The sequence below is a fragment of the Amycolatopsis sp. MtRt-6 genome, assembly GCF_017308975.1.
Lineage (GTDB): Bacteria > Actinomycetota > Actinomycetes > Mycobacteriales > Pseudonocardiaceae > Amycolatopsis.
In genome coordinates this window covers 56848-169228 of record NZ_JADWPD010000016.1, presented here as the reverse complement: position 1 = coordinate 169228, position 112381 = coordinate 56848, and the positions used below count along the sequence as shown (strand labels likewise).

The 112381-nt window shown below is 72.3% G+C and carries 104 protein-coding genes and 1 pseudogene (2 of these 105 running past the window's edge); 51 read left to right on the top strand and 54 right to left on the bottom strand.

What is annotated here, in order from left to right:
• Positions 1-242 carry the end of a hypothetical protein gene (locus I4Q55_RS26250; protein ID WP_206791282.1) on the top strand. 304 nt of this gene lie to the left of the window's left edge, so 242 of the gene's 546 nt are visible here — the last part of the coding sequence; its start codon lies off the left edge, out of view; it ends in the stop codon at positions 240-242.
• A 22-nt stretch (positions 243-264) separates the two neighbouring features.
• The gene (locus tag I4Q55_RS26245; RefSeq protein WP_206791280.1) at positions 265-867 is read left to right on the top strand and encodes a GNAT family N-acetyltransferase; all 603 of its coding nucleotides are present in this window, start codon (positions 265-267) and stop codon (positions 865-867) included.
• A 399-nt stretch (positions 868-1266) separates the two neighbouring features.
• On the opposite strand, the gene I4Q55_RS26240 is transcribed toward I4Q55_RS26245, so the two are convergent.
• Positions 1267-1959, bottom strand: a complete 693-nt coding sequence (locus tag I4Q55_RS26240) for a hypothetical protein (RefSeq protein ID WP_206791278.1) — start codon at positions 1957-1959, stop codon at positions 1267-1269.
• Positions 1956-3260, bottom strand: a complete 1305-nt coding sequence (locus tag I4Q55_RS26235; RefSeq protein ID WP_206791276.1) for a right-handed parallel beta-helix repeat-containing protein — start codon at positions 3258-3260, stop codon at positions 1956-1958. Before I4Q55_RS26235 ends, I4Q55_RS26240 begins: the two co-directional genes overlap by 4 nt.
• Positions 3261-3368: 108 nt before the next feature.
• On the opposite strand from I4Q55_RS26235, the gene I4Q55_RS26230 reads away from it, so the two are divergent.
• On the top strand, positions 3369-4448 hold the full coding sequence (locus tag I4Q55_RS26230; RefSeq protein WP_307793306.1) for a Dyp-type peroxidase: 1080 nt from the start codon (positions 3369-3371) through the stop codon (positions 4446-4448).
• Positions 4449-4567: 119 nt separating this feature from the next.
• Here the strand turns inward: I4Q55_RS26230 and I4Q55_RS26225 are convergent, their stop codons facing one another.
• The 4 genes from I4Q55_RS26225 to I4Q55_RS26210 form a co-directional block, all read right to left on the bottom strand.
• Entirely contained in the window at positions 4568-9424 is a 4857-nt protein-coding gene (locus I4Q55_RS26225) for an SdrD B-like domain-containing protein (protein ID WP_206791274.1), read from the bottom strand.
• 256 nt (positions 9425-9680) lie between these two features.
• On the bottom strand, positions 9681-12422 hold the full coding sequence (locus I4Q55_RS26220; RefSeq protein WP_206791273.1) for an alkaline phosphatase family protein: 2742 nt from the start codon (positions 12420-12422) through the stop codon (positions 9681-9683).
• A 3-nt stretch (positions 12423-12425) separates the two neighbouring features.
• Positions 12426-13745 carry an ABC transporter permease gene (locus I4Q55_RS26215; RefSeq protein WP_206791272.1) on the bottom strand — a complete coding sequence of 440 codons (1320 nt, stop codon included), beginning with the start codon at positions 13743-13745 and terminating at the stop codon, positions 12426-12428.
• Positions 13742-14638: an ABC transporter ATP-binding protein gene (locus I4Q55_RS26210; RefSeq protein ID WP_206791361.1), complete on the bottom strand. Its 897-nt coding sequence runs from the start codon at positions 14636-14638 to the stop codon at positions 13742-13744. The genes I4Q55_RS26215 and I4Q55_RS26210 overlap by 4 nt, the downstream gene beginning before the upstream one ends.
• 271 nt (positions 14639-14909) lie before the next feature.
• Between I4Q55_RS26210 and I4Q55_RS26205 the strand changes: the two genes are divergently transcribed.
• Positions 14910-15122, top strand: a complete 213-nt coding sequence (locus I4Q55_RS26205) for a DUF5988 family protein (RefSeq protein ID WP_206791271.1) — start codon at positions 14910-14912, stop codon at positions 15120-15122.
• A 70-nt stretch (positions 15123-15192) separates the two neighbouring features.
• Here the strand turns inward: I4Q55_RS26205 and I4Q55_RS26200 are convergent, their stop codons facing one another.
• The 4 genes from I4Q55_RS26200 to I4Q55_RS26185 form a co-directional block, all read right to left on the bottom strand.
• On the bottom strand, positions 15193-15855 hold the full coding sequence (locus I4Q55_RS26200; protein WP_206791270.1) for a polysaccharide deacetylase family protein: 663 nt from the start codon (positions 15853-15855) through the stop codon (positions 15193-15195).
• Positions 15856-15857: 2 nt separating this feature from the next.
• The gene (locus tag I4Q55_RS26195; protein ID WP_206791269.1) at positions 15858-16523 is read right to left on the bottom strand and encodes a glycoside hydrolase family 11 protein; all 666 of its coding nucleotides are present in this window, start codon (positions 16521-16523) and stop codon (positions 15858-15860) included.
• Between the two features lie 300 nt (positions 16524-16823).
• Positions 16824-19364 carry an FtsX-like permease family protein gene (locus I4Q55_RS26190; protein ID WP_206791268.1) on the bottom strand — a complete coding sequence of 847 codons (2541 nt, stop codon included), beginning with the start codon at positions 19362-19364 and terminating at the stop codon, positions 16824-16826.
• A complete protein-coding gene (locus I4Q55_RS26185) occupies positions 19358-20092 on the bottom strand; it encodes an ABC transporter ATP-binding protein (protein ID WP_206791267.1) in 735 nt (244 codons plus the stop codon). The genes I4Q55_RS26190 and I4Q55_RS26185 overlap by 7 nt, the downstream gene beginning before the upstream one ends.
• Before the next feature lie 124 nt (positions 20093-20216).
• Between I4Q55_RS26185 and I4Q55_RS26180 the strand changes: the two genes are divergently transcribed.
• The 4 genes and pseudogenes from I4Q55_RS26180 (at position 20217) to I4Q55_RS26165 (ending at position 23801) form a co-directional block, all read left to right on the top strand.
• Positions 20217-21416, top strand: coding sequence for a sensor histidine kinase (locus I4Q55_RS26180; RefSeq protein WP_206791266.1), 1200 nt, complete (start codon positions 20217-20219; stop codon positions 21414-21416).
• Complete coding sequence (locus tag I4Q55_RS26175) at positions 21404-22060, top strand: response regulator transcription factor (RefSeq protein ID WP_206791265.1); 657 nt, start codon at positions 21404-21406, stop codon at positions 22058-22060. The genes I4Q55_RS26180 and I4Q55_RS26175 overlap by 13 nt, the downstream gene beginning before the upstream one ends.
• A 71-nt stretch (positions 22061-22131) precedes the next feature.
• Positions 22132-22326 carry a hypothetical protein gene (locus I4Q55_RS26170; protein ID WP_206791264.1) on the top strand — a complete coding sequence of 65 codons (195 nt, stop codon included), beginning with the start codon at positions 22132-22134 and terminating at the stop codon, positions 22324-22326.
• 246 nt (positions 22327-22572) lie between these two features.
• Positions 22573-23801: pseudogene (locus I4Q55_RS26165) on the top strand (DUF222 domain-containing protein).
• 80 nt (positions 23802-23881) lie between these two features.
• On the opposite strand, the gene I4Q55_RS26160 reads toward I4Q55_RS26165, so the two are convergent.
• Positions 23882-24295, bottom strand: a complete 414-nt coding sequence (locus tag I4Q55_RS26160; RefSeq protein WP_206791263.1) for a MarR family winged helix-turn-helix transcriptional regulator — start codon at positions 24293-24295, stop codon at positions 23882-23884.
• Positions 24296-24377: 82 nt separating this feature from the next.
• Between I4Q55_RS26160 and I4Q55_RS26155 the strand changes: the two genes are divergently transcribed.
• Entirely contained in the window at positions 24378-25520 is a 1143-nt protein-coding gene (locus I4Q55_RS26155) for an MFS transporter (RefSeq protein WP_307793305.1), read from the top strand.
• A gap of 134 nt (positions 25521-25654) precedes the next feature.
• Here I4Q55_RS26155 and I4Q55_RS26150 read toward each other — a convergent pair whose 3' ends face one another.
• The 10 genes from I4Q55_RS26150 to I4Q55_RS26105 form a co-directional block, all read right to left on the bottom strand.
• Positions 25655-26755: an MFS transporter gene (locus I4Q55_RS26150; protein ID WP_374194492.1), complete on the bottom strand. Its 1101-nt coding sequence runs from the start codon at positions 26753-26755 to the stop codon at positions 25655-25657.
• 154 nt (positions 26756-26909) lie between these two features.
• The gene (locus I4Q55_RS26145) at positions 26910-27476 is read right to left on the bottom strand and encodes a TetR/AcrR family transcriptional regulator (RefSeq protein ID WP_206791260.1); all 567 of its coding nucleotides are present in this window, start codon (positions 27474-27476) and stop codon (positions 26910-26912) included.
• A gap of 59 nt (positions 27477-27535) precedes the next feature.
• Entirely contained in the window at positions 27536-28849 is a 1314-nt protein-coding gene (locus I4Q55_RS26140; RefSeq protein ID WP_206791259.1) for an ABC transporter substrate-binding protein, read from the bottom strand.
• A complete protein-coding gene (locus I4Q55_RS26135) occupies positions 28836-29906 on the bottom strand; it encodes a branched-chain amino acid ABC transporter permease (protein ID WP_206791258.1) in 1071 nt (356 codons plus the stop codon). The genes I4Q55_RS26140 and I4Q55_RS26135 overlap by 14 nt, the downstream gene beginning before the upstream one ends.
• A complete protein-coding gene (locus I4Q55_RS26130) occupies positions 29903-30754 on the bottom strand; it encodes a branched-chain amino acid ABC transporter permease (RefSeq protein WP_206791257.1) in 852 nt (283 codons plus the stop codon). Before I4Q55_RS26130 ends, I4Q55_RS26135 begins: the two co-directional genes overlap by 4 nt.
• 46 nt (positions 30755-30800) lie before the next feature.
• The gene (locus I4Q55_RS26125; protein ID WP_206791256.1) at positions 30801-31508 is read right to left on the bottom strand and encodes an ABC transporter ATP-binding protein; all 708 of its coding nucleotides are present in this window, start codon (positions 31506-31508) and stop codon (positions 30801-30803) included.
• Complete coding sequence (locus tag I4Q55_RS26120) at positions 31501-32292, bottom strand: ABC transporter ATP-binding protein (RefSeq protein ID WP_206791255.1); 792 nt, start codon at positions 32290-32292, stop codon at positions 31501-31503. Before I4Q55_RS26120 ends, I4Q55_RS26125 begins: the two co-directional genes overlap by 8 nt.
• A gap of 183 nt (positions 32293-32475) precedes the next feature.
• Entirely contained in the window at positions 32476-33462 is a 987-nt protein-coding gene (locus I4Q55_RS26115) for an ABC transporter substrate-binding protein (RefSeq protein WP_206791254.1), read from the bottom strand.
• Positions 33463-33770: 308 nt separating this feature from the next.
• Positions 33771-35009: an MFS transporter gene (locus I4Q55_RS26110; RefSeq protein WP_206791253.1), complete on the bottom strand. Its 1239-nt coding sequence runs from the start codon at positions 35007-35009 to the stop codon at positions 33771-33773.
• 270 nt (positions 35010-35279) lie between these two features.
• Positions 35280-35897, bottom strand: coding sequence for a thioesterase domain-containing protein (locus I4Q55_RS26105; protein WP_206791252.1), 618 nt, complete (start codon positions 35895-35897; stop codon positions 35280-35282).
• Positions 35898-35984: 87 nt separating this feature from the next.
• On the opposite strand from I4Q55_RS26105, the gene I4Q55_RS26100 reads away from it, so the two are divergent.
• Together I4Q55_RS26100 and I4Q55_RS26095 are read left to right on the top strand one after the other, a co-directional pair.
• Complete coding sequence (locus I4Q55_RS26100) at positions 35985-39062, top strand: BTAD domain-containing putative transcriptional regulator (RefSeq protein ID WP_206791250.1); 3078 nt, start codon at positions 35985-35987, stop codon at positions 39060-39062.
• A 71-nt stretch (positions 39063-39133) separates the two neighbouring features.
• Entirely contained in the window at positions 39134-39904 is a 771-nt protein-coding gene (locus I4Q55_RS26095; protein WP_206791248.1) for a GntR family transcriptional regulator, read from the top strand.
• Between the two features lie 10 nt (positions 39905-39914).
• On the opposite strand, the gene I4Q55_RS26090 is transcribed toward I4Q55_RS26095, so the two are convergent.
• Genes I4Q55_RS26090 through I4Q55_RS26075 form a run of 4 tightly spaced genes read right to left on the bottom strand, consistent with a single transcriptional unit; the run spans position 39915 to position 43723 of the window.
• Positions 39915-41225 (bottom strand): hypothetical protein, encoded by a 1311-nt coding sequence (locus I4Q55_RS26090; RefSeq protein WP_206791247.1) that lies wholly within the window; start codon positions 41223-41225, stop codon positions 39915-39917.
• The gene (locus I4Q55_RS26085; RefSeq protein ID WP_086851333.1) at positions 41222-41611 is read right to left on the bottom strand and encodes a PTS sugar transporter subunit IIA; all 390 of its coding nucleotides are present in this window, start codon (positions 41609-41611) and stop codon (positions 41222-41224) included. The genes I4Q55_RS26090 and I4Q55_RS26085 overlap by 4 nt, the downstream gene beginning before the upstream one ends.
• Before the next feature lie 9 nt (positions 41612-41620).
• Entirely contained in the window at positions 41621-43240 is a 1620-nt protein-coding gene (locus tag I4Q55_RS26080) for a PTS system mannose/fructose/sorbose family transporter subunit IID (RefSeq protein WP_206791246.1), read from the bottom strand.
• A gap of 6 nt (positions 43241-43246) precedes the next feature.
• Positions 43247-43723, bottom strand: a complete 477-nt coding sequence (locus tag I4Q55_RS26075) for a PTS sugar transporter subunit IIB (protein ID WP_206791245.1) — start codon at positions 43721-43723, stop codon at positions 43247-43249.
• Between the two features lie 337 nt (positions 43724-44060).
• Here I4Q55_RS26075 and I4Q55_RS26070 point away from each other — a divergent pair, with 337 nt between their 5' ends.
• A complete protein-coding gene (locus tag I4Q55_RS26070) occupies positions 44061-45005 on the top strand; it encodes an MBL fold metallo-hydrolase (protein ID WP_206791244.1) in 945 nt (314 codons plus the stop codon).
• 94 nt (positions 45006-45099) lie between these two features.
• Here I4Q55_RS26070 and I4Q55_RS26065 read toward each other — a convergent pair whose 3' ends face one another.
• Positions 45100-45597, bottom strand: coding sequence for a MarR family winged helix-turn-helix transcriptional regulator (locus tag I4Q55_RS26065; RefSeq protein ID WP_206791243.1), 498 nt, complete (start codon positions 45595-45597; stop codon positions 45100-45102).
• 75 nt (positions 45598-45672) lie between these two features.
• Between I4Q55_RS26065 and I4Q55_RS50630 the strand changes: the two genes are divergently transcribed.
• Together I4Q55_RS50630 and I4Q55_RS26055 are read left to right on the top strand one after the other, a co-directional pair.
• Positions 45673-46587 (top strand): EamA family transporter, encoded by a 915-nt coding sequence (locus tag I4Q55_RS50630; RefSeq protein ID WP_206791242.1) that lies wholly within the window; start codon positions 45673-45675, stop codon positions 46585-46587.
• Between the two features lie 37 nt (positions 46588-46624).
• Complete coding sequence (locus I4Q55_RS26055) at positions 46625-47809, top strand: glycoside hydrolase family 64 protein (protein ID WP_206791240.1); 1185 nt, start codon at positions 46625-46627, stop codon at positions 47807-47809.
• On the opposite strand, the gene I4Q55_RS26050 is transcribed toward I4Q55_RS26055, so the two are convergent.
• Positions 47806-47967, bottom strand: coding sequence for a hypothetical protein (locus tag I4Q55_RS26050; protein ID WP_242546738.1), 162 nt, complete (start codon positions 47965-47967; stop codon positions 47806-47808). The two genes, I4Q55_RS26055 and I4Q55_RS26050, sit on opposite strands and share 4 nt — an antisense overlap.
• Positions 47968-48156: 189 nt before the next feature.
• On the opposite strand from I4Q55_RS26050, the gene I4Q55_RS26045 reads away from it, so the two are divergent.
• Together I4Q55_RS26045 and I4Q55_RS26040 are read left to right on the top strand one after the other, a co-directional pair.
• The gene (locus tag I4Q55_RS26045; protein WP_206791238.1) at positions 48157-48717 is read left to right on the top strand and encodes an RNA polymerase sigma factor; all 561 of its coding nucleotides are present in this window, start codon (positions 48157-48159) and stop codon (positions 48715-48717) included.
• Positions 48714-49160, top strand: a complete 447-nt coding sequence (locus I4Q55_RS26040) for a hypothetical protein (RefSeq protein ID WP_206791237.1) — start codon at positions 48714-48716, stop codon at positions 49158-49160. The genes I4Q55_RS26045 and I4Q55_RS26040 overlap by 4 nt, the downstream gene beginning before the upstream one ends.
• Here I4Q55_RS26040 and I4Q55_RS26035 read toward each other — a convergent pair.
• Complete coding sequence (locus I4Q55_RS26035; RefSeq protein ID WP_206791236.1) at positions 49157-50281, bottom strand: S8/S53 family peptidase; 1125 nt, start codon at positions 50279-50281, stop codon at positions 49157-49159. The genes I4Q55_RS26040 and I4Q55_RS26035 overlap by 4 nt on opposite strands.
• Positions 50282-50377: 96 nt before the next feature.
• Between I4Q55_RS26035 and I4Q55_RS26030 the strand changes: the two genes are divergently transcribed.
• The gene (locus tag I4Q55_RS26030) at positions 50378-52966 is read left to right on the top strand and encodes a CHAT domain-containing protein (protein WP_206791235.1); all 2589 of its coding nucleotides are present in this window, start codon (positions 50378-50380) and stop codon (positions 52964-52966) included.
• A 152-nt stretch (positions 52967-53118) separates the two neighbouring features.
• Positions 53119-53925: a lipase gene (locus I4Q55_RS26025; protein ID WP_307793304.1), complete on the top strand. Its 807-nt coding sequence runs from the start codon at positions 53119-53121 to the stop codon at positions 53923-53925.
• Here I4Q55_RS26025 and I4Q55_RS26020 read toward each other — a convergent pair.
• From I4Q55_RS26020 to I4Q55_RS26010, 3 genes are read right to left on the bottom strand one after another with little or no spacing between them, the layout of a single operon-like run.
• Positions 53915-54757 (bottom strand): ABC transporter permease, encoded by an 843-nt coding sequence (locus I4Q55_RS26020; RefSeq protein ID WP_206791234.1) that lies wholly within the window; start codon positions 54755-54757, stop codon positions 53915-53917. The two genes, I4Q55_RS26025 and I4Q55_RS26020, sit on opposite strands and share 11 nt — an antisense overlap.
• Entirely contained in the window at positions 54754-55665 is a 912-nt protein-coding gene (locus I4Q55_RS26015) for an ABC transporter ATP-binding protein (RefSeq protein ID WP_206791233.1), read from the bottom strand. The genes I4Q55_RS26020 and I4Q55_RS26015 overlap by 4 nt, the downstream gene beginning before the upstream one ends.
• The gene (locus I4Q55_RS26010; protein WP_206791231.1) at positions 55662-56780 is read right to left on the bottom strand and encodes a hypothetical protein; all 1119 of its coding nucleotides are present in this window, start codon (positions 56778-56780) and stop codon (positions 55662-55664) included. The genes I4Q55_RS26015 and I4Q55_RS26010 overlap by 4 nt, the downstream gene beginning before the upstream one ends.
• Before the next feature lie 178 nt (positions 56781-56958).
• Between I4Q55_RS26010 and I4Q55_RS26005 the strand changes: the two genes are divergently transcribed.
• Positions 56959-58026, top strand: a complete 1068-nt coding sequence (locus I4Q55_RS26005) for a methyltransferase (RefSeq protein ID WP_374194490.1) — start codon at positions 56959-56961, stop codon at positions 58024-58026.
• A gap of 484 nt (positions 58027-58510) precedes the next feature.
• Here the strand turns inward: I4Q55_RS26005 and folP are convergent, their stop codons facing one another.
• Complete coding sequence (folP, locus tag I4Q55_RS26000; RefSeq protein WP_206791229.1) at positions 58511-59377, bottom strand: dihydropteroate synthase; 867 nt, start codon at positions 59375-59377, stop codon at positions 58511-58513.
• 97 nt (positions 59378-59474) lie between these two features.
• Between folP and I4Q55_RS25995 the strand changes: the two genes are divergently transcribed.
• The gene (locus tag I4Q55_RS25995; RefSeq protein ID WP_206791227.1) at positions 59475-60122 is read left to right on the top strand and encodes a rhomboid family intramembrane serine protease; all 648 of its coding nucleotides are present in this window, start codon (positions 59475-59477) and stop codon (positions 60120-60122) included.
• Between the two features lie 75 nt (positions 60123-60197).
• On the opposite strand, the gene I4Q55_RS25990 is transcribed toward I4Q55_RS25995, so the two are convergent.
• Positions 60198-60977, bottom strand: a complete 780-nt coding sequence (locus I4Q55_RS25990) for an alpha/beta fold hydrolase (RefSeq protein WP_206791225.1) — start codon at positions 60975-60977, stop codon at positions 60198-60200.
• Positions 60978-61099: 122 nt separating this feature from the next.
• Between I4Q55_RS25990 and I4Q55_RS25985 the strand changes: the two genes are divergently transcribed.
• Complete coding sequence (locus I4Q55_RS25985; protein WP_206791223.1) at positions 61100-61843, top strand: serine protease; 744 nt, start codon at positions 61100-61102, stop codon at positions 61841-61843.
• A gap of 57 nt (positions 61844-61900) precedes the next feature.
• Here I4Q55_RS25985 and I4Q55_RS25980 read toward each other — a convergent pair whose 3' ends face one another.
• Positions 61901-62728 carry a DUF11 domain-containing protein gene (locus tag I4Q55_RS25980; RefSeq protein WP_206791221.1) on the bottom strand — a complete coding sequence of 276 codons (828 nt, stop codon included), beginning with the start codon at positions 62726-62728 and terminating at the stop codon, positions 61901-61903.
• Between the two features lie 180 nt (positions 62729-62908).
• On the bottom strand, positions 62909-63544 hold the full coding sequence (locus I4Q55_RS25975; RefSeq protein WP_206791218.1) for a TetR/AcrR family transcriptional regulator: 636 nt from the start codon (positions 63542-63544) through the stop codon (positions 62909-62911).
• Between the two features lie 87 nt (positions 63545-63631).
• Here I4Q55_RS25975 and I4Q55_RS25970 point away from each other — a divergent pair, with 87 nt between their 5' ends.
• From I4Q55_RS25970 to I4Q55_RS25950, 5 genes are all read left to right on the top strand, one after another.
• Positions 63632-65332, top strand: coding sequence for a TIGR03086 family metal-binding protein (locus tag I4Q55_RS25970; protein WP_206791217.1), 1701 nt, complete (start codon positions 63632-63634; stop codon positions 65330-65332).
• A 415-nt stretch (positions 65333-65747) separates the two neighbouring features.
• Entirely contained in the window at positions 65748-66134 is a 387-nt protein-coding gene (locus I4Q55_RS25965) for a hypothetical protein (protein ID WP_206791216.1), read from the top strand.
• 303 nt (positions 66135-66437) lie between these two features.
• Positions 66438-67019: a TetR/AcrR family transcriptional regulator gene (locus I4Q55_RS25960; protein WP_206791215.1), complete on the top strand. Its 582-nt coding sequence runs from the start codon at positions 66438-66440 to the stop codon at positions 67017-67019.
• A gap of 20 nt (positions 67020-67039) precedes the next feature.
• Positions 67040-68212: a Glu/Leu/Phe/Val dehydrogenase dimerization domain-containing protein gene (locus I4Q55_RS25955; RefSeq protein WP_206791214.1), complete on the top strand. Its 1173-nt coding sequence runs from the start codon at positions 67040-67042 to the stop codon at positions 68210-68212.
• A 40-nt stretch (positions 68213-68252) separates the two neighbouring features.
• On the top strand, positions 68253-69281 hold the full coding sequence (locus I4Q55_RS25950; protein WP_206791213.1) for an LLM class flavin-dependent oxidoreductase: 1029 nt from the start codon (positions 68253-68255) through the stop codon (positions 69279-69281).
• Here the strand turns inward: I4Q55_RS25950 and kstD are convergent.
• Both kstD and I4Q55_RS25940 read right to left on the bottom strand, forming a co-directional pair.
• Positions 69278-71002, bottom strand: coding sequence for a 3-oxosteroid 1-dehydrogenase (gene kstD, locus I4Q55_RS25945; RefSeq protein ID WP_206791212.1), 1725 nt, complete (start codon positions 71000-71002; stop codon positions 69278-69280). The genes I4Q55_RS25950 and kstD overlap by 4 nt on opposite strands.
• 188 nt (positions 71003-71190) lie before the next feature.
• Positions 71191-72381 (bottom strand): cytochrome P450, encoded by a 1191-nt coding sequence (locus tag I4Q55_RS25940; RefSeq protein ID WP_206791211.1) that lies wholly within the window; start codon positions 72379-72381, stop codon positions 71191-71193.
• A 199-nt stretch (positions 72382-72580) separates the two neighbouring features.
• Between I4Q55_RS25940 and I4Q55_RS25935 the strand changes: the two genes are divergently transcribed.
• Positions 72581-73282 (top strand): SDR family NAD(P)-dependent oxidoreductase, encoded by a 702-nt coding sequence (locus I4Q55_RS25935; RefSeq protein WP_307793314.1) that lies wholly within the window; start codon positions 72581-72583, stop codon positions 73280-73282.
• Here the strand turns inward: I4Q55_RS25935 and I4Q55_RS25930 are convergent.
• Positions 73279-74559, bottom strand: a complete 1281-nt coding sequence (locus tag I4Q55_RS25930; RefSeq protein ID WP_206791208.1) for a 6-phospho-beta-glucosidase — start codon at positions 74557-74559, stop codon at positions 73279-73281. The genes I4Q55_RS25935 and I4Q55_RS25930 overlap by 4 nt on opposite strands.
• Before the next feature lie 117 nt (positions 74560-74676).
• Between I4Q55_RS25930 and I4Q55_RS25925 the strand changes: the two genes are divergently transcribed.
• The gene (locus I4Q55_RS25925; protein ID WP_206791207.1) at positions 74677-75702 is read left to right on the top strand and encodes a carbohydrate kinase family protein; all 1026 of its coding nucleotides are present in this window, start codon (positions 74677-74679) and stop codon (positions 75700-75702) included.
• A gap of 21 nt (positions 75703-75723) precedes the next feature.
• Here I4Q55_RS25925 and I4Q55_RS25920 read toward each other — a convergent pair whose 3' ends face one another.
• Complete coding sequence (locus tag I4Q55_RS25920) at positions 75724-76578, bottom strand: alpha/beta fold hydrolase (protein WP_206791206.1); 855 nt, start codon at positions 76576-76578, stop codon at positions 75724-75726.
• Positions 76579-76677: 99 nt separating this feature from the next.
• Here I4Q55_RS25920 and I4Q55_RS25915 point away from each other — a divergent pair, with 99 nt between their 5' ends.
• Positions 76678-77232, top strand: coding sequence for an ABATE domain-containing protein (locus I4Q55_RS25915; RefSeq protein WP_206791205.1), 555 nt, complete (start codon positions 76678-76680; stop codon positions 77230-77232).
• 212 nt (positions 77233-77444) lie between these two features.
• Here the strand turns inward: I4Q55_RS25915 and I4Q55_RS25910 are convergent, their stop codons facing one another.
• The 4 genes from I4Q55_RS25910 to I4Q55_RS25895 all read right to left on the bottom strand — a co-directional run bounded on the left by I4Q55_RS25910 (position 77445) and on the right by I4Q55_RS25895 (position 81133).
• Complete coding sequence (locus I4Q55_RS25910) at positions 77445-78194, bottom strand: SDR family NAD(P)-dependent oxidoreductase (RefSeq protein WP_206791204.1); 750 nt, start codon at positions 78192-78194, stop codon at positions 77445-77447.
• A 65-nt stretch (positions 78195-78259) separates the two neighbouring features.
• Positions 78260-79087: a hypothetical protein gene (locus I4Q55_RS25905; RefSeq protein ID WP_206791203.1), complete on the bottom strand. Its 828-nt coding sequence runs from the start codon at positions 79085-79087 to the stop codon at positions 78260-78262.
• 29 nt (positions 79088-79116) lie between these two features.
• Complete coding sequence (locus tag I4Q55_RS25900; RefSeq protein ID WP_206791202.1) at positions 79117-80316, bottom strand: cytochrome P450; 1200 nt, start codon at positions 80314-80316, stop codon at positions 79117-79119.
• Between the two features lie 88 nt (positions 80317-80404).
• On the bottom strand, positions 80405-81133 hold the full coding sequence (locus I4Q55_RS25895) for an SDR family oxidoreductase (protein WP_206791200.1): 729 nt from the start codon (positions 81131-81133) through the stop codon (positions 80405-80407).
• Positions 81134-81280: 147 nt separating this feature from the next.
• Here I4Q55_RS25895 and I4Q55_RS25890 point away from each other — a divergent pair, with 147 nt between their 5' ends.
• Positions 81281-81904 carry a cyclopropane-fatty-acyl-phospholipid synthase family protein gene (locus tag I4Q55_RS25890; RefSeq protein WP_206791197.1) on the top strand — a complete coding sequence of 208 codons (624 nt, stop codon included), beginning with the start codon at positions 81281-81283 and terminating at the stop codon, positions 81902-81904.
• Between the two features lie 57 nt (positions 81905-81961).
• Here the strand turns inward: I4Q55_RS25890 and I4Q55_RS25885 are convergent, their stop codons facing one another.
• Together I4Q55_RS25885 and I4Q55_RS25880 are read right to left on the bottom strand one after the other, a co-directional pair.
• Entirely contained in the window at positions 81962-82978 is a 1017-nt protein-coding gene (locus tag I4Q55_RS25885; RefSeq protein WP_206791195.1) for a S1 family peptidase, read from the bottom strand.
• A 132-nt stretch (positions 82979-83110) separates the two neighbouring features.
• On the bottom strand, positions 83111-83407 hold the full coding sequence (locus I4Q55_RS25880) for a GNAT family N-acetyltransferase (RefSeq protein ID WP_206791193.1): 297 nt from the start codon (positions 83405-83407) through the stop codon (positions 83111-83113).
• 197 nt (positions 83408-83604) lie between these two features.
• Here I4Q55_RS25880 and I4Q55_RS25875 point away from each other — a divergent pair, with 197 nt between their 5' ends.
• Genes I4Q55_RS25875 through I4Q55_RS25860 form a run of 4 tightly spaced genes read left to right on the top strand, consistent with a single transcriptional unit; the run spans position 83605 to position 86992 of the window.
• Positions 83605-85725, top strand: coding sequence for a germacradienol/geosmin synthase (locus I4Q55_RS25875; RefSeq protein WP_206791355.1), 2121 nt, complete (start codon positions 83605-83607; stop codon positions 85723-85725).
• Positions 85726-85783: 58 nt separating this feature from the next.
• Positions 85784-86014, top strand: coding sequence for a glutaredoxin domain-containing protein (locus I4Q55_RS25870; protein ID WP_206791192.1), 231 nt, complete (start codon positions 85784-85786; stop codon positions 86012-86014).
• On the top strand, positions 86011-86241 hold the full coding sequence (locus I4Q55_RS25865; protein ID WP_206791191.1) for a ferrous iron transport protein A: 231 nt from the start codon (positions 86011-86013) through the stop codon (positions 86239-86241). The genes I4Q55_RS25870 and I4Q55_RS25865 overlap by 4 nt, the downstream gene beginning before the upstream one ends.
• Before the next feature lie 10 nt (positions 86242-86251).
• Positions 86252-86992 (top strand): methyltransferase domain-containing protein, encoded by a 741-nt coding sequence (locus I4Q55_RS25860; protein ID WP_206791190.1) that lies wholly within the window; start codon positions 86252-86254, stop codon positions 86990-86992.
• On the opposite strand, the gene I4Q55_RS25855 is transcribed toward I4Q55_RS25860, so the two are convergent.
• Positions 86970-87770: a TetR/AcrR family transcriptional regulator gene (locus I4Q55_RS25855; RefSeq protein ID WP_206791189.1), complete on the bottom strand. Its 801-nt coding sequence runs from the start codon at positions 87768-87770 to the stop codon at positions 86970-86972. The two genes, I4Q55_RS25860 and I4Q55_RS25855, sit on opposite strands and share 23 nt — an antisense overlap.
• Before the next feature lie 76 nt (positions 87771-87846).
• Between I4Q55_RS25855 and I4Q55_RS25850 the strand changes: the two genes are divergently transcribed.
• Genes I4Q55_RS25850 through I4Q55_RS25835 form a run of 4 tightly spaced genes read left to right on the top strand, consistent with a single transcriptional unit; the run spans position 87847 to position 92294 of the window.
• Positions 87847-90120, top strand: a complete 2274-nt coding sequence (locus tag I4Q55_RS25850) for an excinuclease ABC subunit UvrA (protein ID WP_206791188.1) — start codon at positions 87847-87849, stop codon at positions 90118-90120.
• Positions 90117-90932, top strand: coding sequence for a siderophore-interacting protein (locus I4Q55_RS25845; protein ID WP_206791187.1), 816 nt, complete (start codon positions 90117-90119; stop codon positions 90930-90932). The genes I4Q55_RS25850 and I4Q55_RS25845 overlap by 4 nt, the downstream gene beginning before the upstream one ends.
• Entirely contained in the window at positions 90917-91789 is an 873-nt protein-coding gene (locus I4Q55_RS25840; RefSeq protein WP_206791186.1) for a phosphotransferase family protein, read from the top strand. The genes I4Q55_RS25845 and I4Q55_RS25840 overlap by 16 nt, the downstream gene beginning before the upstream one ends.
• Positions 91790-91808: 19 nt before the next feature.
• Positions 91809-92294: an N-acetyltransferase gene (locus I4Q55_RS25835; RefSeq protein ID WP_206791185.1), complete on the top strand. Its 486-nt coding sequence runs from the start codon at positions 91809-91811 to the stop codon at positions 92292-92294.
• Here the strand turns inward: I4Q55_RS25835 and I4Q55_RS25830 are convergent.
• A complete protein-coding gene (locus tag I4Q55_RS25830) occupies positions 92287-92889 on the bottom strand; it encodes a TetR/AcrR family transcriptional regulator (protein ID WP_206791184.1) in 603 nt (200 codons plus the stop codon). The genes I4Q55_RS25835 and I4Q55_RS25830 overlap by 8 nt on opposite strands.
• Positions 92890-92971: 82 nt before the next feature.
• Positions 92972-93676, bottom strand: a complete 705-nt coding sequence (locus tag I4Q55_RS25825) for an SDR family oxidoreductase (protein ID WP_206791183.1) — start codon at positions 93674-93676, stop codon at positions 92972-92974.
• A 101-nt stretch (positions 93677-93777) separates the two neighbouring features.
• On the opposite strand from I4Q55_RS25825, the gene I4Q55_RS25820 reads away from it, so the two are divergent.
• The 3 genes from I4Q55_RS25820 to I4Q55_RS25810 all read left to right on the top strand — a co-directional run bounded on the left by I4Q55_RS25820 (position 93778) and on the right by I4Q55_RS25810 (position 96164).
• A complete protein-coding gene (locus tag I4Q55_RS25820) occupies positions 93778-94263 on the top strand; it encodes a helix-turn-helix domain-containing protein (protein WP_206791182.1) in 486 nt (161 codons plus the stop codon).
• Between the two features lie 115 nt (positions 94264-94378).
• Entirely contained in the window at positions 94379-94930 is a 552-nt protein-coding gene (locus I4Q55_RS25815; RefSeq protein WP_206791181.1) for a snapalysin family zinc-dependent metalloprotease, read from the top strand.
• A gap of 79 nt (positions 94931-95009) precedes the next feature.
• Positions 95010-96164 (top strand): AAA family ATPase, encoded by a 1155-nt coding sequence (locus I4Q55_RS25810; RefSeq protein WP_206791180.1) that lies wholly within the window; start codon positions 95010-95012, stop codon positions 96162-96164.
• An 18-nt stretch (positions 96165-96182) separates the two neighbouring features.
• Here the strand turns inward: I4Q55_RS25810 and I4Q55_RS25805 are convergent, their stop codons facing one another.
• Positions 96183-97187: a LacI family DNA-binding transcriptional regulator gene (locus I4Q55_RS25805; RefSeq protein WP_206791179.1), complete on the bottom strand. Its 1005-nt coding sequence runs from the start codon at positions 97185-97187 to the stop codon at positions 96183-96185.
• A gap of 154 nt (positions 97188-97341) precedes the next feature.
• On the opposite strand from I4Q55_RS25805, the gene I4Q55_RS25800 reads away from it, so the two are divergent.
• The 7 genes from I4Q55_RS25800 (at position 97342) to I4Q55_RS25770 (ending at position 105522) form a co-directional block, all read left to right on the top strand.
• Positions 97342-98415 carry an ABC transporter substrate-binding protein gene (locus tag I4Q55_RS25800; RefSeq protein ID WP_206791177.1) on the top strand — a complete coding sequence of 358 codons (1074 nt, stop codon included), beginning with the start codon at positions 97342-97344 and terminating at the stop codon, positions 98413-98415.
• Positions 98412-99968 carry a sugar ABC transporter ATP-binding protein gene (locus I4Q55_RS25795; RefSeq protein WP_206791175.1) on the top strand — a complete coding sequence of 519 codons (1557 nt, stop codon included), beginning with the start codon at positions 98412-98414 and terminating at the stop codon, positions 99966-99968. The genes I4Q55_RS25800 and I4Q55_RS25795 overlap by 4 nt, the downstream gene beginning before the upstream one ends.
• Positions 99949-100899 carry an ABC transporter permease gene (locus tag I4Q55_RS25790; RefSeq protein WP_206791173.1) on the top strand — a complete coding sequence of 317 codons (951 nt, stop codon included), beginning with the start codon at positions 99949-99951 and terminating at the stop codon, positions 100897-100899. The genes I4Q55_RS25795 and I4Q55_RS25790 overlap by 20 nt, the downstream gene beginning before the upstream one ends.
• Positions 100896-101864 (top strand): ABC transporter permease, encoded by a 969-nt coding sequence (locus I4Q55_RS25785; RefSeq protein ID WP_206791171.1) that lies wholly within the window; start codon positions 100896-100898, stop codon positions 101862-101864. The genes I4Q55_RS25790 and I4Q55_RS25785 overlap by 4 nt, the downstream gene beginning before the upstream one ends.
• Before the next feature lie 29 nt (positions 101865-101893).
• Complete coding sequence (locus tag I4Q55_RS25780; protein WP_206791169.1) at positions 101894-104353, top strand: LamG-like jellyroll fold domain-containing protein; 2460 nt, start codon at positions 101894-101896, stop codon at positions 104351-104353.
• A 114-nt stretch (positions 104354-104467) separates the two neighbouring features.
• Positions 104468-104863, top strand: coding sequence for a carboxymuconolactone decarboxylase family protein (locus I4Q55_RS25775; protein ID WP_206791168.1), 396 nt, complete (start codon positions 104468-104470; stop codon positions 104861-104863).
• The gene (locus I4Q55_RS25770; protein WP_206791167.1) at positions 104860-105522 is read left to right on the top strand and encodes an epimerase; all 663 of its coding nucleotides are present in this window, start codon (positions 104860-104862) and stop codon (positions 105520-105522) included. The genes I4Q55_RS25775 and I4Q55_RS25770 overlap by 4 nt, the downstream gene beginning before the upstream one ends.
• On the opposite strand, the gene I4Q55_RS25765 is transcribed toward I4Q55_RS25770, so the two are convergent.
• Genes I4Q55_RS25765 through I4Q55_RS25755 form a run of 3 tightly spaced genes read right to left on the bottom strand, consistent with a single transcriptional unit; the run spans position 105482 to position 107959 of the window.
• Positions 105482-106132: a TetR family transcriptional regulator gene (locus tag I4Q55_RS25765; RefSeq protein WP_206791166.1), complete on the bottom strand. Its 651-nt coding sequence runs from the start codon at positions 106130-106132 to the stop codon at positions 105482-105484. The genes I4Q55_RS25770 and I4Q55_RS25765 overlap by 41 nt on opposite strands.
• 10 nt (positions 106133-106142) lie before the next feature.
• The gene (locus I4Q55_RS25760; RefSeq protein ID WP_206791165.1) at positions 106143-106571 is read right to left on the bottom strand and encodes a PGPGW domain-containing protein; all 429 of its coding nucleotides are present in this window, start codon (positions 106569-106571) and stop codon (positions 106143-106145) included.
• A complete protein-coding gene (locus I4Q55_RS25755) occupies positions 106538-107959 on the bottom strand; it encodes a serine hydrolase (RefSeq protein WP_206791164.1) in 1422 nt (473 codons plus the stop codon). The genes I4Q55_RS25760 and I4Q55_RS25755 overlap by 34 nt, the downstream gene beginning before the upstream one ends.
• Before the next feature lie 134 nt (positions 107960-108093).
• On the opposite strand from I4Q55_RS25755, the gene I4Q55_RS25750 reads away from it, so the two are divergent.
• Together I4Q55_RS25750 and I4Q55_RS25745 are read left to right on the top strand one after the other, a co-directional pair.
• Positions 108094-108690 (top strand): dihydrofolate reductase family protein, encoded by a 597-nt coding sequence (locus I4Q55_RS25750; RefSeq protein ID WP_206791163.1) that lies wholly within the window; start codon positions 108094-108096, stop codon positions 108688-108690.
• Between the two features lie 51 nt (positions 108691-108741).
• Positions 108742-109971, top strand: coding sequence for an HNH endonuclease signature motif containing protein (locus I4Q55_RS25745; protein ID WP_206791162.1), 1230 nt, complete (start codon positions 108742-108744; stop codon positions 109969-109971).
• A gap of 346 nt (positions 109972-110317) precedes the next feature.
• On the opposite strand, the gene I4Q55_RS25740 is transcribed toward I4Q55_RS25745, so the two are convergent.
• Positions 110318-110905, bottom strand: a complete 588-nt coding sequence (locus I4Q55_RS25740) for an FMN reductase (RefSeq protein WP_206791160.1) — start codon at positions 110903-110905, stop codon at positions 110318-110320.
• A complete protein-coding gene (locus I4Q55_RS25735) occupies positions 110902-112014 on the bottom strand; it encodes an LLM class flavin-dependent oxidoreductase (protein ID WP_206791158.1) in 1113 nt (370 codons plus the stop codon). Before I4Q55_RS25735 ends, I4Q55_RS25740 begins: the two co-directional genes overlap by 4 nt.
• Before the next feature lie 107 nt (positions 112015-112121).
• Here I4Q55_RS25735 and I4Q55_RS25730 point away from each other — a divergent pair, with 107 nt between their 5' ends.
• Positions 112122-112381, top strand: the start of a protein-coding gene (locus I4Q55_RS25730; RefSeq protein ID WP_206791157.1) for a hypothetical protein. Its footprint extends 1171 nt past the window's final position; 260 of the gene's 1431 nt are visible here — the first part of the coding sequence; the start codon lies at positions 112122-112124; its stop codon lies beyond the right edge, outside the window.

Here is a 112381-nt window from a genome sequence, read left to right as displayed (position 1 = left end):
CGCAGTTCTACATGCAGACCGCGGGCGGCGCGCAGGTCGGCATCGAGATCTGGGACGCCAACGCGCACCTGCTGTACAGCACCTACCCGTGGCTCAACGGCAGCGGTGCCTACCAGGCGGTCAACACCGCGCGGTGGAACCTCAACGGCGTCAACCCGGTGTTCGTCAAGGCGATCGTCGGCGCGAGCGGCTCGTCGCGGTTCGTGCGGATCGACGACATGACCACGCAGTGCTATTGGTGATCAGGCTGTACCATCACTGCCGATGAGCTGGGCGGGGTGGAAGGTGCGGTTGCGGGAGGTCCGCCCGGCGGACCGCCGCACCCTGAGCGGGTTCGACCGCGGCTCCACCCCGCAGGCCGGCGGCTACCGGCACTGGGCCACGCACCGCGACACGGCCGGCGACGACTTCCACTACGCGATCGAGACCCTGCACAACCGGACGCTGGTCGGGTCGATCTGGGTCCAGGCCGACCCGGCTTCCGGCCGCTTCAGCTACGGCATCGGGATCGGGCCGCAGTACCGCCGGTGCGGGTACGCCGCCGATGCCGTCACCGTCCTGCTGGCCTTCATGTTCGACCAGCACTACCGCAAGTGCGAGGTCAGCATCAACGGCAGCAACTTCGCCTCGCTGGCGCTGCACGGAGAGCTGGGCTTCCGCGAGGAAGGCCGCCCGCGCGACACCGAACTGCTCCGGGGCGAGGTCCGCTACCCGGTACTGATGAGCATCACCGCGGACGGGTTCGCCGAGCACCAGCCGGCGTTCCTCGCGGCCCGGGGTCCGGCGCGCCCGTGGCGGGGCCGGCACTGGCGGACGCCGAAGCGGGGCCGCCACTGGCGCCCCGAACACCTGCGGCCCGCCCGCTGACCGTTCCCTGCCGCCGCCCGCCGATCACGCCAGGCCGAGCCACCACCCGGCCCGCTCGCTGATCGCTCCAGGCCCGGCCACCACCCGCCGACCACCCCAGGCCCAGCCACGCCCCGGCCCAGCCCGGCCCGGCCGCCGACCACCCCCGGCCCAGCCCTGCCACCGCCCGCTGACCACTCCAGGCCGAGCCACCACCCGGCACCCGCCGCCGACCACTCCAGAGCGAGCCCACCACCGGCCGACCCACCCACCGACCACCCAGGCCCAGCCACCACCTGGCCCGCCCACCGACCACTCCAAGCCCAGTCACCACCCGGGCCCGCCCACCGGCCATCCCCCGCCCGGCCCGACCGCCGACCACCCCAGGCCGAGCCACCACCCGGCACCGGCCGCCGCGGGTTACCGGGCGAAGGCCGCCAACGGGCCCGGCGGTGGCGACGTTGCCGGTGTGAAGCTCACGACCACCGGGGCCGGCCGGTCCCCCACCCTCGCCTCGACCCGGCGCAGCAATCCCTCCGCGTCCAGCCAGTACCGCACCCGCCCCGCCTTTGTCACGTCCGCCGCGTGGGCCGGCTGGGGGCCGTCGATCACGTCGACCGGGACCTCGCCGATCGTGTCCGCGCGGACCCAGCGGGCCGAGCTCTGGCGCAGCAGCTGCACGTTGTCCGGGCGGTCCGCGCCCAGCCCGAGCACCAGCCGCAACGCCGTGTCCAGCTCGGGGCCGGGCTGGAGCGGGCGGTACTGCCAGCGGTCCGGGGGCGGCGGGTCCGTCGCGGCCTGGCCCGGCCCGCCGCGGAACGCCACCGCCGCCGGCGTCCACTGCAGCAACCCGGCCGACGACTCGTCGCCTCGCCCCTCGGTGCTCATCTCGGCGTATCCCAGGCCCTGGACGAAGTCCACGCGGCCGCGCAGGGCGATCACGCCGCCGCCGGTCGGGACCGTCGCCGTGAACGTCTCCGTCCGGAAGCGGTAATTGGCGAACCGGGCGAGTGCGAGCCGCTCCGCCTCCGCCGCCGACAGCGGACGTGGTTGCGGGTCCGCGCCGCACGCCGTCACCAGCAGCACCGCCGCCAACGCCGCCCGGCGCTTCACGGCTTGACCCCGGCGTGCTCGGCCAGCAACGCGATCTGCGGCACCGGGTAGCCGTCCAGGTCGACCGGGCCGGGCAGGCCGCGCGCGGGCCTCGGGGGCGCCGTCGCCGCGTCCGGCAGTCCCGGTTGCTCCGGCGGTGCCGCCACGTCCGGGAACGGCACTCCGCGCGGGGCCGGCGGCAGGGCCAAGCGCACCCCGGCCGCCGCGCCGGGACGCGCCGGGCAGGCCATCGTCCCGGCGAGCCCGGCCGGTGCGGTGCTCGTCAGGACGTTGTCCTGCAAGCAGTTCCCGCTCCCCGGCGCCCGCTCCGAAGCCGCGTAGGCGACGTCGACGCCGTTGCCGGACAGCACGTTCCCGACCAGCCGGTTGTCCGACGGTGCGAGGTCCTCGGCCGACGCGAGCGCGATGCCGGCGCCGGGGTTGCCGGTGACGAGGTTGCGGGCCAGCAGGTTCCGGGTGCCGCCGGCGATCCCGATGCCGACGCCGAAGCCACCGTCGGCCTGGGCCGGGCTGCCGGCCTGGGCGTTCGCCGCCACCAGGTTGCCCACGATCGCCGCGTCCCGCTGCGGCACGAACGCCTCCTGGTAGTCCGAGTTCGTCGACAGGCCCACCCGGTTGCCGACGAACCGGTTGCCCACCACGGACATCCCCCCGGACGCGTTCGTGCCCTCGTAGCCCACGGCGTTGCGCTCGGCGACGTTCCCGCGGACCACGATGTCGCACGGGTGGCACTGGCCGACGTAGAACCCGGAATCCGCGCTGCCGGAGGCGTAGCTGTGCTCGATCACCCCGTGCTGGGAGTCGAAGGCGTAGACGCCGTAGAGGCCGTTGTTGCTCGCCGTCACGTACGAGACGCGGAAGCCCTGCACCGGCGGGAACCGCGCCGGGTCGAGGCGGGTGTAGCCGTCGCTGCCGCGGGCCAGGCCGCCGCTCTCGTCGGCCATGCCGGTGACGAGGACGCCGTTCAGGACGTGGTCGCGGACGGTCAGGTTCTCCACCGCGACGCCGGGCGCGGTGACCACGATCCCGTTGGCCCGGCGCACTTCGCCGTCGAACACGACCCGGTTGCGGTCCGTGCCGCGCAGCACGAGGTCGGGCACGGTGATCCGGACCGACTCGCGGTACACGCCCGGGGAAACGAGCACGAGGTCGCCCGGCCGCGCGGCGTCGACGGCCTGCTGGACCGTCGGCGCGTCCTGCGGCACCCGGATGGTCGCGGCGCCGGCGACGTCCGGCCGGAGCGACGACGAGCAGCCGGCGACGGCCAGGACGGAAACCAGGAAAACGGAAAGCGCGCGCACGGCGAAACCATAGGAGTGTTCCGCCCCGCGCAACCCGAGCGACGCGAAATGCCACCTGGTGGAGTGACAAGTTCCGATTCCGCGACGGTGAGGCGGCACAATCCGCGCGTGGCCACTCCTCCCCCGTTGTCCCGCCGCTCGGTGCTGCTCGGCGCCGGTGCCGGCCTGGTCTCCGCCTGTTCCGCGCCGGCCGCCGCGTCGGACCCGGACGTGGTGGCCGCCTTCGGTGCCCAGCAGGCCGGGATCGCCCGGCCGGGGCCACCCCAGCGGCAGGTGGCCCTGTCCGTCTGGGACCTGCCGCGCGGGGACGACCGGGCCTGGCTCGGCGCGTTGCTGGCCGCGCTGGGCCGGCGGGCGGCCGCGCTGGCCGCGGGTGGCGACCCGGCGCTCGCCGACCTCCCGCCGGCACGGCTGACGGTCACGGTGGGGCTCGGCCCGCGGATCGTCGCGGCCCTCGGTCCGGAGCTGCCCGGGGCACGGGACCTCCCGGCGTTCCCCGGCGACGAACCCCGCGACCGCGGCGGCGACCTCCTGCTCCAGGTCTGCGCGGACGAACCGCTCGTCGCCGCACTGGCGACGACCGAGCTGACCGCCGGCGCCGGGATGTCGTTGCGCTGGCGCCGGACCGGCTTCCGCGGACCGTCCGCTTCGGACGGATCGGCGCGCAACGTGCTGGGGTTCGCCGACGGCATCGTGGTGCCGAAGACGGACGCCGAACTGGCCGCCGACGTGTGGCTCGACGGCCCGCCCGCGGTTCGCGGCGGCACGATCGCGGTGGTGCGCGCGATCCGGCTGGACACCGCGGCCTTCCACGCGTTGCCGGTGGCCGCGCAGGAGCGGGTGATCGGCCGCCGCAAGGCGACGGCGGAACCGCTGTCCGGCCCGGAGCTCGACCTGAGCGCGAAGACCCCGGACGGCGAGTACCGCATCCCGGCCGACGCGCACGTGCGGCGCGCCCACCCGCTCACGGTCGGGGCGGGCGTGATGCTGCGCCGCGGGTACAGCTCCGAAGAGGGGCTGCTGTTCATCTCGTTCCAGCGCGAGCTGCGGACGTTCGTGGCCACCCAGCACCGGATGAGCGAAGGGGACGCTCTCCTGCGCTACGCGACCACGACGGCGTCGGCGACCTTCCTGGTGCTGCCCGGCTTCAGCGCCGAGGTTCCCCTGGGCCGGTCCCTGCTCGCCTGACCCCGGCTCCCAAGCGCCCCAATGTGGCCTTGGTTGCGTCCAACGCACCCAATGTGGCCTTCGGTGCGTCCAACGCACCGAAGGCCACCTTGGGGCGCTCGGGACTCAGCCCCGGCCGGTCACCTCGTTTCGCGGGCCCGGCGGGCCGCCAGCAGGGCCGCGATGCCCGCGACCACCGCGAGCCCGCCCAGTGCCGCCAGCCAGTCACCCGGGAACCCGGTGCTCGACAGCGGCCGGGCCTTCGCCGGGGTCGTCGAGGCGAGCAGCCCGGCGTCCAGGCTCAGGTCCTCCCGCTTCGCCGGGCCCAGGGTGACGACCTTCGTGCACCCGTCGGACGGCTGGGCGTCGGAGTCCTTCGTGTCGTCGGCCCCGGCGTCCGGCTTGGTCAGCTTGCGGCCACCGGTGCTGAAGCAGACCTTGTAGGACCCGTCCGGCAGGTTGTCGAACAGGTACTTCCCGTCCGGCCCCGTCTTCGTGGTCGCGACCTGCTTCCCGTTGCCGTCCTTCAGGACCACGGGCACGTCCGGCACGCCCGGCTCACCCGGGTCCTGCAGGCCGTTGCCGTTCTTGTCGGTCCAGACGAAGTCGCCGACGCGGTTGCGCGGCTCGGCCAGACCGGCATCGAGGGTCAGGTTCTCCCGCTTGCCCACGCCGAGCTGCACCACCGGGGTGCAGCCGGACGCCGGATCCGCGTCCGAGTCCTTCGCGTCGTCACCCGCGTCCGGCTTGACCCACTGCCAGCCGGCGTACTGCGGCGGCACCTGCGTCCGGTCGAAGCAGACCCGGTACGACCCGTCCGGCAGGTTGTCGAACAGGTACTTCCCGTCCGGCCCCGTCTTCGTCGTGGCCACCTGCTTGCCGTCGCCGTCCTTCAGCACCACCGGCACACCCGGCACACCCGGCTCGCCCGGGTCCTGCAGGCCGTTGCCGTTCGTGTCGGCCCAGACGAGGTCACCGAGCCGGTTCGGCGGGGCGACCAGGCCCGCGTCCAGGGTCAGGTTCTCCCGCGCGCCCGGGCCCAGCTTCACGACCGGCGTGCACCCGGTCGCCGGGTCCGCGTCGGAGTCCTTGCCGTCGTCGCCGGCGTTCGGCTTGGTCAGCCCGTAGTCGGCCACCGGGGCCGGGAGCTGCTTGACGCCGAAGCACACCTGGTACGAGCCGTCCGGCAGGCCGTCGAACAGGTACTTGCCGTCCGGGCCCGTCTTGGTGGCGGCCACCTCCTTGCCGTCGCCGTCCTTCAGCACCACGGGCACGTCCGGCACGCCCGGCTCACCCGGGTCCTGCAGGCCGTCGCCGTTCTTGTCGAGCCACACGAAGTCGCCGACGCGGTTGCGCGGCTCGACCAGCCCCGCGTCCAGCGTCAGGTTCTCCCGCGCGCCAGGGCCCAGCTTCACCACGGGCGTGCACCCGCTCGCCGGATCCGCGTCGGAGTCCTTCGTGTCGTCGCCGGCGTCCCGCTTGGTCCACTGCCAGTCGGCGTAGTCCGCCGGCAGCTTCGACCGGTCGAAGCAGACCTGGTACGACCCGTCGGGCAGGTTGTCGAACAGGTACTTCCCGTCCGGTCCCGTGCTCGTGGCGGCGAGCTGCTTGCCGTCGCCGTCCTTGAGGACCACCGGCACGTCCGGCACGCCCGGCTCACCCGGGTCCTGCAGGCCGTTGCCGTTCTTGTCGGCCCAGACGAGGTCACCGAGCCGGTTCGGCGGCGTGACCAGGCCCGCGTCCAGGGTCAGGTTCTCCCGCTTGCCCACGCCGAGCTGCACCACCGGGGTGCACCCGGTCGCCGGGTCCGCGTCGGAGTCCTTGCCGTCGTCGCCGGCGTTCGCCTTGGTCAGCTTGTAGTCGGCGACCGGCGCCGGGAGCTGCTTGACGTCGAAGCACACCTGGTAGGAGCCGTCCGGCAGGCTGTCGAACAGGTACTTCCCGTCCGGACCCGTCTTCGTGGTCGCGACCTGCTTCCCGTCGCCGTCCTTCAGGATCACCGGCACGTCCGGCACGCCCGGCTCACCCGGGTCCTGCAGGCCGTCGCCGTTCTTGTCGAGCCACACGAAGTCGCCGAGGCGGTTGCGCGGCTCGATCAGGCCCGCGTCCAAGGTGAGGTCCTCGCGGCGGTCGATCCCGAGCGTGGTGACCGGGGTGCACCCGCTTTCGGTGTCGGCGTCGGAGTCCTTGGTGTCGTCACCCGCGTTCGGCTTGGTCCACAGCCAGTCGGCGTAGTCCGCCGGCAGCTTCGACCGGTCGAAGCAGACCTGGTAGCTGCCGTCGGGCAGCTTGTCGAACAGGTACTTCCCGTCCGGCCCGGTCTTCGTGGTCGCGATCTGCTTCCCGGTCCCGTCCTTCAGGGCCACCGGCACGTCCGGCACGCCGGGCTCACCCGGGTCCTGCAGGCCGTTGCCGTTCTTGTCGGCCCAGACGAAGTCCCCGAGCCGGTTCGGCGGCCGGATACCGGCGTCGAGCGTGAGGTCCTCGCGCTTGGCCGGGCCGAGCGTCGTCACCGGGGTGCACCCGGTCGCCGGGTCGGCGTCGGAGTCCTTGGTGTCGTCACCCGCGTTCTGCTTCGTCCACAGCCAGCCGGCGTAGCCCGCCGGCAGCTTCTTCACGTCGAAGCACACCTGGTACGCGCCGTCCGGCAGGCTGTCGAACAGGTACTTCCCGTCCGGACCCGTCTTCGTGGTCGCGACCTGCTTCCCGTCGCCGTCCTTCAGGATCACCGGCACGTCCGGCACGCCCGGCTCGCCCGCGTCCTGCAGGCCGTTGCCGTTGGTGTCGGCCCAGACGAGGTCGCCGAGCCGGTTCCGCGCGGCGACCAGGCCGGCGTCGACGGTGTGGTCCACCGAGCCCGCCGGGCCCATCGTCACCTTGACGGTTCCGGTGGCCGGGTCGGCGTCGGAGTCGATGGCCGGGTTCCCGCCCGCCTTGGCGACCGTCCACTTGATACTCGACAGCGGTGGTGCGCCCGGCAGTCCCGCCGTGTCGATCCCCGAATAGTCGAACTTCACCGTGTAACAGGTGTCGGCCTTGAGGCCGTCCGCGGCGCCGAAGTAGTACTCGCCGTTCGCCCCCGTCGTCTTGGTGGCCAGTGCCGCGCCCTTGCCGTCGCAGGGGAGCAGCGCCACCTTGACACCGGCGACCGCCGGCTCGGCCGGGCCCTGGACGCCGTCGCCGTCGGTGTCGAACCACACCCGGTTGCCGAGCTGGACCGGCGCGTTGTCGCAGAGCGCCTCCAGGTCGGCCAGGCCGTTGGCCTTGCCCCAGCCTTCGGTCGACTTGTCGCTGAGCAGGTAGCTGTTCGGGTAGCCGGCGGTCATCATGGTGCCGTTGGCCCGGTCGAACCAGCCGATACCGCCGGTGTTGATCGCCGTCGGGTCCATCACCGTCGCGGGCATCCGCGCGGCCGGGTACACCACGGCGAGGGCGCCCTGCGCGGTCTCGTTGTGCGGCTTGCCGTGCTCGGCGTCGGCGAAGTGCTCACCGGGGTAGTACTCGACGACGTCGGCCGGCTCGCCGCCGCCGTTGGCCGCCTCGCTGTTGTTGTTCGGGCAGCCGGAGGTGCCTTCCCAGACGTAGCCGCCGGCCTGCTTGCAGACCCGGTTCAGGTCGCCGCCGCTGACGGTGTCGAGCAGGGCGGCGGACCCCGCGTTCGGCATGTTGTACCCGCCCTGGTCGCCGAAGCGGTCCCGGAAACCGAGCACCAGGTCCCCGCCGGCTTCGGCGCGGATGTCGGTCAGCAGCGGTTCCGCGTGGGTGATCAGGTTCCCGCCCTGGGGCGCGGGCGGCTGGTAGGTCGTCCGCCACGGGTTCCAGAAGTGCGTGTTGCTGTAGTTCCACAGCGCGTCGCCGCGCTTGAAGTCCAGCTTCTGGTCGACGAGCACCGGGCCGAACGTGCCCGCGGCGGCGTCGAAGCCGCGGATCACCACCCGCATGTCGGTGACCTTCTGCGTCGATTCGCCGGAGCACACCCCACCGACGAAGACGACGCCGTCGTGCACGCCGAGACCGCCCGGCCGCCAGTCACCGGCCGCGGGGCAGTTCGGGTTCGGGATCGCGTAGCTCGCCTTCGGCGCGGCCGCGGTCGCGGCGGTCGCGTCGTAGAGGTAGAGCTTGCGGTCGACGAGGTTCACCACGAACAGCGTGCTGCCGTCCTCGCTGATGCGCAGCGCGCCGAGGCTTTCCTTGCCCACCACGTCGGCGAACTTCTGGTCGAAGTCCGTCTGCATGGCGTGCGCGGTCGCGCCGGCGCCGGGCACCTTGGTGAAGAGCTTGGTGCTCTTGGCCGCGGTGTCCGTCACGTAGATCGCGCCCGTGCCGCCGGGGCCGTACGCCGCGGCGCGCTTGGCGTACGCGCTGGAGAAGACGCGCTTGTCCGCCTTGCGGTAGGCGATGCCGTAGACCGTCCCGGTGTCGCCCTGGGTGGCCAGCGCGGTCGGCGGTGTCCCGGTTCCCCGCGCGGTGAACGGGAAGCTCACCAGCGAGCGGGCGGCGTTGTCGATGCCCGGCGCGATCGCGTTGCGCTGGCAGGCGGTGACCAGCGTGGGGTTGTCCTGGCAGTAGTCCGCCGGGTTCCACAGCCCCATCGTCAGGTCGGCCTTCTTGCCGCCGGAGACGTCGACGAAGGAGGTGAGGCTGCTCAGCCCGCCGCCGGCCGGCGCCGGCTTCAGGTACGGCATCGAGGCGGGGACGCTCGCCTCGACGCGGTACTTCCCGCCGGCCAGCCCGGTGGTGGTCAGCTTGACGGTGCCGTCCGCGCCGGTGGTCCCGGTGGCCGTGCCGCCGCCGGGGTCGGTGGCCTTGACCGGGATCCCGGCCACCCCCGTTTCCAGGGCGGGCTCGTAGTTCCCGTTCCCGTTGAGGTCGCGGATCACCCGCACGGTCAAGGTTCCGTCGGAGGCGTCCGCCAGTGCCGGTCCGGCCGGGACGGTCAACGGCACCACCGTCGAGGCGAGCAGGAGGACCGCCCCGAAAGCCATCAGTCTTTTCAACGTTCACTCCACACAGCCGGGCCCTGGGCGGCCACTGTCCAATGCAGACGGTTGTGGTGAGCTTAGGAGCCGGGGAGAGTGATCCACCTGGTGAGCACGAGTGAATGCGCGACCGCTTTTCGTGATTTCAAACCACACGAACGAGTGAGAAGTACCTCGCCAAGCGGGTTACCGCGGGTGACTGATCAACAAATCGGACAATGCGCCCGCGACGCCGGAAACCGGGGGTCCCTGGCGAGGACCTCCCGGTCGCCGGTCAGCCGTCCGATTCCGCGGACGGGAGGAACGCGCCCGGCACCTGCTCCGGGGCGTACACCTGGCGCTCCCCCGGGTAGGGCAGCTGCCACCCGTGCGTCTGGTACCACGTGAAGTGGTTCATCTGCGCGGGGTCGGCGTAGTCGGCGACGGCGTCGGGGCCGGTCAGCCGCTGGTGCGCAGCCCACTCCTGCCACTGCGCCGCCAGCTGCCGCTTGTCCCCGGGCACCGCCGGCGAGGGCACCGGAGCCGCGGCCGGGTCCGGGGGTGCCGGGGTGTCCGCACCGCAGGACGGCTGGGTCGCCAGGCCCGCCGTCAGTGCCGTCCGGTTCGGCACCGCCGGGAACGGCGTGAAGTCCGGTTTCGGCGTGAAGGCCGCGCTCATCGGCGTCGCCGCGCTGTCCTTCTGGTTCATCGGGTGGATCCCGAGGATCTGCTCGATCGTGCGGATCATCGTGATCTGCGAGTAGTAGTGGCTGTCGACGACGCCGCGCCGGGCGTACGGGCTGATGATCTGCACCGGCGCCCGGTGGCCGTCGACGTGGTCGAGGCCGGCCTGGGAGTCGTCCTCGACGACGAAGATCGCCGAGTCCTTCCAGTAGGGGCTGTGCGAGATCGTGTCGACGACCCGGCCGACCGCGAGGTCGTTGTCGGCGACCTGGGCGGCCGCGTTCGGCGGGCCGCCGGTGTGGTCGCTGGACAGCCAGAGCATGTTCAGGTTCGCCGGGCCGTGCCGCTCGAAGTCGTCCTTCCAGATCTGGTAGCGGTAGACGTCCGGCACGGCCGTGTCGAACTTCGGGTAGCCCGGCACCGAGACGTCGTTGAGCGACGGGATCGGCGAGGACGACACGAGCGGGTAGGCGCTCGGCTCCCCGGTCGCGGCCATGTTCTTCGCGTCGCAGTAGAGGTTCTGCCAGGTCGCCCCGGCCGGCTTGGTGAGGAACTGCTGGAACTCGCCGAAGTCCCGCACCGACTGCCCGGCCGCGAGCGCGCCGGTCCAGAGGAACCCCGAGGTCTGGTGGCCGAGCGCGTCGTCCTCGGTGTCGTAGCTGCGCAGGTACTCCCCCGCCGACGACTCGGTGTACTCGGGGTTGTCGGCCTGCATGAGCCAGTTGTGGCCCTCGGCGGAGTTCGTGCCGATGTCGTAGGTGTTGTCGTACAGCCCGAACTGCCGGGCCAGCGCGTGCTGGTTCGGCGTGACGTTCTCGCCGAACTGCGTCACCGACTCCTCGCCGTTGCCGCGCGGGTCGTCGCCGAGGATCTGGTCGTAGGTGCGGTTCTCCTTGACCAGCAGGAAGACGTGCTTGATCGGCGACGGGTCGCCGAGCCGCGCCGGCACCGGCACCGGGGTGCGGTGGCCGTTGTCGCGGGCCACCTGGACCGAGCCGGGTGTCCAGCCGTTCTGCCGGAAGACCTTGGCGGTGTACCCGCGGATCGCGTTGTCGGCGGGCAGCCGGAACTTCTGCAGGCTCGCCGTCGTGTCGTGGGTGCCGTGCCCGGCCGCGGTGGCCGGGCGGCGGGCGTCGACGCCGCGGGTGTTGGCGACCAGCACGTCCGGGCCGGCCGTGGTGATCGACGTCGGGAAGTAGTCCGTCGGCAGCAGGCCGACGTAGCTCACCGGCTCCTGCGGCCCCTGGTAGCGGTAGACGGCGACGGCGTTGGCGCGCCCGAGCGTCACGAGCAGGTGGCCGTCGCCGGTGAGGGTGACGCCGTCGGGCTCGTAACCGACCGCCGCCTCCGGCCACGGCTGGGTCGCGATGGTCTGGACGACCTGGTCGCGGCCGGTGTCGATGACCGAGACGGTGTCGCTCGCGGTGTTGGTGACGAACAGCGCGCCCCTGCTGAAGGACAGCGCGGTCGGGTGCAGGCCGACGTCGATGCTCTTCGGTGTGGCGGCCGGGTGCGCCAGGTCGACGACGCTGACCGTGCCGCTGGTGGTGGCGCCGGTGAACCCGCTGGCCGGCACCTGGGTGTTGTAGGAGTTCAGTGTCGGCTCGCCGGGCCGCGCCGGCCGCCCGCCTTCGTTGCTGACGTACAGCTTGCTGCCGACGCGGACGAGGTCGCGCGGGGCGTTGCCGACGGCCCAGCTCTGCTTGATCGCGCCGGTCGCCGCGTCGAGGGCGACGACCCGGTTCTGGCCGTTGACCGCGGAGTACACAGTGGACCCGTCGGGTGAGAACACCGCCTGGGCCACCAGCCCGTGCTTCGCGCCGTCCGCCGGGATCCTGACCGCGGCGGGAGCCGCGACCGTGCCGTCCGGGTTGACCGTGAACCGCGTGTAGCCGTCGGTCTGGGCCAGCCACAGCGTCCTGCCGTCCGGCGAGTACGACGGGCCTTCCTGGCCGACGTCGTTGCCGGGGATGCGCAGGTCCGCCGTCGCGGAGTTGCCGACGAGCTGCTGCACCTGCCAGTGCTCGAGGTCGACGACGGTGAGCGCGATGCCGCCGTCGGTGGTCAGCGCGGCGAGGTGGCTGCCGTCCGGGCTGAGGGCGGACGCCATGATCTTGCCGCTGTTCACGACGAGCCGGTCGCCGATCGGGTCGAGGTACTGGTCGGCGGCCACCACCTGACCGTCCTCGGTGACCTGGCCGACCTGGTCGTCGCCGAACTGCCGCGTCGAGGCGGCACCGACGCCGGCACCGGTGACGACGAGCACGAACGTGAGGGAGCCGGCCGTCGCGAACCGGAACCGGTGCCGCGGCCGGGGCTTACCGGTGCGTCGTCTGTGGCGGGTTACCTGCATCCGTCATCCCTTCGTGGTGGCGAGCAACTCGACTCCTGCGTCGAACTGCCAGAGCGGGTTGGGCTGGTCGCCGTCGGGCGTCCGCACCGGGAAGTAGCCGTTGACTTCCTTCGGCCCGTCGCCGTCGGCGACGTAGTGACCGTCCGCGGTGACGTCCAGCTGGTAGATCGCCGACCCGGTGGCCGCGACGCCGGGCAGGTGCCAGGAGACGACGCAGCGCCAGTCGTTGCCGGGCCCTTCGGTCTCGGCGAGGCCGTCGCCCTTGGTGCACGCGGCCGTGGCGGCCAGCTGCGCTTCGGGGACGTCGGGGCGGTGCAGCTGGGCGGCCTGCAGGCGGTAGAGGTGCGCGAACGCGGTGGCGACCGACTGCTGCACCTTGTCCTGGGTGATCCCGGCGGCCGGGGTCGCGGCGGCGAGAATCCCGGCGGTGGCGGCGAAGAGCGCTCCGATGGGGAACAGGGCGAGCACCCGGCGTCCCGAGCCGTCGTGGCCGGCGGTGGTGAAGTCGCGGCGGACGAACAGCAGGTACGCGAGCGTCGTCGCGGCGACGGCCCAGGCCAGGCTGACGCCGTCGGCGATGAGCAGCGGGCCGAGCTGCGCGGGGTCGGTGAAGAGGCCGTTCCACGCGATGAAGGCGTAGCTGGGCAGGGCGAGCCGGACGGCGACGGGCAGCGGCAGCAGCTGGGCGAGCGCCATCGCGAGGGCGGCGACGGCGGGCAGGAGCAGGCCCGTCGGCGACCGTCCCCAGAGGACGGACCCGAGCAGCCCGAGCGCGGCGAGGGCCAGGGTCGGGGCGAGCACGCTCACCCAGGCGAGGAGCACGTTCGTGGCGGCGTCGCCGGGTGCCAGCAGGTGCCCGTCGAACCCGACGAGGGCCCGGTTCCCGACGGTGAGCAGGCCACCGGCGGTACCGGAGACGGCCAGCCCGGCGACGAGCACGAGCAGGACGGTGAGGCTCGCGAGGGCTTTCGCGACGAAGAGCCGGCGCGCGGAGCGGACGGCGACGAGCAGGTGCCGCCAGGTACCGAGCCGGTCCTCGGCGGCGAAGACGTCCCCGGCGACGAGGGAGGTGAGGAGCGGAAGCGCGTAGGTGCCGGCGAAGCCGAGCATGACGAGCGGACCGGCCCACCCGGTGACGTTCATCCACCGGCCGAAGAGGGTGTCGACGGGGAGGGAGCTTTGTTCGCTCACGGCGCCGACGAAGACGGCGGGGGCCAGCCAGCAGGCGAGGACGAGCAGCCGGATGCGCCAGGTGGCGAAGAGCTTGACGAGCTCGAAGCGGTAGACACGCGAGAGGGGAACGGGCCGGACGGTGGCGGTCATCGGGCGCTCCCCTGCTCGGTCAGCGCGAGAAACGCCGCCTCCAGCGGGGACACCACCGGTACCAGTTCGCGCACCGCGACACCGTCCCTCGCCAGCCGCAGCACCAGCTCGTCGAGCGCGGGAACCAGGGCTCGCACCACCACCCCCTCCGCCTCCCGCGGTGCCGCCACGAGGCGGATCCCGCGCGTCTCCTCGATCACCCGGCCGGCGATGGCCGGGTCCGAGGTCCGCAGGCGGTAGGCGAGTTCGCCGCTCTCCGCGGACAGCTTGGCCGGTGGGCCCGTGAACACCACGCGGCCCGTCGCCAGGATCGTCACCTCCGCGCACAGCGCCTCGAGGTCGTCCATGCGGTGGCTCGACAGCACCACCGCCGTGCCGTTCGCCGCCAAGCGGCCGAGGACTCCGTGGACGTGCTTCTTGCCCGCCGGGTCCAGGCCGTTGGCCGGCTCGTCGAGCACCAGCAGCCGCGGCGAGGTGAGCAACGCCGCCGCGAGGCCGAGACGCTGGCGCATGCCCAGGGAAAACCCGCGCACGCGGTCGTCGGCGACGTCGGCGAGACCCACCTCCTCGAGGACGTCGCCGACGGGGTGGCCGCCGAGCCGGGCCAGGGCCGTCAGGTTCTGCCGGGCCGTCAGCGCGGGGTACAGGCCGGGCCCGTCCACGAACCCGGCGACGCCGGCGGGCGCGGCGAGTGCCCGGCCGACCGGCGTGCCGAGGACCTCCAGCCGGCCTTCGTCGGCGACCGCCAGGCCAAGCAGCAGACCGAGCAGCGTCGTCTTGCCCGCTCCGTTGGGTCCGGCCAGGCCGTGGATCCGGCCCGGCGCCACGTCGAAGTCGACGCCGTCGAGCGCGACGACGTCGCCGAAGCACTTGGTGATCCCGCGGGCTCTCACGGCCAAGGGTGCGTCCACGCGGAGAAACTTAGGCACCGCAAGTAACACGGGCGGGCGCCGGAAATGAACGCCGGGGGAACGGGAACCGACCAGGCATCGCCGGGCCGGTGAAATGTCCGAGTTAACCGACCCCTTGCCTTACGCCGCGGCGCAACCCCTATTTCTTGGCAATTCCGGATAGGAGCCCGAAATCTTGACACGTCAATCGGGACTCGGGCACCGTCAAGAGACGAACGCCACATTCCGCCCACGAACCCACGGAGCAGGAATCATGACGCAGATCAAGGTGACGCTTTCCGGTGGTCCGGCCGAGCTGATCGAACGGCATCGCGAATGGACGGTCGGCAGCATCGGCGAAGTCGCGAAGGTGAGCTTCGGCGCCGGCTACGAGCACTTCTCCCACGACGGCGGATACACCACGACCGGCAGCGGCGACCGGGTGCCGGTGTTCGCCTGGTGCGGCCGGACGCGCGTCGCCGAGTGACCGGCCCACCGCGAGTCCATTGTGGAGGATGGTGGCGCGGCGGGGTGCATCCGCCGCGCCACCGCACACCTCAGGCCGGGGCGACCGCCCGCCCCGTCTGCGGTGAGATCATCCCCGCGCAGAGCCCGCGGCTCGCGAGCGTCTGCGCGATGCGGGGGATGGCGGCACGGGTGTTGGCCGGCCAGTCGTGCATCAGGATCACCTGGCCGTTCGAGAGCCGGGCGCCGGCCGCGACGATCGCGTCGACGCTCGCGTTGTTCCAGTCTCCCGAATCGACGTCCCAGATGACCTGGCGGAGACCGTAGCGGGACGCCACCGACTGGACCGTCGCGTTCGTTTCCCCGTACGGCGGGCGGAACAGCCGGGGCGTGCCGCCGCCCGCCGCCGCGATCGCCTGCTGGGTCCGGGAAATCTCCGAATCCACCTGGCCCTGGCTCAGCTGGGTCAGGTGCGGGTGCGTGTAGCTGTGGTTGGCGACCCACATGCCCGCGCTCACCTGGGCGCGGACCTGCGCCGGGTACGCGGCCGCGTTCTGGCCGACGTTGAACATCGTGGCCCGCAGCCCGTTCTGCCGCAGCGCGGTCAGCAGGGCCGGGGTGCTGCTGTTCGACGGCCCGTCGTCGAAGGTCAGGCCGACGTACCCGGTGCACGCGGCCGCCTGGGCCGGTGCGACGGCGATGGTGCCGGCCACGGCGAGGGCCGCCGCGACCGGCACGGTGCTCCACGCACGCACGGTCAGCCCACCGAGATGTTGGAGTTGCCGCTGCTCTGGTAGCCCTCGGTTGCCATGATCATGTAGTAGTTGAAGCTGCCCAGCCGCATACCGGCGCGGCCCCACGCGTCGAAGTGGTTGCCGGTGGTGATGCTGCCGCCGGTCCGCCGCTGCTGGCGCACGCTCCAGTACTGGTTGAACGTCTTGGTGCCCTCGACGGACGGCGCGTTGTAGCGGGTCGTCTGGTAGATGTCGTAGGTGCCGCCGTCGCTGGTCACGCTGCCCTTGTACGTCCCGGTCGGCCGCCAGCTGCCCCAGTTGTCGACGATGTAGTACTCGACGAGCGGGTTGGCCGTCCAGCCGTAGAGCGTCAGGTAGCTGTTGCCGGAGGGGTTGAAGCTGCCCGAGTAATTTACCGTCCGCCGGCTGCCGTTGCTCCAGCCCTTGCCGGCGACGAAGTTGTTGACGTTGCTCCAGTTGGTGCGGTAGTTGCCGCCGGAGCCCAGCGTCATGGAGACCGAGCCGCCACCCGCGCTCCAGAACGAGTAGTAGTACCCGTTGTTGTTCCCGGTCTGGTTGGTGGTGATGACCGTGTCGGCACGGGCGACACCGGGTACGAGCGTGGCGGCCAGCGCAAGGGCCGCCCCGGTGGCGAAGACCCTGAAACGGCCACGGTTCTTGGTGTGCATGCTTCCTCCTCGTCGAGGCTGGCAGGCGAGCCAGGATGGCAAAAGCATGCGAGCAACGCCGCTGGTCGGGCAATCACTTTCGGAAAGTTTCGATACTCCTGCGGTGCGGCCCTTCCGGCACCCCCTGAGAATTCAGGGGAACTGCCTATCCTGGAAGGCGCCGCCGCCGGCGCCGCACTGTTTTCCCGCGCACACCAGGGGGTTCACATGATACCGGCAGCGGCGACGGTCGCGCCGACCACTGGACGCAGGGCGCGTCCGACCAGTGGGCGCGCGACTACCACTGTCGACCCGCACCCCCTACTCGCGCACACCGATCGCGTCGATCGGACGCGCCCGCAGCGCCACCGACGTCGCCACCCCGATCGCCACCATCCCGAGCACGACCGCGCCGGCGATGATTCCCCAGTAGACAGTGGGCGACCCCGCCGGGACCGGGTTGCCCCGCAGCCCGAAGTTCAGCAGCGCCAACGGAACCAGCGCCACCAGCGTGCCCAGCACGACGGCGATCCCCACCGTGGCCAGGGCTTCGAGCCGCATCATGCGGGTCACCTGGCGGCGGGACGTGCCGACCAGCCGCAGCAGCGCGAACTCGCGGCCGCGCTGCGCGGTCGTCAGGACCAGCGTGTTGGCCACCGAAATCGCGAGGTACCCGACGATGACGCCGGCCGCGACGAGGTTCAGGTAGAACTGCGCCTGCCGGTCGCCGCCTTCCGGGGCGAGGGCGGCGGCCGCCGGGGCCACCACCAGACCGGGATACGGCAACGCGCTCAGCGCCGAAGCCACCGCGCCGGCGTCGGCGCCGGGCTGCCGCCGGACCAGCACCGAGTCGTCCAGCCGGCCGCCGATGTGCTCACGGGCCAGCGCGACCGGCAGCACGAAGTCGCCGAAGGCCAGGTCGTGCGTGTAGGTGGCGACCAGCCGCAGCTTCGCCGGGACGCCGTCGCCGAACCAGAACTCCACGTCGTCGCCGAGCTTCTTGTCCAGCCAGTCCGCTTCCGCGCGGCTCAGCGCCACGGTGTCGCCGGTCAGGTCGGTGAGCCGCCCGGCGTCGACGCCCAGTTCGAGGGCCGCCCCCGCCTGGTCGCCCGCCACGCCCTGCGCGGGCGTCCGCTGGACGTCGACGCTGTCGCCCACCGGCGTCGCGGTGATGACGGACGTGCGGACCACCGGGGTCGCCGCCGCGACGCCCGGCACCCGGCCGGCCGCCGCGGCGACCTCCGGCGACAGCCCGCCCGGTGCGGACAGGACGTAGTCGGCGGTCGTCGACCGCACGGTCTCCTGCCGGGTCGCCGCCGTCATCGCCGTCGGCCCGTAGAACGTGGCGAGCGCGAACGCCACCGCGAGCATCAGCGGCGTCACCGCGGCCGCGACGCGCCGGGCGTTGGCGTGGGCGTTCGCCCCCGCGAGGTAGCCGCTGATCCGCCAGAGCCGCGCGAGCACCGGCACCAGGAACCGCACGACCAGGCCGGTGACCTGCGGGCCGACCACGGCCAGCCCGATGACGACGACAAGGGTCGACATCGTCGAGATCGCGGCGGCGATGTCCCCGCGCAGGAACAGCGGGACGAGGGCGCCGCCGAGGCCGGCCACCATCAGGCCCCAGCCGGTGAGCAGGCGGCCCCGGCCGAGCTCGCGGCGTTCGACCGCGGCCTCGCCCAGCGCCTCGACCGGCCGGATCGACGACGGCCGCCGCGCCGCCGCCCAGGCCGCCAGCCGGGCCGCGCCCAGGCCGAGCAGGACCGCCGCCGCCGGCGGGAGCGGGCTGAAGGCCAGCTCGAAGTCGGCCGGGACGACGCCGATCGCGGCGAAGGCGTCCCGCAGCCCACCCGCGACCGCCAGGCCCAGCACGCTGCCGAGCACCCCGGCGACGAGCGCGATCAGCGTCGTCTCGGTGCCGATGAGCTTGCGGATCTGCCGCGGGGTCGCCGCGACCGCGCGCAGCAGGGCGAACTCCCGGCGACGCTGGTTGACGGTCAGGGCCAGCGTGCTCGCCACCACGAACACCGCGACGAGCAGCGCGAACCCGCCGAACGAGCCGGCGATCGCCAGCAGCAGCGTCCGGGTCTGGCCGACGTCGAGGAACTCGATGCTGCTGCGCTCGACGCCGGTGGCCACCTCGGCGCCGCCGACGACGCCGCGCACCCGCTCGGCGAGGGTTTCGGGCGCGGCTCCGGGGTCGGCGAGGACGCCGATCGCGTGGGCGCGGCCGGGCCGTCCGGCCAGTTCCGCCGCCCGTTCCGGGGTGAAGAACAATGCCGCCTGGCGCGCGGTGCCGTCGACGACGCCGCTCACCGTGAACGGCACCGGTCCGGACCGGGTCGTGATCCGCACCTGCCCGCCGATGCCGACGCCGGCCTGGCGCGCCAGCTCGGCGTCCAGCACGACCTCGCCGCCGGTCGCGGGTGCCGCGCCACCGCGCAGGGTGAACGGCGCCAGCACCGCCGCGTCCCAGTTGTGCCCCAGCGACTCCCGGCCGGCGAGCAGCTGCCCGTCGCGGGTGACGACCTGCGCCGGGAAGCTCAGTTCCGCCACCGCCGCGCGCACGCCGGGCACGGTGGCGATCCGCCCGGCCAGCTCCGCCGGGACCGACGGCTGCTCGCCGACCGGCTCGGCGGAGAGGGCGTCGGCGCCGGGTGGGCGCACGGTCCGCTCCCCGCCGACGACGACGGCCGCGGCGGCGTACCGCTGGGTGGGGACGCCGGCGCGCAGGCCGGACTCCATGAGGACACCGCAGGCGGCCACCAGCGCGGTGCCGCACAGGATCGCGATGAACGCGCCGGCGAACCCGCCGAGCCTGCCGCGGATCGTCTGCCAGGCCAGTGTCAGCACGTTCACCACTCCCCGAGGTGCGTCATCCGCTCCGCCACCCGCTCGGGGGTGGGGTGCGGGAGGTGCCCGGCCAGCTTGCCGTCGGCCAGGAAGAGCACGCCGTGCGCGGCCGACGCCGCGACCGGGTCGTGGGTGACCATCAGGACGGTCTGGCCCATCTGCTCGACGATCGCGCGGAGCAGGTCCAGCACCTGCCGCCCGGTGCGGGTGTCGAGGGCGCCGGTCGGCTCGTCGGCCAGCACCACCTCGGGCCGGGTGACGAGCGCCCGCGCGATGGCGACGCGCTGCTGCTGCCCGCCGGACAGCTCCGCCGGGCGGTGTTCCAGCCGGTTCGCGATCCCCACGCCGTCGACGACCTGCCGCAGCCACTGCGGGTCCGGCTTCCGGCCGGCCAGCCGCAGCGGCAGCGTGATGTTCTGCAGCACGTTCAGCGACGGCAGCAGGTTGTAGGCCTGGAAGACGAACCCGATCCGGGTGCGCCGCAGCTCCGTCAGCTCGCGTTCCTTCAGCCTGCCGATCTCGGTGCCGCCGAGCAGCACCCGCCCCGACGTCGGCCGGTCGAGGCCGGCCGCGCAGTGCAGGAAGGTGCTCTTGCCCGACCCGGACGGGCCCATCACGGCGGTGAACGTCCCCCGCGCCACCCCGGCCGACACCCCGTCCAGCGCGGTGACCGCGCCGTCACCGGCGCCGTACACCTTGCGCACCCCGGCCAGTTCCACCGCGTACGTTGTCGTCATCGCGATCCCCTTCGTTCTCTCCCCAGGAAAACTAGGGCGGCGAGGCCGTCCCTTCGATCCCGTGGGGAGGTGGATCCGGGGTAGCGCCAGCACTACCCGGGTGGTGGGGTGAGACACTGCCGTCGTGACGACCCGCTTGCGCGAGTGCTGGTCGGCGGTGCGTTACCTCGTGATCGGCGCCGGCACGTCGCTGCTGTCGATGCTCGCCCTCACCGGGCTGTTCGCCGTGCTGCTGCTGTGCCCGTTCGGCGTCGGGATCCCGGCTATCGCGCCGGCGATCCGGCTGGCGCGCCGGCCGGTCGGGGTCGACCGCCGCCAGGCCGCGCGGCACCTCGGCGAACCGATCCCCGAGCCCTACCGCGCCGGCTCCCCGCTGAAGGACCCGGCGACCCGCCGCGACCTCGCGTGGCTCGCGCTCCACGCCGCGACCGGGTCGCTCCTCGGCGCGCTGGCGTTCGGCCTGCCGCTGGGGGCGCTGCAGCAGGTCGTCTTCGCCTTCGTCTGGCCGACGGTCCCCGGCGGCATCGAAGGCAACTTCGGCCTGGTCGTGGACTCGTGGCCGATGGCCGCGCTGAGCGTGCTCACCGGGGTCGCGATGGCCGCGGTGTCCCTGCTGCTGCCGCGCGTCGCCCGCTGGAAGGCGCGGCTCGCGCGGCGGCTGCTCTCCCCTGCCCCGGGTGTCGTGCTGGCGGACCGGGTCGCCGAGCTGACGGCGACCCGGGCGGCGGCCCTGGAGGCGCACGGGGCCGAGCTGCGCCGCATCGAGCGTGACCTGCACGACGGCACGCAGGCGCGGATCGCGGCCGTCGTGCTGCAGCTGGGGATCGCCGGCCAGCTGTACGACCGCGACCCCGCCACCGCGCGCGACCTGCTGGTCAAGGCCCAGGACACCGCGACCGACGCGCTGGCCGAGCTGCGCACGGTCGTCCGCAGCATCCACCCGCCGCTGCTGAGCGAACGCGGCCTGGCCGGGGCGGTGCGCGCGCTCGCCGAGCGCAGCCCGGTGCCGGTCGCGGTCGACGTCGAGAGCGAGACCGGCCGCCCGGCGGCGGTCGAGGCCGCCGCGTACTTCGTCGTCGCCGAGGCGCTGGCCAACGTCACCAAGCACGCCGACGCGTCCCATGTGGACATCGTCGTCGGGGGCACGGACTCGGTGCTGTGCCTGGAAATCCGCGACGACGGCCGCGGCGGTGCCACCGAGTCCGGCGGCAGCGGGCTGGCGGGCATCCGCCGCCGCGCCGAAGCCTTCGACGGAACCCTCACCCTGACCAGCCCACCCGGTGGGCCGACCGTGCTGCGAGTGGAGCTGCCATGCGGGTCGTGATCGCCGAGGACGACGCGTTGCTGCGCGAAGGCCTCGCCCTGTTGCTGAAGACGGCGGGCATCGAGGTGGCGGCGGCGGTCGACAACGCCGAGGACTTCCTGGCGTTCGTCGAGGGCGACCGGCCGGACGCGGTGGTGATGGACGTGCGGATGCCGCCGACCCACCGCGACGAGGGCCTGCGCGCGGCCGTCCGCGCCCGCGAGATCCACCCGGCGCTGCCGGTGCTGGTGCTCTCGGCGCACGTGGAGACGAGCTACGCGGTCGAGCTGCTGGCCGACGGCGTCGGCGGCGTGGGTTACCTGCTCAAGGAGCGCGTCGGCAAGGTCGAGCGGTTCCTGGACGCGCTCCGGCGGGTCGCGCAGGGCGGCACGGCGATGGACCCCGAGGTGATCGGGCAGCTGATGGCCCGCCGCCGCGCGGTGGATCCCCTGGCGGCGTTGACCGCCCGGGAGCGCGAGGTGCTGGGGCTGATGGCGGAGGGCTACAACAACAGCACGATCGCGGAACTGCTGGTCGTCAGCGACGGCGCGGTGCTCAAGCACATCCGGAACATCTTCGCGAAGCTCGGGCTGCCGTCCGACGAAGGCGCCGGGCACCGCCGGGTGCTGGCGGTGCTGGCCTACCTCGGCCGGGACGCGGGGTAGCGCAGGCACCACCCCGCATCCGGGTGCGGACGGCATTCCCGCCGCCGTGGCGGATGTCTAGCGTTCCGGGCATGAACAACGACAACGTTTCGACGCGTTCCTCGAGCCCGGTTCTGCTGTGGCTGGTCCTGGTGGTCAGTTCCGTCGTCAACGCGGGAGGCCCCTTGATGGGCCTGGGTTTGCCGGTGCGGATGGTCGCCGGCGGGATCGCGATCGGGGCGATCGCCTTGCTGATCGCCCACTATGTCCGGCGTCGGCGGGCTTAGCTGTTGGCGGCCAGTGGCTCCGGTGTTTCCCGTCGGAGTGGCTGGGTTTCAGGCACGGCTTCGCCGTGGCGTGGGAAATCGGCGCTCCAGGGGTTGCGTCGCGTCGTGGGTTGGCAGCGCCGATTCCCCACGCTTCGGTTGCCCTGCCGTGGTTTTCGGTGTTCTGGGGTGCGGGCAGCGGCTTTACCTTTTGTTCCCACCGCATCGAGTGATGACCCTGTGTTCGATCGCCGGTAGCTTGGAGACATGACCAACGACGCGGCTCTCTCCTCCGAGGCGGTGGCTCTTGCCGACCGCATCGGTGAGCTGGTCGCGTCGATGCGGTCCGCTGAGGCCGAACTTGGTGCGGTGCTGGTGGAAATCGAGCAGCGGGGTGTGATGGAGCTGTTCGGCTACCGCTCCGCCGCCCGGCTTATGGAGCACCTCGCCGATGAGCCGAAGCCGGCTACGGAACGGTTGATCAAACGCGCCCGTCTGCTCAATCCCGGCCGGAATCTCGACGGCAGTCCCATTCCTGCCTTGGCGCCCGCGACCGGTGTTGCTGCTCGGGCGGGTCGGTTGAGTAACCCGATGATCGATGTGATCACCTCGGTGCTGGCTCAGGTTCCGCCCGAGCATTGCGTGAGCGCCGAGGCCAACCTGCTGGCTTTCGCTGAGGAGGCCGGGCACAAGCAGGTCGCCGCCCTCGGCGCCCGCATCCTCGCCCACCTGGTCCCCGACGGCCCCGCCCCCGACGACACCGAACCCGCCGCCCCGACCCGGGAACTGTTCCTCCGTCGCAAAAGAACCGGGGTCTGGGAACTCAGCGGCCGGTTCGACGACGAAACCGGCACCCGCGCCCACGCATTGCTCGACGCTTTGGCCGAACGTCGCACCGGCGACGAGGGGCCCGACTTCCGCACCACCCCGCAGCGCTACGGGGATGCCTTCTCCGACGCCGTCGATCTCGCCCTGAATTCTCCGGAGTTGCCGATGCAGGCCGGGGAACGAGCCCACGTCATGGTCGCCGTGTCATTGGAAGACCTGAAGTCCGGTGTCGGCAAGGCCACCCTCGGCGACACCGGCACGATGACCGCGGCCGAAGCCCGGGTGCATGCCTGCGACGCCATGATCATCCCCGCGGTACTGGGCGACAAAGCGAACCGCTGAACCTCGGCCGCCTCCGCCGGTTGATCTCCGCAGGGCTACGCCGGGCATTGTTCCTCCGGGATCGGGGCTGTGCGTTCCCGGGCTGTCATCGGCCACCCCGGCACTGTCAAGGTCACCACATCCGGCACTGGGCAGACGGCGGCCCCACCGACCTGCACAACCTGGTCCTGATGTGCGCCCACCACCACCGGCTCCTGCACCGCTCCGGCTGGGAAGTCCGCATCGCCACCGACGGCCTCCCCGAATTCCTCCCACCAGTATTCATCGACCGACGCCGCAAACCCCGGCGCAACAACCTCCACGAACCACTCCCATTCACAGCCTGAACACGGGACAGGCCCGCAGCCCCACGGCTACGGGCCCACACCCACGAGCACACCAGCTCGACACGACTTCGATACAGGCTCTAGCCGTCGGCGGCCAGGGCGCGCAACAGGTCACGCAGTGCCTCCTGCTGATCGGCGCGCAGCGAACCGAGCGGTGAGCTGTCGCCCAAGCGCTTCAAGGCTTCGGCACGCCGGCGGTTCCCTTCGGCGGTGAGGACGATCTGCTTGGCCCGCCGGTCCGTCGGGTGCGGATGCCGGCCGAGCAGCCCGCGTTCCTCGAGGCGGTCGAGCACGAACGTCGCGTTGGAGGCCTCGCACGCCATGCGCGTGGCCAGCTCGCGCGCGGTGATCGGTTCCGACAGCTCGCGCAGCGCCACCACCTGGCTCGGGGTGAGGCCCATCGTGTCCGCGACCCGGCGGACGTGGCCGTCGAGGGTGCGCGCGAGCCCGTGGACCAGCTTGCAGACGTCGCGATCGATCTCCTCGCTCGGCATACCGCGAATCCTAGACCCCATGGTTCGAACTGTGATAGTTCTAGCTCGAATCATTCTAACTCGAACCATCTGGGGAGCTCGCGTGGCCGTCTTTTCCCTCATGCTCGTGGTGTTCAGCCTCACGACCGGCGAGTTCGTGGTGTCGGGCATCCTCCCGGACGTCGCCGGCGGCCTGGCGATCCCGCTTTCGGCGGCAGGCTTGCTGACGACCGCGTACGCGATCGGCATGATCGCCGGCGGCCCGGTCATCACGCTGCTGACCGCCCGGCTGTCGCGGAAACCGCTGATCATCGGGCTGATCACGGTGGCCGTGCTGGCCAACGCGGCGTCCGCGGTCGCGCCGGGCTACCCGCTGTTGTTGGTTTCGCGGGTGCTCGCCGGCCTGGTGGTGGCCACGTTCTTCGCCGTCGCGATCGCGACCGCGGCGGCGGAGGCCCGGCCGGGGAAGCAGGCCTCCGCCGTGGCGAAGGTGGCGCTGGGACTGAACCTGGGGATCGTGCTGGGCGCGCCGCTGGGCACGTTCGTCGGGCAGCACCTGGGTTGGCGGGCGACGTTCTGGGCGGTCGCGGGCGCCGCCGCGCTGGCGCTGCCCGCGGTGCTGCGGTTCGTCCCGGACCGCCCGTCGGAGACGACCGGCCCGGTGATCGGCGAGCTGCGCGTCTTCGCCGACCGCCGGGTGCAGCTGGCGATCGCCCTGACCGCGGCGGGCAACGTCGGCGTCCTCACGGTGTTCACCTACCTCGCCCCGCTGCTGACCGAGGTCGGCGGCTTCCCCGCCGGCGCCGTGCCGGTGCTGCTCCTCGGCTACGGCGCCGGCGCGGTGCTCGGCAACGCGGTCGGCGGGCGCCTGGCGGACCGGGCGCTGCTGCCGTCGCTGGCCGGGCTGCTCGCCACGCTGGCCGGGGTCCTCGCCCTGGCCTGGGCCGGCGGCGGTCACCCGGTCGTGACGGTGGTGTCGACGGTGCTGCTGGGCGCGCTGGCCTTCGCGATCGTGCCGGGCATGCAGACGAGGGTGATCACGGCGGCGGGCGCGGCACCGACACTGGCGGTGGCGGTCAACGCATCGGGCTACCAGCTGGCGGCGGCGTTCGCCGGCTGGCTGGGCGGCCGCGTGATCGACACGGGCGGCCCCCGGCCGATCTACCTCGTCGCGGCGCTCCTCACCGTGGGCGGCCTGGGGATTGCGTTGTACTCGCTGCGGCGGGACCGCCGGGTGCGCGCGTGACCTGCCCGCGCATCACCTCCGGCCGCCCCGCCGGGTAGCAGCGGGTTCGTACGCCGCGAATGACTCATTCGGGACGTCGGAGGTCCCCGATGAGTCATTCGCGGCACCGGCGACAGCAGCACCACGACCACCGGCTACCGCGCGAACGCCTTACGCACCACCACCCCCACCACCAAGGCGACCGCGACCAGCACCGCCGCCACCCAGAACGGGCTGACCACTCCCCAAAGCGCGCCGGCGAGTACCGGGCCGGCCGTGGCGCCGGCGTTCAGGGCCGCCGTTGCGTACGAGCCCGCCATCGTCGGGGCGCCCGTCGCCCGGTGCAGGATCCGCGCGATCACCGTGCTGCCGACCAGGAACGACAATCCGCCCTGGACGAACGCGAACCCGGCCAGCGCCGCGGGTCCGGGCGCGGTCAGCGCCGTCACGACCCAGCCCGCGAGCAGCAGCGGGCCCCCGGCCGCGACGACCCGGCCCGGCCAGCGGTCCGCGAGCCGTCCCGCTGCCGTGACGCCGGCGAAACAGCCCGTGCCGAAGGCGGCGAGCACCGCCGGTGCGCTGCCGCCGGCCAGTGGCGCCAGGTACGTGAAGACCCCGAACGTCGCCGCGTTGACGAGCGCGGCGAGCAGCAGCACCCCCGCCAGCGAGCGCAGCTCGGCCAGCTCGGCACGCAGCCCGGCCGGCTTCGCGCCGGCCGCGGTGTCGGGGATCCACCACACCGCGGCGAAGGCGGGCAGGCACAGCAGGGCGACCACCCAGAACGCCGACCGCCAGCCGAAAGCCGCGTCGAGGAGCGCTCCGCCCGGCACCCCGGCGACGCACGCCACCGTCGTGCCGCCCAGCAGGACGGCCAACGCGCGGCCGGGTCGGGCCAGGCCGGTGGCCGCGGTCAGCGCCACCGCGAGGAACCCCGCGTACGAGACTGCGGCCAGCACCCGCGTCCCGAGCAGGACGGCGAACGACGTCGTCAGCCCGCCGATGACGTGGGTCACGGCGAAGAGCGCCAAGAAGCCCAGCAACGCGGTCCGGCGCCGCCACGATCGGGCGAGCGCGGCCATCAGCGGCGCGCCGGCGACCATGCCGAACGCGAACGCCGACGTCAGGTAGCCCGCCTGCGCCGCCGAGACGGCGAACGCGGCGGCGATGCCGGGCACCAGCCCGGCGAGCATGAATTCGGACGTACCCATGGCGAACACCGCCAGGGCGAGGAAGTACAGAGGCACGCGAAACTCCAGGGAACACGAGATCGACGGACGATTTCGTGGTCACCCGGGCACCCGGGAAGCAGGAAGCGGGAACTTACCGGACCGCCGGGATGACCGGCAGCCCGTTCCTGGACGCTTCGGGGCTCGACATACCCGCGACCCTACCAGCCGACCGGTAAGTCCACTAAGGACGGAGGCTGCGCAGCATCAGGTCGGCGAAGTGCGTCCCCACCTGCTCGCCGGACAGCTCGCCGTCGGCGTGGTACCACATGCCGAGCCGGTGGATGGCGCCGAAGTGGTAGTTGATCACCAGGTCGGCCGGGACGTCGGCGCGGAACACACCCGCCCGCTGCCCCTCGGCGACCAGGTCGCGCACCCGCTCGTGGTAGGTCCGCCGCTCCGCGCGCACCTGGACCTGCTTGGACTTCTCCAGCAACGGGAACGACTGGAAGAACACCGTCGCCGCGTCGAGGTCGGCGATGCTGGTGACCACGACGTCGGCGATGATCGCGTGCAGCCGCTCCGGCAGCGGCAGGTCGGACTCGGCGATCGTCACCATCCGCCGCGTCTGCATCCGCAGCATCGCCGCGTAGATCTCGAAGAGCAGGTCGTCCTTGGACTCGAAGTAGTGGTACAGCCCGCCCTTGGTGACGCCGGCCTCCTCGACGATCTCCCGGACCGTCGTCGCCTCGAAGCCCTTCTCGGCGAACAGGCGCACCGCCGCCCGCACGACCTTGTCCCTGACACTCATCTCGCCACCCTATGTGAGCGGACGGGCCGGCCCGCGGCACCCACGAGCCGGCCCGGTCGTCACTTGCTCACCAGGTTGACCTGCTCCGGAGTGGCTCGCTCACCGGAGTACGGCGTGATCGCGCCCGTCCCGCGGTCGGTCACGGCGGGTGGCTGGATCACCGTCGTCGTCACGTCCGGGTTGATCTTGAACACGAACGCGCCCGTGTAGCCGGCGTGCGAGTCCTTCGAGAACCCGAACGGGGTCAGGCCCGGCCCCTTCAACGCGCCCGAGCTCATCGCGTCGACGACCTTCTGCCGCGTCGGGTCCGGGCCGGCCGCCTTGAGCGCTTGCCCGAACGTGTACGCCTGCACCATGCCGAACAGCACGGTGTTGGTGAACGGCTCCTTCGGGATGTACTTGTCGTGGATGCCCTTGAAGTAGGCCACCCACGGGTCCGCCGTCTGGGCGACGTCCGGCAGGTACCCGGTGCCGATCAGGCCGGCCAGCAGCTGCCCGCTGGAGACGCTGGCGCCGCCGCGCTTGGCGAAGTCCTGCAGCAGCCCGGACAGCGTCGCCGGGTCCGCGCCGATGCTGCTGACCACGAACTGCGGCTTGTACCCGATCTTCGCCGCGGCCAGGATCGCCAGCGCGGTGAACGCCGGGATGCACGCGCAGACGACGACCTCGGCACCGGCCGCCTTGAGCGCCGACAGCTGGGGCGTGACGTCGGTGTTCGCGCTGTCGTAGCCCTGCTTGACGACGACCTGGTCCTTGACGAACTGGTCGAGCCCGGCCTGGGTGTCGCGGCCGACGTCGTCGTTCTGCGTGAAGTAGCCGACCTTCTTGCCGGCGAAGGTGTCCTTGACGTACTTGCCCTGGATCTTGCCTTCCCGCGTGTAGTCCACCTGGTAGCCGAAGGTCATCGGCGCCTTCTGCGGGTTGTCCCAGGCGAGCGCGCCCGAGGACACCAGCAGGTCCGGGACGCCTTCGGAGTTCAGGTAGTCGACGACCTTCGAGTGCGTCGGCGTCCCCAGGCCGCCGACGATCGCGAAGACCTTGTCCTGCAGGACGAGCTTCTTGACGACCTCGACGGTCTTCGTCGGGTTGTAGCCGTCGTCCTCGACGTGATAGTCGATCTTGCGGCCGTTGATCCCGCCGCCGTCGTTGATCGCCTGGTACACCGCGCGGGCCCCGGCGGAGATCTTGCTGTACCCGGGCGCGGCCGGGCCGGTGAGCGGCTGGTGGGTGCCGATGACGACGGTGTCCTTGGTGACGCCGACCGCCGAGTCCGCGGCCTGCTGCCCGCCGCCGTCGCTCTCCCCCGCGCCGCCGCACGCGGTCAGCGCCAAGGCGAGGGCGATGAACCCCGCGCCGTACCTAGTGGTTCTCATGGTTCTCCTTTTTCTCGGCGGGCTTACGGAGAAGTGCGCGGAGCCGCTGGAACCCGCCCTGGATGCCACGCGGGAAGGCGAGCACGACGACGATGAGGATCACGCCGTACACCGCGAGCGGCAGGTTGTTGGCCACGTCGGTGTTCAGGTGCAGGACGTCGGCGAGGTCCTCGGACCAGGCCTGGAAGTACACGAGGGCGACCGCGCCCCACAGCGCGCCCCACAGGGAGCCGAGCCCGCCCAGCACCACCGCGGCCAGCAGGCTCAGCGACAGCGCGGGCGTGAACGACCCGGGCGCGGCGGTGCCGAGCAGGAACGCCTGCAGGCCACCGGCGAGCCCGCCGCAGACCGCGCTGACCAGGAACGCGAGGATCTTCGTGCGCCCGACGGCGATCCCGCTCAGCGCGGCGGCGACCTCGTCGTCGCGGACCGCGCGGAAGTCCCGCCCGAGCCGGCCGCGGACGATGTTCACCACCAGCACCAGTGCCAGCAGCACGCTGAGCCAGACGATCCAGGTCTGCCAGCGCAGTTCCGGGACGCCGATCCCGGCCGGTCTGCTGTGGACGGTGAAGTCGAGCCCGTTACTGCCACCCAGGAAGTCCGGGAACTTCCGGGTCAGCGCGGGCAGGCCGACGGCCAGTGCCAGAGTCGCTCCGGCCAGGTACGGGCCGTGCAGCCGGGCCGCCGCGGCACCGGCCAGCAGCCCGGCGAGCCCGCCGGCGGCCGACGCCAGCAGCAGGTCGGCCCACAGCGGGAACGACGGCACGTGCTTCACCAGCAGCGCCACCGTGTAGGCGCCGATGAACATGAACGCGCCGTGGCCCAGGGAGACCTGGCCGGTGAGACCGGTCAGCAGGGTCAGGCCGGCCACCGCGATCAGGTAGTAGCCGATGGTCGCGATCCGCAGGTTGGTGAACTCGTCGGTGACCAGGGTCAGCAGCACGACCACCACGAGCGCGCCCAGCGCGGCGAGCACGTGGACGAGCAACGGCGGCAGCGTGCGGCGCTGCTTCACCGGCGTTGCCGTTGTCTCCGCCGGTTTCGTCCGCACGCTCATACCCGCCTCACCTTGGCCCGGCCGAACAACCCGCTGGGCCGCAGCGTCAGCACGACCACCAGGATGGCGAGCGCGGCGATCGTCACCATCTCCGGTCCGAAGTAGCCGGACACATAGGACAGTCCGACACCGAGCACGAACCCGCCGGCGATGGTGCCCAGCGGGTTGTCGAGACCGCCGAGCACCGCCGCGGTGAGCGCGTAGACGAAGACGCCGTCCAGCACGTTCGGGAAGAGGAACGGCGGGGTGGCGAGCAGGCCGGCCAGCGAGCCGACGCCCGCGGCCAGGCCCCAGCCCGCGGTGAGCATCAGCCCGACCCGCACGCCGAGCGTCCGCGCCACTTCGGGGGCGAACGCCGCCGCGCGCATCCGCAGGCCCAGCGGCGTGTACTTGAACAGCACCAGCACCAGGGCGGCGATCGCGAGCACGACGAGGACCACGAACAGGTCGTTGGCGGAGAACCGGCCGCGGAAGTCGAAGGCGTACGGGAACGCCAGCGGCTCGTTGGACCAGATCATGCCCGCGATCGCCTGCAGCACCAGCAGGAGCCCCAGCGTGACGATGATCGAGCTGAGCTCGGAGCGGTGCCGCAGCGGCCGGATGAGCAGCCGTTCGGTGGCGACACCGAGAACGGTCCCGGCGACGATCGCGACGGCGAAGCCCAGCCAGTAGCTGCCGGTCGCCTTCGTCACCGAGTACGCGAGGTACGTCGAGATCAGGGCGAGGGCGGGTTGCGCGAAGTTCACCACCCGGGTGGCCCGGTAGATGATGACCAGGGCGAGCCCGAGCGCCGCGTACACCGCGCCGGCCGAGATCCCGCCGAGGGTCAGGTCGAAGAAGTCCTGCATACCGGACCGGTCACCTCCATTGTGGACGGTCAGAAACCCCGGAAAGTCAGAAACCGAGGTAGGCGTGGCGGAGGCCGTCGTCGGCCAGCAGTTCCGCCGCGGTGTCGACGGCCACGACCCGGCCGAGCGCGAGGACGTACCCGCGGTCGGCGATGGACAGCGCGGAGTGCGCGTTCTGCTCGACGAGCACGACGGTGAGCCCGGTGGTGGCCCGCAGATCGCGCAGGATGCCCATGATCCGCGCGGTGACGAGTGGCGCGAGCCCGAGCGAAGGCTCGTCGAGCAGCAGCAGCCCGGGCCTGCTCATCAGGGCCCGGCCGATGGCGAGCATCTGCCGCTCGCCGCCGGAGAGCGTCGAGGCGGGTTTCGCCGAACGTTCTTCCAGCGCGGGGAAAAGCTCGTACATTTCCCTGCGCGCGGCGGCCCGGTCGGCGCGGTCCCGCCGCCAGAGCGCGCCCAGCCGGAGGTTTTCGTCGACGGTCAGCTCGGTGATGACACCGCCGCCTTCGGGCACGTGCGCGACGCCGCCGCGCGCGATCCGGTCCGGCGCCAGCCCGGTGAGTTCCCGGCCGTCCCAGGTGATCCGGCCGCCGCGGGCGGGGTGGAGGCCGCTGATCGTGCGCAGCAGGGTGGTCTTGCCGGCGCCGTTGGCGCCGAGCACGGCGGTGATGCCGCCGCGGTCGACGGTGATGCCGACGCCGTCGAGCGCGCGGACCGCGCCGTAGGCGACGGAGAGGTCTTCGATCTCAAGCACCGGACACCTCCTCGGCGGGGTCGCCGAGGTAGGCCTCGGCCACCCGGGGGTCGGCCTGGATCCGCGCCGGCGGGCCCGCCGCGATCACCTCGCCGAAGTTCAGCACCACGACTTGGTCGCAGACCTCCATGACCAGGTCCATGTGGTGCTCGACCAGCACGACCGCCAGCCGCCGGCGCAGCGAGACGATCAACGCCGACAGCTCGGCGAGCTCGGTGGCCGACAGCCCGCTCGCCGGTTCGTCGAGCAGCAGCAGGTCGGGTTCGGCCACCAGCGCCCGCGCGAGCGCCACGCGTTTTCGCACGCCGTAGGGCAGGACGCCGGGCAGCCGGCCGGCGAGGTCGGCGATCCCGAGTTCGCCCAGGGTTTCCTGGGCGCGCCCGGCCAGATCGGCTTCGTCGCGCGCCGAACGCCCGGCACCGGCGAGGGCGGGGAGCAGGCCGGTCCGGGCGTGGCGGCCCGCGCCGGTCATCACGTTCTCCAGGACCGTCAGCCCCGGGAACAGGCCGAGGCCCTGCAGCGTCCGGACGATCCCGAGCCGGGCCAGGTGTTCCGGGCGGTGGCGGACCAGCGGCCGCCCGCGCCACAGCACGCGACCCGCCTGGGGCCGGACGAAGCCGCAGATGACGTTGAACAGCGTCGTCTTGCCCGCGCCGTTGGGCCCGATGACCCCGACGACGGTGCCGGCGTCGACGCTCAGGTGGACGTCGTGCAGGGCGGTGAGACCACCGAAGCGCACGGTGAGGCCGTCGACCACGAGCAGGTCTTCGCCGGGTAGTGCCATGAATGACTCCGATCCCACCATGTGGACAACGTCGTACCGCGCGGTCGGTATGAAGAGGGTGGGCCGCGGCGGCGGTCGTGTCAAGGCCGGACGGAACGGGACTTTCTGCCCAACTCGCACACCGAAGGGGCCGTTCCTCGCGGTCGGTGCGAGAAACGGCCCCTTCGGGTCACCGGTGGCGGCTCAGCCGGTGCCGGTCTGCGGCGCGATCATCGAAGAAGCGTCGATCCTCGTCTGGACCACGCCCAGCTGCTGCAGCAGGTCCGGCACCCGCTGGATGCGCCGGGCGTCCAATGTGGACCCGAAGGCGGGCATCACCATCAGGCTGGCGATGTCCTGGTCCACCTTGGCGTTGCGGACGACGAGCGGTTCGATCCGGGCCCGGTCGACAGCGGCGCGCGTCGCGTTGAGCATCGCGCGCTGGAACGCCTTCAGCGTCTTCGGGTTGTCCTGGACCCACTTGGCGGTGGCGCCGTAGCCGGTGAGCGGGAAGTTCTGGGTGCTACCACTGGCGGCGTCGATGACCGGGTAGGCGCCGGCCGTCCGGGCGGCCTGGGTGAGGAACGGCTCCGGCTGGTAGGCGGCGTCGACCCGGCCCTGCGCGAGCGCGGCGCTCATCTCCGGCAGCGGCATCGGAACCCACTGCACCTTGCCGGGGTCGACGCCGTGGTCGCGCATCACCGACCGGGTCAGCACGTCCGAAGCGGCGTTCTTCGAGCTGATGGCGATCCGCTTGCCTTCGAGGTCCCTGACCGTCTTCACCGGCGAGTTCGGCACGGTGACGACCTCGTTGCTGCGCGGGCTCGCCGAGGTCCCGTCGGTCACCAGCTTGACGTCGGCGGAGCCGTTGCTCTTGGCCAGGAAGAACAGCGTGTAGGTGGACAGCGCGAGGTCGGCCTGGCCGCTCGTCAGCCGGCTCAGCGTCTCCTGGCCGCTGGCGCCGACGTCGGTCTGCACGTCGAGGCCCTCGGCCTTGAAGTACCCGCCCTCCTGGGCCAGCCACAGCGGCGCGAGGTCGACGGTGGTGAGGATCGCGACCCGGATCGACGGCTTTTCGACGGCACCGGCGGCGGACGAGCCCTTCAGCTGGCTGCAGCCGGTCAGCACGACGGCGATCAGGGCGACCAGGGCGAGCACGGCGAGCCGGCGGGTCGAGGCGCGTTGGGGCATGCCACTCCTCGGGGAAGATTCCGGGAATCACGGATTACGGCTCGTTCGGCCGTGATCAGCGGACTGTAGATGACGATTTCCGCGTCCGCAAATCGTTGCCGGGAACTGCCGCGCCGGTGATCACCGCGGGAAACAAACCCACGAAAACCCGGCACACAGGGTGATCGATGTCCGCCATCCGGCCCAGCACATCACTCCGGATGATCTCAAGCGGAGCGTGACACCACTGTCACGCTCCACACTCGGCGACCTATGGGAAATAGCCGCTTCCGAATACCGGAAACCGAATTGTGCGCGGCCGGAAAGGCCTATTTCCCCGCCGCCCCCGCGGGCACCGCGAACCGGCGCAGGCCAGGGGTCACCACGCCGACCAGGGCTACCGCCAGCACGCCCAGCAACCCGCCGCTCACCAGCGCGAACGTCCCCGATGTCACTCCCGCCACCAGACCTCCCCGCAGGTTCCCGACATCCGGCCCCGCCTGGCCGACGATCTGCTCCGCCGCCGCCACCCGGCCCAGCAGTGCGTCCGGTGTCGCCAGCTGGACCAGCGCGCTGCGCGAAACCACCGATACCGTGTCGGCCGCTCCGGCCACGACCAGGCACGCCAGGCCGAGCCACGGGTTCGGGATCAGGCCGAACCCCGCGAGCGCCACGCTCCAGGCCGCCGACCCCGCGAGCATCACCCGGCCCGGCCGGGGCAGCCGCGTGAACGTGCCCGAGAACACCGACGCCCCGACGCCGCCGACCGCCACCGCCGACAGGAACAGGCCGAGCGTGCGGGGGTCGCCGGCGAAACGCTCGGCGTTGACCAGGGGGAACAAGCTGATCGGCATCGACAGCACCGTCGCGGCCAGATCGGTCAGCAACGCGCCCCGCACGATGGGCGTCCGCACGAGGAACGCCAGGCCGTCGAGCACGCCGCGCAGCCCCGGCCGCGACGGCTCGCCGTCCGGCCGCATCGCCGGGAGGCCGAACACGCCGAAGAACGCCAGGCCGAACGTGAGCGCGTCGACGACGTAGCAGCCGCCGACGCCGAACCGGCCCAGCACGAGCCCGGCGAGCGCCGGGCCGAGCAGCATCGCGCCCTGGAAGGCGATCCGGTTCAGCGCCAGCCCGGCCGGCAGCTGCTCCGGCGGCAGCAGCCGCGGGATGAACGTCCGGGCCGCCGGCCCGCCGCCCGCGACGAAACAGGACTGCACGGCCACCAGGCCCAGCACGACGATCACCGGCACGTCGCCGAGAAACCCCTGCACGGCGAGCAACACCGAGCAGGCGGCCTGCCCGGTCGTGGCGAGGAGGGCGAACTTCCGCCGGTCGACGCGGTCCACGAGCGTGCCGGCGAACAACCCGAACACGATGACCGGCAGCGCCTGCGCGAGCCCGACGGCCCCGGTCCACACCGTGCTCCGGGTCTGCTCCCAGACCTGGAACATCACGGCGACGAGGGTCATCTGGCTGCCGAAGCCGGAGAAGACCCGGCCCACCCACAGCCGCCGGAACGCCGGGGAGGCGCGGAGCGGGGTGACGTCGACGAGAGCGCGGATCACCCGCGAATTATAACAGCGCTTATACAATCACTGTCGTCCTCGCTGCGCACCGCCGCGCGGCGGGACCTCCTCGGCAGGCTCGATCCACAGTGCGATGTAGCGATCGACCCGCCAATTCCCCGCGGGGAATGATCCTCCACAAAGGACGACGGAAGCGTTTCGGAAGCCGGTCCGGGCAGCATCGGGCGCGAGCACCCGAGCCCAAAGGAGTCAGACCATGAGCGCCGCCGCATCCCAGGCCGTCATCGGCACGGCCGCGAGAAAGGCCGGCTATCCCTCGGCCGGCTTCGGCGCCGACGGCACGCCCAAGGCGGAGATCAGGTAGGCCGACCGCAGGACAGCGTCGCGCAGCAGGGCGGCGCTGTCCCGCGCCCGCGCCGGCGTGAGCACGAACCCCGCGCTGGTGTGCTCCCCCCAGCCGGTCATCACGTGCGGCTCGCCGAACCCGCGGATCGGGCACGGCAGCGGCGGGGCCACGGGCAGGTGCGCGTCGCTGGCCAGCAGGCTGACGTCGGCGCGCTCCGCCTGCTCCGGCACGGCCCTGGCGGCCCGCGACGGCGGCGCCTGGTGCGCCACGACGAGTGCCCGCGAGACCCCCAGTCCCGCGGCCACCCGCCGCTGCGCCAGCCGGTAGGCGACCAGGGCGCCGAGCCCGGCCCCGAAGAGCACGTGCGGGCTCTCGAGCACGTCGGCCAGCTCCGCGGCCAAGGCCTCGACCAGCAGCCACATGTCCCGGTACGGGTGCTCCTCCCGGCGGTCGCCCCGCCCGGGCAGCTCCACGACCTGGACGGCGATCCGCGGATCGCGCCAGGCCCGGTAGCGGCCGGCGGCTTCCCCGGCGTCCGGGAAGCAGACGAACAACAGGCGCTGCGCGTCGTCTCTGTCCACCCGTAGCCTCCCTTCCCTCTTGGGCCGCAGGTTAGGGTTCCGCACAGCACTTCCGTTTCGCTTCGGTCCGTCTTCCGGGGGGTACCTTTGCGCTACCGCCTGCTCGGACCGGTCACGGTCCTCGGTGACACGGGCGCGGTCCGCCCCGGCGGCCGGAAACAGACGTCCGTGCTGGCCGCGCTGCTGCTCAACCCCGGTCGCGTGGTCTCCGAAGACCGGCTCATCGACCTGACCTGGGGCGAGAACGCGCCGCCGAGCGTCCGCGGGCGGCTGCAGGTGCACATCTCGGAACTGCGGAAGCTGCTCGGCCGCGACGTCATCGTGCGGCGCGCGCCCGGCTACCTCATCGAGGTCGCGCCCGGCGAACGGGACCTCGACGTGTTCGACGCCGAGGTCGCCGCGGCCAGGGCCACTTCCGGGGCGGACGCCGTCGCGCACCTGCGGGCCGCGCTGGCGCTGTGGGAAGGCACCCCGCTCGGCGGGGTGAGCGAGGCGCTGGCCGAGCACGAGGGCCCGGCGCTGGCCGAACGCCGGCTCGTCGCGCTCGAAGAACTGTACGAACAGGAGCTCGCCGCGGGACGGCACGGCGAGGTGGTCGGCGAACTGCGGCGGCTCGTCGACGAGTACCCGTTCCGCGAGCGCCTGCGGGCCGCGCTGATGCTCGCGCTGCACCGCTGCGGCCGCACCCCGGAAGCCTTGGAGACGTACACGCGGGCGCACGATCTGCTGGTCGAAGAGCTGGGCATCGAGCCCGGCCAGGCCCTGCAGGACCTGCGGATGCGGATCCTGCGCGGCGAAGGCGAGCCGGCGCCGGCCGCCGCCCCGCCGCGGCCCGCCGAGCTGCCGCTGGACGTCCGCGGGTTCGCCGGCCGGGCGCCGGAGCTGGCCGCGCTCGACGAACCCGGCGAGGTCTGGGTGATCACCGGCACCGCCGGCGTCGGCAAGACCGCGCTGGCCGTGCACTGGGCCCACACCGCGCGGACGCGTTACCCCGACGGCCAGCTGTACGTGAACCTGCGCGGCTTCGACGCCGACGACGAGCCGCTCACCCCCGCCGCCGCGCTCGCGCAGCTGCTGCGCACCCTCGGCGTCGACCTGCGGGACGTGCCGCCGGGCGTCGACGACCAGAGCAAGCTCTACCGCTCGCTGCTGGCCGACCGGCAGGCGCTGGTGGTGCTGGACAACGCCCGCGACACCACGCAGGTGCTGCCGCTGCTGCCGTCGTCGGGCCGGGTGCTGGTGACCAGCCGCCACCGGCTCGACGAGCTGGTCGCCCGCGTCGGCGCGCGGTCGCTGGGCCTGGCGCAGCTGCGTGCGGCCGACTCCCGTGCCCTGCTGACCACCCTCCTCGGCGACCGGACGGCGGCCGAGCCCGAAGCCGCCGACGAACTGGCCCGCCTCTGCGGCCACCACCCGCTGGCCCTGCGGATCGCCGCGGCGAACACCGGCGTCGCCAGCATCGGCGAGCTGGTCGACGAGCTGCGCGGCGACCCGCTGGCCCACCTCGGCTTCGACGGCGGCGGCGAAAGCGCCGTCGCCAAGGCGTTTTCGGTGTCCTACCAGGCGCTGGCGCCCGGGCTGCGGCAGGCGTTCCGGCTGCTCGCGCTGGTGCCGGGGCCCGACTTCACGGCGATCGCCGCGGCGGCCCTGCTGGACGTGCCGGTGGAGGAAGCGACCCGGCGGCTGCGCGGGCTGATCTCGGCGAACCTCCTCGAGGCGCACGCGCCCCGCCGCTACCGGTTCCACGACCTCGCCCGCCGCTACGCCGAGCAGTGCGTCCGCGCCGAGGAGGACGAACCCGCGCGCGAGGAGGCATGGGAGCGGCTGTTCACCGGCTACTGCGCGGCCGCGGACGCCGCCGTCGCGCTGCTGGGCGCGCGGATCGTGGCGCTGCCCCGCGAGGACGCGCCTTCGGCGCCGAGCCCGGTCGTCTTCGCCGACGCGGCGTCGGCGGTGGCCTGGCTGGACGTCGAGGTGCCCAACCTGTCGGCGGCGCTGCGGCAGGCGGCGGCGCGCGGGCCGTACCCCGGCGCCTGGTACCTCGCCGACGCGTTGCGGCGGTTCTTCCACGACCACGGCCGCCGCGCGGAGTGGCTCGAGCTGGCCCCGATCGTGCTGCGGGCGGCGCAGGACCACGGCGCACAGCCCGCCGAAGCGCTGGTCCAGCTGTCCCTCGGCGGCGCGTACTTCCGCGAGGGACAGCACGAGGCGGGCATCCGGCACACGGAGAAGGCGGTGCTGGCGAGCCGGGCGTGCGGCTGGCGGCAGTGCGAGGCCACGGCGGTGGCGAACCTCGGGGCGATGCTGGAGTGGACCGGCCGGCTGTCGGAGGCCGTCGAGCACAGCCGTCGCGCGATCCAGCTGTTCCGCGAGCTGGGCAACCGGTCGGGTGAGGCACTGGCGCTGAACTCGCTGAGCTGCCACTACCGGCAGCTGGGCCGGCTCGAGCAGGCCGAGGACTGCCTGGTCGAGGCGATCGCGCTGGCCCGCAAGGAGGACCTGGCGTTCTGGGAGGCGGCCAACCTGGCCGACCTCGGCCTGGTGCTCCTGGCCACCGGGCGGCTGGCGGAGTCCGGGGAGGTCCTCGACCAGGCGCTGGCGGCCTTCCGCGACCTCGGCTCCAGCTTCGGCGAGGCGACGGCGCTGAACGTGGTGAGCGCCCTGCAGAGAGCCCGTGGCGACCACACCTTGGCGGTGGAGACGGCGGAGGCGGCCCTGGCGTGCGTCCGCCGCGACGGCGACCGCCAGGTCGAAGCGGCGGCGCTGATCGCGGTGGGCCGGGCGGAGGAGAGCCGGGGCGACCTCGGCGCGGCGGAACGCGTCCTGCGCGAGGCCCGGGCGCTGACGGCGGAGTCGGGGTTGAAGGGACAACTGGCGGAGGCGGAAGCCACGCTGGCCAGGGTCCTGGCGGCGGGCGGCCGGGCGGCCGAGGCGGGCGAGCACGCCCGCACGGCACTGGACGCGGCCCGCGCGGGCGGGTTCCGCCTGGTCGAGGCGGAGGCACTGCTGGGACTGGCGGCGGTCGAGGAGGCAGCGGGCCGATCGATGCTGGCCGCCGGGACGGCCCGGGAGTCGAGGGCGCTCTACAGCGCGGTCGGGCACGTGACGGGCGAAGCGCTGGCGGCGAACTTCCTCGCCCGCCTCGGCGACCGCGCCACCGGCTGAGCGGTCCGCGCGGCTCCGGCCGAGCCGCGCCGGGTGTTACCTCCGTCGCCGTGGCGCGACATACTGAAGTCATGCCCCGTCCGAAACACGTCGCCGCGAGCGATCTGCGCCTTCCGGACGCGCTGCAGCCGGGGCGGCCGAAAGGCGACCAGCTGCGCGAGATCCTGGAAAGCGTCGCGACGGAGGCCGGGCCGGGCCGGCTCATGCCGTCCGAACGGTTCCTCGCCGAGCACTTCCAGGTGGCCCGCGGCACCGTGCGGCAGGAAATCAACCGCCTCGTCGCGGACGGCGTCCTCTACCGCCAGCACGGCACCGCCACCTTCACCGCCGAACGGCAGGCGGCGCACATCGACATGCTGACCTCGTTCACCGAGGACATGCAGGCCCGCGGCGTCGTGCCGAAGACGAAGGTGCTGCACGCCGAAGTCGAAAGCGCGGGCCCGCGCATCGCGGGACGGCTGAACGTGCCGCCGGGCGCCCGGGTGTTCCGGCTGGAACGCCTCCGCTACGTCGAAGACGAGCCGTTCGCGGTGGAGCGCACCAACCTGTCCGTCGACCGCTTCCCGGACATCGAGCTGTTCGACTGGGAAACCCAGTCCCTGCACCGCACGATCGAGGAACGCTGGGGCGTGCGCCCGGAGTGGAACGACACGGCGATCTCCGCGGTCCTGCCCACCAGCAACGACGCCGCCCTGCTCGGCATCGAAGCCACCCAGCCGTGCCTGATCATCGAGGGCACGCTGCACGACCAGAGCGGCGGCGTCATCGAAGCGGGCCGGTCGCTGTACCGGGCGGACCGCTACACGGTCTTCACCCAGGCCCGGCGCAGCCCGGCGACCTGAGCTGGCCGGCTCAGCAGCGGCTGACCTGGTGCGCCCGCAGCACCTTCAGGCAGTGCTCCACCAGCTCGTCCGCGGCCTCCGGGTCGAACAGCGTCACGTACGACTCGTAGATCCCGTCCCGGTGGGCCTCGGCGTCCGGCAGGTACCCCAGGTACCCGTCGGTGTAGCCGATCACCCGGGTGTGGCGGAACGGGCTGCCGCGGCGGATGCGCAGGCCCAGGGACGCGAACAGCTCGAACGGCGTGTGCAGCCAGGCGATCTCCCCGAGCGACACCACGCTGACCGGCACCTCGGCGCAGCCCGTCGGCCGGCCGCCCGCCGCCATCGTCGCCAGCATCGCGCAGCCCTCGTAGCGGGTCTGGGCGATCCGGACCGCCGGGTGGTCCTCCCCGTGGCGGGCCAGCTCGCGCTGCCACTCCGCCTCCGCCGCCTGCCGCAGCCGGAGGCTGTCCTCCAGTGACGGGATGTCGCGGTAGGGCAGGTGCAGCGTCGACCGGGTCAGCCGGACCGGGCCGGCCGCCGCGGCCGGTGGCGACACCGCCGTCAGCGTGCGCGCGATCGACGTCGCGAGGTGGCCGCCGAGCGTGCGGACCTCGGCGTGGTCACGACCCCGGCGGACGAACCGGGAGCTCGCGTCGCCCGCCGCGCCCTGCAGGAAGGCCGCGACCGGCTGGCCGACCAGCGTGGCCAGCTCGCGGCGGGTCGCGCCCGGCCAGTCCGCCGACCAGGCGAGGTTGTCCGGGCCGAGCACCGTGGGGTGGCTGGCGTAGTCGAACAGCAGCGCGGCCGGCCTGCCGTCGTCGTGCCGCAGTTCGAGCACGCCGAACGACGTGTCGTGCGGCCCGTCGGGCCGGTAGCGGTTGCCGCCGACGGCTTCCGTCGAACCCGCGTGCCAGCGGGCCCGGACCCGGCCGCGGCAGGCCCGCAGCCGCAGCGCCGCGCCGGTGACCTTCTCCGCCATGCCGCCGACCAGCCCGGGGTCGCGCCGCCCCGGCAGGCCGGGGTGCAGCGGACCGGTCCAGCCCTCGGGCCCGGAGTGCGTGTGCGACGCGCAGACGAGCACCCGGTCCGGGTCGATGTCCACCGCCGCGGCGACGGCGTCGGCCAGGGTGCGGGTCAGCCCGGCGTCGACGGCGAGGGCGTCCAGCGCCACCCACACCACGCCGGGGTCGTCCTCGGTGGACAGCCAGATCAGGGACGCCTCGAGGTCGTCGTGCGTGCCGGTCGCCACGCCGTGCCGGGCCAGGTAGCCGCCGAGCGGGTGCCCGGGTCCCGGCGTGATCCGGACGTCTTGCGCGGCGAGCAGGAGCGCGGCGGTCACCAGGTCGATTCCAGGACGTCGACGACGCCGTCGCGGCCGGCGGCGCGAGCCACCCCGGCCAGCTCGGTGACGTCGTCGGTCGTGTGCAGCAGGACTTCCAGCAGCATCGGCAGGTTCAGCCCCGAAACCAGCTGGAGGCGCGGGTGCCCGGCGGCGAGCGTGCGGACGGCGTTGAACGGCGAGCCGCCGTGCAGGTCGGCGAGCACGAGCACGCCCGCGGCGTCGCCGGCCAGCGCGAGCACGCGGGCGCCGAACTCCTCCGGGCTGTCGCGGGGGCTCAGCTCGCAGACCTTCAGCCGCGACTGCGGGCCGAGGATCATTTCGGCGGCTTCCCCGACGCCGGAGGGCAGCCGGCCGTGGCCGGCGAGGATGATCGGGACGGACATGGACGACTCCTAACTCTTCGCCGGGGCCGATGGCGCGAACCAGCCGAGCCACCCCAGGACGACCCCGACCACAACCACGATGCCGATGACCCAGACCGGCCGCAGCCGTGCCTTGACCGTCAGCAGGTAGACCCCGGCCGTGACGAGCACCGGGAGCAGGAACGGCAGCAGTTCGTCGAGCCGGTCCTGGATCGCCACCGCCTGCGTCACCGGCTGCCCCTGGACCGTGGTGGTCTGCCGGTAGGTCAGCGTGGTGACGACCTTGACGCTCGACGGGATGAACCCGCCGAGGACGACGAAGCCGAGCACGGTCGCCCCCTGTGCGACGCGCGCGAGCGCGCCGGCGGCGAGGTGCCCGGCCAGCCGCTTCCCTTCGCGGTAGGCGAACCCGAACTGCCAGCGCCGCACCAGCGCGTACGGCACGAGCACCATGACGGCGGCGAAGGCGGGCCCCAGCCAGTTGCCCTGCAACGCCCACGACGCGCCCATGGTGAAGACGATGCTGTTGTACAGCGCGAAGACGACGGTGTCGCCGATGCCGGCCATCGGCCCCATCAGCGCGATCTTCGTGCTCGCCGCCGACTTCGGCGTGCCCGCTTCTTCGAGCGCGACGCTGGAGCCGAGGATCAGCGGGCCGCCGACGAGCACCGAGGTGTTGAAGAACTGCAGGTGCCGCTGCAGGCCGGCGACGTAGTCGGCCTTTTCCGGGTAGAGCCGGCGCAGCGCGGGCTCCATCGCATACGCGAACCCGAGTGCCTGCATCCGCTCGTAGTTCCAGGAGATCTGGCTCGACCAGAAGTACCGGCGGAACACCCGCCGCAGGTCCTGCTTCGTCAGCCGTCGGTCCACTGTGGATTCCTCGGCGGGCGGTCCGGGCACGGCGAGCACCGGTTCGTCGCGCTTGAGCGTCACGAACAGCATCGCGACCGCGACGCCGATCAGCGCGATCCCCAGCACCGGCAGGTGCAGGTAGGCGAACCCGACGAACCCGATGAGCAGCAGGTACCAGTACCGCGAGAGCTCCATCATGCCGAGCAGCAGCGCGAAGCCGACGGCCGGCAGCAGCGAGCCGGCCAGCGTCATGCCCTGCACGAACCCGGCCGGGATGCTCGCGGTGATGTCCTTGACCAGCCCGCCGGACGCGGCGAGCGCGGCGAGGAACGTCGGGATCGCGCGCACCGCCACCCACGGGACCAGGCTGACCCAGTGGATCATCGCCAGGCCGCGGGCGTTGCCGTCGGCGGCGTAGCCGTCGGCCCGGTGCACCAGCGCGGTGGTGACCATCTTGCCGACCGGGTCCAGCGCCGAGAGCAGGATCGCCGCGGGCAGCCCGACGCCGATGCCGATCGCGGCCTGCGCGGCGGCGTCGCCGGCGGCACCCGCGGCCAGCGCGGTGCCGACGATCGCGCCGGTCTGGTAGTCCGGGATGGTGGCGCCGCCGTAGGTGTAGACGCCGAGCGCGGCGAGCTCCAGCGTCGCGCCGATGAGCAGGCCGAGCAGCGGGTGCCCGGTGATGAGCCCGGCCACCGAGCCGGCGATGAGCGGGCGCTGGGCGTAGACGAGGAACGGCCCGAGGCCGTCGTACGTGCAGTAGATCGCCCAGAGGGTCAGGGCCAGCGCGACGAGCATGCGGAGCTAAAGCCCTTTCCGGTCGAGCAGCGGGACGAACTCGGCGGGCTTGTCCTGCGGCAGCAGCTGTGTGACCAGCGGGACACCCGCGACGACCAGCTTGCGGTAGGCGTCGGCCTCGTCCGCGGTGACCGCGACCGAACGGGTGACCATGGTGTAGGAATCACCCGGCCGGGGGGCCACGTTGCCGACGTTGACGACCTCGGGCCGCAGCCCGCCCTCGACGAGGCGGAAGACGTCGTCCGGGTGCTTGGCGATGATCATGGCGCCGGCGCCGGCCTCGGCGGCCAGCGTGGCTTCGACGGTGAGCACGTCGGTGGGCAGCCCGCGGGCGGCCTGCGGGAGCAGCATCCGCTGCAGGTCGTCGGCGGCGACGTCGTCGTTGCAGACGATCAGCCGGCGCACGCCGAGGCGGCGGGTCCACGCGACGGTGACCTGCCCGTGGATCAGCCGGTTGTCGATCCGGACGTGTGCCCCCGCCATAGTTCTCCTCCCGGACGGCAGGGGACATACTGGTTCGTACCAGTATCTGTGTCAACACTGCCGGTGACCGGCCTTCGCGCGGCCGACGGAAGGACCCCTCAGACCTTCCGTCGGCCCACGAGCGCGAAGTCCCCCTGGATTTTCTCCCGGACCCTCCCATAAAGGTATATACCAGTATGGACGGACGTGATCGACTGTCAAGACCTGGAACCGGGGGAAATCCGAAAAATTCTCGACCGGTCGGCCGACCGAAATTGACCGGGCACATTCCGGAGAATTCGCGCAACCTGACCGCGCCACCGTCGTTAACCGCATCGTCCGTTCAGGGGAGGAAGCCATGCCGGCCGTCAGATCGAACATCGTCCCGCTCCGGCACGCGCGGCCCGGCGTGGTGGCGTACGTGAAGAGCCCGGCCGAGTGGTTCGTCGCGAACAGCGGCTGGATCCAGGGCGCCGAGGGCGTCGCGCTGATCGACACGTGCGGCACCGAGCAGGCGACCCTGGAGCTGCTGCGCGACGTCCGCAAGTACGCGGGCGAGCAGGAGCTCACGGTCGTCATCACGCACGCGCACGGCGAGCACCACAACGGCCTCGGCGTCGCCCTGCGCGACGGCGGGTCGGCGCTGGCCGCGCCGGGCAGCCTCGACCAGGTCAAGGCCGGCCCCCAGACGTACGGCAACGTCTTCACCTACACCCGCTGGGGCGCGCTGGAGCCGCCCGCGCCGGAAGCGGTCCGCCCGGTGACGGGCCGGCACGAGCTGGACCTGGGCGGCGCGGCGGTCGACGTCGTGGCGGTGCCGGGCACCGCGCACACGGCGGGCGACCTGGTGGTGCACGAGCCGCGATCGGGCACGCTGTTCACCGGCGACCTGGTGTACATCGGCGACACGCCGATGGCGGTCCACGGCTCGATCCCCGGCTGGCTCGACGCGCTGCACTGGCTGCAGGACACGTTCCGGCCCCGCACCCTGGTGCCCGGCCACGGCCCGGTGGCGACGCCGGGCCACACGGCGTTCCACGCGATGCGCGTCTACCTGGAGTGGCTGCTGGAGGCGACCACGCGCCAGTCGAACTTCGCGAAGCTGGCGAAGCAGGCGTCGCTGCGCTGGCCGTCGTGGCGCAACCCGGAGCGGCACATCGGCAACCTGATGCGCGCCTACGCCGACCAGCACGGCCGCAAGCTGGACGTGGACCTGGCGATCGACGCGGTCCTCGCCGCGGCGGGCGGCCGGATCGACCTGGATTCGCTGCTGGGGAGCGAGCCGGCCCGCCGGATCTCCTAGCCACCCAAGCGCCCCAATGTGGCCTTCGGTGCGTTCAACGCAACCAAGGCGGCCTTCGGTGCGTTGAGCGCAACCAAGGCCACATTGGGGCGCTTCAGGACCCGGCGCCGCCGAGGCTCTCCAGGAGCGTGCGCAACGTCGCCGCCAGCTCGTCCCGCTCCCCGGCGTCCAATGCCGCCAGGATGCGGTGCTCGGTCTCCACGTGGTCCGGCAGCGCGCGGTCGATCAGCTCCCCGCCGGCCTCGGTGAGCCGCACCCGGACCCCCCGGCCGTCGGCCTCGTTCGGCGTGCGCTCCACCAGCCCCCGCGCCTCCATCTTGTCGAGCCGCTGGGTGATCGCCCCGGACGTCACCATCGCCGACCGCATCAGCTCCGTCGGCGTGAGCCGGTAAGGCGGGCCGCTGCGGCGCAGGGTCGCCAGCACGTCGAAGGTCGCGCGGTCCAGGCCGTGGCGGGCGAACGTGCGGCGCAGCTCCGCGTCGACCAGGGCGCTCAGCCGGGACAGGCGGCCGATCACCGCCATCGGGGACACGTCGAGGTCGGGGCGCTCGGCGTGCCACTGCGCCAGTACCCGGTCCACGTGGTCGGCCATCGGCACAGCGTAACGGATGCCTTAGCGGTAAGTGAGCACTAGCCATTTACCTTAGCGCTGAGCTAATCTGCCTTAGTGCTAAACAAACAGCTCCTCCTCACCGCCCTCGCCCCGGCCATCTGGGGCACCACCTACCTCGTCACCACCGAGTTCCTGCCGCCCGACCGCCCGCTGCTCGCCGCCGTCATCCGGGCGCTGCCCGCCGGCCTGCTGCTGGTCGCGCTCACCCGGCGGCTGCCGAAGGGCGACTGGTGGTGGCGGTCGCTCGTGCTCGGCACGCTGAACATCGGCGCCTTCCTCGCCCTGCTGTTCGTCGCCGCCTACCGGCTGCCCGGCGGGGTCGCCGCCACCCTCGGCGCCCTGCAGCCGCTGCTGGTCGCCGGCCTGTCCACCGGTCTGCTCGGCGAACGCCTGACCCGGCGCACCGTGCTCGCGGGCGTCGCCGGGGTCGCCGGCGTCAGCCTGCTGGTCCTCCAGTCGAGCGCACGCCTCGACGCGATCGGCGTCGCCGCCGCGGCCGGCGGGGCGGTCGTGATGGCCACCGGCGTCGTGCTGAGCAAGCGCTGGACGTCCCCCGCTCCCCTGCTGGCCACGACCGGCTGGCAGCTCGTCGCGGGCGGGCTGGTGCTCGTCCCGGTCGCGCTGGCCGTCGAAGGCGCGCCGCCCGCGTCGCTGTCCGGCGCGAACCTCGCCGGCTACGCCTACCTCGCGCTGATCGGCGCCGCACTCGCCTACGCCCTGTGGTTCCGCGGCATCCGCGCCCTGTCGGCAACCCACGTGACGTTCCTCGGGCTGCTGAGCCCGGTCGTCGCCACCCTGCTCGGCTGGCTCGCGCTCGGCCAGCGGCTGACGCCCTGGCAGCTGCTGGGCGCCGCGATCGTGCTCGCCGCCGTAGTGGCCGCCCAGCGGCCGGCGTTGCTCCGGACGGGGGCTGATAATTATCAGCCTTTGACAACTCCTCACCGGGCCACCGAGTCTGAAATGGTCTGAACAACTTGCGATCATCGGCCTCAACGAGGAGGCGCCCGTGCGCACGAAGACGTCCGTCCGGAAACGGCTTGCGGTCTTGGCCGCGGCTTTCGCGGTGGTCACCGCGACCGCCCCCGCCGCCGAAGCGGTACCGGCCACGATTCCCCTGAAGATCACCAACAACTCCGGCCGCAGCGATCCCGTCTACCTCTACGACCTCGGGACGAACCTGGCGACCGGGCAACAGGGCTGGGCGGACGCGAACGGCGGGTTCCACGCCTGGCCCGCCGGCGCGATCCCGCCGGTCCCGGCGCCCGACGCGGCCATCCCCGGCCCGGCCAACGGCCAGTCGATCACCATCCGGATCCCGAAGTTCTCCGGCCGGATCTACTTCTCCTACGGGCAGAAGCTGGTCTTCAAGCTGGCCCCCGGCGGCCTGGTGCAGCCGGCGATCCAGAACCCGTCGGACCCGAACGTCGACATCCTCTTCAATTGGTCGGAGTACACGCTCAACGACGGCGGTCTCTGGATCAACAGCACGCAGGTGGACATGTTCTCCGCGCCGTACGCCGTCGGCGTCCAGCCCGCCGGCGGCACCACGAGGAGCACCGGGCACCTGAAACCGGGCGGCTACAACGGTTTCTACACCGCGCTGCGCGGACGGCCGGGCGGCTGGGCCAACCTGGTCCGGACGCGCTCCGACGGCACGGTCCTGCGCGCGCTGGCCCCGAGCCACGGCATCGAAGCGGGCGCGCTGCCCGCGACCGCGCTGCAGGACTACATCGACCGCGTCTGGACGAAGTACAGCTCGTCGACGCTGACCGTGACGCCGGTGGCCGACCAGCCGAACGTGAAGTACTACGGCCGCGTCTCCGGCAACACGATGAACTTCACGAACACCTCCGGCGGGTTCGTGACGGCGTTCCAGAAGCCGGACTCCGACAGCGTCTTCGGCTGCTACAAGAACCTCGACGCGCCGAACGACGTCCGCGGCCAGATCTCGCGCACGCTCTGCGCGGGCTTCAACCGTTCGACGCTGCTGACCAACGCGAACCAGCCGGACACCAGCTCCGCGGGCTTCTACCAGGACGCTGTCACCAACCACTACGCGCGCGAGATCCACGCGCGGATGGCCGACGGCAAGGCGTACGCCTTCGCGTTCGACGACGTCGGCCAGCACGAATCCCTGGTCCACGACGGCAACCCCGCGACGGCCTACCTGACGCTGGATCCGTTCAACTAGAGCTTCACGACGACCGGTGCCACCGGGGTGTCCCCGAGCAGCTCGCCCGGGGGCGCGCCGGTGCTCACCGGCACCGGCACCGCCCGGCCCGTCACCTCCACCGGCTGCTCGCACGCCACCAGTTCCACCACGAGGACGGCAACCACGAAAGACCGCATGACCGGCTCACCCCGACCCATCTCCACCACTCCCACCGGGCACACGACGGCCGCCGCGGGGCCGGTTCAGGTATTTCCCGGCCCTTCACCGGATCGGCTGAGCGGGGGAAGACGTGAAGGAGTCCCCCGATGGCGTACGGGTCCGAAGGGCTGCTGTTGGCTAGGCTGAGTGGGTCAAGCGGAGGTGAAGTGGACACCACGACCCTGCTCGAGGCGGCCGCGCGCGGCGACCAGGCGGCGTGGGACGCCCTGGTCGACCGGTACGCCAGCCTGCTCTGGTCGGTTGCCCGCGCCCACCGGCTCTCCGACGCCGACGCGGCCGACGTCGTCCAGACGACGTGGCTGAAGCTCGTCGAAAACCTCGGCCGGATCAAGGACCCGGAGCGGCTGCCCGGCTGGCTGGCCACCACCACCCGGCACGAGTGCCTCCGCCAGCTCCGCCGCACCGGCCGCGAACGCCCGACCGACGACCAGGTCTGGCAGAGCGAGCCGGCCCCGGACCCGCCCGTCGACGCGGCCGTGCTGCTCGGCGAGCGCGACGCCGCGCTCTGGCGGGCGCTCGACAAGCTGTCCGACCAGTGCCGCCGGCTGCTGCGCGTGCTCATGGCCACGCCCCCGCCGTCCTACGCGGAGGTGGCGGCCGCCCTCGACATGCCGGTCGGCAGCATCGGCCCGACCCGGCAGCGCTGCCTCGGCCGGCTGCGCGAGCGGGCGAGCCAGGCCGGGCTCGGAACGGAGGACCGGACATGACCGCCGACGACGAGCTCATGGACGTCCTGCGCGCGGCCGCGGCGGCGGCGGACCCGGTGCCGGACCTCGTGCTGCGCCAGGCCCGCGCCGCGCTGACCACCCGCGACCTCGACGCCGAGCTGGCGGACCTGGCCTTCGATTCGGACCTGGCGGAAGCCGGCGCGGTCCGCGCGGGGGGCGAGGACGTCCGGCTGCTGTCGTTCGAGGCGTCGCGGGTGTCCGTGGAGCTGCAGGTGGAGTACGCGCGCGGCCGCGTCGCGCTGCGCGGCCTGATCACCGGCGCGACGGGCGAGGCGGTGATCGAGGTGGCGGGCGAGCGGCACACGCGCCCGATCGGCCCGGAGGGCTGGTTCACGGCGACCGGGCTGCCGCGGGGAGCGACCCGGGTGACGGTGACCGCCGCGGACGGCACGACGGTCACCACCGGCTGGGCGAGCCTCTAGCTCTCCTGGACGCGCGGCACTTCGCTGCTGCCGTTCACGTCGAAGACGGTCAGCGGGTCGGCGGCGGTGAGCACTTCGCCTGCCGCGTCCCGGGCGCTCTTGCCGGTCGCCATGACCGCCGCGATCCGGCCGGTGACGATCGCGGCCGAGAACGAAGTGCCGCTCCAGACCGCGTACCCGTTGAACCTGGGCTTTTCGTCCGGCGGCTGCGCCGGGTAGCCCGGGTGGAAGTACGGGCCGACCACGTCGACCCCGTCGGCGTAGGCCGCGATCCACGGCCCGAAGTTGCTGAAGTCCGCGACGCGCGGGGTACGCGAGGCGTCGGCCGAGCCGACCGGCAGCACCAGCGCGTGCTTGTCGTCGACCTGCCCGGGCACCGTGGGCGCCAGCTTGATCCCGGCCGGGAAGACCCGCTGCCGCATCCCCCGGTTCCCGGCGGAGGCGACGACGACGGTGTCCGGGGAAAGCCGCCGCAGCGCGGCTTCGATCGCCTTCGGCGGCTGGTCTTCGAAGGTCTGGCCCGAGAAGGACAGGTTGATCAGCGTGACGCCCTCCTCGCGGAGGTCGTCGATGGCGTTCGCCACCGCGAGGTCTTCGGCCTCGCCGCGCTGCTCGTCGATCACGCCCTTCATCCGGACCCCCACGTCCGGCCCCGCCTGCTTCAGCACCACCCCCGCGACGAAGGTCCCGTGCCCGGCGGAGCCGACCGGGTTCCCGTCTTCGCCGCGGACGACCCGGACGGTGTCCTCCGGGTCGTAACAGACGCGGTTGCCGAGGAAGTCGTGTGGTTTCCCGTCCCGGAGCACGATCCCGGTGTCGATGACCCCGGCCCGCACCGCGATGCGCTCGGCTGCCGGCACCGGGGTCAGGTCGAGGCCCGTCGGCCGCGGGCGCAGGTCGCCCCAGATGATGCGGTCGAGCCCGAAGAGGTGGTTCGGGCTCGCACCGTGGCCGCGCAGGGCGGCGAGCACCTCCGGGACCGGCCGGGTTCCGGTGAAGCGGCGCAGGACTCCCGCTCCCCCGGCCGGGTGGTAGCCGAACCCTGCCAGCTCGGCGCGGATCGCGGCACAATCTTCGGCATGGACGAGCAGCTCGCCGGCTCGATGGCGGTATCGCGTCATGTGTCCCCCTCCGGGACCGGTCATGGGTGAACGGGTCGGCAACCCGAGCACCGAACCCCTCCATCTGATACACACCAGCCGGAATGGGCACAAGCGGTGACGACCGCCCTGGCCAAGGCGGTCGCCGCGGCGGACCTCGCGTTCACCGCTCCCGCCAAGGCGCGGGCGCTGGCCGGGGCCGCGCTCGCGGAGGCGAACGGCCACGCCGAGGCCGCCGCGGTCGCCGAGCACGCGCTCGGCCTCGCCGGGGTCTCCACCGGCCGCCTCGCCGACGCCGAAACCCGGCTGCGCGCCGCCATCCGGCTGGCCGACCGCGCCGGGCTGCGCGCGCGGGCCGCCCAGACGCGCGGTGTGCTCGGCTACGTGCTGACGCTGACCGGGCGCACGGCCGAAGCCCTGCGCGAGCTCGACCGCGCGATGCCCGAGCTGACCGGGACGGCGGCCGCGCGGCTGCGCATGCAGCGGGCCGTCGTGCTCACCGAAATCAGCCGGTTCGGTGACGCCGCCACGGAGTTCGCGGGCGCGCTCGACACGCTGCGCGCGGCCGGCGGGGACGACCTCGTCGAGGCGACCATCCGCACCAACCGCAGCATCGTGCTGGCCCGCCTCGGCGACTGGCGGGGCGCCGAGGATGACCTGCGCCGGGCCGAGCGCGGGTTCGCCGCGACCGGCCACATCGGACGGACGGCGATGGTGTGGCAGAACCGCGGCCTCGCCGCCACCGTCCGCGGCGACGTCCCGGCCGCCCTCGCCGCCTACGACGAAGCCGCGTCGCGCTACGAAGCGGCCGGCACCGACCCGGGGCTGCTGCCCATCGAACGCGCCGAAACGCTGCTCTCGGTCCGGCTGATCGCCGAAGCGCGCGAAGCCGCTACTGCCGCCGTCGCGGCGTACGCAGGCCGGCGCAACGCCGTCGACCTCGTCCAGGCGCGGCTGCTGCTGGCGAAAGTCGCGCTGCTCGACGGCGACCCCGCGACGGCGTTGCGCGAAGCCTCCCTCGCCCGGCGGTCCGCGGCCCGGCAGCGCCGGCCGGGCTGGGCCGCGCTCGCCGGTTACCTGGCCCTGCGGGCCCGCCGCGACAGCGGGCTCCGGACGACGGCGATGCTCCGGTCCGGGCAGCGCACGGTGGCCGCGCTGACCGACGCGGGCTGGGTGGTCGCGGCCCTGGACGCGCGCCTGATCGTCGCGTCGCTGGCGCTGGAGCTGGGCCGGCCGTCGGTCGCCGAGGCGGAGCTGACGGTCGTCGGCCGGGTGGGGCGCGACGGGCCGGCCGAGCTGCGGGCCCGCGCCTGGCACGCGACGGCGGTGCTGCGGCTGGTCCACGGCGACCGCCGCGGCGCGGACGCCGCCGTGCGCGCCGGCGTCCGGGTGATCGACCGGTTCCGGGCCGGGCTGGGCGCGAGCGAGCTGCGCGCGCACGCGTCGGGCCACGCGAGCGAGCTGACCGGGCTGGGCCTGCGGCTGGCCGTCGAAGCGGGGCACCCGGCGGCCGTGCTGCGCTGGGCGGAACAGCGGCACGCCGGCGCGCTGCGGCTGCGGCCCGCCCGGCCGCCGGACGACGAGGAGCTGGCCGCCGACCTCGCCGCGCTGCGCCAGACCGCCGTCGACCTGGCCACCGGCGCCGGCGACGCGCGGGCGCTGCTGCGTCGGCAGGCCCGGCTGGAAAAGGCGGTGCGCGACCGCGCCCGGCACGCGTCCGCCGTGTCCACTGTGTCCACATCGGACACTCGCATTCCGTCGCGCGCCGAACTCGCCGCGGCTTTGGGCCCGGCCACGCTCGTGGAGTACCTCGAACTGGACGGCAGGCTGACGGCGCTCGTCCTCACCGGCGGCCGGCTGCGGCGGCACGAGCTGGGGTCGGCGGCCGAGGCGGCGGAACGCCTGGACGAGCTGCGGTTCGCGCTGCGGCGGTCGGCGTTCGGCCTGGGTTCGTTCGCCGGGCTCGCCGAGCGGACCGCCCGCCGCCTCGACGACCTGCTGCTCGCCCCGCTCCCGCTGGGCGACGGCCCGCTGGTGATCGTGCCGACCGGGCGGCTGCACGAACTGCCGTGGCCGGCGCTGCCGGGCTGCCGGGGACGTCCGGTGTCTCTGGCGCCGTCGGCGGCGCTGTGGCACCGCGCGGCGACCGCGTCTCACGCCGACGGTGGCGACCACGTCGTCGTGGCCGGTCCCGGGCTGCCGCACGCCGCCGCGGAAGCCGCCGCGCTGGCCCGCCGCTACCCGGGTGCCCGGCGGTTCACCGGCCGCACCGCGCGGGTCGAGCCGGTGCTCGCCGCCCTCGACGGCGCGGCACTCGGCCACCTCGCGGCGCACGGCGTGTTCCGCACGGACAACCCGCTGTTCTCGGCGCTCCGGCTCGCCGACGGTCCCCTGACGGTGTACGACCTGGAGCGGCTGGCCCGCCCGCCGCGTCAGGTGGTGCTGTCGGGCTGCGACTCGGGCCGGTCGGCGATCCACGCGGGCGACGAACTGCTGGGCCTGGCCTCGGCGCTGCTGGCGCTGGGCACGACGAGCCTGGTCGCCACGGTCCTCCCGATCCCCGACGACGCCGGCCGCGCCCTGATGCTCCGCCACCACCGCCACCTCGCGGCCGGCCTCACCCCGGCCGCCGCCCTGGCCCACGCCCAGTCCGACCTCCCGGACTCCCCCGCAGCGGCGAGTTACGTCTGCTACGGCGCCGGCTAACCGTGCGCAAAGAGGCATCACGCGTGACTGAGGAGGCATCACGCGTGATTGGCGGGGCATCACCGCGATGCCCGTGGAATCACGCGTGATGCCCCTCCGGTCACGCGTGATGCCCGCTGGATCACGGGTGATGCCCGGGTCATCATGGACCTGTGCGGATCACGGCTTGGTGGGGCGGGCTCAGCCCGCGACGGCGGCTGATGCTGAGCAGTGTCGCCGTCGGCGTGGTGGCCGTGGTCGTCGTCGCCGTCATCGCCGGTTCCGGGGCCAAGGCCGCGCCCGAGGCCGGGACGCCGGACCAGGACAAGCCCGGTCCCGTCCTGCTCGTCCCCGGCTACGGCGGCGGCCGGGGTGCCCTCGAAACGCTCGCCGAGCGGATCCGGCAGGCCACCGGCCGCCAGGCCGAAGTCCTCACCCTGGCCGGCGACGGGACCGGCGACCTCGTCGAACAGGCCGCCGTCCTCGCCGAAGCCGTCGAGAAGGCCTACGAACAGGGCGCGCCTTCGGTCGACGTCGTGGGGTACTCCGCCGGCGGTGTCGTGGCCCGGCTGTGGGTCGGCCGGGACGGCGGCGAACACCAGGTCCGCCGGGTGGTGACGCTCGGCGCGCCGATGCACGGCACCGGCCTGGCCACGGCGGGCGGCGCGCTGGTGCCGGGCGGCTGTCCCGCCGCGTGCGTCCAGCTGGCGCCGGGCAGCAGCCTCCTGCAGGAGCTGGCCAAGCAGCCACTCCCGCCGGGCCTGCCGTGGCTGTCGCTTTGGACGGAAAACGACGAGACCGTGACCCCGCCGGACACCGCCCGGCTCGACGGCGCCGTCAACGTCTCGCTGCAGGAGGTCTGCCCCGGCAACGCGGCGGGCCACGGCGACCTGCCCACCGATCCCGCCGTCACCGAGATCGTCCTGCAGGCCCTCGGCACCACCCCGCTCGAAGCCCCCACCGAGTGCCTCAGCTCGTGACGTCCTTCGTCGCGAAGTTCGCCCACGCGGCCCCGAAGAACACCACGATGTAGCCGGCCTGCAGCAGCAGCCCGTGGTCGATGTTGCGCCACAGCACCGGATCGCGGAAGAAGTCGATCCAGGACAGCCAGTAGTGCGTCGGCAGGTAGGGCTTCACCGACGCGGCCGCGTCCAGCGTCTCCAGCACCGAGCTCGTGATGAGCACGGCCAGCCCGCCCAGCGCGGCCCCCAGCGCCGAGTCGGAGACCGTCGAGAGGAACACGGTGATCGCCGCGAACCCGAGCATCGACACGACGATGTAGGACACCGCGCCCAGCAGCCGCAGGCCCAGCGCCGACGAGCTGAGCGACTGCCCCGACAACGACGTCACGCCGGTCGGCTGCCCGCCCGGTCCGGCGACGCCCGGGTTGCCGCCGGTGCCGAACAGGATCACGCCGAGCACCAGCGACGTCAGCACGACGATGACGATCGCCGCGGTGACGTACACCGCGAGCGCGACCATCTTGGCGCCCAGCAGCCGGGTCCGGCCGACCGGCCGCACCAGCAGGTAGCGCAGGGTGCCGGTGGCCGCCTCGCCCGCGATCGCGTCGCCCGCGGTGACGGCGACCGCGATCGGCAGGAACAGCGGCAGCACCAGCGCCAGCGCGGCCGCCGGGTACAACGCGCCGTCGTTCACCACCGCCGAGAGGAACGCCCCGCCCTGCCCCGGCGGCGGCGCGAAGTCCGCCGTCGCCAGGAAGACGCCGACGATCGCCGGCAGCAGGCACAGCAGCAGCACGCTGAACCACACCCGCGGCCGCAGCACGAGCTTCCGCAGCTCGACGCCGATCACCGCGCCGCTCCGAACCGGTCCGAACCCGGGCCCGTCAGTGCGAGGACGACCTGTTCCAGCGTCCGCTGCTCGGCGTGGATCGACGTCACGCGCACCCCCGCTTCGACGAGCAGCGCGTTCAGCGCCGCCGGATCGGCGTGCCGGATGACCAGCCGGTCGCCGTCGCGGGCTTCGAGCTGGCCGTCGAGGACCGCGGCCGCCTCGGCGGCATCCGGCGTGCCGACCAGGATCCGGCCGGTGGCCGCCCGCAGCGTCGCCAGGTCGTCCTCCAGCACGAGCCGGCCGCGGTCGACGACGCCGACGCGCGTGCACAGCTGCTCCACCTCGGCCAGCAGGTGGCTCGACAGGAACACCGTGGTGCCGCCCGCGTTCAGCTCGACCAGCAGCTCGCGAATCTCCTTGATGCCCTGCGGGTCGAGCCCGTTGGTCGGCTCGTCGAGGACCAGCAGCCGCGGCTTCCGCAGCAGCGCGCCGGCCAGCCCGAGCCGTTGCCGCATGCCGAGCGAGTACGCCTTCACCGGCCGCTGGTCGACCCCGCCCAGCCCGACCTGTTCGAGGGCTTCGTCGATGCGGCGGCGACGGGTGCGCCGGCCCCCACCGCGACCGGCGGCGTCGAGCAGCGCCAGGTTCCGGCGCCCGGACAGGTGCGGGTAGGCGGCCGGGCCCTCGACGAGCGCGCCGACGTCCGGCAGCACCTCGGCGACCCGCTTCGGCACCGGTTTCCCGAGCACCTCGATCTCCCCGGCGGTCGCGTAGACCAGGCCGAGCAGCATCCGGACGAGCGTGGTCTTGCCCGAGCCGTTGGGGCCGAGGAAGCCGTAGCGGTCGCCTTCGCGGACTTCGAGGTCGACCGCGTCGACAGCGACCGTTCGGCCGTAGCGCTTGGTCAGCGCGCGCGTGACGATCACGAGCCGCTCCGGCGCAGCCGGGACAGCTCGTCGGCCACGGACTTCAGCACGTCCGGCGTCACGGTGCCGGCCAGCAGGTAGGAGCGCCGGGAGACCGACGACCGCACGATGGCCAGGGACAGCGGGGTGATCGACAGCTGCACGACGGTGCCCGCGGCCAGCTTGACCTGCACCGCACCGGCCTTCCCGGCGGCGTCGCCCGCGGCGTTGGCCACGGTCCGCGGCACGGCGATGACGGCGAAGGCGGCCAGCCCGCGCCCGTAGAGCGCGGCACCCTGCACGCCCCCGAAGTTCGACGACACCACCGGCCGCCCGGCGAGCTGCGAAGGCAGCGTGACCTGGCTGAACGCGCCGAGCGTGTCGGTGACGTCCGGGGCGCTCGCCACGGTGAACCCGGACCCGAGCACCGGCCGCGGCGCCTCGACGACCGGCATCGTCTGCTCGAGCTGCCGGAACTCGGTCACCAGGATCGGCGCCTCCTGCCCGCGCGCGGTGACCTCGACCCGCACGGCGACACCGGTGCCGGCGTCCGCCCAGACGTCGACGCGCCCCACGGTGGTGTCCGGATCGGCGGGGACCAGCCGCAGGCCGGACGCGGCGACCCCGGCGACGTTCCGCCCGGGCAGCGCGCGCACCGGATCGCCCTGCGCAGCGCGCAGGATCCGCCGCGCGAGCTCAGGCGGCAGCAGGTCCCCGGCCCGCGGCAGCCGCAGCCCGGGCTCGCCGATCAGCGAGGTCAGCGTGTTGTCGCCGTAGTCCCAGGTGTATTCACCGTCGGGCAGCCGGTAGACGTCGTGCTCACCGGCGGTGCCGAGAACGTCGACGCGGTACCGGTCGGGCCCGGCGTACCAGGCTCGCATGGGCGTCCGCATCGAGAAGAGCGCGGTGACGGCGGCGAGGTTGGGCAGCTCCGGCAGGGCGAGCGACCCGGCGCTTTCGGCGTAACCCTGGTACGGCTTTCCGGCGGAGTCGAGCACAAGGGCGCGCAGCTTCTCCGGATCGACGGCCGCCCCGGCCGGCGCGAGCGCGGAGACGACCGACGGCGCGGAGACGAGCACCGCGGCCACGGCGGCGACGACCGCCCACCGGCGCCGCTTCCCGTGCCGCAACACCATCAGGCATCACCTCTTCGTCCTTTGTACGCCATGGCCCCGGGTCCCCAGCTAGAGTCGAAGGGTGACGCATCCCGTTCATGCTGCCGTCCTGAGCTAGTTCCCGCTCCGGAACTCCGCACACCCCGCACTCTCGCGGGTGCTTCGCCGTGCCCGCAGCAAGAACGGAAACCCCTTTCCCGTGGCTCAATTAGTCCTGCCCGGCGAGCCCCCTCGCCGGCTCTTTTCCCCACCCACGCGACACGCGGTGGCCGCCACCGACGGCCTGTCCGCGGCCGCGGCCCTGCGCACGATGCAAGGCGGAGCAGCCCTGCTCTGGCACGGCGACTACCCGGCTGCGCGACGCCTGCTCGCGGCCGTGAGCAGGCGCATCCCCCAACCCCCACCGGACGATTACCCGAGTTACCGCGCGAACCGCGCCCACCGCGCGCGGCTGCTGTCCCTGCTGTACGTACCCCTCGATCCCGGCCACGTGATCCCCCTGCGCCGGGCACCGGACGTGTCGGCGGCGTGTCTTCAGGTTTACGGCCCACTGCGCGAACCGGCGGCGGTGCCGTTGCGTGAGCTGCTCGGAGTCATCGGGGCGGCGGAGTGGCGCCGCAGAGGTATCGCGGTCCCGGCACTCGGTGCCCGGATCCACCCGCACTACGGAGTTTTCGCCCCGGTGCGTCAGGAGTATGTCGATCTGGTGGCAGAGGCACCGTTGCCGAGCACGGAGCTGGCGTTCGACATCGGCACCGGAACAGGCGTGCTCGCGGCAGTCCTGGCCCACCGCGGGGTCCGGCGTGTGGTGGCAACGGACACCTCACCCCGGGCGATCACGTGCGCGGCCTCGAACCTGGCCAGGCTGGGTTTCGCCGACCGCGTCCAGGTGGTGGAGGCGGACCTGTTCCCCCGCGGCCGGGCCCCCTTGGTGGTGGCGAACCCCCCGTGGTTGCCGGGCCGGCCACGGGGGCCGCTGGACCACGCGGTCTACGACCCGGGCAGCCGCATGGTGAGAGGGTTCCTGGACCGGGCGCGGCGACACCTGACGCCGGATGGTGAGGCATGGCTGGTGCTGTCGGACCTCGCGGAGCACCTGGGGCTGCGCAGGCGCGAGGAGTTACTGGGCTGGATCGCAGCGGCGGGGCTGCGGGTAGCGGACCGGACGGAGACACCGGCACGACACCCGCGCGCCCTCGACCCGAATGATCCACTGCACCGGGCCAGGGCCAAGGAAGTGACGTCCCTCTGGAGGCTCAGGGCGTAGCGAAAAACCGGCGACCGGCAACGCAAGCCGGCCACAAGGCGACGACGCGGACCGGCGGCCGGCAACGCAAGCCGGCCAACGACGTCACCAGACCTCCCCCGCCCCTCATCCCAGCCTTCTCTTCAGTCGACGACCGGGTTTGTCAAGGCACGCTTTCCCGCCTTGACAAACCCGGGCGGCGACTGACAATCCGAACGGAGGGGCGGGGGAGGTCGGACCCGCAGCCCAGCCGCGGCAGAAGCCTGCCGCGGCAAAAAAGATTGTCCTCGCCGGACGGGCAGGCTCCGGGATGACCACCCGTCCCGCTGTCCCCTCACGTTCCTGAGGTGGGCCGCTGGGTGGTCATCCCGTCGCCTGAACGAGGCCTATCACTTTGAGCCGGGCCCGCAAGCCTGCGTCGTCCCCTCACGTTGATCTGTGTGTTGCGGGCCCGGCTCAAAGTGATTTCACGGCCTCAGGCGACGGGATGACCACCCCGCTCCTTTTACTGGAGCGCCGCTACCGCCTCCACCGCTTCCCTCGTCTCCCTGACGTTGTGCGCCCTGAAGACCGCTGCTCCTGCGTGCGCCGCTATTGCCGTGGCCGCCAATGTTCCTGCCAGGCGGTCGTGGGCTTCCACGTCCAGTGTCTCGCCGATCAGGTCCTTGTTCGACAGTGCCACCAGTACCGGCCAGCCCGTTTCCACCAGGCGGTCGAAGTTCCGCAACAGCTCCAGTCCGTGGCGGGTGCTCTTGCCGAAGTCGAACGTCGGGTCGACCAGGACGCCGCTGCGGGGGACCCCCGCTGCTACGGTCCGTGAAGCCGCCGCCGTCAGCTCCGCCACCACGTCCGCCACCACGTCCTCGTACCGCGGCCAAAATGGCCGCTCCGGGGTTGGGGCCGGGTACGGGTCCGTGCGGACCGGCATGCCTCCGACGTGGGAACACACGTAGCCCGCGCCGAACTCCGCGGCCACCTCCACCAGCTTCGGGTCCGCGCCCGCCCAGGTGTCGTTCAACAAGTCCGCGCCCGCTTCGCAGACCTGGCGGCCGACCTCGTGGCGCCACGTGTCGACGCTGATCACCAGCTCCGGGTGGCGGCGGCGCACCTCCGTCACGAACGGGACCACCCGCCTGCTCTCCTCGTCGACGTCGACCTCGGGGCCCTCGCCCGCTTTCACCCCGCCGATGTCGACGATGTCGGCGCCCGCGGCGACCGCGCGATCCACCGCTTCGATCGCCGCGGTGTCGGCGAACGTCGCGCCCTTGTCGTAGAACGAGTCCGGGGTGCGGTTGACGATGGCCATGACCAGGGCGCGGTCGCCGGGCATGCGACGGCCCCGGAAGACCATCTCCGGGCGGTGTGACGTCATGTCACCAACCCTGCCAGGTCACGGCTGGGTCCGAAAAGCCGCGTCCGGGGCCCGCGCCAGTTATCCTCGGGCGCGCAAACCGATCAGGGGGGACGAAATGGGCGAGGAACCGGCACGCAGCGACGCCGAGGCGATGATCGCCGAGGCCAAGCGAGCCCTGTGGGTGATGGTCGGCCTGCTGGCCGTGCTGTGGCTGGTGCAGCTCGTCAACGCGCCGAGCGGCTACGACCTGAGCCGGGAGTACGGCATCGAAGCGCGCGATCCGACGTCGCTGCCGGAAATCCTCAGCTCCCCGTTCCTGCACTTCAGCTGGGGCCACATCGAAGGCAACTCGGGACCGCTGTTCATCTTCGGCTTCCTCGCCGCCTACCGCGGGGTGAAGAAGTGGCTCGGCGTCAGCCTGCTGATCATCATCGCCAGCGGCCTCGGCGTCTGGTTCATCTCGCCGTCGCACTCCGTCACCGTCGGTGCCAGCGGCCTGGTCTTCGGCTACTTCGGCTACGTCATCGTGCGCGGCCTGTTCGACCGGCACCTGATCGACATCGTGATCGGGCTGGTGATGGCGTTGTGCTTCGCCTACCAGTTCACGTCCCTGCTGCCGACCGAGGAAGGGGTCAGCTGGCAGGGCCACCTGTTCGGCTTCGTCGGCGGCATCGTCGGCGGCTGGCTGTTCCGCGACCGGCGGCCCAAGGCGGTCGCCGCCCCCGACCCGGCGACCACCCTGCTCCCCAAGAACCTCAGCTAGGCGGCTCGAACTCCGGCGCCGACCCCCTGACCGGGGCCGGGACCGGCAAACCGGACCGAAGTGGCGGCCGGGGCCTCACCCCGGACCGAACGCGAACACCGCCTCGGTGAACTGGTCGGGGTCGAAGTCCATGGCCTGGTGCGCCTGCCCGCGCATCGGCACGACGTCGGCACCGGGAATCCGCTCCGCGACCGCCTGCGCCGCGAGCCGGAGGTAGGCCGGGCTCTCGGTGCCGGCGAACAGCCGGACGGGGATGGCGATTTCGCCGAGCCGCTCGTCGAACACCATGCCCTCGACCACGTCGAGTTCGCGCGGGATCGTGGGCGCCGCGGCCACCCGGGCGCGCCAGACCGGCGTGCCGCGCATGGCCTCGACGTCGGCGGGCGGGAGCCGGAGCGCCTCCTGCAGGAAGATTTCGAGGATCTTCTCCGGGTCTTCCGCGGCCCGCATGCGGCTGCGCGCATCCAGGCCGACCACGGATCCGCCCGGTTCCGGCCGCGGTGGCTCGTACGCGACCAGCCGGCTGACCGCCTTCGTGCGCCGGACGGCTTCCAGCGCGCACAAGGCGCCGTAGGAGTGCGCGACGAGGTAGACGTCTCCGCCGGCGGCTTCGGCGACGGCGGCGATGTCCTCGCCTTCGCGCCGGATGTCGTAGGCGGGTGCTTCGGCGCGGCTGAGGCCGCGGCCACGGCGGTCGACGACGTGCAGGCGGTAGCGCCGGGCGAGCCGGTCGCGGACCGCCGTCCAGCGCGTGTGGTCCGCGCCGGTGCCGTGCACGAGGACCATCGGCGGCCCGTCGCCGAGGGTCTCGAAGCCGATGACCGTCCCGTCGGGCGAGGTGACCGATGCCGTCATGGTCCCGAGGCTAACGGCCTTCCGCCGCGCGGCACTGCTGTGCGGCGCTGTGCGGCCGCTATGAGGTCGCTGTGCATCGGGCTCCGAACGCTGCGGACACGGCGGCGCTGTGGTGGTCTGGAGTGGTGGCGATCAAGTTCCCCGGCACCGCGCTGACGGCGGCGGCCGCGTTGCTCGTGCTGGCGACCGGCCTGGTCGTCGGCACCGGCACGACCGCCGACGACGCCTACGCCGCGGGCGCGCCGGCACCGGTCACCACGCCGCCGGTTCCGGGGAAGCCCGCCGCTTCCCCGGTGGGGGCGCTGTTCGCGAACGGAAGCCACTTCTGCACGGCCAGTGTCGTGCACTCGGGTGCCGGCGACCTCGTCCTGACCGCCGCGCACTGCGTCCGGGACGGCATGTCCTTCGCCCCGGGCTACCACGACGGCGTCGCGCCGCTCGGGATGTGGCCGGTGACTTCGGTGGCCGTCGCCGACGGCTGGACGGCTTCGGCGGACCCGGACCTGGATTTCGCGTTCCTGACCGTCCGGCAAGCCGGAAACCCGGCTTCGCTGGAAAGCCTCACCGGCGCGAACGTGCTCGGCACGAATCGCGGTTTCGTGCACCGGATCACCCTCACGGGCTACCCCGACACCAGCGATTCCCCGGTGGTTTGCGACGGGAACACCACGCGGGCGGACACCTATCAGCTGCGGGTGGCGTGCCCCGGTTTTCCGGACGGAACCAGCGGCGGACCGTGGGTGACCGACGGCGCGGTCATCGGCGTGATCGGCGGTTACCAGCTCGGCGGCGACAGCCCGGACGTTTCCTACAGCGCGTATTTCGACGACGACATCGCCAAGTTGTACGCGTCGGTGACCGGCTGAAACCGGGCCCGTGTCCCAACAGCGGACACGGGCCCGGTTCGCTTTCGCTCAGCAGGTTCAGCAGCTCACGATGAGCCCGGTGAGCGCCGAGCACGTCTTCGACGCACTGTCGTTGGCGGCATTGGGATCCGCCGGCGAGCTCGCCGTCCGCACCGCCGTCGTGGTGTACGAACCGAGCGCGAGCAGGCCGCCGTTGACCGAGAACTTCGGCGTCGCCGAAGCACCGCTGGCCAGGGAAGCGACGTCGCAGTTCACGGTCCGGGTGGTGCCGACGCGCACGCAGCCGTTGCCGCTGGCGAACGACAGACCGGCCGGATACGTGGCCACGACCCGGATTCCGGTCGCCGCGGACGGGCCGGTGTTCGTCACGGTGAGGGTGTAGTCGATGCGCGCGTTCAGCCCGCCGTGCCCGGTGGCGCCCAGCGCGACCTTCACGTCGGCCTGCGTGGCCGGCTCGGCGATGGTGACGACCGGGCCGTCGAAGGTCTCGAAGGCGTAGTTGTCACCGACGAACTGGTGCTGCAGCGTGAACGACCCGGGTGCCGCGGTGTCCTTGACGCGCAAGGTCCACACGGTGGTCTTCGTGCCGCCCGCTTCGAGATCGCCGAAGGCGGCGCGGTAGCTGCTCCCGGCCTGGAAGCAGCCGACCGCCGTCGTGTTGGTGCAGGACACGACGTCGACGACGTCGGTGATCGCGGTCGGCGTGCCGTAAATGGCGCCCTTCGCGAAAGTCACCGTGAAATCGCGGTCGTTGTGAATGGTTTGCGTGACCGTGAATGTCTGTCCCGGAAGTACCGTGGTGGGACTGACTTCGACGGAACTGCTGGGCGTGGCCGCCTGCGCGGCGGGGGCGATTGCGAGGAACGCCGTGGCCAGTGCGGCCACCGAGGACAGGATCGTGGTCCGTCGCCAGCTTCTTTGCATAGTCGTCATCTCGCTGTTCCGGTCCGGGGAATGCCGCTCTGACAGATGGTGCATTGGAGTCTTTTCTGGACAGCCGACGCTGATCAGTCGTCGCACTCCCGGAATTCGTTACCGCCATCCGGACGCGTCGCGGCACGGCCGTCAGGACGGACGCCAGCGGCCGTTCATCTCACCCGGGCGCGGCGGCGGGCCCGGCAGATCCGGCCCTTTCGCCGACAACCCCTCGACGAGCAGGGCGAGGTACCGGTTGCGCAGCTCCAGCGTGCGGTCCGGGTCGTCGTCGACGCGGATGGCGGCACAGCACTCGAGGATCATGCCGATGTCTTCGGCGACGACGTCCGGGCGCAGCCGCCCGGACGCGTGCGCGCGCTCGACCAGTTGCTTCGTCAGTTCGCCCGCGCGGCGCGCGTCCTGGCCCATCTCGGGGGTCGGGGTGAACGTGCCGGCGAGGTGGACGGTCAGGGAGTGCACGTCGTGCTCGACGACCCGGGCGAGGAACCCGGTCAGCGCCGTCCAGCCGTCCGGCTCCTCCGCGGCGACCTCGGCTTCGCCGATGTAGAGCAGGAGCCCGTCGTGGCAGATGTGGCGGAGCAGGACCTCCTTGCTCGGGTACCGGCGGTAGAGCGCGCTGATGCCGACGCCCGCGCGTTCGGCGACCTGCGAGATCGGCGCCTTCGGATCCCCGAGGAAGACGTGGCGGGCGGCGTCGAGGATGAGGATGTTGTTGCGGGCGGCCTGACCACGGCGACCGGGCAGGGCGGTCTCTGTCTCACTCATGCGCCGAGATTAGCACTGGAACGGATCGTTCCGGTCTGCTACAGTTCGGAACGAAGCATTCCGTTCCAGCCTGTCGAGGAGTTCACCATGACGGTCCCCGCCCTCCGCCCGTTCCGCGCCGAGATCCCGCAGTCCGCCCTGGACGACCTGCAGAACCGCCTGCGTGGGGCGCTGTGGCCGGACGACCTGCCCGCCGAGTACGGCGTCACGAACGAGCGGGTCCGCGGCCTGGCCGAGTACTGGCTGGAGAAGTTCGACTGGCGGGCGTTCGAGGCGCGGCTCAACGCGTACCCGCAGTTCCTCACGGAGATCGACGGCGAGACCATCCACTTCCTGCACGTCCGCTCGTCGCGGCCGGACGCGACGCCGCTGGTGCTGACCCACGGCTGGCCCGGCTCGATCGTCGAGTACCTCGACGTGATCGCCCCGCTGACCGAGCCGGCGTCGGCGGCCGAGCCGGCGTTCCACCTGGTCATCCCGTCCGTGCCGGGCTTCGGCTTCTCGGGCCCGACCCGCTCGGCGGGCTGGGGCACGCACCGCACGGCGGCGGCGTGGACGGAGCTGATGAGCCGGCTGGGTTACGAGAAGTACGGCGCGGTGGGCAACGACGGCGGGTCGATGATCTCGCCGGAGGTCGGCAGGCTCGCGCCGGAGAAGGTCGTCGGGGTGCACGTCACGCAGCTGTTCTCGTTCCCGTCCGGCGACCCGGCCGAGATGGCGGACCTGAGCGAAGCCGACCAGGCCGCGCTCGCGCACCTGCAGTGGTTCTACGAGAACATGTTCTCCTTCAACACGCTGCAGAGCCAGCAGCCGCACACGCTGGCGTTCGCGCTCGCCGACTCGCCGCTGGGGCTGCTGGCGTGGAACGCCCAGCTGTTCGGCGAGCACCTCGACCCGGAGTTCGTGCTGGCGAACGTGGCGCTGTACTGGCTGACCCGCACGGCGGGCTCGTCGATCCGCTTCTACTACGAAAACGCGCACGCGCCGGCGCAGCCGGAGGGCCCGACAACGGTCCCGACGGCCCTGGCGATGTTCTCGGGCGACTTCCAGTCGATCCGCCGCTTCGCCGAGCGCGACCACGCGAACATCGTCAGCTGGAACACCTACGACGTCACGGCGAGTTCGGGCGGCCCCGGCGACGCGGCGGGCCACTACGCGGCCCACGAGGCCACGGAGGTCCTGGTGGGCGACATCCGCAGGTTCTTCGCCGGCCTGACGAGCGGCCGGCCGGTCCTCACCGCGGCCCACGAGGCCCTGCGTTCGGTGCTGCCGGGGGTCACGGACTGGTCGGCTCCGACCCCGTGCTCGGAGTGGAACGTCACCCAGGTCCTCCAGCACGCGGCAGGCGACCAGCTCGGCTACGCGGCGGCGATCACCGGATCGGGCGGCCCGGATTTCAACCCGTTCGCCCCCTCGGGCTCTCTGACGGGCTCACCGTCGGAGTTCCTGGAGCCGACGCTGGCCGCAGCAGCGGCGGCCTTCGCCACGGTGCCGGCGAACGCGACGGAGGTCCCCACGCCCCTGCCGCAGGGAGCCCTCCCGGCAGAGGTGGCGGCCGGAGCGGCAGCCCTCGACGCGGCGGTCCACGCCTGGGACATCGCGGTGGCCACGGGCCAGAAGTCCCCGCTGACCCCGAAGCTGGCCGAGCAGCTCCTCCCGGTAGCGCGCCGGCTGGCCGAGCCCCTGCGCGGCTTCGCGTATGCGCCGGCCCTGGAGGCTTCCCCCGAAGACGACGCAGTGGCCACGCTGCTCCGGTACCTGGGCCGCAATCCACTGTGGACCGCCTGAGCGGGGGCACCGGGAGTGGGGGGGGGGGGGGGGGGGGGGGGGGGCCGGGGGGGGGGGGGGGGGGGGGGGGGCGCCCCCCGCCACTCCCGCACGCACGCCCTCAGCTCCCGACGGCACGACGTCGTTCACCGGGCTTTCCCGGTCAGCGCCGACGAACGGCCGCCCGGTCCGCTTGGCCCTCGGCCGCGTCCGCCAAGCGAGGCGCGCCCTCCGGCCCCCCTGGCCACGGCCTTGTCCCACCAGCGAGACCGTTCCCCTCCGCCCATCAACCCGGCTGCCCGGCTGCCCGCACCGGGCCTGCCATCCCGGATCCCGCCGCCACACCTCCGCCGCCTCCCGGATCCGCGGCGAGGTCCGGCGTGTCGGTGTGGTGCGACGGGGACCGGTCCCGCACGAGGCCCGCCACGCTGGCTGCATGATGGAATCGGCTCCGCAGCGGCCTCCGGTGCTGGTCGCCGCCCTGGTCGTGCTGCCGCTGGCGGCTTTCCTGTTCGGGATGACCGAGCAGGCTGTCGCGGGGACAACAGGATTGACGTCGGTGGCCTTGCTGAGTTCGCTGCTGGCGATTCGCTTCAACGCGGCTCGGGTGACGTCGCTGGCCGTGCTGGCCCTGCAGACTCTTTCGTGGCTGCCAGGGGCTCTCAAGCACGTGGACGACGAGGCGGTCGGCCAGGCGGCGTCCTACTCCTTGATCGGCACGGGCCTGTTCGTGGGGGGCGCCGTGCTGGCTTGCCTGCCCGAGTCGGCCCAGTACTACCGTGAGGCCGCGCAGTGGCGAATCCGTCGAAAGAGCACCCTCTGATCGACGCTGCTCGCGCTCCCACCGAACGGGCCGACCCGCGTCGAACTGGCCGGCGCCACCCCGAACCGGCTCCCGCTTGACACCATGGGGCACCGCTGCCGAGCGCCGCCGCAGCCCATGCCACCGGCCCCGCCCGAGCACGCGAACCGCCGATTACCCACCACCGCCGCCGATCACTCGCCCAAGCCCACCACGGAATCCCGCTCCGCACCCCTCTCACCTGCGGTCCTGACTGTCCGCACAGGCCGAGGAACCCACATTCGGCGCCTCCCGCCGACCCCGGACCCTCGGTACGGTGACCGCATGATGCGGAAGGCGGTTGCCGTGCGGCGGGAGGAAATCGTGCGGGCCGCCCTCGCGCAAATCCGCCTTCGGGGCATCGCCGGCGTGCGGGCCGCCGACGTCGCCCACTCACTCGATGTCAGCACCGCGCTGATCTTCTACCACTTCGGGACCCTCGAAACGCTCGTCATCGAAGCCTTCCGGCAGGCCGCCGAACACGAACTGGCCAAGCTGAACGACGCGCTCGGCAAAAGCGGGCCCGCCGAAACACGACTTCGCGCCGTCCTCGCCCTGTACGGGCCCAGCAAGCACGACAACTGGCAGCTGTGGATCGAAGCCGGGGCCGCGGCCATGCGCGACGCCGCCCTGCGGGCCGTGCTTCAACGACTCGACCTGCGGTGGCGGGATGCCGTGGTCGCGCTGATCGCGGAGGGTGTCGGGGCCGGGACCTTCCGGTGCCCCGATCCGCACGGCGCCGCCTGGCGGCTGACCGCCCTGCTCGACGGGCTGGCCGTCCAGGTCGTCACGCGGCAGGGCACCGTCACCACCGGGGACTGCGCGCGGTGGGTCGAGCAGGCGATGGCGTACGAGCTCGGATGTTGACCGGGGGATCAGGAGGGGCGATGACCGAAACAGCCTTGCTCGAAGTGGCGTGGACCGATCCCGTCACCGGGTGCCGCGGGTACCTGGTGATCGACCGGCTCGTGCGCGGCGTGGCCAGCGGGGGCCTGCGCATGCGCCGCGGCTGCTCGCTGTTCGAGGTCCGCGGCCTGGCCAGGGGCATGACGCTCAAAGAGGGCCTCAACTACGACCCCGGCGGCCGCTACATCCCGCTCGGCGGCGCCAAGGGCGGCATCGACTTCGACCCCTACGACGAGCGCGCCCGCGACGTCGTCGCCCGCTACCTGCACGCCATGCGGCCGCTCATCGAGCAGTACTGGACCATGGGCGAGGATCTGGGCCTGCGGCAGGACGTCATCGACGGCGTCATCGCCGAGATCGGCCTGCTCAGCCCCGTCCAGGCCGTCTACCCGCTGCTCGAAGACCGCGAAGAGGCCACGGCCCGGCTCGCGGACGCGCTCCGGATGGAGGTCGGCGGCCTGGGGCTCGACGAGCTGGTCGGCGGCCTCGGCGTCGCGCAGGCCACGCTCACCGGGCTCGAAATGCTCGGCCTCGACAAGCGGCCGAACCGGGTCGTGCTCCAGGGCTTCGGCGCGATGGGCGGCGCCACCGCCCGCTTCCTCGCCGACGCCGGGCTGCGCGTCGTCGGCGTCTCGGACGTCCGCGGGGTCGTCGCCAACCCGGACGGCCTCGACGTCGAAAACCTGCTCCGGCACCGCGACCGCTTCGGCGGCATCGACCGTGACAACCTCAAGCCCGGCGACGAGCTCCTCCCGCCGGAAGCGTGGCTCGACGTGCCGGCCGAGGTCCTCGTCCCGGCGGCCATCTCCTACTGCGTCGACGCCGACAACCAGGCCAAGATCGGCGCCAAGCTGATCGTCGAGGCCGCGAACCTGCCGGTCACCCCGGACGCCGAAGAACTGCTCGACGCCCGCGGCATCCGCGTTGTGCCGGACTTCGTCGCCAACTCGGCGACCAACTCGTGGTGGTGGTGGACGCTGTTCGGCGACGTCGGCGCGGACGCCGAGGAAGCCTTCGACAAGGTCCGCGCCCGGATGCGCGCCCTGGTCACCAGCATGTTCGAGGTCGCCACGCTGGACGGGCTGAGCCTGCGCGCCGCCGCGCTGCGGCTGTCGGAGAAGAACCTCGAGGCCATCCAGGCCCGCTTCGGGTGAAGAGGGGAACGAATCGGGCACCCAGGTAGTTGAGCGTTGTATGAAACTCGGCATCTACAGCTTCGGCGACCGCGCGCCGGACCCGCACACCGGCGAACAACCCAGCGTCGCGCGGACGCTGGCCGACACGCTCGAGCGGATCAAGCTGGCCGACGAGCTGGGCCTCGGCTTCTACGGCCTCGGCGAGCACCACCTCGACCAGTACGCGATCTCCAACCCGGGCACCGTGCTGGCCGCCGCCGCGAGCGTCACCAGCCAGATCACCCTCAGCTCCGCCGTCACCGTGCTGAGCACCGAGGACCCGGTCCGCGTCTACCAGCAGTTCACCACGCTCGACCAGCTCAGCCACGGCCGCGCCGAGCTGCTCGCCGGGCGCGGGTCGTTCACCGAGTCGTTCCCGCTGTTCGGCAACGACCTCGGCGACTACGACGAGCTCTTCGAGGAGAAGCTCGCCCTGCTCCTGCGCATCGACCGCGAAGACCCACTGACGTGGTCCGGCAGGTTCCGCCCGCCGCTGGAGAACGCGCGGATCCTGCCGCGCCCGTACGGCAGGCGCCTGCGCATCTCGGTCGGCACCGGCGGCAACCCCGAGTCGTCGATCCGCGCCGGGCTGCTCGGCCTGCCGGTGGTGTACGCGGTGATCGGCGGGCAGCCCGAGCGCTTCGCCCCGCTGGTCGACCTCTACCGCCAGGCCGGCGAGGCCGGTGAACAGGACCCGGCGGACCTGCACGTCACCATGGGCGCGATCGGCTTCATCGCCGAGAAGTCCCAGGACGCCAAGGAAACCTTCTACCCGTACTGGCTCGAAACGATGAAGTACGGCGCCCGCGCCCGCGGCTGGGCCGTTCCGACGCGCGCGGAGTACGACGAGTACACCCGCGACGCGAACGCACTGTTCGTCGGCAGCCCCCAGGAGATCGCCGAGCGCCTGATCGCCGTCGGCAAGCTCACCGGCGCCGACCGGTACGCCATGCAGATGGACTGGTCCGGCGTACCGCACGCCGAGGTCATGCGCGCGATCGAGCTCCTCGGCACCGAGGTGCTTCCGTTGGTGGAGAAGGAGTTCTAGACGTCGTTCGCGGCGATGTAGCCGAACGTCATCGCCGGGCCGATGGTCGACCCGGCGCCGGCGTAGCTGTGGCCCATCACCGCCGCGCTCGCGTTGCCCGCCGCGTACAGGCCGCGGATCACCGAGCCGTCCGGGCGGAGCACCCGCGCCCGGGCGTCGGTGCGCAGGCCGCCCTTCGTGCCGAGGTCGCCGGGGACGAGCCGCAGCGCGTAGTACGGGGCGCTCGCCAGCGGCGCCAGGCAGGAGTTCGGCGTCACCGACGGGTCCGTGTAGTAGTGGTCGTACGCACTCACGCCGCGCCGGAAGTCACTGTCCACACCGGATCGTGCGAACCCGTTGAAGCGGTCCACAGTGGACTTCAGGGTGGCCGCCGGGACACCGATCTGCGTGGCGAGGCCCTGCAGGGTCGACGCCTTGAAGACCGCCCCGGCAGCGTACCAGGCGTCCGGGAACGGCAGGAGCGGCGCGATGTCGCGGAACAGGTACCGGTTGCGGTAGTTCTGGTCGACGACCAGCCAGGCCGGGATGTCGGGCGCCGTCGGGTTCTTGTCGTACATGGTGTGCACGACGTCGCTGTAGGGCGCGGCTTCGTTGACGAACCGCTGCCCGGCCTGGTTCACGATCAGCCCGCCGGGCAGGGTCCGTTCGGCCAGGCAGAAGTACGGGTCGCCGGGGGCCGGGATGGCCGGGCCCCACCACGCGTCGTCCATCAGGTCGAGGGCGGCGCCGGCGCGCTGCCCGGCGCGGTGGCCGTCGCCGGTGTTCTCCTTGGCGCCGACGGTCCAGTCGGTGCCGATCGGCTGCCGCTGGTACTGCGCGCGCATGGCGGCGTTGTGCTCGAACCCGCCGGAGCCGACGATCACGCCGCGCCGCGCCCGCACCAGCCCCTGCGGCACGACGACGCCGGTGACGGCGCCGCCTTCGACGTTGAGGTCGACGAGCGGGGTGTTGAGCAGCACCGGGACGTTCGCCCGCAGCAGGCCGGCGCGCAGCCCGGCGGCGAGCGACTGCCCCATGGTGAGCGGCTTCTGCCCGGCCAGCGCGGCGGCCGTACCGCGCGCGAGGCACTCGGCGGCGACGGCGGCGCCCTTGGCGTTCACCAGGGCGAGGTTGAGCCACTTGTAGTCGGCGCTGAAGACGACGAGCCCGGGCGGCGTGGCGAGGTAGGGCGGGTTCAGGTTGGCCAGCTCGGCGCCGAGCAGGTGGCCGTCGAGCACGTCCGGCTCGATCGAGCGGCCGCCCGGCAGCCCACCCGGGAGTTCCGGGTAGTAGTCGGAGTAGCCCGCCATGAAGCGGAACCGCAGCGGGCTGTTGGCCATGACGAACGACAGCATGGCCGGGCCGTGGCGCAGGAAGGCCTCCTGCCGCGCGGCCGGGACATCCGGCCCGACGACGGCGGCCAGGTACTGGGCGGCCTTCGCGGGTGTGTCGGGTACACCGGCGGCGAGCAGCACCTGGTTATTGGGGATCCAGATGCCGGCCCCGGACCGGGCCGCGGAACCACCGAAGGTGGGAGCCTTTTCGAGGACGACGACACTGAGCCCCCGCTTGGCGGCGGTCAGCGCGGCGGTCATGCCCGCGGCACCGGAACCGACGACGACAACGTCGTACTCGCCCACGGGCGCGGCGGCGGCCGGGCTGCCGAGCCCGGCGGCGACGGCAAGGCCGACACCGGCGGCGCTGCCGCGGAGGAGCTGACGGCGGGTCAGGTCGGCATCCATGGCGACTCCTCGCTCGCGGAAACGGCGAGGGACATGGTCTCCGCCCGGAGCGCAGAACTGGAACAGGTTCTACCCGAGTGGAGCAGTCACGGCCGATCCTGCTGGGCCGGTGGTCCCAACGGGAACGGGCATTCGGCGCACAGCCCCGACCATGCCGCCCCTGCCGGCCGCAACGCAAGCCTTCAGCCTCAGGCCGACCAGGTCACCGGGACCTCCTCCGGCCCGCGCACCGACAGCGGCGGCCGCCAGGTGATCGTCTCCGGCGGGACTGCCAGCGCCAGCCCCGGCAGCCGGTCCACCAGCGCCCGCAGCGCTATCTCCCCTTCCATCCGGGCCAGTGCCGCGCCCAGGCAGAAGTGGATTCCGTGCCCGAAGCCCAGCTGCTGCGCGTCCTTGCGGCGGATGTCGAACTCGGCCGCCGACGGGAACGCGTTCTCGTCGCGGTTCGCCGCTCCGACGTGCGCCAGCACCGCCTCGCCGCGCCGCACCAGGACCCCGCTCAGCGACACGTCCTCCAGCGCCACCCTCAGCAACGACGAGTCGACCGGGCCGTCGAAGCGCATGATCTCCTCGATCGCTCCCGGCGTCAGCGAGGCATCCGCGCGCAACGCCGCCAGCTGCTCCGGGTGCCGGCACAGCAGGACCACCCCGCACCCGATCAGGCTGACCGTCGTCTCGTGACCCGCGAGCAGCAGCTGCGTCGCGAGGTCGATCAGCTCCGGCTCGGTGAGCCGGTCGCCGTCCTCGTCCCTGGCGTGCACCAGCGCGCTCAGGAAGTCGTCGGCCGGGCGCGCCCGCTTCTCCGCCACCAGCGCTCCCATGTCCGCCGCGCCGTCGCGGCGGGCCTGCTCGACGTCGGCCGGCGTGTGCTGCATCGGTGTCACGATCACGCGCGACCACCGCCGGAACCGCTCGCGCCCGGAAAACGGGACGCCGAGCAGCTCGCACATCACGAGCGTCGGCAGCGGGAAGGCGAACTCCTCGACCAGGTCCGCGGGCGGGCCGTGCGCGATCATCGCCGTCAGGAGCTCGTCGGTGATCTGCTCGATCCGGGGCCGGAACGCGGCGATCCGGCGGACCGTGAACGCCTGCGCCGACAGCCGCCGCAGGCGCGTGTGGTCGGGCGGGTCCATGTTGAGGATGCTGTGCTCGCCGGTCGAAAAATCACCCGGCTCGATGAGGCACGGCGCACCCGGGTACAGCAGGTTGCGGCTGAACCGCGGGTCGGAAAACACCGTGCGGACGTCTTCGTAGCGCGTCACCAGCCAGCCTTCGTGCCCACTGGGGAACGCGACCCGGGACACCGGCGGGTGGCCGGCGTAGATCTCCCCCATCGGGACGGCGGGGTGGTCCTTCGCGGCGGGATACACAGCGGTCATGCCGCCGATGATGAGCGCCGCTTCCGCCGTCGCGGAAGGCGGCGACCCCCGGAAAACCCGTCCGGACGCCGGAAACCGCCCGGACGGCCGCACCCCCGTGCAATGTCCTTTGTGGACCACCGACCGACAAGTTGACGCCGTCCTCACTTTATGGCTAACTTGAGGAAACACTCAAGTTGAGGAGGTTGCCTTGCCGAAAGTGCTCGCCGTCCTGGGCGTCGGTCCCGGGCTCGGCCTGTCGGTCGCCCACCGGTTCGGCCGCGAAGGGTTCACGACGGCGCTGGTTTCCCGCAGCGACGCCCGCCACGCGGACTACCGCACGTCGCTGTCCGGCGTCCACGCCCTCACCTACACGGCCGATGTCACCGACGAATCCCGGCTCCGCGACGTGCTCGTCCGCATCACGGCCGATGCCGGGGAAATCGACACGGTGTACTTCGGGCCGGCCGACGCCACCGGCGGTCCCGGCCTCACGCCCCTCACCGAAGCCGGCGCCGGCACCCTGCGCGCGTCGTTCGACGCGGTCGTCGCCCCGGCGGCGAGGCTGGTCGAGGCCGTGCTGCCGGGCATGCTGGCGCGCGGCTCGGGTTCGCTGCTGTTCGCCGGCGGCCTGAGCGGCAAGTACCCGATGCCGATGCTCGGCAGCCTGGCCCCGGCGTCGGCGGCGCTGCGGATGTACGTGCTCACGCTGCACGCGGCCCTGCGGGAAACCGGTGTCCACGCCGGGCTCCTGACCATCGGCGGCCTGATCGAGCGCGGCGACATCCACCGCGCCTTCACCGCGCAGGACCACGGCTTCGACGTGGGCACGCTCGATCCCGACGACATCGCCGGCAAGGCCTGGGAGCTCTACACCGCGCGGGAAGCCGAAGCGGAGTTCAACGCGATGGCCACGGTCTAGCCGAGGTAGGCGAGTTCCGGGTGCGCGGCGACGTAGGCGTCGAGCAGCCGCCGGGCGACCGGCACCGAGCCGACGAGCGGGTGCAGCGCGAACGCCCTCAGCGCCGCGGCCCGCGAACCCGTCGTCGCCGCTTCGAGCACCGCCCGTTCGACGGCCTTGACCGTCGTCACCAGGCCCAGCGCGTAGTCGGGCAGGGGTGCGGCGGCGAGCGGGCGGGCGCCGCCGGCGCCGACCTCGCACGGCACTTCGACGACCGCGTCCCCGGGCACGCCGGGGAGCGCGGAACCGTTGCGGACGTTGAGGATCAGCGTCGTACGCTCGTCGTGGGCGAGGGCGCGCATCAAGGCCAGCGCGACCTTCTCGTAGCCGCCGCCCTCGAGATCGTCTCGCTCGCCTTCGCGCGTTTCGGCCATGTACGTCGCTTCGCGCTCCAAGCGCGTGCGCTCCCACGACGCCAGGGAGGGCGCAGCGTAGAAATCGCGTTGCTGCTCCAGCAGGAACGCCCCGCGCGACTCCGGACCGGCCGCCTCACGGGCGAAATAGTAGTAGTGCAGGTATTCGTTGGGGATCGCACCGAGCGTGCGCAGCCACCCGGCGCCGAAGAGCTTGCCCTCCTCGAACGACTCGCACGCGTCCGGGTCGGCGAGCAGCCGCGGCAGGACGTCCTCGCCGCCGACGCGGACCGAGCGCAGCCACCCCAGGTGGTTGAGCCCCGCGTAGCCGAACTTCCCCGCCGCCGCGTCGATCCCGAGGGCCCGGGCGACGCGGCGGCACAGCCCGGCCGGCGAGTCGCAGATGCCGATCACCCGGCCGCCGAGGTGCGCGGCCATCGCCTCGGTGACCAGCCCGGCGGGGTTGGTGAAGTTGATGACCCACGCGCGCGGCGCCACCTCGCCGGCCAGCCGCGCGAGGGCGACGGCGACCGGAACCGTCCGCAGCCCGTAGGCGATCCCGCCCGCGCCCACCGTCTCCTGGCCCAGCACGCCTTCCGCGTGCGCGATCTGTTCGTCCAGCCGCCGTCCGCGCAGCCCGCCGACGCGGATGGCGGAGAACACGAAATCCACATCGGACAGTGCGGTGCGCAGATCGGTGGTGGTGCGCACGCGCGGCGCCGCCGCGGCCCCGGCGGCCTGCTCGGCCAGGACCCGTTCGATCGCCGCGAGCCGCCCGGCGTCGACGTCGTGCAGAACGAGCTCGGTGACCCCGCCGCCGTCGAGCAGCGCGCCGTGCACCAGCGGCACGCGGAACCCGCCGCCGCCGAGGATCGCCAGCCTCATCCGGCGACCCTAGCAGCCGGATTCACGCTATCCGTGGCCGAAAGGGCCCAGCTCTTGCGATTCTCGCGCCGCTGACGCAGGCTCGGGCCACCGTTGCGTGATCCCCTGGAGGCGCCCGTGCCGGCTGAGCCCGCACCCGACATCGATGTCTTCCTGTCCGGCTTGTTGTTCTTCGACCTGGTGTTCACCGGGCTCGAACACCCGCCGGCCCCGGGCACGGAGGTGTGGACGGGCGGCATGGGCTCGGGGCCGGGCGGGATCGCGAACTTCGCGGTCGCGCTGAGCCGCCTCGGCCTGCGGACGTCGCTGGCGGCGGCGTTCGGCACCGACGTCTACGGGCGCTACTGCTGGGACGTGCTGGGCGGGCAGGAGCACATCGACCTGTCGCGGTCGCGGCGGTTCCCGGAGTGGCATTCGCCGGTGACGGTCTCGCTGGCCTACGCCGGCGACCGCGCGATGGTCACCCACGGCCACCCGCCGCCCGTCCCGGTCGCGGAGCTCGCCGGTTCGCCGCCGCCGAGCCGGGCGACGGTGGCCCACATCGGACTCGACACGGCCGAGTGGGTGCACACGGCGCACCAGGCGGGCAGCCTCGTGTTCGCCGACGTCGGCTGGGATCCGTCGGAGGCCTGGTCGCCCGCGCTGCTGGAGCAGCTGGCGTGCTGCCACGCGTTCCTGCCGAACGAGATCGAGGCAATGCGCTACACCCGCACGGACACCCCGGAAGCGGCACTGGCCACGCTCGCGGAGCTGGTCCCGATCGCGGTGATCACCCGCGGCGGCGACGGCGTGCTGGCGGTGGACGGGACGACCGGCGAGACGGCGGCAGTCCCGGCCCTCCCGGTGGACGTCCTGGACGCCACGGGCGCGGGCGACGTGTTCGGCGCGGGCTTCGTGGCCGCGACGCTGACGGGCTGGCCGCTGGTGGAGCGGCTGCGGTTCGCGTGCCTGACGGCGAGCCTGTCGGTCCAGCACTTCGGCGGCGCGCTGGCGGCACCGGGCTGGCACGAGATCGCCCAGTGGCACGCGCGAACCCGCAGCCCGGAGTACGCGTTCCTGGACGAGGTCCTGCCGGCGGAGACGGTGGCGGGCATCCGCCGCGGCCCGGTGACCCTCGGCTTCGGCGACGACGGCTGGCGCTGACCCCGCCGACGCCCGGCGCGGTCAGCCCGGCAGCACGCGCCCGAGGAAACCCCGGATGTACCCGGCGATCGCGTCCAGGTGCGTCTCTAGTGCGAAATGGCCGGAATCGAGCAGGTGGATTTCGGCGTCGGGCAGGTCGCGGGCGTAGGCACGGGCACCGTCGGCGACGAAGATTTCGTCGTTGCCGCCCCAGACGGCCAGCAGCGGCACCTGACTGGCGCGGAAGTACTCGTGGAACTTCGGGTACAGGCCGATGTTGTGGTGGTAGTCCGCGAGCAGCGCCTGCTGGATCGCCGCGGCGCCGGGCCGGTCCAGCAAGGCCTGGTCGTGGATCCAGACGTCCGGGCTGACCAGCGACGGGTCGGGCACGCCGTCGAGGTACTGCGCCTTGGTCGCTTCGAGGGTGACCACGCCGTTCAGGTCCTCCTCGGTCAGGGTGCCGGCGGCCAGCTTCTGCGTCAGCCCGGCGCCCAGGCCGTCGACGTAGGCGTTGCCGTTCTGCGTGACGATCGCGGTCACCCGGCCGGGGTGCGCGGCCGCGATGCGCAGGCCCACGGGCGCGCCGAAGTCCTGGATGTAGAGCGCGAAGCGGCCGAGGCCGATCTGGTCGAGCAGGCCGAGCGTGAGGTCGGCGAGCGCGTCGAAGGTGTAGGTGAACTCGCCGGCCGGCGGCGCGTCGGACGCGCCCGCGCCGAGGTAGTCCGGCGCGACGACGTGGTAGCGGTCGGCCAGTGCCGGGATGAGGTGGCGGAACATGTGCGAGCTCGTCGGGAAGCCGTGGAGCAGCACGATCGTGGGTGCGTCGGCGGGGCCGGCCTCCCGGTAGAACAGCCGGTGCCCGGCGACGGTGGCGTAGCGGTGGTGGACGGTGACCATGGCGGTCTCCTCTCATGGTTATTCTTATAGTTATCCATGAGACGACGTAGGCTGTCAACGGTCAGGGGAAACTGGGGGAACGAACTTCGGGAGGCGGACATGGTCACGACGGCACCCGGCGAAGACCGCGTACCGGCGTTGGCGCTGGTCAACACCCGGCGCGTGGCGGCGGACGACCTCGCCACCCCCGCCGCGGCCGCGGACTGGCTGCGGGGGCACGGGCTGGCGGCGGACGTCACCGACGCGGCCGCGCTGAGCCGCCTGACGGACCTCCGGGCGGCGGTCCGCGAGCTGCTGGCGGCGCTGGCCGAGGGCCGCGCCCCGGAGGCGGCGGTCGTGGAGACGGTGAACGCGGCGGCCCGCGCTGACGGCGCCGCACTGGCTTTGACCTGGCGCGACGGGCCGTCGAGCGCGTGGCACAGCACCCGGCCGGGCACCCTCGACGCGGCGGTGGCGGCCCTGGCGCGCAACGCGATCGAGGTGGTCAGCGGCGAGTTCGGCCCGCTGATCCGCCCGTGCGAGGCCCACGGCTGCATCCGGTACTTCCTGCGCGAGCACGCCCGCCGCCGCTGGTGTTCGACCACCTGCGGCGACCGGGTACGCGCGGCCCGGCACCAGCGGCTGGTGGTGGAGCAGCGCGAAGGGTCCCGCTGAGATCCTGGCCCGCTTCCCGCGGCGGGTCCGCCTGCCCGCCCGCCGAAGCGCCCCAATGTGGCCTTCGGTGCATCCAACGCACCCAATGTGGCCTTCGGTGCGCCCAACGCACCCAATGTGGCCTTCGGTGCGTTGAGCGCAACCAAGGCCACATTGGGGCGCTCGTGAGCCGTCCGGAGCGGCGCGGGCCCGCGCTCCCCGCGGCAGAACAGCTAGTCGACCAGGGCGCCGCAGCTGACGTTGACCGTCGCCGCCGTCATTGCGGCCGCCCGGTCCGAGGCGACGAACGCCGCCACCGCGCCGACGTCGGCCAGGGTCGCCGCGCGGCCGAGCATGGTCTTGCCCGCGATGCTCTCCTCGATCTCCGCCCGGCCCGGGATCTCCGCCGGGAGCGTCTCCGGGATGCCGCCCGTCCGGAGCGTCACCGTGCGGATCCCGTGCGGGCCGAGCTCGGCGGCGAGCTGGCGGCGCATCGCCTCGAGCGCGTGGAACGCCACCTGCAGCCCGCCGACCGCGAACTCGCGCACCGGATCACCCTCGCCCCCGAAGAACAGGATCGCGCCGGGCCGGCCGTGGGCGATCATCCGCCGGGCCGCCGCGCGGGCGGTCAGGAACTGGGTGCGCACGGCCGTCACCACCGGGCGTTCGTAGTCCGCGAGGGTCATGTCCACCAGCGGCGTGCCCTGGACGTCGCCGTGGCCGATGAGGTTGAACGAGACGTCGATCGTGCCCACGGCCGCGGCGTGCTCGTCCACCGCCCGCTCGTCGAGGGCGTCGACCTCCGCCGTCTCGGCGTGGCCGCCCGCCGCGCGGATGCGGCCCGCCAGCTCGTCGAGACGCGCCGGGGTGCGGCCGGCGAGGAACACCCGCGCGCCTTCCCCGGCGAAGGCGGTGGCGACGGCCGTGCCGATCCGCCCCGCGGCGCCGTAGATGATCGCGTTCTTGCCGGCGAGCAACGTCATGGAGTCCTCCGATGTCCGGGTGCGTTCACCGGTGCGTCGAACGACCGCGCCCGGAATCGACACACTCAGGGCCGCGGGACACCCACCGGGTTCGGCACGGTGACCAGGCCGCTGTCGACGATCGCCCGGCTCAGCGGCACCGCCAGCGCCAGCAGCCGCTCGACGTCGGGACCCAGCGCGGCCACCGGCGCCGCCGCGAGCCGGTCCGTGTCGTCCTCGATCCGGCGGCGCAGCTCGCGGCCGGCGACGGTCAGGCCGCCGCCGGCGTCGAGGATTCCGCGGGCCCGCAACCGGTCCGCGGCGGCGTCCCACTCCGCGTCCGGCCAGCCGCGGTGGGGCTGGATGTCCGCCCGGCTGATCACGCCGTCACCGATGTGGGTGAGGGTGGTCTCCAAGCCGCCCAACCCGGCGTGGACCGCGGCCAGGACGTGGCCGTCGCCGCGGTGCTCACGCAGGATGGTCGCCGCCAGCCACAGCCGGGCCAGGGGATCTTCCGGCGCCGGCACGGCCGCCCACGCCGCGGCGAGCGGACGGCCGTCGAACGCGCACGCGTCCACCGCCCGCCACAGGAGCGCGCTCAGTTCCGAGACGTCACCGGCAACTCGGCCGAGCGCCGCCGAAACGGCAGCGAGCCGCGAGCGGAGAACGGCGTCGGGCGCGGCGAACGACCAGGCGTCCGGCAACGCCCGCGCGACCATCGACGGCGCGAAGCCGAACAGCACCGCCGTCGCCGGCCCGGGACCGATCGGGCCCAGCGGCGCCAGCCGCCCCGCGAAGTAGCCCATCCAGTAACCACGCAGGCCGGCCGCCTTCGCCGCTTCGGCCGTCTCGGGCGCGAAGTAGACGACGGCGTGCAGTGGCTCCACGGCCGCCCAGAGACGACGAGCTGTCATGGCACTCCTCACAAGGTCAGCCCGCATTTTCACCCCCAGGCGACCGGCAGCTCTCGCACCCCGTACACGAGCGTGTTGTGCTTGAACCTCAGCTCCTCCCGTGCCACGGCCACCCGCAAATCCGGTACCCGCCGGAACAATCCCGTCAACGCCTCCTGCAGCTCCACCCGCGCCAGCTGCTGCCCCACGCACTGGTGCGCCCCGAAGCCGAACGCAACGTGCGTCCGCGGCGACTCGCGATCGAAATCGAGCTTGTCCGCTCCCGAAAACACCGTCTCGTCGCGGTTGGCCGAGTTCAACGCCGCCACCAGCCACTCCCCGGCGCGGACCGAGCGGGAGCCGACCTGGACGTCCGAAGTCGCGTAGCGCAGGACGCCCCACTGCACCACCGACAGGTACCTCAGCAGTTCCTCCACCGCGCGCTCCGGCTCGGCCAGCACGATGTCACGCTGGTCCGGGTGCTCCAGCAGCACCAACGTGCTCAACGCGATCATGTTGGCCGTCGTCTCGTGGCCGGCCACCAGGAGGCTCAGCCCGAGGACGACGAGCTCCTCCATTGTGAGCGGGTCGGACGCACCGCCGGAAATGAGCCTGCTGAACAGGTCATCCTGCGGATTCCGCTGCTTCGCCGTGAACAAGTCGCCCAGATAACCAGAAAGCGCGTCGTACGCCTGCTCGCCTTCCTCGCGCGTCGCGTCCGTGCTCACCAGCGTCGCGCTGTGCTGCTGGAATCGCGAACGGTCGGCGTACGGAACGCCGAGCAGCTCGCAGATCACCAGCGACGGGATCGGCAACGCGAAGTCCTGCACCAGATCGGCCGGCGCCCCCTTCGCCAGCATCGCGTCGAGGTGGCTTTCCACCAGCCCCTGGACGTACCAGCGCAACGCCTCCACGCGCCGCACGGTGAACTCCGCGATCACCTTCTTCCGCAGCCGGGAATGCGCCGCGCCGTCGAGCTGGATGATCGAGCCCGGGCTGACTTCCTCGTCGAGGTCCGCGTTCGGGTTCATGTGCACCGAGGACGCGCCGCGCGAGCTCATCGTGCGGTCGGCGAGCACGGCGCGGACGTCGGCGTACCGCGTCACCAGCCACGCGTCCATGCCCGCCGGGCAGCGCACCTTCGACGTCGGCGCGGTTTCCCTGAGGGCGGCGTAGTTCCCGGGCGGGTCGAACGGGCAGCCGGCCGGCCGGGTCGTCGGGAGGGCCGGGGTTGCGGGTGCGGCCGTCACGGCGGATCACCTCTCTCTTCCGGTGGTCTCTGACCCTTCCACCATGGAGACGACGGCGGCCGCGCGCCGCAGTTGCGACCCGGTTGGCCTAGCGGGCGCCGTACGCGCCGCCGTTCACGTGGACGACCTGGCCCGTGAGGTGCGCGGCTTCCGGCGCCGCCAGGAACCGCACGGTGCCGGCGATTTCCTCCGGCCGGCCGGCGCGCCCGTTGAGCGCCACCGAAAGCCGCTCCGCCAGCCATTCTTCGGTCAGCGTGCCGTGGAAGAACTCCGTGTCGAGGACGACGCCCGGCGCGACGACGTTGGCCGTCCCCGCCGCGCCCAGCTGCCGCGCGAGGTCGGTGTTCCACGCCTCGATCGCCGCCTTCGCCGCGCCATACGAACCTGAGCCCTGCTTCGCCGCGATGGAGCCGAGAGTCACGACGCGCACGTTGTCCGCGAAGCGCGGCTTCAGCGCCGCGGTGACGAGCACGGCGGAAAGCACGTTGGCCTCGAAGTTCGCCTGCCACGCGTCGGCGAGGCCCTTCAGGTCGCCGGCCGCGGGCGCCTCCCGGACGCGATCGGTGTTGCCGCCGGCGTTGTTGACCAGGACGTCCACCCGCGCCGGCAGGTCCACCAGCGCCGCCTGCACCGCGGCCGGGTCGCTCGCGTCGAAGGCCACCGCCCGGGCACCGATCTTTTCCGCCGCCGCTTCGAGGACGTCCGCGCGCCGCCCGGTGACGGTCACCCGCTCGCCCGCCGCCGCGAACCGGGCGGCGATCGCCAGCCCGATGCCGGTGCCGCCTCCGGTGACCACGATTTCCCGCTGTTCGCTCATGCCGCCATCTTCGCCGAGGAGCCCGGCGCCCCACCGGGTTTTCCCGCCGAGCGGCACACGATCGACCACAGTTGCCAAACCGGCAACAGGGTTTGCCTTCGCGGGGACGTTGTCCGCATGCTCGGAGGACGTCCTTGAGGAGGAACCATGTCCCACGACCACCCGATGACCGTCGACGCCATGCTCAAGCAGGACTTCTGGGAAGCGCTGTACCAGCGTGACGAGCACCGGATCTGGAGCGGGAACGTCAACGCCAACCTGCGCACCGAGGTCGAAGGCCTCAAACCCGGGCACGCCCTCGACCTCGGCAGCGGCGAAGGCGGCGACGCGATCTGGCTGGCCAAGCAGGGCTGGACGGTCGACGGTGTCGACATCTCGACCACCGCGCTCGCCCGCGCCGAGGAAGCCGGCGCCGAGGCGGGCGTGACGGTGAACTGGCTGCACCGCAACATCCTCGAGTGGCGGCCGGAAGCGCGGTACGACCTGGTTTCGGCGCAGTACATGCACCTGCCACCGGACCTGCGCCGCGACGTCTTCACGGCGGCCGCGGCGGCGATCCGGCCGGGTGGCTCGCTGCTGGTCGTCGGGCACTCGCCGAAGGCCATGCGGCAGTTCGACGGCCAGAAGCCGCCGGAGGAGCTGTACTTCGAGCCCGAGGAGATCACCGGCTACCTCGGCGACCCGTGGAAGTGGGTGGTCGAGACCTGCGAGACGCGCGGCGAGGGCCACCACATCGACGCCGTGTACCGGGCGCGGCGGCTCGAAGCCTGACGCACCGAGGGCCCGCTCACCTCCCCCGACGGAAGTGAGCGGCCCTCCACCCCAGGATCAGGCGAGCTGGAGGCCGTAAGCCTGCAACTCGAGGGTGAGCGGGTAGAAGTAGCTCGTCTGGGTGTCGCCGCCGGACAGCGTGCCGAGGCCCTTCGAGCCGTCGTACGCCGGGCCGCCGGAGTCGCCGTGGTCGGTGTGCGCGGTGGTGCCGAACTCGTGGTTGAGCACGCCGACGTCGAAGTTGACCGACTCGTCGACCGAGGTCACCTCACCACTGCCGCCGCCGGTGGTCGAGCCCTGCTTCTGCATCTGCTCGCCCACGGTCGGCGTCGCCGCGCTGGTGATCTTCTGGCCGGTGTTGATTTCGCCGGGCCCGGTGCCGTTCGGGCGGGTCAGCAGGCCGGAGTCGGCGCCGGGGCAGTCGCTTTCGACGACCTGCGCGCCGGAGACGTCGCCGCCGGACCAGGTGCCGCCGAGGTTGGTGCAGTGGCCCGCGGTGAGCAGGAACGGCGAGCCGCCGCGCGTCACGTTGAAGCCGAGCGAGCAGCGGCCCTGACTGTTCTGGATCGCGTCGCCGTCCTTGATGTACAGCTCCAGCTTGCCGGTGCGGTGCTCGACGCGGACGGCGTCGCCGTACTTCGCGGCGGCCGCGGAGACCTTGTCGGCGGTCACCTTGCTGGCCGCGTCGTAGACCTTCACCACGACCTGGTTGGTCCTGGTGTCGATGCCCCACGCGGTCTGCGGCACGTTCTTCACCGCGTCCAGCTGGTTCTTGACACCGGTCAGCGCGGCGAAGGTGTGCTTGACCTTCTTCGCGGTGAAGCCGGCGGCCTGCACCTGCCGCATCGCGGCGTCGTCGACGACGTTCACGACGGCCGTGCCGTGCTCGAGGTAGATGCCGCCGGAAGCGGCGCCGAGGGCGTTCGCCACCTGGGTGGCGCCGGAGATGGCGTTGGCCTGCAGTTCGGCGAAGGCCAGCGGGGACGCGGTGGCCGCCGACGAGCACACGCCCGCCGTCAGCGCGGCGGCCGACAGGACGGCGAAGGTCTTCAGGGCGGTCTTCCGGGGAGTCATCAACTTCCTCCAGGTTTGCCGGTTCGAAGTCTGCGCGGCTCACTTTCGTTGCCAAGCAACCAACGCACCACCGACGAAGGTTGGTTAATAACCAATCGAACCGGACATACCCCGCAGACCGCCCCGAACGACCTACTCGCGCGGCCGGCGGACGTGGTCCTCGTAGCCGGGGTTCTTCGCCAGGTACCCGGCGATGAACGGGCAGACCGGCACGATCGTCCCGCCACGGGCGACGACGTCGTCGAGCGCGCCCGCGGCCAGGACCTTGCCCAGCCCCTGGCCGGAGAACGCGTCGTCGATCTCGGTGTGGGTGAACACCGTGAGTTCGCCGCGCCGGTCGTACTGCGCGATCCCGGCCAGCTTCTCCCCCGCCCACAGCTCGTAGCGGCTCTCGTCCGGGTTGTCGACCACCCGGTTTTCGTCGGTCATCGGCTCTCCTCTCGCAATACCCCATCGTGCGACGGCCCGCCACCGCGTGCCGATCGGGCCGGGCCCGTCGCTGGGCCGGCCGGGGGAAGCGCCCGTCCCGTTCGTGTGCTTCGCGGCTGTTCCCCTTGGCGGACACCGCGACCGGCTGGTTGCCTCGCGGGGTGCCCGATCAGCCGTTCGTCCTCCCCGAGTTCTACATGCCCCACCCGGCGCGCCTGAACCCGCACCTGGACCGGGCGCGCGAGCACAGCAAGGCGTGGGCGCGCGAGTTCGACATGATCGACGTGCCGCAGCACGGCACGGTGATCTGGACCGAGCACGACCTCGACTCCCATGACTACGCGCTGCTCTGCGCCTACACCCACCCCGACGCCGGCGCCGGGGAGCTCGACCTCATCACCGACTGGTACGTCTGGGTCTTCTACTTCGACGACCACTTCCTCGAGCTGTACAAGCGCACCGGCGACATCGGCAACGCCCGCACGTACCTCGACCGCCTCGAGCTGTTCATGCCCGTCGACGGCGAAATCACCGCGACCCCGGAAAACCCGGTCGAGCGCGGCCTCGCCGACCTGTGGACCCGGACGGTCCCGCACCGCTCGGCGGGCTGGCGGCGCCGGTTCGCCGGAAGCACGAAGGCACTGCTCGACGAATCGCTGTGGGAACTGGCGAACATCAACGAAGGCCGGCTCGCCAACCCGATCGAGTACGTCGAGATGCGGCGGAAGGTCGGCGGCGCACCGTGGTCGGCGAACCTGGTCGAGCACTCGGTGCACGCCGAGGTGCCCGACGAGATCGCCGCGTCCCGCCCGATGGAGGTCCTGCGCGACTGCTTCGCCGACAGCGTCCACCTCCGCAACGACCTGTTCTCCTACCAGCGCGAGGTGCGGGACGAGGGCGAGCTGTCCAACGGCGTGCTCGTGTTCGAGAAATTCCTCGGGCTCAGCACGCAGCAGGCGGCCGACGCGGTCAACGACCTGATCACCTCGCGGCTGCACCAGTTCGAGCACACCGCGCTCACCGAGGTGCCCGCGCTGTTCGCCGACCACTGCGTCGACCCGGCCGCGCGCGCGGCGACGTTCGCCTACGTCAAGGGCCTGCAGGACTGGCAGTCCGGCGGGCACGAATGGCACCTGCGGTCCAGCCGGTACATGAACGAAGGCGCCGTGTCCGGCACTCCCGGCTTCGGCACCTCCGCCGCACGGATCTTCGCGTCGGTCATCGACACCGCGCCGCAACGGCTGCGGGCCTACAGCTCGACGCCGTTCTCCGCGGCCGGCGTGCCGCGCCCGGCACTCGACCTGCCGGGGCCGCCGCGGCTCAGCCCGCACCTCGCCGAGGCCCGCGCCCGCAACGTCGACTGGGCGCGGCGCACGGGCCTCCTCGACGGCGTGGTGTGGGACGAGCGGAAGCTGCGCGCCGCCGACCTGCCGCTGTGCGCGGCGGGCATCCACCCGGACGCGACGGCCGACGCCCTCGACGTCACGAGCGGCTGGCTCACCTGGCGCACCTACGCCGACGACCACTACCCCCTCGTGTTCGGCGCGACCCGCGACCTCGCGGGCGCGAAGGCGGCCAACTTCCGCCTGCCGGCGTTCATGCCGGCGGACGGCGCGCCGATGCCCACGCCGACGACACCGCTGGAAGCGGGCCTGGCCGACCTCTGGCCGCGCACCACGGCGGAGCGCCGGCCCGCCGTGCGCCGGGCGGTCGAGGCGATGACGTCGAGCTGGCTCTGGGAGCTGGCGAACCAGGCGCAGAACCGCATCCCCGACCCGATCGACTACGTCGAGATGCGGCGCCGGACGTTCGGCGCCGACCTCACGATGAGCCTCGCGCGCGACCGCTCCCTGCCGCCGGAGCTGCACCGCACGCGCCCGGTGCAGACGCTCGAGCACGCGGCGGCGGACGTCGCGAGCCTCGCCAACGACCTCTACTCCTACCGCAAGGAGATCCGGTACGAAGGCGAGCTGCACAACGCGGTGCTGGTGGTGCGGAACTTCCTGGACTGCCCGGAGGACCGCGCGTCCGAGGTGGTGACCGACCTGATCCACGCCCGCCTGGCGGAGTTCGACCACGTGGCGGCGACCGAGCTGCCTGCCCTGTACCGCGACGAAGCCACCGAGGAGACGCTGCTCGGCTTCGTCCGGGAACTGCGCGACTGGCTGGCCGGGATCGTGCACTGGCACGAGAACACCGGCCGCTACACGGAGCCCGAGCTGGGCTACCACCCGATGGCGGCTCCAGTCTTCGGCGGGCCCACCGGCATCGGGACGTCGTCGCTGCGCATCTCGGCCCTGCTCCCCGCGGGTCACTGAACGGCGCTGCCCCGGCGGAGGCGATACTCGGGGTCCACCCGGTAGCGGAGGGAGTCCCGTGAAGCTGACGGTCTACGGCGCGAGCTGGTGCCCGGACGTGAAGCGCAGCCGCGCACTGCTCGACCGCGAAGGCGTCGAATACGCCTACGTGGACGTCGAGGCCGACGCGGACGCCGAGCGCCGCGTCCGCGAGCTGCAGGACGGCGCCCGCCGGATCCCGACCATCGTCTGGGACGACGGCTCGTTCCTGGTCGAGCCGTCCGACGAAGAGCTGAGCGCGCGCCTGTGAAGCTGCTGCGCGAGCTGCCGCTCGGCACGCGCGTCGTGGTGCGCTACCGCATCGACGACGGCTTCACCGACGCGCTCGGCAACCTCGTCGCCCGTGACGAGACGACGTGCACGGTCGAGACCCGGCGCGGCCCGGTCGTGGTGGCGTTCGACGCGGTCGCGCTCGCCAAACCGGTCCCTCCCCCGCCGGTCCGGAAATCGGGTGGCGGGCCGCCGCCCGCTTTGTGACGATCGAGGCATGTTCGACGACCTGGTGGCCGAGGCTTCGGCAGTTCCGGTCGACGGCTGGGACTTCTCCTGGCTCGACGGCCGCGCCACCGAGGCCCGTCCTTCGTGGGGCTACCAACGGCTGCTGGGCACCCGGCTCGGCGGCGTGCGGGCAGCCCTCGACCTGGAAACCGGCGGCGGCGAAGTCCTCGACGGCTGCCCGGCCCTGCCGCCGGTCATGATCGCGACCGAGTCGTGGCCGCCGAACATCGCGCGCGCCGCGGCCCGGCTCCGGCCACGCGGGGCCGAGATCGTGGCCACCGCGGGCTTCCCCTTCCGCGACAGCGTGTTCGACCTGGTCTCCAGCCGCCACCCGGTGACGACGGACTGGCACGAGATCGCCCGCGTCCTGCGTCCCGGCGGAACGTACTTCTCCCAGCAGGTCGGCCCGGCGAGTGTGTTCGAGCTGGTCGAGTTCTTCCTCGGCCCCCAACCCGAGGACGCGCGCAACAGCCGTCACCCGGACCACGCCGTGGCGGCGGCCACCCGCGCGGGCCTGGAGGTGGTGGACCTGCGCGCGGAGTCGCTGCGCACCGAGTTCTTCGACATCGGCGCGGTGGTCTACTTCCTGCGCAAGGTGATCTGGATGGTCCCGGACTTCACGGTCGAACGGTACCGGGACAAGCTGCGCGAGTTGCACGAGCGCATCGAGCACGACGGCCCGTTCGCCGCCCGCACGACCCGGTTCCTCATCGAGGCCCGGAAGCCTTGACGATCGCCGCCTCGACGCCGTCGAGCAGCAGTTCCAAGCCCGCCTCGAACGACAGCCGGGCCTCGCGCTCCAGGTAGGGCTCCTCGGAGCCGGACGCCTCGTACTCGCCCTCCTCCCCGAGCCGGGCCACCGTCGGGAACCGCGCCGGCAGGTCCGGGGCCAGCTCGCCGAGCAACGCCGACCGCGCGTACCACCAGTCCTCTTCGGACTGTCCCGTCTCCCGGGTGGCCTGCCGCGACTCCGCCGCCGCCTGGACCGAGCCGCGGACGACGTTGAACAGCGCCGCCACCACCCACCGGACGCGGGACAGCGGCAACCCGGTCGACGCCAGGACGGACAGCAGTGTCTCCTGCACGTGGAACTCCCCCGGCCCGAGCACCGGCCGCGCCGGCGAGACCTGCAGCAGCCACGGGTGCCGCAGGTGCAGGTCCCACAGCGCGCCGGCCAGCTCCAACGCGGCCGGCCGCCAGCCATCGGCAGCCGAGAACGACGACGGCAGTTCGCCCAGGGTCCGGTCGTACATCAGGTCGACCAGCTCGGTCTTGCCCGGCACGTACGTGTACAGCGCCATCGCCGTGCGGCCGAGCCGCTCGCCGACCGAGCGCATCGACAGCGCCGCCATGCCCTCGGCGTCCGCGATCTCGATCGCCGCGCCGACGATCGCCTCGACGGACAGGCCCGGCTTGGGGCCCGGGCCGGTGCGCGGCGCCACCACGCGCGGCCCCCACAGCAGCTCCATGGACCGCCGGGCGTCGCCCTGACCCGCGAAGACGACCACCTTGCCGACTCCTTACACCCTAAAGTATTGTACGATCGATAATCACTTTACAGCCTAAAGTATCAAGAAGGACGGTATGACTTCACCCAGGCGGGCCGCCGACACCCACGACGTGATCGAGGTCCGGGGGGCCCGGGAGAACAACCTGACCGGCATCGACCTGGACATCCCGAAGCGCCGGCTCACGGTGTTCACGGGCGTCTCCGGCTCCGGCAAGTCGTCCCTGGTCTTCGGCACCATCGCGGCCGAGTCCCAGCGGCTGATCAACGAGACCTACAGCGCGTTCCTCCAGTCGTTCATGCCGAGCCTGTCGCGCCCGGACGTCGACCTGCTGGAGAACCTCAGCGCGGCCATCGTCGTCGACCAGGAGCGGATGGGCGCCAACTCGCGCTCGACGGTCGGCACCGCGACCGACGCCTACGCCATGCTGCGGATCGCCTTCTCGCGGCTCGGCGAACCACACGTCGGCACGTCCGGCGCGTTCAGCTTCAACCTGCCCGAGGGCATGTGCCCGGCCTGCGAAGGCCTCGGCCGGGTGTCCGACCTCGACGTCGACGCCCTGCTGGACTTCGACCTCTCCCTCAACGAAGGCGCGATCCAGGTGCCGGGCTTCACGCCGGACACCTGGTACGTGCAGACCTACCTCTCCTCCGGCTTCTACGACCCCGACGCCAAGATCCGCGACTTCACGCCACAGCAGCTCGACGACCTGCTGCACAAGGACTCCTGCAAGGTGAAGGTCGGCAAGACCAACGTCACCTACGAAGGCCTCGCCGTGAAGGTCCGGCGGCTCTACCTGCACAAGGACGTCGAGTCCCTGCAGCCGAAGCTGCGGGCGTTCATCGAGAAGGCGGCGACGTTCAAGACGTGCGGCGAGTGCGGTGGCGCCCGGCTCAACCAGGCCGCGCTGTCGGCCAAGATCGAGGGCCGGAACATCGCCGACTGCGCGGCCATGCAGATCAGCGACCTCGCCGAGTTCGTGCGGCACCTCGACGCGCCGTCGATCCGGCCGCTGCTGGGCAACCTGCGCGACACCCTCGACTCGCTGGTCGAGATCGGCCTCGGCTACCTCTCCCTCGACCGCGAATCCGCGACGCTCTCGGGTGGCGAGGCGCAGCGCGTGAAGATGGTGCGCCACCTCGGGTCCAGCCTCACCGACGTCACCTACGTCTTCGACGAGCCGACCGTCGGGCTGCACCCGCACGACATCGAGCGGATGAACAACCTGCTGCTCTGCCTGCGGGACAAGGGGAACACGATCCTGGTCGTCGAGCACAAGCCGGAGACGATCCGGATCGCCGACCACGTCGTCGACCTCGGCCCCGGCGCGGGTGCCGCGGGCGGGCGGCTCTGCTACACCGGCAGCGTCGACGGCCTGCGCGCGTCCGGCACGCTCACCGGCCGGCACCTCGACCACCGGGTCACGCTGCGCTCCCAGGTACGCCAACCCACCGGGCACGTCTCGATCACCCGGGCCAAGCTGCACAACCTGCGTGACGTCAGTGTCGACGTCCCGCTCGGCGTGCTGACCGTGGTCACCGGGGTGGCCGGCTCCGGGAAGTCGTCGCTGATCCACGGCTCCCTGGCCCACCGCGACGACGTCGTCGTGGTCGACCAGTCGGCGATCCGCGGGTCCCGCCGGTCCAACCCGGCGACCTACACCGGCCTGCTCGACCCGATCCGCGCCGCCTTCGCCAAGGCCAACGGCGTCAAGGCCAGTCTGTTCAGCGCCAACTCCGAGGGCGCCTGCCCGAAGTGCAAGGGCCTCGGCGTGATCTACACGGACCTGGCGATGATGGCCGGGGTCGCGTCGGTCTGCGAAGAGTGCGAGGGCAGGCGGTTCACGCCGAAGGTGCTCACCTTCGAGCTGCGGGGCAAGAACATCAGCGAGGTCCTGGCGATGTCCGTCGCCGAGGCGCGCGAGTTCTTCACCGGCGGCAACGCGCGGACGGTGCTCGACCGCCTCGCCGACGTCGGCCTCGGCTACCTCACGCTCGGACAGCCGCTGACCACGCTGTCCGGCGGCGAGCGGCAGCGGCTCAAGCTGGCGATCCGGATGGCCGAACGCGGGTCGACCTACATCCTCGACGAGCCGACGACCGGGCTGCACCTGGCCGACGTCGACCAGCTGCTGGCGTTGCTCGACCGGATCGTCGACGCGGGCAACACGGTGATCGTCATCGAGCACCACCAGGCCGTGATGGCCCACGCCGACTGGCTGATCGACCTCGGGCCGGGCGCCGGCCACGACGGCGGCCGGGTCGTCTTCGAAGGCACACCGGCCGCGCTCGTCGCGGATGCCTCGACGTTGACCGCCCGTCACCTGCGCGAATACCTGGGGAAGCCGTGAAACCGACCGGTCTGCTCGAAGTGACGGCGGTGCGGCGGGTGACGCCGCGAGTGGTGCGCGTGACCTTCACCGGCGACGGGCTCGATTCCCTCGAGTCGTGGCCCGACCAGCAGCTCAAGCTGCTGTTCCCGCCACCGGGACGGGCGGTGCGGCTACCGTCGGCCGACGACGACGTCATGCGCTGGTACCAGGCGTACCTGGCGATTCCGGAGGACGAACGCCCGGTGATGCGCAGCTACACGGTGCGCGCGCGGGACGGCGACACGATCGACGTCGACTTCGTGCTGCACTCCGGTCCGGCGGGGCCGGCCACCGCGTGGGCAGCCCGGGCGGCCGTGGGTGACGTCCTCGGCCGGTACGGCCCGGACCCGGCGTACCGGCGTCCGCTGTCCACAGCGGACACCCTGCTGTGCGCGGGCGACGAGACGGCGATCCCGGCCATCGCGTCGATTCTGTCCGAAGTGGACAACGCGCTGGTGTTCATCGAGGTCGCGGACGCGGCGGAGGAGCAGCCGCTGCCCGGCGAGGTGCGCTGGCTGCACCGGGACGGCGCCGAGCACGGCAGCCCGCTCCTGGCGGCGGTGCGCGGCGCGACGCTGCCCGAAGGGCCGGCGGCGTGGCTGGCGGGCGAAGCGGGCATGGTGCGTTCGCTGCGAAGGCACCTTGTCGGCGAGCGCGGCCTGGCCAAGAGCGCCGTCGAGTTCACGGGGTACTGGCGCCGCAGCCTGACCCAGGACGACGCCCCGACGCCGGAGGATCTGGCCGACGCGGCGGAAAAGCTGGAAGACTCGGCCGCATGGAAGGGGAGCTGACGGCAGCGGGCATCGACCCGGCCGCGGTGGTGACGGCCGAGGACCTCGGCGGCGGGACGTACAACCGGGCGGTCCGGGTGCGGCTGGCGGACGGACGGCGGCTGGTGCTCAAGATCGCGCCGTCCGGCCCCGGCCTCACGTACGAACACGACCTGCTGGCGACGGAGGCGGAGTACTACCGGCTGGCGTCCGGGCCGCTCCCGTCGGTGGTGGGGGCGGGGCCGGGGTTCCTGCTGATGACGGAGGTGCCGGGCGAGCCGTGGAACCGCACGCCCGGCACCGGCCCGCACCTGCGTGCCGAGCTGGGCGCGATCGTGGCCGGCTTGCACGAGACGACCGGCACCGGGTTCGGCTACCTCCAGGACCCCCTGCACCCGACGTGGTTTTCGGCGTTTAGCGCGATGGTGGACGCGATCCTGGCCGACGCCGTCCGGTATCGCGTGCGCCTGCCGCGCCCGGCGGCGGAGATCGCCCACCTGGTACGCCGCCACGAGCCCCTGCTGGAGCTGGTGAAAACACCGGTCCTGGTCCACTTCGACCTGTGGGACGGCAACATCCTCCTGGACGGCGGCCGGGTGTCGGGCATCATCGACGCCGAGCGAGCGTTCTGGGGCGACCCGGTGGCGGAGTTCGTCTCACTGACGTTGTTCCACGACTTGGACGCGCCCCTGCTGGAGGGCTACGGCACGGGAGGCTTCGACGCACCCGCCCGGCGACGGCTGACATTGTACCGGGTGTACCTGGGATTGATCATGCTGGCGGAGATGGTCCCGCGGCAGGACACGGACACGAACCGGGAGCGGTTCGTGTCGGCCTGGCTGGCGAAGAACCTGGACGCGGCCCAGCGGGCGCTGTGAACGGGGGTAGCGTGCCGCCGTGCGCACCGAAATCGTGGTTCCCCTGCTCATCCGCGACCTCACCGAGGCCGACCTGCCCCACTGCGACTGGTCCGGCTCCCGCCTGCACCTCGAGCACGTCGCCCGGGAGCTCCGCCGGGACGACGCCGACTACCTCGTCGCGTGCGTGGCGAAGTCGGGGTTCCCCATCGGCAAAGGACTGATCGACTACGGAAAGACCGCCGGCGCCGGCACCATCGGGCAGCTGGCCGTGCACCCCGCCCTGCAGTCGTGCGGCATCGGCACCGCGCTGCTGCTGGCCGCCGAGGAGCGGATCCGAGCGCTGGGGCTGGCCCACGCCGAACTCGGCGTCGAAGTCGAGAACCCGCGTGCCCGCGCGTTGTACAAGCGGCTCGGCTACGTCGCCTACGGCACCGAACCCGACGGCTGGGACGAAGTCGCTCCCGACGGCTCGATCCGCCGCTACGAGACCACCTGCACCCTCATGCGCAAGCCGCTCACTTGAACACGAGCGAAACCAGCTCGTCCACGAACGGCTCCACCAGCTCCGCCCCGGAGCGGTTCAGGGCACTGTGGAACAGCGCGACCCGCCCGTGCGCACCGACGAACACCACCGCCGCCGCGCGGCCCGGGGTCACGCGCAGCTCGTGGCCCGCCTCGACGCAGCGCTCGAAGCCCGCCGTCAGCCGGTCGATCACGTCCAGGAGCGGGCCCGTCGGCCGGGTGCCGGGCGCCAGGTCGGACGCGCCGTTCGCCAGCATCAACCGGTAATGGCCCGGGTTCTCCATCGCGAACGCGCAGTACGCGTGAATCTGCGCCCGGACGCGGCCGACCACGTCCGTTTCGCCGATTGACTCCTCCGCCGCGCGCATCGAATCCCGCAGCCGGGCGTATTCGTGGTCGAGTAATCCGCGGACCAATTCCGCACGATCGGAGAAATGCTGGTAGATGCTCGCCGGGGCGATGCCGACGGCGCGGGCGACGCCGCGGATCGTCAGCCCGTCCTCGCCCCCGAGCTCGGCCAGCAACCGGCCGGCCGCGGCCAGGATCTCGCCGCGCAACCGTTCGCCTTCGCCCCAGCGGTTTCTCGTCCGACCCATTCCCGCTTCGACGCGTTCGACCACCCGCCTATTCATACGCCCGCGGCGGACAGCGCTGTATTCCGGGGTACGGAAAACGCCTTCAGGAAACCAGCGCGGGGTACAGCGCGGGTAGGTCGGCGGCGAGCCCGGCCCGCACGTTCCGGCTGACGTCGTCGGCGAGCACCTCGAAGCGCCCTTCCGCGACACCGTCCAGCGCCAGCCCCGCCACGACGGCCGGGTCGCTCTTCGGGCCGTCGACGCCCTTGGCCATGTCGGTGTCCATGTACCCGACGTGCAGCGCCGTCACCTGCGTCTGCTGCGGTGCCAGCTCCAGGCGCAGCGCGTTGGTCAGCGACCAGGCCGCCGACTTCGCCGCCGAGTAGGCCGCCACCTGCGGCGCGGTGAACCAGGAAAGCACCGACAGCACGTTGAGCACCGCGCCGCCGCCGTTGCGCCCGAGGACCGGCGCGAACTCGCGCGTCACGGCGAGGGTGCCGAAGTAGTGCGTGTCCATCTCCAGCCGGATGTCCTCGAGGGACCCACCCAGCAGCGACGCCCCGGTCGACGAACCGGCGTTGTTCACCAGCAGCGTGACGTCGCCCGCGGCGGCCACGGCGGAACGGATCGACGCCGGATCGGTGACGTCCAGCCGCAGCGGGACCACCCCCGGCAGGTCGATCGACTCCGGATTCCGCGCAGCCGCGTACACCTTGGCAGCGCCGCGCTCCACAAGCGCCTCCGCGAAGCGACGGCCGAGTCCCCGGTTCGCCCCGGTGACCAGTGCCACCGCACCCGTGATGTCCATGACGAGCTCCTCTCGCACCTGGCTTGCTCGTTGCAAGCTAGCTACGGCCGACCCTACGGCGTAAACTTGCTCCGAGCAAGTCAGGTCGAAGGGATCACACGATGAGCCGTCGCATCACCTGGGCGGACGCCGCCTGCCCGATCGCCCGCGCCGCCGACGTCCTCGGCGAGCCGTGGACGCTGCTGATCCTGCGCAACGCCACCGCGGGCACCACCCGCTTCGAGGACTTCCGCAGCCAGCTCGGCATCGCCGACAACGTGCTGACCACCCGGCTGGCCAAGCTCGTCGACCGCGGCCTGCTGACGAAGCTCCCCTACCGCGACGGCGGCCGCACCCGGCACGAGTACCGCCTCACCCGGGCCGGCTCGGACGCCCTGCCGGTCCTGCACGCCCTCGGCACCTGGGGACACGCCCACACTTCCTCGGAAGCCGGGCCGACGACACTGGTCCACACGCGCTGCGGGCAGCCCACCCGGCCCGGCGCGAAGTGCGACAGCTGCGGGAAACCCCTGGCCAGGGGCGACCTGGCGTGGCGCGGGTCCTGGCTCGGCGAGGACGAGATCCCCTTGGCGAATCCGGTCAACTGAGCCGAACGGCCCCAAGCCGGTACGAAAGTCGGGTCACAAACGCCGGGCGATTCCGTAAGTTCGACACCCAGCGCGCGCATACCTGGCAAATTCCCCACGGCAAGGAGTCGTCCCGATGTCCCGGAAATACCTGCTGCCCGGCGCCGCCGCACTGGCGATGATCGTGACCCCGCTGACCGCCGCCCCGGCCCTCGCGGCCCCGGAAGCGGCCACGATCGTCTACTACGACACCTCGGGAGCACCCAGCTTCCGCTCGGTGATCAACGCGGGCGCGGCCAACTGGAACGCGAAGGTGTCGAACGTCAAGCTCCAGGAACGTTCCTCGGGCGCGTCGCTGCGCTACACCGAGGGCAACGACCCGCGCGGCTCGTACGCCCAGACCGACGGCCACGGCAGCGGCACGATCTTCATCGACTACACCCAGGCCCAGCAGTACGACAAGACCCGCATCGCGGCCCACGAAACCGGCCACGCGCTGGGCCTGCCGGACCACTACGAAGGCCCGTGCTCGGAGCTGATGTCCGGCGGCGGCCCCGGCCCGTCGTGCACCAACGCGAACCCGAACGCCCAGGAAGCCGCCAAGGTGGAATCCCTGTGGGCCAACGGCTTCACCGGCGCCCGCAAGGCCCCGGTCCGCGTCTACGAAGTGACGATGCCGGTCAGGTGACGCCGAGCCGAAGCGCCCCAAGGCGGCCTTGGGTGCGTTCAACGCACCGAAGGCCACCTTGGGGCGCTAAGTTCGGGGCATGCTCACCACGCTGGCCGTCGCGAACTACCGCTCGCTGCGTGACCTGGTGCTGCCGCTGTCCGGTTTGACCGTCGTCACCGGACCCAACGGCAGCGGCAAGTCGAGCCTGTACCGGGCGCTGCGCCTGCTGGCCGACGCGTCCCGCAACGGCGCCGTGGCGGCGCTGGCCCGGGAGGGCGGGCTCCCGTCGACGCTCTGGGCCGGCCCGGAGAACGGCGTGCGCCGGGGCACCACGCGAGTACAGGGCAAGGTGCACACGAAGGCCGTCGGGCTACGGCTCGGTTTCTCGGGCGACGACTTCGGCTACGCGCTCGACCTGGGCCTGCCGGTGCCGGGCGCGACGCTGTTCAACCTCGACCCGGAGTTCAAGCGGGAAGCGGTGTGGTCGGGGCCGGTCCTGCGGACGGCCGCGTTGCTCGCGGACCGCGCGGGCCCGTCGGTGCGCACCCGCGTCGCCTCCGGCGCCTGGGGCGACGAACGGTTCAAGATCCGGTTGACGGACAGCATGCTGAGCGAGTTCGCGGACCCGCGGGCCTGTCCCGAGCTGCTGGTGCTGCGGGAACGCATCCGGTCGTGGCGCTTCTACGACCACTTCCGCACGGACGCCGACGCCCCGGCCCGCCAGTCCCGCATCGGCACCCGCACCCCGGTGCTGTCCCACGACGGCGCCGACCTCGCGGCGGCCCTGCAGACGATCATCGAGGTGGGCCGGGCCGACGACCTCGCGGAAGTGGTCGACGCGGCCTTCCCGGGCTCGACGGTGGAGGTGGCCTCCCAGGACGGCCTGCTGTCGGTCCAGCTGCGCCAGCACGGGTTGCTGCGCCCGCTGTCGGCGGCGGAGCTGTCGGACGGCACGCTGCGCTTCCTGCTGTGGGTGGCGGCGCTGCTCACCCCGCGCCCCCCGGAGCTGCTGGTGCTGAACGAGCCGGAGACGAGCCTCCACCCGGACCTCCTGCCGGCGCTGGCCACCCTGATCGCGACGGCGGCCAAGGAGACCCAGCTGGTGGTGGTCTCCCACGCCCAGCCGCTGATCCGCGCCCTCGCCGCGATCACCGACGTGGGCACGGTCGAGCTGGAGAAGGAGTACGGCGAGACGAAGGTGGCCGGCCAGGGCCTCCTGGACCGCCCCGCCTGGCACTGGCCCGGCCGCTGACCCCAGCTCCCAAGCCCCTCAGCGGCCGCCGGTGCTCTCCCGGATCTCCAGCGCGAACGGCGTCTGGATGTCCTGCGGCGGCGACGTCTTGTCCCCGGTGATCCGCCGGTGCACGAGGTCCACCGCCGCCTCCGCCAAGGCCGTCTTGTCCGGCGCGATCGTCGTCAGCGACGGCAGTGAGAATGCGCTCTCTTCGTTGTTGTCGAACCCCACGATCGCCACGTCCTCCGGCACCCGCAGGCCGCGCTCGGCCACCGCGCGCAGCGCGCCGATGGCCAGCAGGTCGTTGAAGCAGAACACCGCGTCCGGCGGCGAAGGCAGCGCCAGCAACGACTTCATCGCCGTCGCGCCGACCGCTCGGTGCCACTTCTCGGCCGGAGCCACCAAAGCGTCCGAATAGGACAAACCCGCGTCGGCCAGCGCGGAACGGTACCCGGCCAGCCGCTGCGACGACGTCCCGCGCGCCGGGTTGCGGCCGATGGCCGCGATGCGCGTGCGGCCCAGCGAGGCCAGGTGGGACACCGCCGTGCGCGCGGCCAGGACGTTGTCGATCGCCACGTGGTCTATCGGCACGTCCACCGCGTGCTCGCCCAGCATGACCAGGGGGATCCCGCCCGGGTCGGCCGGGAAGTCCGCCGCCTCCAGGGCTTCCGGGTGCACCAGTGCCCCGTCGACCAGGTGCGGCCCCAGCGAAGAAAGCGTTTCCCGCTCGCGCGAGCGCGTGCCCTGCGTCTGCTCGATCAGGACGCTCCAGCCGCGCTGCTGGGCCGCCGTGATCACCAGGCCGGCCAGCTCGCCGAAGTACGGGATCGACAGCTCCGGCACCATCAGCGCCAGGAACCCGGTGCGGCCGCGCCGGAGGTTGCGCGCCCCGACGTTCGGCCGGTACCCCGTCGCCGCCAGCGCTTCTTCGACGCGCCGGCGGTTCTCCGGCTTGACGAAGGCGTAGCCGTTCACGACGTTCGACACGGTCTTCACCGACACTCCGGCGAGCGTGGCGACGTCCTTGAGCGTCACGGTCACGGGCGGTCCCTTCAGAGAGTGAGCACGAAGTGTAGCCAACGGCTGCCGGTTTACAACGTTGTTCCAACGATGTAAAAAGTACCCCAAGGCTCTCGGGGTGACCCCGATCACCTCGGCGAGCGGGCCACCGACGATGCTTGCCCGAGGAGTCGCCGTGCTCTTGCCGTCCCGTCCCCGCCTTGTCCTGGTCACCGCGGCCGCCGCCGCGCTGACCCTCACCTCCTGCACCAGCCGGGAGGAAACCCCGGCCACCAGCGCCAGCGGCGGTGGGCCAGCCGCCAGCGCCCAGTCCGCCGCGCCGTCCGCCGACGGCTGCACGCTCGCCAAGACCGGTTACCCCAAGGTCGACCTCAAGACGGCGGTGGTCGGGTTCTCGCAGTCCGAAAAGGAGGCCAACCCCTTCCGGACCACCGAGACGCAGTCGATCCGCGACGAAGCGGCGAAGCTGGGGATCGGCAACCTGCTGGTCACCAACGCCCAGAGCGACCTGAACCGGCAGATCAGCGACATCAAGTCCATGCTCGACCGCGGTGCCCAGCTGCTCATCGTCGCGCCGCTGAACTCCGACGGCCTCCAGCCCGCGCTCGACGCGGCGAAGGCCAAGAAGGTCCCGGTCGTCACCATCGACCGCAAGGTGACGTCGCAGCCGTGCGCCGACTACCTGACCTTCATCGGCTCGGACTTCGTCGAGCAGGGCAAGCGCGCCGCCCAGGCGATGGCGAAGGCGACCGGCGGCACCGGCAAGGTCGCGATCCTGCTCGGCTCGTCCGGCAACAACGTCACCACCGACCGCACCAAGGGCTTCAAGGACGAGCTGGCGAAGACGCCGGGGCTGTCCGTGGTCGCCGAGCAGACCGGCGAGTTCGACCGGTCCAAGGGCCAGGCCGTGATGGAGCAGCTCATCCAGAGCCACCCGGACATCACCGCCGTCTACGCCGAGAACGACGAAATGGGCGTCGGCGCGGTCAACGCGCTCAAGACGGCGGGCAAGACGCCGGGCAAGGACGTCAAGATCGTCTCCATCGACGGCACCCGCAACGCCGTGCAGCTCATCGTCGACGGCAGCTACAACGCCGTCATCGAGTCCAATCCGCGCTTCGGTCCGCTGGCCTTCCAGACGCTGCAGAAGTTCGAGAACGGCGAAGCCATCCCGCCGAGCATCGTGATCAGCGACGACCAGTACGACGAGACGAACGCGGCGCAAAAGGTCGGGAACTCCTACGAATGACGGCCACGACCGAAGTGATGACCGCGCCGGTGCTCGAGGTGACCGGGGTGACCAAGCGGTTCACCGGCACCCTCGCGCTCGACGACGTCAGCTTCGCGCTGGCGCCCGGCGAGGTGCACGCGCTGGTCGGCGAGAACGGCGCCGGCAAGTCCACGCTGATCAAGGTGCTGACCGGTGTCCACCGGCCCGACGCGGGCGAGGTGCGCCACCTCGGCGAGCCGGTGACCTTCAAGCGGCCGATCGACGCGCAGCGCGCCGGGATCTCCACGATCTACCAGGAGGTCAACCTCGTTCCGCTGATGAGCATCGCCGGCAACGTCTTCCTCGGCCGCGAACCGCGCACTCGCCTGGGGCTGGTCGACTGGCCGAAGCTGAACGCCGACGCGCGCGAGCTGCTCAAGGGCTACGGCATCGACGACGACGTCCGGCGCCCGCTGCACACGCTCGGTGTCGGCGCGCAGCAGATGGTGGCGCTCGCCCGCGCGGTCTCGACCGACGCCAAGGTCGTCATCATGGACGAGCCGACGTCGTCGCTCGAGCCGCGCGAGGTCGAGACGCTGTTCGAGGTGCTGCACCGGCTGCACGCCCAAGGCATCGCGATCGTCTACGTCAGCCACCGGATGGACGAGCTGTACCGGGTGTGCGACAGCGTCACCGTGCTGCGCGACGGCCGGGTCGTCCACAGTGGACCGCTGAAGCCACTGCCGCGCATCGAGCTCGTGTCGCTGATGCTCGGCCGTGAAGTCCGCCAGATCCGCGAAGAGGGCGTCACGGCGTTCGGCGAGGAACACGACATCGAGCGCGAGCCGCTGCTCAAGGCCGAGCACCTGTCCGGCCTGCGGAAGCTGCACGACGTCTCGGTGCGCATCCGGCCCGGCGAGGTCGTCGGCCTGGCCGGCCTGCTCGGCTCCGGCCGCAGCGAGACCGCGCGGGCCATCGTCGGCGCGTTCCCGCTGGACGGCGGCAGCGTGCTGCTGGCCGGGAAACCGCTGCGAAAAGACAAGATCAAGAACGCCGTGCGGGCCGGGATCGCGCTGCTGGCCGAGGACCGCAAGGCCGACGGCATCATCCCGAACCTGTCGGTCCGCGAGAACATCGTGCTCGCCGCGCTGCCGGCGCTCTCGCCGTTCGGCCTGGTCAGCAGGGCCCGGCAGGACCGGATCGTGAAGATCTTCATGGACCGCCTGCGGATCAAGGCCGCGAGCCCGGAGCAGAAGGTGTCGGAGCTCTCCGGCGGCAACCAGCAGAAGGTGCTGCTGGCCCGCTGGCTCGCCACCGGCCCGAAGATCCTGCTGCTCGACGAACCCACCCGCGGCATCGACGTCGGCGCCAAGGCCGAGGTCCAGGCCCTGATCGACGAACTCGCGCGGGAAGGCCTCGGCGTGCTGCTCATCTCGTCCGAACTGGAGGAACTGATCGACGGCGCCGACCGCGTGGTCGTCCTGCGCGACGGCTCGGTGGCCGGCGAGCTGACCGGCGACCGCATCACCGAGGAGAACGTGCTGACGGCCATCGCAGCGGAGGGTGACAACGATGTCGACCGCCACCCTTGAGCGTGCGAAGGTCACCGCGTGGCTGCAGAACTACGGCGTCTACCTGGCCGTCGTCGTGCTGCTGCTGTTCAACGTGGCCTTCACCGAGAACTTCCTGTCCGCGGCCAACTTCCGCACCCAGCTGGTGCAGGCGGCGCCGGTCTGCGTCGTCGCGCTCGGCATGGCGCTGGTGATCGGCACCGAGGGCATCGACCTCTCGGTCGGCTCGGTGATGGCGATCGCCGCCGCGCTCATCCCGCTCTACCTGGGCGCGGGCCCGCTGATGGCGGTCCTCGTGGCCGTCATCGCCGGAATCGTGTCGGGCCTGTTCAGCGGCTACCTGGTGGCCTACCTGGGCATCCAGCCGATCATCGCGACCCTCGCGCTGCTGGTCGGCGGCCGTGGCCTCGCGCTGGTCATCGCGGACGGCCGGCTCGTCCAGCTGCACAACCGCGACTTCCTGGCGCTGGGCACCGGCGACGTCCTCGGCGTGCCGATCATGGTGATCGTGGCGGGCGTGCTCGCCGTGCTGGCCGGGCTGGTCGTGCAGCGCACGACGTTCGGACGGCACCTGGTCGCGATCGGCGGCAACCGCGCCGCGAGCACCCTGGCCGGGCTGCCGGTGAAACGCGTACTCGTCAGCGTCTACGTGATTTCCGGGGCGCTGGCGGCGATCGCCGGCGTGCTGGCGACGTCGAGGCTGGGCGCGAGCGACCCGAGCGACGTCGGCCTGCTCATGGAGCTGTCCGCGATCACCGCGGTCGTCGTCGGCGGCACCCCGCTGACCGGCGGCCGGGTCCGTGTCCTCGGCACCGTGTTCGGCGCGCTGCTCATGCAGCTCGTCCAGGCCACCCTGATCAAGCACAACCTGCCGGACTCGACCGCGCAGATGGTCCAGGCGGCCATCATCGTCGGCGCGGTCTACGTCGCTCGTGAGCGGAGCAGCACATGACTCGGACCGCGGAACGCAATGCCGCCTTCGCGGGAGTCCTGCAGCGCCAGGGCGCGGCCGTCGTCCTCGTGCTCGGCATGGCCGCCGCGTGGTTCGCGTTCCCGCACTTCGGCACCGCGGACAACCTGCGCAACCTCGTGCTGCAGGGCTCGTTCCTGGCCGTGATCGCGCTCGGCATGACGTTCGTGATCATCTCCGGCGGCATCGACCTCTCGGTCGGCTCGAACTACGCGCTCGGCGGCGTCCTCGCCGCGTACGGCGCCCAGTACGGCCTGGTCGTGGCGATCCTGCTGCCGCTGGCGGTGTGCTCGCTGATCGGGTTCGTCAACGGCCTGCTCATCGCCCGCACCGGGATGGCGCCGTTCATCGTGACGCTGGCGTCCCTGCTGTTCGCCAGGGGCCTCCTGCTGGCGTTGACGTCCGAAGGCGCGACGACGTACAAAGTGGACCCCGGCTCGGCGTTCCTCTGGCTGGGCCAGGGCACGATCCTCGGCATCGGCGTCCCGGTGTACCTGACGCTGGTCCTGTTCGCGCTCGGCGGGCTCCTCCTGCGCCGCACGCGGTTCGGCCAGTCGGTGTTCGCCATCGGCGGCGCCGAGCAGTCGGCCGTGCTGATGGGCCTTCCGGTGGCCCGCACCAAGATCGGCCTCTACACGCTCAGCGGCGGGCTGGCCGGCGTCGCGGGCATCCTCACCGCCGCCTACCTGCAGTCCGGCGTCACGGTGCTCGGCGTCGGCACCGAACTCGACGCGATCTCCGTCGTCGTCATCGGCGGCACGCTGCTCACCGGCGGTGCCGGCACCCTCATCGGCACGCTCGTCGGCGTGCTGCTGCGCACGCTCATCCAGAACGTCATCAACCAGATCGGCACCCTCGACTCCAGCTACCAGACGGTGGTGAGCGGGGCCTTCCTGCTCGTCGTCGTGGTGATCCAGCGCCTGCTGGCGCGTTCCCGAACCCGCTGAACCCTGCTCACCCACCAGGAGGTTCACCGATGTTCCGCCCTGCCCGACTGGCCGCCGTGCTGGCACTGGCCCTCACGGGGCTCGCGGTCCCCGCCGCGCACGCCGAGTCCCCACCGCAGTGGCAGCGGCTCACCCCGCCGCTGTCGACACCGTGGACGAACGACGTCTCCCCCGCCAACGCCCTCCCCGACTACCCCAGACCACAGCTGACCCGCTCGAAGTGGCAGAACCTCAACGGCGTCTGGGAGTTCGCCGCGGCCAAGCCCGGCGAAGCCGCCCCGATCGGCCGGTCGCTCGGCGAGCGCGTCCTCGTGCCGTACCCGGTCGAGTCCGCGCTGTCCGGGATCATGCGCCACGAGACGAACATGTGGTACCGCCGCACGTTCCAGCTGCCCCGCGACTGGCGGGGGCAGCGGATCCTGCTGCACTTCCAGGCCGTCGACTACGACGCCACGGTGCTCGTCAACGGCAGGACCGTCGGCCGCCACACCGGCGGCTACGACGCGTGGTCCGTCGACGTCACCGACGCCCTGACCACCGCACGCGACCAGGAGCTGATCGTCGGCGTCGCCGACCCGAACGACCAGGGCGGGCAGCCGATCGGCAAGCAGCGCAAACCCGGTGACGGCATCTTCTACACGCCGTCGTCGGGCATCTGGCAGACCGTCTGGATGGAACCGGTGGCGCCCGCGCGCATCGACCGCCTGGACGTCACGCCGGACCTCGGTTCGGTGACGGTGACCGCGGTCGTCGGCGGGCCGGTGAAGCAGCGCGTCGAAGCCGTCGCCTACGACCGCGGCCGCGTCGTCGGGCGCGTGACGGGTGACGCGAACAAGCCGTTGAAGCTCAAGGTGGACCGGCCGCACCTGTGGTCGCCGGACGACCCGTTCCTCTACGACCTGCGGGTGAAGCTCGTCCCGTCGGGCGACGAGGTCGGCTCGTACTTCGGGCTGCGCACGGTCGGCCTCGGCAAGACCGCCGACGGCAAGCAGCGGATGCTGCTCAACGGCAAGTTCGTCATGCAGGTCGGCCCGCTCGACCAGGGCTTCTGGCCGGACGGCATCTACACCGCGCCGACCGACGCGGCCCTGAAGTTCGACCTGGAGCAGGAGAAGGCGCTCGGCTTCAACATGGTGCGCAAGCACATCAAGGTGGAGCCGGACCGCTGGTACTACCACGCCGACAAGCTCGGGTTGCTGGTGTGGCAGGACATGCCGTCGATGAAGGACGACGTCGAGCCGTCCGCGGCCGCGCGCGTCAACTACGAGTCCGAGATGAAGCGGATGATCGACCAGCACCGCAGCTTCCCGTCGATCGTCTCGTGGGTGCCGTTCAACGAGGGCTGGGGCGACTACGAGGTCGGCCGGATCGCCGACCTGGTCAAGTCCTGGGATCCGACCCGGCTGGTGAACGCCGAGTCCGGCGTCAACTGCTGCCGGTCCGAACCGGACAGCGGCAAGGGTGACATCTACGACGACCACACGTACACCGGCCCGGGCACGCCGATGCAGACCGGCACGCGCGCGGCCGTCGACGGCGAGTACGGCGGCCTCGGCCTCAAGGTCGCCGGGCACGAGTTCGACCCGGCGGGCAGCTTCGCCTACGAGATGGCGCCCGACAGCGCGACGCTGACCCGGCGCTACGGCGAGCTGCAGCAGCGCCTGCTGCTGGTCGCCCAGCGGTGCGGGGTGTCCGCGGGCGTCTACACGCAGACCACGGACGTCGAGAAGGAGGTCAACGGCTTCTTCACCTACGACCGGCAGGTGAAGAAGATGGACTTCGCGGCGGTCCGCGCGGCGAACCTCGCGGTGATCAAGGGCGCCACCGGCGCCCCGGTCGCCGGGCCGTCGGTGCCCGCCGGAACGCCCGGGATCGACGGCATCGCCGCGTACCCGTTCGACGAAAACGCGGGCACGGTGGCCGCGGACACGGTCGGCGACCACGACGCGACGCTCGTCGGCGGCGCGTCCTGGACGGCGGGCAAGAGCGGTTCGGCGCTGGCGGTTTCCGGGTCGGGCCAGTACGCCGACACGGGTGCCGCGCTGGTGAACACCGAGGGCAGCTACAGCGCGGCGGCGTGGGTCAGGTTCAACGCCGTGGGTGACGGCTTCCAGACGATCGTCAGCCAGGACGGCCCGAGCAACAGCGCGTTCTTCCTGCAGTACTCGGGCCAGGACCACCGCCTGGCGATGAGCTTCGTCGGCACGCGGGCCCTGGCGCCCACGGCCCCGGAAGCGAACCGCTGGTACCACGTCGCCGGCGTCCGCGACGCGGCTTCGGGCACGCTGAAGCTGTACGTCGACGGGCAGCTGGCGGCCACGAAGAGTGTCTGCCTCGGCGACGCGTCGACGGGCCACACGGTGATCGGCCGCGGCAAGTACGGCGGCAACCCGGTCGACTTCCTCAACGGAGCCGTCGACCAGGTCCACGTCTACGACCGGGCGCTGTCCGACGCCGACGTGAGCGCGTTGTACTCGAGCGGGAAGTAGGCACGCGGTCCGGCGTGACGGCCACCCGCGGTGGTGGCCGTCACGTTTGACCTGGAGCGCGCTCCAGCCCCTAGCGTCGACCGGGCCACGACGTACTGGGGAAAGGAACCCGCCGTGACCGACGAGCGCTTCGAACTCGGCCTGAAGACCCTGACCGCCATCGACGGCGAGAGCGGGCAGCGCGTGCTCGACAACCTCGCCGACGTCTCCCCCGCGCTGGCGGAAGCCGTGGTGGCGTGGGGGTTCGGCGAGGTCTACGCGCGGCCGGGGCTCGCGCCGCGCGACCGCCAGCTGGTGACGCTCGGCATGCTCACCGCGCTCGGCGGCTGCGAGCCGCAGCTGGAGGTGCACGTCAACGCGTCCCTCAACGTCGGCCTCACCCCGGCGGAGATCGTCGAGGCGCTCCTGCACTCGGCGGTCTACTGTGGATTCCCGAAGGCGCTGAACGCGACCTTCACGGCCAAGAAGGTCTTCGCCGAGAGGGGGCTGCTGCCGGTGACGAGCGTATGAGGGTCGTCCTGTTCGGCGCGACCGGCATGGTCGGCCAGGGCGTGCTGCGGGAATGCCTGCGCGACGAACGGGTCGAAGAGGTACTGGCGGTCGGCCGGGCCCCGGTCGGCGCCGGCCACCCGAAGCTGCGGGAAGCCGTCGAGGAGGACCTGTTCGCCCTCGAGCCGATCACCGGGTACGACACGTGCTTCTTCTGCCTCGGGGTGTCGTCGGTGGGGGTGCCGCCGGAGGAGTACGAGCGGATCACCTACCAGCTCACCCTTTCGGTGGCCCGGAAGCTCCCGGACGGCACCACGTTCGTGTACGTCTCGGGCGCGGGCACCGACAGCACCGAGCGCGGCCGCGTGCGCTGGGCCCGCGTCAAAGGCGCGACGGAGAACGCGCTGGCGCGGCTGCCGCTGCGGACGTTCGCCTTCCGCCCCGGCTACATCCAGCCACTGCACGGCATCACCTCGAAGACCCCGCTGTACCGGGTGCTCTACCGCGTCGCGATGCCGCTGTACCCGGTGCTGAAGCGGCTGTTCCCGCGCGCGGTGACGACCACGGAGGACATCGGGCTCGCGATGCTGGCCGTGGCCTCGGCGGGGTACGAGCGGCCGATCCTGGAGAACGCGGACATCACCGCCCTCGCGCGACGAGCCCGGCCAGCAGGTTCGTGAGGCCCTCGGCCAGCCCGAACGCCGGCGCGTCCCCCGGATCGACGGCCGCCACGGCCGCCGTCGGGTGGGCCGCGGGCCACGAGCCCGACACCAGCACCACCACTCCGCGGGCGAAGTGCCGCGCCGCCTCGACCGGCAGCTCCGGCACCCGGACCCGCACCAGCTCGCCCAGCCGTTCGGTGTTCGCGGCGGCCCGGCGCCGGAAGCTGCGGGCGAACTCCACCGGGATGTTGCGCTCCAGCACCGGCGCCATCGAGCTCAGCAGCTCGCACAGCACCCGGCGGCCGGTGAGCGTCGCCGCGATCGTCCCGGCGACCCGCTCCTCGCGCGCGAAGCCGGGCTCCACCGGCCCCGCTTCGCCGAGCGCTTCTTCCAGCTCGTCCAGCCACGCCGTCCACGCGCTGTCGAGGACCTCCAGGAAGATCGCCTCGCGGCTGTCGAAGTACCGGATGACGTTGGACTTCGCGAGCCCGACGTGACAGGCCAGCTCCCGCAGGCTGATGTCGGCGACCGGACGTTCGGCGAGCAGCTCCCGCGCGGCGGCGAGGATCGCCCGCCGGCGCGCCTCGATCTGCTCGGGACGGCGGGCGCGCTGGAATCCGGCGCTCATGGCGCCGAGGCTACCGGTCGGTCGAAGCCCGGGTCCCGGCCTCGCGGCGCGCCTTGACCCGCTGGTAGCTCCAGATCAGCAGCGCGAACAGGATCACCGACGACAGGATCAGGCTCGACCCGGTGCTCCAGCCGCTGAACGGGAGCGACCGCACCGTGCCCCAGACGATCCCGGCCGCCAGCAGCGCCAGCCCGGCCAGCACCGACCCGGCGATCCGCAGCGGCGACGACACGCTGTCTTCGGCCGCCTTCATCGCGCGGTCGCGCACCGGGTCGACGTACCGCTCGAGCGCCGGGAACTCCGACGCCAGCACCAGCAGCCCGGCGAGCACGAGCAGCAGCCCGGGGCCGGGCAGGACGAGCATCGCCACCCCGATCAGCAGCAGGACGGCCCCCGCCACGGTGATCAGGATCCGCTTCGTCTGCTTGCCGATGCCCACTCGGTGTCTCCCGTCGTCTTGTCCGATTGTTCCTGGTCGCGGCCTCGCGTGCCACTCACGAGGACCCGTGCCCTGGCCGCGGCCACGGTCAGGCCGGCCAGCGCGGTCACGCCGAGCGCGACCACGAGCCCCGGCCAGACGTGGAGCACCTGGGCGTAGGTACCCCGCCGTCCGGCGAATACCCATCCGAGCAGTTGCGGCAGGAAGGCGAGCGGCAAAAGCGGCAGCAACGGCGGCACGATCCGCCACCAGTGCCGCTGCCGGGCCCGGCGCACGCCGAGCACCGCCAGGCCCACCGCGACCAGCGCCAGCGCGCCGAGCACCCGATCGGCGACCACCCCGGCGGGCAGGGCCGGTTCCGGAGCACCGCCCTCCAGCAGGCTCGCGAGGCCCTCGGCCAGCAGCTCGGCCTCGTTGTCCAGCGCCATCCCGGTGTTCGCGAGCACGGCGACGCCGTACCCACCGGGCAGCAGCACCTGCGCCGCGGTGTGGGAGAACCAGTCGCCGGTGTGGGACGCCTTCCCGTCGCGGACGCGCCAGCCCAGCGCGTAGCCGCGTCCGGGCGCGGGCGTGTGCGCGGATCGGGCTCCTTCGGGGGTCAGCACGCCACCGCCGTCCTGCTGGGCTCGCAGCCACTTCGCCAGGTCCTCGGCGGTGCTGAGCACGCCGTGGCTGCCGCCGGTGAACCAGTCCGGTTCGGACACCGGAACCTCGATCCCGAAGGCCCGCACGTACCCCTCGATCCCGGCCGGCGGCGCGTCGACGGAGGTGCTGTGGGACATGCCCAGCGGCCGGAAGACGTGCCCGGCCAGGTAGTCCGCGAACGGCTGCCCGGCAACGACCTCGACGATCCGCGCGGCGACCTGGTAGTTCGGGTTGTGGTAGTGGAACCGGGCACCCGGCTCGTCGGCGAGCGGCGCGTCCTTCAGCCGCGTGACGGCCTCGGCGAGGGTGCGCGGCTGTGACAGGGTCAGGTCGGGAAAGGCTTCGTCGGCCATGCCGGAGGTCTGGTCGAGCAGCATCCGGACGGTGATCCTGGCACCGCGCGGGTCGGCGAGCCGGAAGCCGGGGAGGTAGTCGGTCACCGGGTCGTCCAGCGTGATCCGGCCGGCTTCGGTCAGTTGCAGGACCGCGAAGGCGGTCATGGACTTGCTCAGCGACGCGATCGGCAGCCGGGTTCGGGCGGTGAGGGGCGTGCCTGCAGCATCACGGCCGTAGCCGGCGACCCGGACGACTTCGTTGCCGTGGGTGATCGCGACGACGGCGCCGGGGAGGCCGGTGTGGTCGAGGTGGGCGCGGACGTAGCCGTCGATGTCGTACTGGGCTGCTGACGCCGGGGGTGCGGTCGTGATCAGCAGGAGTGCCAGTACGAGGAGGAGCCTGGTCATGGCAGGGAAAAGTAGGCGGCGGACCCACCGGGTGACTGCTGCCGGACGGCGCGCACCACCCCCTACTTTCGGCATGTTCTTGACAAGCGGCCTATATTCAACTCAACGGTTGATAAACAGAGGAGTTGACAACGATGCCGGTGGTCGCGAGCTTCTGCATGTCGCTGGACGGGTTCGTGGCGCGCCCCGACGACAGCGTCGGACCGCTTTTCGACTGGTACCAGGCCGGAGAAGTCGAGGTGCCGATGGTCGGCTACCCGATGACGTTCCACGTCGCGCCGGCCAGCGCGGCGTACCTGAGCGCGTTCCTGGAATCGGCGCGCCACAGCGCATTGGTGTGCGGCCGCCGCGTGTTCGAGTACACCCAAGGCTGGGGCGGCCGACCCCCGGGCGGCGGCGCGGCGTTCGTCGTGACACACCACCCGCCACCGGCGGACTGGCCCGCGGACCACTTGGCGCCCTTCAGGTTCTGCGCGGACGTCGCCAGCGCGATCGAGCAGGCGAAGGCGGCCGGAGACGGAACGGTGGGCGTTTCCGGGCCGTCGATCGCCCAGCAGTGCTTGAACCTCGGACTGCTCGACGAGCTGCGGATCGACCTGGTCCCGGTGTTGCTCGGCGAAGGGGTGCGGTACTTCGGCGACCTCGGTGCCGGCAAGGCCGAGTTGGAGCAAGCGGAAGTCGTTGTCGGGCAAGGGGTTACGCATCTTCGGTATCGGATCCACTACCGTTGATCCCACCTGATCGAGTGATGACTTTTGTTTGATGGCCGGTAGTTTGGAGGTATGACCAGCGATGCGGCTCTCTCCTCCGAGGCGGTGGCTCTTGCCGACCGCATCGGCGAGTTGGTCGCGCGCATGCGGTCTGCTGAGGCCGAACTTGGTGCGGTGCTGGTGGAAATCGAACAGCGCGGGGTGATGGAGCTGTTCGGCTACCGCTCCGCCGCCCGGCTTATGGAGCACCTCGCCGATGAGCCGAAGCCGGCCGCGGAACGGCTGATCAAACGCGCCCGCCTGCTCAATCCCGGCCGCAACCTCGACGGCAGCCCCATCCCCGCACTCGCGCCCGCCACTGGCGCTGCCGCTCGGGCGGGACGGTTGAGCAACCCGATGATCGACGTGATCACCTCTGTACTCGCCCAGGTTCCGCCCGAGCATTGCGCGAGTGCCGAGACCAACCTGGTGGCATTCGCCGAAGAGGCCGGGCACAAGCAGGTCGCTGCCCTCGGTGCCCGCATCCTCGCCCACCTGGTTCCCGATGGTCAGGAGCCCGACGACACCGAACCCGTGGTTCCCACCCGGGAACTGTTCCTGCGCCGCAAAAGAACCGGGATCTGGGAGCTGAGTGGCCGGTTCGATGATGAGACCGGCACCCGCGCCCACGCATTGCTGGATGCTTTGGCCGAGCGTCGTACCGGCGATGACTGCCCCGACTTCCGCACCACCCCGCAGCGTTACGGGGATGCTTTCTCCGACGCCGTCGACCTGGCTCTGAATTCTCCGGAGTTGCCGATGCAGGCCGGGGAACGAGCCCACGTCATGGTCGCGGTCTCCCTGAACGACCTGAAATCCGGCCTCGGCAAGGCCACCCTCGGCGACACCGGCACCATGACCGCGGCCGAAGCCCGGGTGCACGCCTGCGACGCCATGATCATCCCCGCGGTGCTGGGAGACAAGAGCGAACCGCTGAACCTCGGCCGCCTCCGCCGCCTGATTTCCGCCGGACTGCGCCGCGCCCTGTTCCTCCGGGACCGGGGGTGCGCGTTCCCGGGCTGTCATCGTCCACCCCGGCACTGTCAAGGTCACCACATCCGCCACTGGGCAGACGGCGGCCCCACAGATCTCACCAACCTGGTGCTGATGTGCGCCCACCACCACCGGCTCCTGCACCGATCCGGCTGGGAAGTCCGCATCGCCCCCGACGGCCTGCCGGAGTTCCTGCCACCGGTGTTCATCGACCGGCGCCGAAAACCCAGGCGCAACAACCTCCACGAACCACTCCCATTCGCAGCCTGAACACGGGAAAGGCCCGCAGCCCAACGGCTACGGGCCCACACCCACGCGCTCAGGCCGGCGAAGCAGTTTCCGAGAAGTTTCGCTTCAGCCCGCCAGCCGCCAACTCACCCGGCCGCCACTCCCCGGGCCGCCACTTCCCAGGCAACCCACTCACCCCGGCCCGTCACTCCCCGGTCCGCCACTCACCTCAGCCCGCCACTCCCCGAGCAGCCACTCACCTCGCCGCCACCCCGGCAGCCACTCACCCGGCCCGCCACCCCGGGCAGCCACTCACCCAGGCCCGCTATTCACCTCGGCCGCGACTGCCCGGCCCACCCCTCCCCGAGCAGCCACTCCCCGAGCAGCCTCAATCAGCCGCCAGCAACTGCTCGAACGGAACGAACTCCGGCTCCTTCGACACCGCACCCCGCCCCTCAGCCGCCGAAGCCAGCTCGGCCCCCGCCTTCTCGATCCGCCGCTGCAACGCCCCCGAAGCCTCCCCACTGCCCCAGTCGGACGAAGCCGCGTACACGCCCGTCGCCACCGGATCCGCCTTCAAGTACCCGAACAACGGCCGCAGCTGGTAGTCCACCACCAGCGAATGCCGTTCCGTCCCACCGGTGGCCGCGAGCAGAACCGGCTTGCCCACCAGGGAATCCGTGTCCAGCACGTCGAAGAACGACTTGAACAGCCCGCTGTACCCGGCCGTGAACACCGGCGTCACCGCGATCACCGCGTCCGCGCCCGTCACCGTCTCGATCGCCGTGCGCAGCGCCGGGCTCGGGAAGCCTGTCAGCAGGTTCTTCGTGATGTCCAGGGCGATGTCCCGCAGCTCCACCACGGAAACCGACACCGGGGACCCGGCCGCGGCAACCGTTGCCGCGGCCAGGCGGTCCGCCAGCAGGCGGGTCGACGAGGGCACCGACAGCCCCGCCGTCACCACTGCGAGCTTCATACCCCAGCCTCCACCGAAGAAGCCGAAGTAGCCGAAGAAGCCGAAGCCGCCTTCAGGGACTCGTGCGTCGGCGCCTCCGGGACGTGGGCCGGCCGCCGGGCGTCCAGTTCCTTCCGCAGCACCGGAATGACCTCCGAGCCGAGCAGGTCCAGCTGCTCCAGCACCGTCTTCAACGGCAGCCCCGCGTGGTCCATCAGGAACATCTGACGCTGGTAGTCGCCGAAGTGCTCGCGGAACGTCAGCGTCTTGTCGATGACCTCCTGCGGGCTGCCCACCGTCAACGGCGTCTGCTCGGTGAACTCCTCCAGCGACGGCCCGTGCCCGTACACCGGCGCGTTGTCGAAGTACGGCCGGAACTCGTTCCACGCGTCCTGGGACTTCGGCCGGATGAACGCCTGCCCGCCGAGCCCGACGATCGCCTGGTCCGCCGAGCCGTGGCCGTAGTGCTCGAACCGCTGGCGGTAGAACGCGATCAGCTGCTGGAAGTGGGATGTCGGCCAGAAGATGTGGTTGGCGAAGAAGCCGTCGCCGTAGTACGCCGCCTGCTCGGCGATCTCCGGGCTGCGGATGGACCCGTGCCAGACGAACGGCGGAACTCCGTCCAACGGCCGGGGCGTCGACGTGAAGCCCTGCAGCGGGGTGCGGAACTTGCCCTCCCAGTCCACCACGTCCTCGCGCCACAACCGCCGCAGCAGCGCGTAGTTCTCGATGGCCAGCGGGATGCCCTGGCGGATGTCCTGGCCGAACCACGGGTACACCGGCCCCGTGTTGCCCCGCCCCATCATCAGGTCGACGCGGCCGTCGGCGAGGTGCTGCAGCATCGCGTAGTCCTCGGCGATCTTCACCGGGTCGTTCGTCGTGATCAGCGTCGTCGACGTCGACAGGATCAGCTTGGACGTCTGCGCCGCGATGTAGCCGAGCATCGTCGTCGGCGACGACGGGACGAACGGCGGGTTGTGGTGCTCGCCGGTCGCGAAGACGTCGAGGCCGACCTCCTCCGCCTTGAGCGCGATGCGGACCATCGCCTTGATCCGCTCGTGCTCCGTCGGCTCGGTGCCGTTGGTGGGATCGGTCGTGACGTCGCCCACCGTGAAGATTCCGAACTGCATGACCTGCTCCCTTCGCGAGCCCCATCTTACATGCGCGTTCAACTACTTCCAAGCAAGAGATATTCCGGCCGACAACCCGCCGAGAGGCACCGGCTAAGGTCGGGGGCATGGACGCGGAGCTCGCTCGGCTGGGTTTGGCAGAACGTTCGGTACGACTACTCGCCGGTCGCGACATCTGGGCCTCGATCACCCCCTTGCTCGCCCCGCGCCGGAACCTCGTGGCCGCCTTCGGTCACGTCGGCCCCGGCGCGGCGGCCCTGCTGCCCTTACAACCCGGCGACACGCTGATCACGGACGCCAGCCTGGACACCGTGCTGTCCGGCGCGACGAGCCCGCACGCGCTGCTGCACTGGGTCAAGGCGGGCGT

Bases quoted from the DNA above. Each gene is read 5' to 3' on its own strand.
- I4Q55_RS25830 (WP_206791184.1), bottom strand. From the start codon at position 92,889: ATGGGTCGGACGAGAAACCGCTGGGGCGAAGGCGAACGGTTGCGCGGC.
- I4Q55_RS25790 (WP_206791173.1), top strand. From the start codon at position 99,949: ATGTCGACCGCCACCCTTGAGCGTGCGAAGGTCACCGCGTGGCTGCAG.
- I4Q55_RS25940 (WP_206791211.1), bottom strand. From the start codon at position 72,381: ATGACCGCTGTGTATCCCGCCGCGAAGGACCACCCCGCCGTCCCGATG.
- I4Q55_RS26085 (WP_086851333.1), bottom strand. From the start codon at position 41,611: ATGTCCGTCCCGATCATCCTCGCCGGCCACGGCCGGCTGCCCTCCGGC.
- I4Q55_RS26130 (WP_206791257.1), bottom strand. From the start codon at position 30,754: ATGCAGGACTTCTTCGACCTGACCCTCGGCGGGATCTCGGCCGGCGCG.
- I4Q55_RS26245 (WP_206791280.1), top strand. From the start codon at position 265: ATGAGCTGGGCGGGGTGGAAGGTGCGGTTGCGGGAGGTCCGCCCGGCG.
- I4Q55_RS25850 (WP_206791188.1), top strand. From the start codon at position 87,847: ATGACTTCACCCAGGCGGGCCGCCGACACCCACGACGTGATCGAGGTC.
- I4Q55_RS25965 (WP_206791216.1), top strand. From the start codon at position 65,748: ATGATGGAATCGGCTCCGCAGCGGCCTCCGGTGCTGGTCGCCGCCCTG.
- I4Q55_RS25895 (WP_206791200.1), bottom strand. From the start codon at position 81,133: ATGAGCGAACAGCGGGAAATCGTGGTCACCGGAGGCGGCACCGGCATC.
- I4Q55_RS25825 (WP_206791183.1), bottom strand. From the start codon at position 93,676: ATGGACATCACGGGTGCGGTGGCACTGGTCACCGGGGCGAACCGGGGA.
- I4Q55_RS25970 (WP_206791217.1), top strand. From the start codon at position 63,632: ATGACGGTCCCCGCCCTCCGCCCGTTCCGCGCCGAGATCCCGCAGTCC.
- I4Q55_RS26070 (WP_206791244.1), top strand. From the start codon at position 44,061: ATGCCGGCCGTCAGATCGAACATCGTCCCGCTCCGGCACGCGCGGCCC.
- I4Q55_RS25915 (WP_206791205.1), top strand. From the start codon at position 76,678: ATGGTCACGACGGCACCCGGCGAAGACCGCGTACCGGCGTTGGCGCTG.
- I4Q55_RS25930 (WP_206791208.1), bottom strand. From the start codon at position 74,559: ATGAGGCTGGCGATCCTCGGCGGCGGCGGGTTCCGCGTGCCGCTGGTG.
- I4Q55_RS25735 (WP_206791158.1), bottom strand. From the start codon at position 112,014: ATGCAGTTCGGAATCTTCACGGTGGGCGACGTCACGACCGATCCCACC.
- I4Q55_RS26195 (WP_206791269.1), bottom strand. From the start codon at position 16,523: ATGCACACCAAGAACCGTGGCCGTTTCAGGGTCTTCGCCACCGGGGCG.
- I4Q55_RS26035 (WP_206791236.1), bottom strand. From the start codon at position 50,281: ATGACGCGATACCGCCATCGAGCCGGCGAGCTGCTCGTCCATGCCGAA.
- I4Q55_RS25820 (WP_206791182.1), top strand. From the start codon at position 93,778: ATGAGCCGTCGCATCACCTGGGCGGACGCCGCCTGCCCGATCGCCCGC.
- I4Q55_RS25950 (WP_206791213.1), top strand. From the start codon at position 68,253: ATGAAACTCGGCATCTACAGCTTCGGCGACCGCGCGCCGGACCCGCAC.
- I4Q55_RS26205 (WP_206791271.1), top strand. From the start codon at position 14,910: ATGACGCAGATCAAGGTGACGCTTTCCGGTGGTCCGGCCGAGCTGATC.
- I4Q55_RS25765 (WP_206791166.1), bottom strand. From the start codon at position 106,132: ATGAGCGCCGGATTCCAGCGCGCCCGCCGTCCCGAGCAGATCGAGGCG.
- I4Q55_RS26135 (WP_206791258.1), bottom strand. From the start codon at position 29,906: ATGAGCGTGCGGACGAAACCGGCGGAGACAACGGCAACGCCGGTGAAG.
- I4Q55_RS26140 (WP_206791259.1), bottom strand. From the start codon at position 28,849: ATGAGAACCACTAGGTACGGCGCGGGGTTCATCGCCCTCGCCTTGGCG.
- I4Q55_RS25960 (WP_206791215.1), top strand. From the start codon at position 66,438: ATGATGCGGAAGGCGGTTGCCGTGCGGCGGGAGGAAATCGTGCGGGCC.
- I4Q55_RS25860 (WP_206791190.1), top strand. From the start codon at position 86,252: ATGTTCGACGACCTGGTGGCCGAGGCTTCGGCAGTTCCGGTCGACGGC.
- I4Q55_RS26220 (WP_206791273.1), bottom strand. From the start codon at position 12,422: ATGCAGGTAACCCGCCACAGACGACGCACCGGTAAGCCCCGGCCGCGG.
- I4Q55_RS25815 (WP_206791181.1), top strand. From the start codon at position 94,379: ATGTCCCGGAAATACCTGCTGCCCGGCGCCGCCGCACTGGCGATGATC.
- I4Q55_RS25750 (WP_206791163.1), top strand. From the start codon at position 108,094: ATGCCGGTGGTCGCGAGCTTCTGCATGTCGCTGGACGGGTTCGTGGCG.
- I4Q55_RS26115 (WP_206791254.1), bottom strand. From the start codon at position 33,462: ATGCCCCAACGCGCCTCGACCCGCCGGCTCGCCGTGCTCGCCCTGGTC.
- I4Q55_RS25885 (WP_206791195.1), bottom strand. From the start codon at position 82,978: ATGACTCCCCGGAAGACCGCCCTGAAGACCTTCGCCGTCCTGTCGGCC.
- folP (WP_206791229.1), bottom strand. From the start codon at position 59,377: ATGACGTCACACCGCCCGGAGATGGTCTTCCGGGGCCGTCGCATGCCC.
- I4Q55_RS26160 (WP_206791263.1), bottom strand. From the start codon at position 24,295: ATGCCGAGCGAGGAGATCGATCGCGACGTCTGCAAGCTGGTCCACGGG.
- I4Q55_RS25780 (WP_206791169.1), top strand. From the start codon at position 101,894: ATGTTCCGCCCTGCCCGACTGGCCGCCGTGCTGGCACTGGCCCTCACG.
- I4Q55_RS25745 (WP_206791162.1), top strand. From the start codon at position 108,742: ATGACCAGCGATGCGGCTCTCTCCTCCGAGGCGGTGGCTCTTGCCGAC.
- I4Q55_RS25955 (WP_206791214.1), top strand. From the start codon at position 67,040: ATGACCGAAACAGCCTTGCTCGAAGTGGCGTGGACCGATCCCGTCACC.
- I4Q55_RS25890 (WP_206791197.1), top strand. From the start codon at position 81,281: ATGTCCCACGACCACCCGATGACCGTCGACGCCATGCTCAAGCAGGAC.
- I4Q55_RS26050 (WP_242546738.1), bottom strand. From the start codon at position 47,967: ATGCGGTCTTTCGTGGTTGCCGTCCTCGTGGTGGAACTGGTGGCGTGC.
- I4Q55_RS25785 (WP_206791171.1), top strand. From the start codon at position 100,896: ATGACTCGGACCGCGGAACGCAATGCCGCCTTCGCGGGAGTCCTGCAG.
- I4Q55_RS25995 (WP_206791227.1), top strand. From the start codon at position 59,475: ATGGGCGAGGAACCGGCACGCAGCGACGCCGAGGCGATGATCGCCGAG.
- I4Q55_RS26080 (WP_206791246.1), bottom strand. From the start codon at position 43,240: ATGCTCGTCGCGCTGGCCCTGACCCTCTGGGCGATCTACTGCACGTAC.
- I4Q55_RS25910 (WP_206791204.1), bottom strand. From the start codon at position 78,194: ATGACGTTGCTCGCCGGCAAGAACGCGATCATCTACGGCGCCGCGGGG.
- kstD (WP_206791212.1), bottom strand. From the start codon at position 71,002: ATGGATGCCGACCTGACCCGCCGTCAGCTCCTCCGCGGCAGCGCCGCC.
- I4Q55_RS26215 (WP_206791272.1), bottom strand. From the start codon at position 13,745: ATGACCGCCACCGTCCGGCCCGTTCCCCTCTCGCGTGTCTACCGCTTC.
- I4Q55_RS25880 (WP_206791193.1), bottom strand. From the start codon at position 83,407: ATGACCGACGAAAACCGGGTGGTCGACAACCCGGACGAGAGCCGCTAC.
- I4Q55_RS25905 (WP_206791203.1), bottom strand. From the start codon at position 79,087: ATGACAGCTCGTCGTCTCTGGGCGGCCGTGGAGCCACTGCACGCCGTC.
- I4Q55_RS26175 (WP_206791265.1), top strand. From the start codon at position 21,404: ATGCGGGTCGTGATCGCCGAGGACGACGCGTTGCTGCGCGAAGGCCTC.
- I4Q55_RS25740 (WP_206791160.1), bottom strand. From the start codon at position 110,905: ATGAAGCTCGCAGTGGTGACGGCGGGGCTGTCGGTGCCCTCGTCGACC.
- I4Q55_RS26010 (WP_206791231.1), bottom strand. From the start codon at position 56,780: ATGGTGTTGCGGCACGGGAAGCGGCGCCGGTGGGCGGTCGTCGCCGCC.
- I4Q55_RS26120 (WP_206791255.1), bottom strand. From the start codon at position 32,292: ATGGCACTACCCGGCGAAGACCTGCTCGTGGTCGACGGCCTCACCGTG.
- I4Q55_RS26065 (WP_206791243.1), bottom strand. From the start codon at position 45,597: ATGGCCGACCACGTGGACCGGGTACTGGCGCAGTGGCACGCCGAGCGC.
- I4Q55_RS25875 (WP_206791355.1), top strand. From the start codon at position 83,605: ATGCCCCACCCGGCGCGCCTGAACCCGCACCTGGACCGGGCGCGCGAG.
- I4Q55_RS25975 (WP_206791218.1), bottom strand. From the start codon at position 63,544: ATGAGTGAGACAGAGACCGCCCTGCCCGGTCGCCGTGGTCAGGCCGCC.
- I4Q55_RS25810 (WP_206791180.1), top strand. From the start codon at position 95,010: ATGCTCACCACGCTGGCCGTCGCGAACTACCGCTCGCTGCGTGACCTG.
- I4Q55_RS26145 (WP_206791260.1), bottom strand. From the start codon at position 27,476: ATGAGTGTCAGGGACAAGGTCGTGCGGGCGGCGGTGCGCCTGTTCGCC.
- I4Q55_RS26185 (WP_206791267.1), bottom strand. From the start codon at position 20,092: ATGACGACAACGTACGCGGTGGAACTGGCCGGGGTGCGCAAGGTGTAC.
- I4Q55_RS26095 (WP_206791248.1), top strand. From the start codon at position 39,134: ATGCCCCGTCCGAAACACGTCGCCGCGAGCGATCTGCGCCTTCCGGAC.
- I4Q55_RS25990 (WP_206791225.1), bottom strand. From the start codon at position 60,977: ATGACGGCATCGGTCACCTCGCCCGACGGGACGGTCATCGGCTTCGAG.
- I4Q55_RS25840 (WP_206791186.1), top strand. From the start codon at position 90,917: ATGGAAGGGGAGCTGACGGCAGCGGGCATCGACCCGGCCGCGGTGGTG.
- I4Q55_RS25920 (WP_206791206.1), bottom strand. From the start codon at position 76,578: ATGGTCACCGTCCACCACCGCTACGCCACCGTCGCCGGGCACCGGCTG.
- I4Q55_RS26170 (WP_206791264.1), top strand. From the start codon at position 22,132: ATGAACAACGACAACGTTTCGACGCGTTCCTCGAGCCCGGTTCTGCTG.
- I4Q55_RS25795 (WP_206791175.1), top strand. From the start codon at position 98,412: ATGACGGCCACGACCGAAGTGATGACCGCGCCGGTGCTCGAGGTGACC.
- I4Q55_RS26075 (WP_206791245.1), bottom strand. From the start codon at position 43,723: ATGGCGGGGGCACACGTCCGGATCGACAACCGGCTGATCCACGGGCAG.
- I4Q55_RS25770 (WP_206791167.1), top strand. From the start codon at position 104,860: ATGAGGGTCGTCCTGTTCGGCGCGACCGGCATGGTCGGCCAGGGCGTG.
- I4Q55_RS25755 (WP_206791164.1), bottom strand. From the start codon at position 107,959: ATGACCAGGCTCCTCCTCGTACTGGCACTCCTGCTGATCACGACCGCA.
- I4Q55_RS26040 (WP_206791237.1), top strand. From the start codon at position 48,714: ATGACCGCCGACGACGAGCTCATGGACGTCCTGCGCGCGGCCGCGGCG.